Source organism: Streptomyces sp. RKAG290 (assembly GCF_023701695.1).
Taxonomy (GTDB): Bacteria; Actinomycetota; Actinomycetes; order Streptomycetales; family Streptomycetaceae; genus Streptomyces.
Window position 1 is genome coordinate 7178029 of sequence record NZ_JAJOZC010000001.1, and the last position, 114422, is coordinate 7292450.

The 114422-nt window shown below is 71.3% G+C and carries 97 protein-coding genes, 1 tRNA gene and 11 pseudogenes (2 of these 109 only partly in view); 67 read left to right on the top strand and 42 right to left on the bottom strand.

Annotated features, from left to right (window positions below; genetic code table 11):
- A pseudogene (gene mutA, locus LNW71_RS31735) lies at nt 1–876 on the bottom strand (methylmalonyl-CoA mutase small subunit) (it extends 978 nt beyond the left edge of the window).
- A gap of 238 nt (nt 877–1114) precedes the next feature.
- Between mutA and LNW71_RS31740 the strand changes: the two are divergent.
- From LNW71_RS31740 to LNW71_RS31750, 3 genes and pseudogenes are all read left to right on the top strand, one after another.
- Nucleotides 1115–1528, top strand: a complete 414-nt coding sequence (locus tag LNW71_RS31740) for a DUF6325 family protein (protein WP_308294575.1) — start codon at nt 1115–1117, stop codon at nt 1526–1528.
- A gap of 54 nt (nt 1529–1582) precedes the next feature.
- A complete protein-coding gene (locus LNW71_RS31745) occupies nt 1583–1867 on the top strand; it encodes an SHOCT domain-containing protein (protein WP_250971325.1) in 285 nt (94 codons plus the stop codon).
- A 335-nt stretch (nt 1868–2202) separates the two neighbouring features.
- Nucleotides 2203–2998: pseudogene (locus tag LNW71_RS31750) on the top strand (tyrosine-protein phosphatase).
- A 187-nt stretch (nt 2999–3185) separates the two neighbouring features.
- On the opposite strand, the gene LNW71_RS36600 reads toward LNW71_RS31750, so the two are convergent.
- The gene (locus LNW71_RS36600) at nt 3186–3761 is read right to left on the bottom strand and encodes a MerR family transcriptional regulator (protein WP_250971326.1); all 576 of its coding nucleotides are present in this window, start codon (nt 3759–3761) and stop codon (nt 3186–3188) included.
- Nucleotides 3762–3823: 62 nt separating this feature from the next.
- Here LNW71_RS36600 and LNW71_RS31760 point away from each other — a divergent pair, with 62 nt between their 5' ends.
- Nucleotides 3824–4288 (top strand): DUF6194 family protein, encoded by a 465-nt coding sequence (locus LNW71_RS31760; RefSeq protein ID WP_250971327.1) that lies wholly within the window; start codon nt 3824–3826, stop codon nt 4286–4288.
- Between the two features lie 56 nt (nt 4289–4344).
- Here the strand turns inward: LNW71_RS31760 and LNW71_RS31765 are convergent, their stop codons facing one another.
- From LNW71_RS31765 to LNW71_RS31775, 3 genes are all read right to left on the bottom strand, one after another.
- Entirely contained in the window at nt 4345–5412 is a 1068-nt protein-coding gene (locus LNW71_RS31765; RefSeq protein ID WP_250971328.1) for an acyl-CoA desaturase, read from the bottom strand.
- A 550-nt stretch (nt 5413–5962) separates the two neighbouring features.
- Nucleotides 5963–6556, bottom strand: coding sequence for a hypothetical protein (locus LNW71_RS31770; protein WP_250971329.1), 594 nt, complete (start codon nt 6554–6556; stop codon nt 5963–5965).
- Nucleotides 6553–7137, bottom strand: coding sequence for a hypothetical protein (locus LNW71_RS31775; protein ID WP_250971330.1), 585 nt, complete (start codon nt 7135–7137; stop codon nt 6553–6555). Before LNW71_RS31775 ends, LNW71_RS31770 begins: the two co-directional genes overlap by 4 nt.
- A 244-nt stretch (nt 7138–7381) precedes the next feature.
- Here LNW71_RS31775 and LNW71_RS31780 point away from each other — a divergent pair, with 244 nt between their 5' ends.
- Entirely contained in the window at nt 7382–7786 is a 405-nt protein-coding gene (locus tag LNW71_RS31780) for a DUF1992 domain-containing protein (RefSeq protein ID WP_250971331.1), read from the top strand.
- 63 nt (nt 7787–7849) lie between these two features.
- Entirely contained in the window at nt 7850–8341 is a 492-nt protein-coding gene (locus LNW71_RS31785) for a GNAT family N-acetyltransferase (protein ID WP_250971332.1), read from the top strand.
- A gap of 127 nt (nt 8342–8468) precedes the next feature.
- Here LNW71_RS31785 and LNW71_RS31790 read toward each other — a convergent pair whose 3' ends face one another.
- Entirely contained in the window at nt 8469–8864 is a 396-nt protein-coding gene (locus LNW71_RS31790) for a VOC family protein (RefSeq protein ID WP_250971333.1), read from the bottom strand.
- 129 nt (nt 8865–8993) lie between these two features.
- Nucleotides 8994–10487, bottom strand: coding sequence for a SulP family inorganic anion transporter (locus LNW71_RS31795; protein ID WP_250971334.1), 1494 nt, complete (start codon nt 10485–10487; stop codon nt 8994–8996).
- Between the two features lie 142 nt (nt 10488–10629).
- On the opposite strand from LNW71_RS31795, the gene LNW71_RS31800 reads away from it, so the two are divergent.
- Nucleotides 10630–11034: a MerR family transcriptional regulator gene (locus LNW71_RS31800; RefSeq protein ID WP_250971335.1), complete on the top strand. Its 405-nt coding sequence runs from the start codon at nt 10630–10632 to the stop codon at nt 11032–11034.
- A 29-nt stretch (nt 11035–11063) separates the two neighbouring features.
- Here the strand turns inward: LNW71_RS31800 and LNW71_RS31805 are convergent, their stop codons facing one another.
- Both LNW71_RS31805 and LNW71_RS31810 read right to left on the bottom strand, forming a co-directional pair.
- A complete protein-coding gene (locus LNW71_RS31805) occupies nt 11064–11891 on the bottom strand; it encodes a VOC family protein (RefSeq protein ID WP_250971336.1) in 828 nt (275 codons plus the stop codon).
- A 177-nt stretch (nt 11892–12068) separates the two neighbouring features.
- Nucleotides 12069–12401, bottom strand: coding sequence for a DUF6479 family protein (locus tag LNW71_RS31810; protein ID WP_250971337.1), 333 nt, complete (start codon nt 12399–12401; stop codon nt 12069–12071).
- Nucleotides 12402–12597: 196 nt separating this feature from the next.
- Between LNW71_RS31810 and LNW71_RS31815 the strand changes: the two genes are divergently transcribed.
- The 7 genes from LNW71_RS31815 to LNW71_RS31845 all read left to right on the top strand — a co-directional run bounded on the left by LNW71_RS31815 (nt 12598) and on the right by LNW71_RS31845 (nt 21510).
- Nucleotides 12598–12987 carry a hypothetical protein gene (locus LNW71_RS31815; RefSeq protein WP_250971338.1) on the top strand — a complete coding sequence of 130 codons (390 nt, stop codon included), beginning with the start codon at nt 12598–12600 and terminating at the stop codon, nt 12985–12987.
- 102 nt (nt 12988–13089) lie between these two features.
- Nucleotides 13090–13659, top strand: coding sequence for a 2Fe-2S iron-sulfur cluster-binding protein (locus LNW71_RS31820; RefSeq protein WP_250971339.1), 570 nt, complete (start codon nt 13090–13092; stop codon nt 13657–13659).
- Nucleotides 13656–14642, top strand: coding sequence for a xanthine dehydrogenase family protein subunit M (locus tag LNW71_RS31825; RefSeq protein ID WP_250971340.1), 987 nt, complete (start codon nt 13656–13658; stop codon nt 14640–14642). Before LNW71_RS31820 ends, LNW71_RS31825 begins: the two co-directional genes overlap by 4 nt.
- A 39-nt stretch (nt 14643–14681) precedes the next feature.
- Nucleotides 14682–16760 carry a xanthine dehydrogenase family protein molybdopterin-binding subunit gene (locus LNW71_RS31830; protein WP_250972223.1) on the top strand — a complete coding sequence of 693 codons (2079 nt, stop codon included), beginning with the start codon at nt 14682–14684 and terminating at the stop codon, nt 16758–16760.
- Between the two features lie 206 nt (nt 16761–16966).
- Nucleotides 16967–17470, top strand: a complete 504-nt coding sequence (locus tag LNW71_RS31835) for an ATP-binding protein (RefSeq protein WP_250971341.1) — start codon at nt 16967–16969, stop codon at nt 17468–17470.
- Nucleotides 17471–17663: 193 nt separating this feature from the next.
- Nucleotides 17664–19076 (top strand): NADP-dependent succinic semialdehyde dehydrogenase, encoded by a 1413-nt coding sequence (locus LNW71_RS31840; protein ID WP_250971342.1) that lies wholly within the window; start codon nt 17664–17666, stop codon nt 19074–19076.
- A gap of 46 nt (nt 19077–19122) precedes the next feature.
- Nucleotides 19123–21510 (top strand): phosphoketolase family protein, encoded by a 2388-nt coding sequence (locus tag LNW71_RS31845; RefSeq protein ID WP_250971343.1) that lies wholly within the window; start codon nt 19123–19125, stop codon nt 21508–21510.
- Nucleotides 21511–21679: 169 nt separating this feature from the next.
- Here LNW71_RS31845 and LNW71_RS31850 read toward each other — a convergent pair whose 3' ends face one another.
- Nucleotides 21680–22795 carry a chemotaxis protein gene (locus LNW71_RS31850; protein ID WP_250971344.1) on the bottom strand — a complete coding sequence of 372 codons (1116 nt, stop codon included), beginning with the start codon at nt 22793–22795 and terminating at the stop codon, nt 21680–21682.
- Between the two features lie 120 nt (nt 22796–22915).
- On the opposite strand from LNW71_RS31850, the gene LNW71_RS31855 reads away from it, so the two are divergent.
- From LNW71_RS31855 to glsA, 3 genes are all read left to right on the top strand, one after another.
- Nucleotides 22916–23410, top strand: a complete 495-nt coding sequence (locus tag LNW71_RS31855; protein WP_250971345.1) for a DUF1269 domain-containing protein — start codon at nt 22916–22918, stop codon at nt 23408–23410.
- A gap of 166 nt (nt 23411–23576) precedes the next feature.
- Nucleotides 23577–24077, top strand: coding sequence for a hypothetical protein (locus tag LNW71_RS31860; RefSeq protein WP_250971346.1), 501 nt, complete (start codon nt 23577–23579; stop codon nt 24075–24077).
- Nucleotides 24078–24091: 14 nt separating this feature from the next.
- Nucleotides 24092–25429 (top strand): glutaminase A, encoded by a 1338-nt coding sequence (gene glsA, locus LNW71_RS31865; RefSeq protein ID WP_250971347.1) that lies wholly within the window; start codon nt 24092–24094, stop codon nt 25427–25429.
- Between the two features lie 110 nt (nt 25430–25539).
- Here glsA and LNW71_RS31870 read toward each other — a convergent pair whose 3' ends face one another.
- Complete coding sequence (locus tag LNW71_RS31870) at nt 25540–26364, bottom strand: endonuclease I family protein (protein WP_250971348.1); 825 nt, start codon at nt 26362–26364, stop codon at nt 25540–25542.
- Between the two features lie 252 nt (nt 26365–26616).
- Between LNW71_RS31870 and LNW71_RS31875 the strand changes: the two genes are divergently transcribed.
- From LNW71_RS31875 to LNW71_RS31905, 7 genes and pseudogenes are all read left to right on the top strand, one after another.
- Entirely contained in the window at nt 26617–26817 is a 201-nt protein-coding gene (locus LNW71_RS31875) for a hypothetical protein (protein WP_250971349.1), read from the top strand.
- Between the two features lie 104 nt (nt 26818–26921).
- Complete coding sequence (locus LNW71_RS31880; RefSeq protein ID WP_250971350.1) at nt 26922–28079, top strand: methyltransferase; 1158 nt, start codon at nt 26922–26924, stop codon at nt 28077–28079.
- Nucleotides 28080–28184: 105 nt separating this feature from the next.
- Entirely contained in the window at nt 28185–29363 is a 1179-nt protein-coding gene (locus LNW71_RS31885) for an acyl-CoA dehydrogenase family protein (RefSeq protein WP_250971351.1), read from the top strand.
- 140 nt (nt 29364–29503) lie between these two features.
- Nucleotides 29504–31161: pseudogene (locus tag LNW71_RS31890) on the top strand (sigma-70 family RNA polymerase sigma factor).
- A gap of 82 nt (nt 31162–31243) precedes the next feature.
- On the top strand, nt 31244–32131 hold the full coding sequence (locus LNW71_RS31895; protein ID WP_250971352.1) for an oxygenase MpaB family protein: 888 nt from the start codon (nt 31244–31246) through the stop codon (nt 32129–32131).
- A gap of 26 nt (nt 32132–32157) precedes the next feature.
- Entirely contained in the window at nt 32158–34425 is a 2268-nt protein-coding gene (locus tag LNW71_RS31900) for a serine/threonine-protein kinase (RefSeq protein ID WP_250972224.1), read from the top strand.
- A 58-nt stretch (nt 34426–34483) separates the two neighbouring features.
- Nucleotides 34484–36028: an NAD(P)/FAD-dependent oxidoreductase gene (locus LNW71_RS31905; RefSeq protein WP_250971353.1), complete on the top strand. Its 1545-nt coding sequence runs from the start codon at nt 34484–34486 to the stop codon at nt 36026–36028.
- A gap of 10 nt (nt 36029–36038) precedes the next feature.
- On the opposite strand, the pseudogene LNW71_RS31910 reads toward LNW71_RS31905, so the two are convergent.
- The 13 genes and pseudogenes from LNW71_RS31910 to LNW71_RS31975 form a co-directional block, all read right to left on the bottom strand.
- Nucleotides 36039–37000: pseudogene (locus tag LNW71_RS31910) on the bottom strand (acetylxylan esterase).
- Between the two features lie 16 nt (nt 37001–37016).
- Nucleotides 37017–38144 (bottom strand): polysaccharide lyase family 8 super-sandwich domain-containing protein, encoded by a 1128-nt coding sequence (locus LNW71_RS31915; RefSeq protein ID WP_250972225.1) that lies wholly within the window; start codon nt 38142–38144, stop codon nt 37017–37019.
- 195 nt (nt 38145–38339) lie between these two features.
- Nucleotides 38340–39508: pseudogene (locus LNW71_RS31925) on the bottom strand (hyaluronate lyase); the annotation flags it as partial.
- A complete protein-coding gene (locus LNW71_RS31930; RefSeq protein ID WP_250971355.1) occupies nt 39465–40625 on the bottom strand; it encodes an SGNH/GDSL hydrolase family protein in 1161 nt (386 codons plus the stop codon). The gene LNW71_RS31930 and the pseudogene LNW71_RS31925, both read right to left, overlap by 44 nt.
- Nucleotides 40613–40960 (bottom strand): right-handed parallel beta-helix repeat-containing protein, encoded by a 348-nt coding sequence (locus LNW71_RS31935; protein ID WP_374119478.1) that lies wholly within the window; start codon nt 40958–40960, stop codon nt 40613–40615. The genes LNW71_RS31930 and LNW71_RS31935 overlap by 13 nt, the downstream gene beginning before the upstream one ends.
- Nucleotides 40957–41691, bottom strand: a complete 735-nt coding sequence (locus tag LNW71_RS31940; RefSeq protein WP_250971356.1) for a DUF1565 domain-containing protein — start codon at nt 41689–41691, stop codon at nt 40957–40959. Before LNW71_RS31940 ends, LNW71_RS31935 begins: the two co-directional genes overlap by 4 nt.
- Nucleotides 41688–42290, bottom strand: coding sequence for a DUF624 domain-containing protein (locus tag LNW71_RS31945; RefSeq protein WP_250971357.1), 603 nt, complete (start codon nt 42288–42290; stop codon nt 41688–41690). The genes LNW71_RS31940 and LNW71_RS31945 overlap by 4 nt, the downstream gene beginning before the upstream one ends.
- Before the next feature lie 4 nt (nt 42291–42294).
- Nucleotides 42295–44277: a heparinase II/III-family protein gene (locus tag LNW71_RS31950; RefSeq protein ID WP_250971358.1), complete on the bottom strand. Its 1983-nt coding sequence runs from the start codon at nt 44275–44277 to the stop codon at nt 42295–42297.
- Nucleotides 44278–44280: 3 nt separating this feature from the next.
- Nucleotides 44281–46068, bottom strand: a complete 1788-nt coding sequence (locus LNW71_RS31955) for a heparinase II/III family protein (protein WP_250971359.1) — start codon at nt 46066–46068, stop codon at nt 44281–44283.
- Nucleotides 46056–46820: an SDR family NAD(P)-dependent oxidoreductase gene (locus LNW71_RS31960; RefSeq protein ID WP_250971360.1), complete on the bottom strand. Its 765-nt coding sequence runs from the start codon at nt 46818–46820 to the stop codon at nt 46056–46058. The genes LNW71_RS31955 and LNW71_RS31960 overlap by 13 nt, the downstream gene beginning before the upstream one ends.
- A gap of 44 nt (nt 46821–46864) precedes the next feature.
- Nucleotides 46865–47788 carry a carbohydrate ABC transporter permease gene (locus tag LNW71_RS31965; RefSeq protein WP_250971361.1) on the bottom strand — a complete coding sequence of 308 codons (924 nt, stop codon included), beginning with the start codon at nt 47786–47788 and terminating at the stop codon, nt 46865–46867.
- A complete protein-coding gene (locus LNW71_RS31970) occupies nt 47775–48617 on the bottom strand; it encodes a carbohydrate ABC transporter permease (RefSeq protein ID WP_250971362.1) in 843 nt (280 codons plus the stop codon). The genes LNW71_RS31965 and LNW71_RS31970 overlap by 14 nt, the downstream gene beginning before the upstream one ends.
- Before the next feature lie 138 nt (nt 48618–48755).
- Nucleotides 48756–50024, bottom strand: coding sequence for an ABC transporter substrate-binding protein (locus LNW71_RS31975; RefSeq protein WP_250971363.1), 1269 nt, complete (start codon nt 50022–50024; stop codon nt 48756–48758).
- A gap of 226 nt (nt 50025–50250) precedes the next feature.
- Here LNW71_RS31975 and LNW71_RS31980 point away from each other — a divergent pair, with 226 nt between their 5' ends.
- A complete protein-coding gene (locus tag LNW71_RS31980) occupies nt 50251–51363 on the top strand; it encodes a LacI family DNA-binding transcriptional regulator (protein ID WP_250971364.1) in 1113 nt (370 codons plus the stop codon).
- A 110-nt stretch (nt 51364–51473) separates the two neighbouring features.
- On the opposite strand, the gene LNW71_RS31985 is transcribed toward LNW71_RS31980, so the two are convergent.
- Nucleotides 51474–52856, bottom strand: coding sequence for an endo-1,4-beta-xylanase (locus tag LNW71_RS31985; protein ID WP_374119479.1), 1383 nt, complete (start codon nt 52854–52856; stop codon nt 51474–51476).
- Nucleotides 52857–53376: 520 nt separating this feature from the next.
- Between LNW71_RS31985 and LNW71_RS31990 the strand changes: the two genes are divergently transcribed.
- A complete protein-coding gene (locus LNW71_RS31990; RefSeq protein WP_250971365.1) occupies nt 53377–53814 on the top strand; it encodes a VOC family protein in 438 nt (145 codons plus the stop codon).
- A gap of 113 nt (nt 53815–53927) precedes the next feature.
- A complete protein-coding gene (locus LNW71_RS31995; protein ID WP_250971366.1) occupies nt 53928–54584 on the top strand; it encodes a maleylpyruvate isomerase N-terminal domain-containing protein in 657 nt (218 codons plus the stop codon).
- Nucleotides 54585–54646: 62 nt separating this feature from the next.
- Here LNW71_RS31995 and LNW71_RS32000 read toward each other — a convergent pair.
- Nucleotides 54647–56496: pseudogene (locus LNW71_RS32000) on the bottom strand (serine hydrolase).
- 183 nt (nt 56497–56679) lie between these two features.
- On the opposite strand from LNW71_RS32000, the gene LNW71_RS32005 reads away from it, so the two are divergent.
- Nucleotides 56680–57789: a nitronate monooxygenase family protein gene (locus LNW71_RS32005; protein ID WP_250971367.1), complete on the top strand. Its 1110-nt coding sequence runs from the start codon at nt 56680–56682 to the stop codon at nt 57787–57789.
- Nucleotides 57786–59335 (top strand): annotated as a pseudogene (locus LNW71_RS32010) (acyl-CoA synthetase). The gene LNW71_RS32005 and the pseudogene LNW71_RS32010 overlap by 4 nt, the downstream one beginning before the upstream one ends.
- A 56-nt stretch (nt 59336–59391) precedes the next feature.
- Here LNW71_RS32010 and LNW71_RS32015 read toward each other — a convergent pair.
- A complete protein-coding gene (locus tag LNW71_RS32015; RefSeq protein ID WP_250971368.1) occupies nt 59392–61803 on the bottom strand; it encodes a penicillin acylase family protein in 2412 nt (803 codons plus the stop codon).
- A 150-nt stretch (nt 61804–61953) separates the two neighbouring features.
- On the opposite strand from LNW71_RS32015, the gene LNW71_RS32020 reads away from it, so the two are divergent.
- Nucleotides 61954–63453 (top strand): acyl-CoA synthetase, encoded by a 1500-nt coding sequence (locus tag LNW71_RS32020; protein ID WP_250971369.1) that lies wholly within the window; start codon nt 61954–61956, stop codon nt 63451–63453.
- Nucleotides 63454–63523: 70 nt separating this feature from the next.
- On the opposite strand, the gene paaK is transcribed toward LNW71_RS32020, so the two are convergent.
- A complete protein-coding gene (paaK, locus tag LNW71_RS32025; RefSeq protein WP_250971370.1) occupies nt 63524–64819 on the bottom strand; it encodes a phenylacetate--CoA ligase PaaK in 1296 nt (431 codons plus the stop codon).
- 475 nt (nt 64820–65294) lie between these two features.
- Between paaK and LNW71_RS32030 the strand changes: the two are divergent.
- From LNW71_RS32030 to LNW71_RS32040, 3 genes and pseudogenes are all read left to right on the top strand, one after another.
- A pseudogene (locus LNW71_RS32030) lies at nt 65295–65879 on the top strand (alpha/beta fold hydrolase); the annotation flags it as partial.
- An 83-nt stretch (nt 65880–65962) separates the two neighbouring features.
- Nucleotides 65963–66562, top strand: a complete 600-nt coding sequence (locus tag LNW71_RS32035) for an alpha/beta fold hydrolase (protein WP_250971371.1) — start codon at nt 65963–65965, stop codon at nt 66560–66562.
- A gap of 50 nt (nt 66563–66612) precedes the next feature.
- Nucleotides 66613–66726 carry an alpha/beta fold hydrolase gene (locus LNW71_RS32040; protein WP_250971372.1) on the top strand — a complete coding sequence of 38 codons (114 nt, stop codon included), beginning with the start codon at nt 66613–66615 and terminating at the stop codon, nt 66724–66726.
- A gap of 24 nt (nt 66727–66750) precedes the next feature.
- Here LNW71_RS32040 and LNW71_RS32045 read toward each other — a convergent pair whose 3' ends face one another.
- The gene (locus tag LNW71_RS32045) at nt 66751–68385 is read right to left on the bottom strand and encodes an FAD-dependent monooxygenase (protein WP_250971373.1); all 1635 of its coding nucleotides are present in this window, start codon (nt 68383–68385) and stop codon (nt 66751–66753) included.
- Between the two features lie 265 nt (nt 68386–68650).
- Here LNW71_RS32045 and LNW71_RS32050 point away from each other — a divergent pair, with 265 nt between their 5' ends.
- The 7 genes from LNW71_RS32050 (at nt 68651) to LNW71_RS32080 (ending at nt 73973) form a co-directional block, all read left to right on the top strand.
- Nucleotides 68651–69772 (top strand): SchA/CurD-like domain-containing protein, encoded by a 1122-nt coding sequence (locus LNW71_RS32050; protein ID WP_250971374.1) that lies wholly within the window; start codon nt 68651–68653, stop codon nt 69770–69772.
- A gap of 76 nt (nt 69773–69848) precedes the next feature.
- On the top strand, nt 69849–70283 hold the full coding sequence (locus LNW71_RS32055) for a cupin domain-containing protein (protein ID WP_250971375.1): 435 nt from the start codon (nt 69849–69851) through the stop codon (nt 70281–70283).
- On the top strand, nt 70280–71548 hold the full coding sequence (locus LNW71_RS32060) for a beta-ketoacyl-[acyl-carrier-protein] synthase family protein (protein WP_250971376.1): 1269 nt from the start codon (nt 70280–70282) through the stop codon (nt 71546–71548). Before LNW71_RS32055 ends, LNW71_RS32060 begins: the two co-directional genes overlap by 4 nt.
- Entirely contained in the window at nt 71545–72783 is a 1239-nt protein-coding gene (locus LNW71_RS32065; protein ID WP_250971377.1) for a beta-ketoacyl synthase N-terminal-like domain-containing protein, read from the top strand. Before LNW71_RS32060 ends, LNW71_RS32065 begins: the two co-directional genes overlap by 4 nt.
- Before the next feature lie 42 nt (nt 72784–72825).
- Nucleotides 72826–73083, top strand: a complete 258-nt coding sequence (locus LNW71_RS32070; protein WP_250971378.1) for an acyl carrier protein — start codon at nt 72826–72828, stop codon at nt 73081–73083.
- Between the two features lies 1 nt (nt 73084).
- Nucleotides 73085–73564 carry an SRPBCC family protein gene (locus LNW71_RS32075; protein ID WP_250971379.1) on the top strand — a complete coding sequence of 160 codons (480 nt, stop codon included), beginning with the start codon at nt 73085–73087 and terminating at the stop codon, nt 73562–73564.
- 76 nt (nt 73565–73640) lie between these two features.
- Nucleotides 73641–73973, top strand: a complete 333-nt coding sequence (locus LNW71_RS32080; RefSeq protein WP_250971380.1) for a TcmI family type II polyketide cyclase — start codon at nt 73641–73643, stop codon at nt 73971–73973.
- 72 nt (nt 73974–74045) lie between these two features.
- Here the strand turns inward: LNW71_RS32080 and LNW71_RS32085 are convergent, their stop codons facing one another.
- From LNW71_RS32085 to LNW71_RS32095, 3 genes are all read right to left on the bottom strand, one after another.
- A complete protein-coding gene (locus LNW71_RS32085) occupies nt 74046–75113 on the bottom strand; it encodes a methyltransferase (protein ID WP_250971381.1) in 1068 nt (355 codons plus the stop codon).
- Between the two features lie 35 nt (nt 75114–75148).
- On the bottom strand, nt 75149–76222 hold the full coding sequence (locus tag LNW71_RS32090) for a right-handed parallel beta-helix repeat-containing protein (protein ID WP_250971382.1): 1074 nt from the start codon (nt 76220–76222) through the stop codon (nt 75149–75151).
- 161 nt (nt 76223–76383) lie between these two features.
- Nucleotides 76384–78012: an acyl-CoA synthetase gene (locus LNW71_RS32095; RefSeq protein ID WP_250971383.1), complete on the bottom strand. Its 1629-nt coding sequence runs from the start codon at nt 78010–78012 to the stop codon at nt 76384–76386.
- A gap of 168 nt (nt 78013–78180) precedes the next feature.
- Between LNW71_RS32095 and LNW71_RS32100 the strand changes: the two genes are divergently transcribed.
- The 8 genes from LNW71_RS32100 to LNW71_RS32135 all read left to right on the top strand — a co-directional run bounded on the left by LNW71_RS32100 (nt 78181) and on the right by LNW71_RS32135 (nt 86682).
- Nucleotides 78181–78981 carry a crotonase/enoyl-CoA hydratase family protein gene (locus LNW71_RS32100; protein ID WP_250971384.1) on the top strand — a complete coding sequence of 267 codons (801 nt, stop codon included), beginning with the start codon at nt 78181–78183 and terminating at the stop codon, nt 78979–78981.
- A 78-nt stretch (nt 78982–79059) separates the two neighbouring features.
- Nucleotides 79060–80001 (top strand): OB-fold nucleic acid binding domain-containing protein, encoded by a 942-nt coding sequence (locus LNW71_RS32105; RefSeq protein ID WP_250971385.1) that lies wholly within the window; start codon nt 79060–79062, stop codon nt 79999–80001.
- Nucleotides 80002–81054, top strand: coding sequence for a thiolase domain-containing protein (locus tag LNW71_RS32110; protein ID WP_250971386.1), 1053 nt, complete (start codon nt 80002–80004; stop codon nt 81052–81054).
- Nucleotides 81047–82213: a thiolase domain-containing protein gene (locus tag LNW71_RS32115; protein WP_250971387.1), complete on the top strand. Its 1167-nt coding sequence runs from the start codon at nt 81047–81049 to the stop codon at nt 82211–82213. Before LNW71_RS32110 ends, LNW71_RS32115 begins: the two co-directional genes overlap by 8 nt.
- A gap of 229 nt (nt 82214–82442) precedes the next feature.
- Nucleotides 82443–83054 (top strand): CGNR zinc finger domain-containing protein, encoded by a 612-nt coding sequence (locus tag LNW71_RS32120; protein WP_250971388.1) that lies wholly within the window; start codon nt 82443–82445, stop codon nt 83052–83054.
- Between the two features lie 14 nt (nt 83055–83068).
- Nucleotides 83069–83476, top strand: a complete 408-nt coding sequence (locus LNW71_RS32125) for an ACT domain-containing protein (protein ID WP_250971389.1) — start codon at nt 83069–83071, stop codon at nt 83474–83476.
- A gap of 165 nt (nt 83477–83641) precedes the next feature.
- Nucleotides 83642–84142 (top strand): hypothetical protein, encoded by a 501-nt coding sequence (locus LNW71_RS32130; RefSeq protein WP_018550733.1) that lies wholly within the window; start codon nt 83642–83644, stop codon nt 84140–84142.
- A gap of 146 nt (nt 84143–84288) precedes the next feature.
- Complete coding sequence (locus LNW71_RS32135; RefSeq protein ID WP_250971390.1) at nt 84289–86682, top strand: glycoside hydrolase N-terminal domain-containing protein; 2394 nt, start codon at nt 84289–84291, stop codon at nt 86680–86682.
- Here the strand turns inward: LNW71_RS32135 and LNW71_RS32140 are convergent.
- Entirely contained in the window at nt 86658–88871 is a 2214-nt protein-coding gene (locus tag LNW71_RS32140) for a germacradienol/geosmin synthase (RefSeq protein WP_250971391.1), read from the bottom strand. The two genes, LNW71_RS32135 and LNW71_RS32140, sit on opposite strands and share 25 nt — an antisense overlap.
- Before the next feature lie 394 nt (nt 88872–89265).
- Between LNW71_RS32140 and LNW71_RS32145 the strand changes: the two genes are divergently transcribed.
- Nucleotides 89266–90597, top strand: a complete 1332-nt coding sequence (locus LNW71_RS32145; protein WP_250971392.1) for a peptidoglycan recognition family protein — start codon at nt 89266–89268, stop codon at nt 90595–90597.
- An 87-nt stretch (nt 90598–90684) separates the two neighbouring features.
- On the opposite strand, the gene LNW71_RS32150 is transcribed toward LNW71_RS32145, so the two are convergent.
- The gene (locus LNW71_RS32150) at nt 90685–91821 is read right to left on the bottom strand and encodes an aminoglycoside phosphotransferase family protein (protein WP_250971393.1); all 1137 of its coding nucleotides are present in this window, start codon (nt 91819–91821) and stop codon (nt 90685–90687) included.
- A gap of 230 nt (nt 91822–92051) precedes the next feature.
- On the opposite strand from LNW71_RS32150, the gene LNW71_RS32155 reads away from it, so the two are divergent.
- Nucleotides 92052–93551: a hypothetical protein gene (locus tag LNW71_RS32155; protein ID WP_250971394.1), complete on the top strand. Its 1500-nt coding sequence runs from the start codon at nt 92052–92054 to the stop codon at nt 93549–93551.
- Between the two features lie 156 nt (nt 93552–93707).
- Here the strand turns inward: LNW71_RS32155 and LNW71_RS32160 are convergent, their stop codons facing one another.
- Nucleotides 93708–95144, bottom strand: a complete 1437-nt coding sequence (locus LNW71_RS32160) for a PP2C family protein-serine/threonine phosphatase (protein ID WP_374119480.1) — start codon at nt 95142–95144, stop codon at nt 93708–93710.
- 499 nt (nt 95145–95643) lie between these two features.
- On the opposite strand from LNW71_RS32160, the gene rpmG reads away from it, so the two are divergent.
- Together rpmG and LNW71_RS32170 are read left to right on the top strand one after the other, a co-directional pair.
- Nucleotides 95644–95808 (top strand): 50S ribosomal protein L33, encoded by a 165-nt coding sequence (rpmG, locus tag LNW71_RS32165; RefSeq protein WP_250971395.1) that lies wholly within the window; start codon nt 95644–95646, stop codon nt 95806–95808.
- A gap of 77 nt (nt 95809–95885) precedes the next feature.
- Entirely contained in the window at nt 95886–96149 is a 264-nt protein-coding gene (locus LNW71_RS32170; RefSeq protein WP_250971396.1) for a type B 50S ribosomal protein L31, read from the top strand.
- A gap of 88 nt (nt 96150–96237) precedes the next feature.
- On the opposite strand, the pseudogene LNW71_RS32175 reads toward LNW71_RS32170, so the two are convergent.
- The 4 genes and pseudogenes from LNW71_RS32175 to LNW71_RS32190 all read right to left on the bottom strand — a co-directional run bounded on the left by LNW71_RS32175 (nt 96238) and on the right by LNW71_RS32190 (nt 100941).
- Nucleotides 96238–96958 (bottom strand): annotated as a pseudogene (locus tag LNW71_RS32175) (YoaK family protein).
- Between the two features lie 179 nt (nt 96959–97137).
- On the bottom strand, nt 97138–98511 hold the full coding sequence (locus LNW71_RS32180) for a deoxyribodipyrimidine photo-lyase (RefSeq protein ID WP_250971398.1): 1374 nt from the start codon (nt 98509–98511) through the stop codon (nt 97138–97140).
- A 70-nt stretch (nt 98512–98581) separates the two neighbouring features.
- Nucleotides 98582–100110: pseudogene (locus LNW71_RS32185) on the bottom strand (SDR family oxidoreductase).
- 192 nt (nt 100111–100302) lie between these two features.
- Entirely contained in the window at nt 100303–100941 is a 639-nt protein-coding gene (locus tag LNW71_RS32190; RefSeq protein WP_250971399.1) for a sigma-70 family RNA polymerase sigma factor, read from the bottom strand.
- Nucleotides 100942–101102: 161 nt separating this feature from the next.
- Between LNW71_RS32190 and LNW71_RS32195 the strand changes: the two are divergent.
- The 8 genes and pseudogenes from LNW71_RS32195 (at nt 101103) to LNW71_RS32230 (ending at nt 108388) form a co-directional block, all read left to right on the top strand.
- Nucleotides 101103–102082 (top strand): annotated as a pseudogene (locus LNW71_RS32195) (MerR family transcriptional regulator).
- A 212-nt stretch (nt 102083–102294) separates the two neighbouring features.
- Entirely contained in the window at nt 102295–103545 is a 1251-nt protein-coding gene (locus LNW71_RS32200; protein WP_250971400.1) for an NAD(P)/FAD-dependent oxidoreductase, read from the top strand.
- 111 nt (nt 103546–103656) lie between these two features.
- Nucleotides 103657–104580 carry a VanZ family protein gene (locus LNW71_RS32205; protein ID WP_250971401.1) on the top strand — a complete coding sequence of 308 codons (924 nt, stop codon included), beginning with the start codon at nt 103657–103659 and terminating at the stop codon, nt 104578–104580.
- Nucleotides 104581–104797: 217 nt separating this feature from the next.
- On the top strand, nt 104798–105625 hold the full coding sequence (locus tag LNW71_RS32210; RefSeq protein ID WP_250971402.1) for a DUF4389 domain-containing protein: 828 nt from the start codon (nt 104798–104800) through the stop codon (nt 105623–105625).
- The gene (locus LNW71_RS32215; RefSeq protein ID WP_250971403.1) at nt 105622–106137 is read left to right on the top strand and encodes a DinB family protein; all 516 of its coding nucleotides are present in this window, start codon (nt 105622–105624) and stop codon (nt 106135–106137) included. The genes LNW71_RS32210 and LNW71_RS32215 overlap by 4 nt, the downstream gene beginning before the upstream one ends.
- Before the next feature lie 115 nt (nt 106138–106252).
- Complete coding sequence (locus tag LNW71_RS32220; RefSeq protein WP_250971404.1) at nt 106253–106972, top strand: DUF4230 domain-containing protein; 720 nt, start codon at nt 106253–106255, stop codon at nt 106970–106972.
- A gap of 243 nt (nt 106973–107215) precedes the next feature.
- Nucleotides 107216–107731, top strand: coding sequence for a lytic polysaccharide monooxygenase auxiliary activity family 9 protein (locus LNW71_RS32225; RefSeq protein WP_250971405.1), 516 nt, complete (start codon nt 107216–107218; stop codon nt 107729–107731).
- Nucleotides 107732–107875: 144 nt separating this feature from the next.
- Nucleotides 107876–108388: a GNAT family N-acetyltransferase gene (locus LNW71_RS32230; protein ID WP_250971406.1), complete on the top strand. Its 513-nt coding sequence runs from the start codon at nt 107876–107878 to the stop codon at nt 108386–108388.
- Nucleotides 108389–108600: 212 nt separating this feature from the next.
- On the opposite strand, the gene LNW71_RS32235 is transcribed toward LNW71_RS32230, so the two are convergent.
- Entirely contained in the window at nt 108601–109239 is a 639-nt protein-coding gene (locus LNW71_RS32235) for an SET domain-containing protein-lysine N-methyltransferase (RefSeq protein ID WP_250971407.1), read from the bottom strand.
- Nucleotides 109240–109311: 72 nt separating this feature from the next.
- On the opposite strand from LNW71_RS32235, the gene LNW71_RS32240 reads away from it, so the two are divergent.
- The 4 genes from LNW71_RS32240 to LNW71_RS32255 all read left to right on the top strand — a co-directional run bounded on the left by LNW71_RS32240 (nt 109312) and on the right by LNW71_RS32255 (nt 112281).
- Nucleotides 109312–109671, top strand: coding sequence for an MBL fold metallo-hydrolase (locus LNW71_RS32240; RefSeq protein ID WP_374119481.1), 360 nt, complete (start codon nt 109312–109314; stop codon nt 109669–109671).
- Between the two features lie 253 nt (nt 109672–109924).
- Nucleotides 109925–110923: an alpha/beta fold hydrolase gene (locus LNW71_RS32245; RefSeq protein ID WP_250971408.1), complete on the top strand. Its 999-nt coding sequence runs from the start codon at nt 109925–109927 to the stop codon at nt 110921–110923.
- Between the two features lie 198 nt (nt 110924–111121).
- Nucleotides 111122–111568: a nitroreductase family deazaflavin-dependent oxidoreductase gene (locus LNW71_RS32250; RefSeq protein ID WP_250971409.1), complete on the top strand. Its 447-nt coding sequence runs from the start codon at nt 111122–111124 to the stop codon at nt 111566–111568.
- A 314-nt stretch (nt 111569–111882) separates the two neighbouring features.
- Entirely contained in the window at nt 111883–112281 is a 399-nt protein-coding gene (locus LNW71_RS32255) for a DUF6221 family protein (protein ID WP_250971410.1), read from the top strand.
- A gap of 26 nt (nt 112282–112307) precedes the next feature.
- Here the strand turns inward: LNW71_RS32255 and LNW71_RS32260 are convergent, their stop codons facing one another.
- Nucleotides 112308–112496 carry a DUF6381 family protein gene (locus tag LNW71_RS32260; protein ID WP_250971411.1) on the bottom strand — a complete coding sequence of 63 codons (189 nt, stop codon included), beginning with the start codon at nt 112494–112496 and terminating at the stop codon, nt 112308–112310.
- Between the two features lie 193 nt (nt 112497–112689).
- On the opposite strand from LNW71_RS32260, the gene LNW71_RS32265 reads away from it, so the two are divergent.
- Together LNW71_RS32265 and LNW71_RS32270 are read left to right on the top strand one after the other, a co-directional pair.
- Nucleotides 112690–113256 carry a TIGR03086 family metal-binding protein gene (locus LNW71_RS32265; protein WP_250971412.1) on the top strand — a complete coding sequence of 189 codons (567 nt, stop codon included), beginning with the start codon at nt 112690–112692 and terminating at the stop codon, nt 113254–113256.
- A gap of 152 nt (nt 113257–113408) precedes the next feature.
- Nucleotides 113409–113482 (top strand) — tRNA-Met (locus LNW71_RS32270).
- 295 nt (nt 113483–113777) lie between these two features.
- Here LNW71_RS32270 and LNW71_RS32275 read toward each other — a convergent pair.
- Nucleotides 113778–114170, bottom strand: a complete 393-nt coding sequence (locus tag LNW71_RS32275) for a MerR family transcriptional regulator (protein WP_250972228.1) — start codon at nt 114168–114170, stop codon at nt 113778–113780.
- 53 nt (nt 114171–114223) lie between these two features.
- Here LNW71_RS32275 and LNW71_RS32280 point away from each other — a divergent pair, with 53 nt between their 5' ends.
- Nucleotides 114224–114422: the 5' portion of an alkene reductase gene (locus LNW71_RS32280; RefSeq protein WP_250971413.1), read on the top strand. The gene runs 914 nt beyond the window's last position; the window shows 199 of its 1113 coding nt (coding positions 1–199); it begins with the start codon at nt 114224–114226; its stop codon lies off the right edge, out of view.

Consider the following 114422-nt stretch of genomic DNA (forward strand, 5'->3'; position numbering starts at 1 on the left):
ACCCGCGCCCACAGCCGGCGCGCGGCCCGCAGTTTGGCGATCGTCAGGAACTGGTCGGCGGTGGCGGCGTAGCGGAACTCCAGCTGCGCGCAGGCCTCCTCGACACCGAGACCCGCCTCGGTCAGCGCCCGCAGGTAGGCGACCCCGGTGGCCAGCGAACTGCCCAGTTCCTGGGCGGCCGAGCCACCGGCCTCGTGGTACGGCATCGCATCCACCGTCAGTGCCCGGAGTCCCGGGTACTCGCGCGTGCACCGCTGCGCCCAGCTGATCGCGGCTGTCAGGTCCGGTGCGCCGCCGCTGCGGGCCGCCTGCCCCAGCGGATCGGCGCCAAGACTGCCGCGCACCGACTTCGCGGGAACCTCGCGCTCCGCGTAGAGGCGGAGCAACTCGGTTGCTGCGGCGTCCAGTTCGTCCCCCGCGTCGAGCGCGACCGGAGCGAGATCGAGGTAGACGCCGTCCAGCGCCCGTGCCAGACCGGAGACCGGCACACCGCCGGCGCCTCCCACGGTCAGCCACAGCGAGGTGACACCGTTCTCCAGATCCGCGAGCACGGCCTCGTTGAGCCGGGCGGGATCCGGCGAACCGTGCCGCTGCCGTACGCCCCAGCCGCCCGCCGTACTGCCTTCGGGCTTGCTGCCGCGGGTGAAGGGGGCGAATCCCGGGAGACCGGCATCGGGCGCGTCGTCGCGCGAGGTGTAGAGGGGCGGGTGATGAGCCGTCCTCCACCGTGGTGGACAGTGCTTCCTCGGCGGCCGAACCCGAAACGTCCTTGCCCGACTTGCGCAGCACACCCTCGACGAGGCTCTGCCACTGCTCATGGGCGGGATCAGGGAATTCGGCGGCCAACGAAAGCCCGTCAGCAGGCTGGACCGTCATGCCCAGATGCTAGGGCAGGTCTCAGATGGGCAGCAGGGGTGCGGCCTGTGACCTTGCCCTCTCCGAACGCACTTGATCCTTTACGTACTGTCCAGTAACACCCGGCGGGGTGAATCGGCCCCGCATCCCCGTCCGGAACACCGTCAGATGATTTGCCATAGTGCAGCACCAAATGACCGAAGTTATGCTGCTGGCAATCCATCCCTCCGGAGAGGACACGCCCGTGGCTGTCGGACCTGTGGAGTACCTCGTCGTCGCCTTCCCCGGCAGCCGGTTCACCGGCGCGATCGCCCCGGCGCTGGCCGACGCGGTCGCATCGAAGGCGGTGCGCATCCTCGACCTGACCTTCGTGTACCGGGCCGAGGACGGCACCATCGAGATCGTCGAGCTGGAGGACCTCGATCCCGGCGAGCTCGTCTCGTTCGAGCCGGTCGAGGGCGAGGTCACCGGCATGCTGAACAGCGACGACATCCGGGAGCTGGGCGAGAGGGTGCCGCCGGGCAGCTCCGCGGCGCTGATCGTGTGGGAGGACCTCTGGGCGGTGCCGCTCACCGAGGCCGTCCGCGCGTCCGGCGGACAGCTCATCGCCCACGAGCGGATCCCCGCCGAGGTCGCGGAGGCGGCGGCATCCGCCGCCGGTTCCGCCCGCTGACACCGCACCCGCACCGGAAGGGCGTACGACATGCCGATTTTTCGAGGACCTGGGATGAACCGCCGCGGGCCCGGCCTGCTGGGCGCGGTGGCGCGCACGGCCGTCGTCGCCGGCACCGCCTCCGCGGTCAGTGGCCGGGTCCAGCAGCGCCAGCAGACGAAGTTCGCCGAACAGGACGCGGAGCGGGCAGCCGGGCAGCCGGTCGCCGAGCCGGTGGCCGAGGAGCCGCCCGCGGACGACGTGATCAGCCAGCTGGAGCGGCTGGCCGAGCTGAAGAAGCAGGGCATCCTCACGGACGCGGAGTTCATCGCGCAGAAGACGAGACTTCTGGCGGAGTGAGCGCGGCCACGGCGCAGGCGCGGGGCGGCCCCGTCCGGAATTGATGTCCTCGCCCCCTTCCCGGTGAATTCGATGCGCCGGGCCACCGGTCGAGGCAACGGCAGTGCAGGACGTCGTGACCACTTCTCTCCCGTACCTCCCGGCCCTCGTCCATGTGTGCAGCGCCGCAGGCCAGGAGGCCGGCGGCGACGCTTTCCCATGCCTCTCGCGTGCCCGGCACGCCCGATCGGCGGTCCCCGGCGTTTTACTTTGTCCATTTCCCGACATCATGCGACTTTTGATCCGGCCAAGCCGAAATCAATTCGGATACGTGTCGGGAAAAGAGGAAGTTCATCGTGCAAACCGTCAGGGCCGTCCCGGCAGTCTCTGTTCTCAATCTGCGCGACCTGGGCGGCATCGACCTGGGCGCCGGCCGCCAGGTGCGGCCCGGCATCGTCCTGCGCTCCGGCCAGCTCAGCGGGCTGGGTCCGGCGGACGATGCCACGGTGGCGGCGCTCGGCGTCCGTACGGTCGTGGACCTGCGGACCGCTGACGAGCGCGCGTCGGCCCCCGACCGCCTGCCGCCCGGAGCCCGGCTCTTCGTGGCCGACGTGCTCGGGACAACCCGGGCGTGGCCCCCGCCCGCCTCCGGGCGCTGCTCGCCGACCCGGTCGAGGCGGAGCGGCTGCTCGGGGACGGAAAGGCCGAGGAGATGTTCGCGGAGACGTACCGGCAGATGGTTCTCTCGCCACGTGCCGCGGCCGCGTACCGGGCCCTCGTCGACACGGTTGCCGACGGTGCCTCGCACCCCGTGCTCTTCCACTGCACCGCGGGCAAGGACCGCACGGGCTGGGCGGCGGCCCTGCTGCTGCTCCTTGTCGGTGCCGCGCGTGACGTGGTGCGGGCCGAGTACCTCGCGGTGAATCCGGTGGTGCGGGTCGCCTTCCGGCCCCATGTGCAGAGCTTCCTCGACGCGGGCGGCGACCCGGAGATCGCCTCCGCGATCATCGAGGTCCGTCCCCGTTACCTCGACACGGCGATGGACGCCATGGACGAGCGATGGGGAGGCTGGACGGATACGCCCGCGACGGGCTGCGCATCCCCGAAGCCACGCTGCGGCGCCTGCGTGGCGAGCTGGTGGCGGCCGTCTAGGGGCTCTCGTCGTCCTGGCGGGCCAGGTCCGGCTGTGTCCGGCTAGGTCCGAGCCGTCGCGGCGAGGACCCAGCTGAGCGGGCGGAGGCGTCGAGGAGGGCGCGGGAGCGAACCGCGATACTCGCGTCACGGGCCGCCAGCGCGGCCAGCACGTCCTGTGCGCGGCGCCCGCGCCGTAGGTCCGGCATCAGGGACCGCAGGGGGCGATGCGATACCCGGCGCCGCGTAGCTGGTGCACGATCCGGGCGTCACGCGCCTGGGCCGGCGAGTACCGGCGCCTCCCTCGTGGTGGCACCCGGTCGGGGACAACGAGCCCCTCGGCGTCCCAGTGCCGCAATGTCGAGGCGCGCACGCCGAGCGCGACGGCGAGTTCCAGGACGCTCATCGAGTCCGATGGGCGGACGTCCTCGACCGGCTCGGCGGAGATCGCCTCCGCCGCCTCCCCGGCAAGCCTGAGGTCCGTACGCTCCCGGTCGAGCCGGGCGTGTGCCGCGTCGAACAGGGCCAGTACCGCCGAGGCCGGACGCCGATGTGCGGCACGAACGATCCGCTTGGCCTCGACCGGACCGGTGCCTACGGCCAGTGCCCCGTAGGCCAGCGCGGAACGCAGGTGCACCTCTCCATAGATCCGGTAGCCCGCGGGTGTGCGCGCCACCGGCGGCAGCACGCCGTCGCGTTCCAGGTTGCGCACCTGCTGAACCGAGCATCCGGCGTGTCGCGCGACATCGACCGTGCGCATGGCCGACGACTTGAGGGTGGCCACCGATTTCCCTTCGGTTCTCGGCTCAAAGTCTCCACAAGCACCTTAATGAAACGCTTGAGGACATGACCATCGACGAACTCATCGACTTCATGCAAGGCCTCGACGGCGTCCTGGCCGTCAGGCCCGGACCCGGCGACGGCTCACCGGAGATCAGTTGGGGCGACACGTTCTTCTCCTACGCGCCTGACGGCGTCGCGCCGAAGGCAACGCAGCCCTTCGCGACGATCGTGACGAAGAACTACCCGGGCGACGAGAGATCGCGCCTGGACCGCCCGGGTGCGTTCCGCGTCAACATCGCCGCTGGGAAGGAGGTCTTCGCCGACCGGACCGGCCACGCCCCGCGGGAACCGGCCGCCGACGACGACCTCGGCATCGCCGACGCCGTGACGGCGCACCCCGTCTACGGCTCCGCCGGCTGGCTCGCGGTGGTGAATCCGGGGAGGCGGACCGATGCGGCAACCCGCCGGCTGCTCCGCGATGCCTGGCTCCTCGCACGCTCGCGCCATGAGCGGCGTACTACTGGGTGAGGGCCCGGTGCGTAGTCCGGTTCACGTGCGTCGCTGAACGCCGCAGCCCGCGCGGCTCATCCGCGGTCGGCCGCCGCACGCAGGGGCGCTCCGGCACGGTGCAGGCTGCCGAGCGCCTGACGGTAGGAGCCGATGAGTCCCGTCTCGGTGTAGCCGAGGCCGAGTTCCTGGCAGTAACGCCGGACGACGGGCTGGGCCTTGCGCAATTGCGGAGTGGGCATGCTGGGGAACAGGTGGTGCTCGATCTGGTAGTTGAGCCCGCCCAGCGCGATGTCGGTGAACCAGCCCCCGCGCACATTGCGCGAGGTGAGGACCTGCCTGCGGAGGAAGTCGGGGAGGTCGTCCCCCGAGAACATCGGCATTCCCTTGTGGTTGGGGGCGAAGATGGAACCCAGGTAGATACCGAACAGGCACTGGTGCACCGCGAGGAACGCGAGCGCCTTGCCGGGCGGCAGTACCAGCAGGAGTGCGGTGAGATAGAGCGCGAAGTGCGCGATCAGCAGCGTGCCTTCCGTCCACCGCTGCTTCAGCGAACGGTCCGCCAGCGCCCTGACTCCCGCGACGTGCAGGCTGAACCCCTCCAGTGCCAGGAGCGGGAAGAAGAGGTACGCCTGCCGGCCGCCCAGCAGCCTGGGCAGACCACGGGCCGCTCGCGCCTGGTCCTCGTTCCACACCAGGACGTCCGGGAGGACATCGGGGTCGAGCTCCTCGTTGTTGGGGTTGGCGTGGTGCCGTGTGTGCTTGTCCTGCCACCAGCCGTAGCCCATGCCGATGACCAGATTCCCGGCGATGCGGCCCGTCCGTGCGCTGGCCCGGCGCAGCCGGAACACCTGGCGGTGCCCGACATCGTGGGCCACCAGGGCGACCTGGCCGAAGACGACAGCGAGGAACGCGGCCACGCCGAGTGTCCACCAGCTGTTGCCGACCAGGACGAACGCGGTCCAGCCCGCCGCGCACAGCGCGGTGACGAGGGAGATGCGGAGCAGGTAGTAGCCGGGCCGCCTGCGCATCAGGCCGCTCTCGGTGATCGTTCGTGCCAGCCGGGCGAAGTCGCTTCCCGCCCGTCCGTCCGTCACTGCAGGTGCTGCTGGGGACGCAGGGTCTTGCGCGGTATGAATCGACATGGCATCAACGCCTCACGGATAGCCGAGTTGAACCACACGGCACGCTCGGCCATGTGTGAAATGCATCCACGGGTGAAGGGGCAGGCGGTGCGACGGGCCCAGGCCGGTCGGCGGTCGTCCTGCCCGTACAGGCGCGCTACGGCGACTGTCGCTGAGTTCCCTGGAACGGGCCGTGGTGTCCCGGGGCGCCCGCAGGAGGGCGGGGCTGGGGCTTACCGGGCCTCATCGTAGCCGTCTGCGGGTTGCGCCCGCATAAACGATGCCCGGCGGCCCCTGAGGGCGGCCGGGCGACTGCCCCCGGCACTGGTGAGTGCCGGGGGCAGGAGGTGCAGACGGTAAAGGGGGCGCGGGGGCCCTCGCCCCACGGTGGGGGCGCCGTCGCGCGGGGCCTCGTGTGTCCGCCCTCTGCCGCGCAGGAAGCTGCGAGCAGCGGGCGAAGACCACTCGCCTCACACGTTCAGGAGCCGTTCGGTGAGGTCACGGTACTGCTGCAGGGTGACCCGCAGTTCCTCGGTGCGCGTCTCGGATTCCGTGCCCTGCTGCCGCGAGTTCAGTTCACGGCGTCGCTCCTTGAGAGCGCTCGCGAGACCCTCGACGGCTGCGTCGAAGGTGCTTCCGGCCTCCTCGACCGCTCGAAGGGGCTCTCGACGAATTCGGTCACCGCGTGCTGGAGCCGCTGGGAGAGCTTGCCCTGATCGCCCTCCGGGAAGAGCTGCTTCGCCCCAGCGGTGGCCTTTCTGGGCGTGTCGCCAGGGGTGAGGGACGGCTTGCGGTCCGGCGCCGTGCTGCCTGAGGTGGTGGGGTCCACCGCCGTGCCGGTGTCGAGGGCCGACTTCCGCGACTTCTGTGCCGCGTCGGGCCGCTCGGCCGGGTCGAGCCGCTCGGCCTCATCGGTACGCGAAGTCTGGGTGGCGCCGGTCCTGGTGGCGGAGTCCGCGGTCCCCGAGGACCGCCGGCCGGGGCTCACCTCGCTGTCCTTCGACCGGTCAGGGGTGACCGGAGCCTGGGCCCCGCTCCGTGTGTCGTTCCCGGTGCCGTTCCCGGTGCCGGAGTTCGCGGCCCGGTCGGGGGTGACCGGACTCCGCTCGGCGCCCTCGGGCGACTCGGCGGGGATACGCGGGGTGCGCTCGGTGTCGTACGTCATGAGGTGCCACTTCCTTCTGCATGGTGCCGGTCCCGGCGGACCGGGCTCTTCGTGCCGTTCGAGACCAGGACGTCGAAGAGACCGTGGGCCTCGACCATGGCCTCCCGCATCTCCTCGGTGCTGCCTTCGCCCCGCTGGACGCTGTGCACCCGGCGGTAGCCGTTGACGTGGTCGGCATGGTGGACGGAGAGGGCCGCGGTCTGCTCCTCGAAGTCGCTGCCGTCGGGGAAGCCCATGTCCTGGGCCAGCTCCGCCAGGAGGGCGTCGGCCTCGGCGACCGCCTGCTGCGGCGAATCGACGAAGGTGCCCTGAATCTGCTTCCAGCGGTCGGAGTACCGCGCGCGGGCCTCGGGGGACAGCGGACGCTCATCGAGGGAGCGGTGACGCTTCAACCGCTCGCTCAGCTCCTGTTCGGCGGCCTTGGCATCGCCGTCGTGACGGGTGACGGCCCGGTCGTACTCAGGTCCGAAACGGCTTCGCAGGCCACGCCCGCCGGACTTCCGGCCGAAGGCGAAGAAGAGACCGGCGGCCACCACCAGGACGACTGCGACGATGATCAGGACAGTGGTCACGCTCACCACCCCTGCCGGGCATCGGGCCGCGGTTTGCTGTGTTCCACGTTCACCATCCCTTTCGGTCCGTCCCCGGACGAAGTGCCGTCCGGGCGTGGTCCTCGTGTACCCCGCCGCGCGAGTTCATGCCCCGCGAGGGCGAGTTGCTCGCCGGACGGACGGCCCGCGGCCGCCATCCGCCACGAAAACGCCTGCTGGGCCCCGGTATTGTGGAGGGGACGAAAGACCCTGGTTCTCCGAGAGGGGCTTCACGGTGACCGAACGCAAACCCACGGGTGTCAGCTTCGAGTCGTGGGTCGACAAACAGATTCGCGAGTCCGAACAGCGGGGTGACTTCTCCCAGCTGCCGGGATTCGGCAAGCCGCTCGACAGCCTCGACCGCCCGTACGACGAGACGTGGTGGATCAAGGCGAAGATGCAGCGTGAGGGGGTTTCGGTGCTCCCGCCGACCCTCGCCCTGCGCAAGGAGGCGGAGGACACCCTCGCGGCCGTGTCCGGGGCCCGCACGGAGGCCGAGGTGCGGCGGATGCTGGCCGAGGTGAACGAGAAGATCGCCGAGGCAGTCAGACGGCCGCCGCCTGGACCGCTTCTCAACCTCGGCCCGTTCGACATCGAGGCCCTGGTCGAGGAGTGGCGCGCGGCGCGCCAGGCCTCCTGAGGCAGTCGCCGGCGGACCGTCGGCCGCCCTCCGGCCCGCGTCCTGGTGAGTAATACTCGACGCATGAGATCAAGCGTTACGCAGCCGGGGCGCCGGGCGCTGGGTGAAGACGTGCGGATCAGGCGGGCGACCGCCCGGGACGCCAAGCGTCTGACCCGTCTGGTCCGGGGCTCACGGGCCTACGAGGGGCCGTACGCCCCCATGGTCGCCGGATACCGGGTGGGCCCCGACTACATCGAGACGCACAGGGTCTTCGCGGTGGTCGGACAGGACACCGGGCGGCTGCTGGGCTTCTACTCGCTGGTGCTGGATCCGCCCGAGCTCGATCTCATGTTCGTCGCCGAGGGAGCGCAGGGCGCCGGCGTGGGGCGGCTGCTCATCGCGCACCTGCGGGACGAAGCGCGGGACGCCGGGCTCACGGGCGTACGCATCGTCTCGCATCCGCCCGCCGAGGGTTTCTACCGGAGTGTGGGAGCCCTGCGGACCGGCACCGAGCGAGCCGCACCGCCCGCGGTGATGTGGGACCGGCCCGAGCTGATGCTCCCGGTCGGCTGAGGACCAAAGACCGTGCGGCGGACCGGAAGGATCCGGCGGACCGCAAACGACCCGACGGACAGCAAACGGCCCGCCCGGACCCGCGCGAGGCGGATCCGGCCGGGCCGGTGAAGGGAGCGGGGGCCCGCTACGACCCCTTGGGCCAGCCCCCGTACGGACGCGTGATGATCTCCATCGCGTGACCGGACGGGTCGATGAAGTAGACCCCCCGGCCGCCGTCGTTGTGGTTGATCTCGCCCGGGTGCTTACGGTGCGGGTCGGCGTAGTACGTGGTCCCGAGCTCCCGGATGCGGGCGTACGCCGTGTCGAACTCCGCCTCGGAGATCAGGAAGGCGTAGTGCTGCGGGGTCAGGGACTCGGCGGGAACGGTGGCGAAATCCAGGGTGACCCCGTTGGCCGTGGCGAGCGGGATGAACGGGCCCCACTCGGCGCCGGTCTCCAGCCCCAGGATGCCGGCCAGGAACTCGGCGGACTCCCGGTTGTCCCGGGCGTGAACGATGGTGTGATTCAACTCGACTGACACTGTGGAATGCCTCCAACGGGCATCTCACGGGCACCTCCACGCCTCACCCGGCCGGTGACCGGCGCGCGATGCCGTACCGAAGATCCTAGGCGGCTTCTCCGCGGCTCGTCGAGGGTGCCCGCGCCCCGGTCAGTGGCCCGCGGCCAGTTCCCCGCTCAGGGTCTCGTGGAGGTGGGCACTGTCCTGGTTGAGCCCGATGATCTCCACGGTCTTGCCGCGCTGTGCGTACTTCGCGGTGATCGCGTCCAGGGCGGCGACGGAGGAGGCGTCCCAGATGTGGGTGGCCGACAGGTCGATGACGACGCGGTCCGGATCGCCCGCGTAGTCGAAGCGGGTCACCAGCTCGTTGGACGACGCGAAGAACAGTTCCCCGGTGACGGCGTAGAGCACGCTGCCGCCCTCGGGGTCGGTCACGGAGGTGACCTGTGCGACCCGGGCCACCCGCCGGGCGAAGACGACCATGGCGGTGACCGTCCCGACCACCACGCCGATGGCCAGGTTGTGGGTGGCGACGACGCACGCCACGGTGATCACCATGACGCCGGTCTCCCCGAGGGGCATCCGGCGCAGCGTTCCCGGCGCGATGGAGTGCCAGTCGAACGTACCCACCGACACCATCACCATGACCGCGACCAGCGCGGCCATCGGAATGTCCGAGACGAGCGGACCGAAGACGATGCACAGAACCATCAGGAAGGCGCCGGCGAGGAAGGTGGACAGCCGGGTCCTGGCGCCCGACACCCGTACGTTGATCATCGTCTGGCCGATCATCGCGCAGCCGCCCATGCCGCCGAAGAACCCGGTCACGACGTTGGCGATGCCCTGGCCGACGGACTCGCGCGTCTTGCTGGAGCGGGTGTCGGTGATCTCGTCGACCAGCTTCGCCGTCATCAGCGACTCCATCAGCCCGACGAGGGCCATCGCCAGGGCGTACGGCGCGATCGTCGTCAGGGTGTCCAGCGTGAACGGTACGTCCGGCAGGCCTGGCACCGGCAGCGAGGACGGCAGGGCGCCCTTGTCGCCGACGGTCGGCACCGCGATGGCCGCACCGACCGTGATCGCCGTGAGGATCGCGATGGAGACCAGCGGAGCCGGCACCACCCTGGTCAGCTTCGGGAAGAACACCATCAGTGCGAGCCCGCCGGCGATCAGCGGATAGACGGCCCACGGCACGTCGTGCATCTCCGGGACCTGCGCCATGAAGATCAGGATCGCCAGGGCGTTCACGAAGCCGACCATCACGCTGCGCGGTACGAAGCGCATGAGCCGCGCGATCCCGAGCGCACCCAGCACGATCTGGAACAGACCGCCGAGGATGACCGCGGCGACCAGATAGCCGAAGCCGTGTTCGCGGTTGAGCGGCGCGATGACCAGGGCCACCGCCCCCGTTGCGGCCGAGATCATGGCGGGCCGGCCGCCGACCACGGAAATGGTGACGGCCATGGTGAACGAGGCGAAGAGGCCGATGCGCGGATCCACGCCCGCGATGATCGAGAAGGAGATCGCCTCGGGGATCAGGGCCAGCGCGACGACCAGACCTGCCAGCACCTCGGTACGCAGCACCTTGGGGGACCGGACAGTGGTGGACAGGCTCTTCAGGGACCGGACGGGGGAGGGCAGCAAGGAGAGGTGAACCTGTCGTGATCGGGTCCGTTCCGCCGGGCGGCGGGCACCCGGGCGTGTGCGGGACCCTCAAGACTCTACCCTCACGTTAGGGTAGAGATGAGTCGCGACCGTGCGGCGGGAAGAGCGGGGAGCGGCGGACGTGAGCGGCGAGCACATGCAGATCGGCGAGGTCGCCGCACGGACCGAGCTCTCGCTGCGGACCATCCGGCACTACGACGACGCCGGCCTGGTCACCCCCTCCGCCCGCTCGCAGGGCGGTTTCCGGCTCTACACCGAGGCGGACGTCACCCGCCTGATGGTCATCCGGCGCATGAAGCCGCTCGGGTTCACCCTCGAGGAGATGCGGGAGCTGCTGGCGGCCACCGACCGGCTCGACTCCTCGGCTCCCCTCACCGCCGAAGAGGGGGCCGCCCTGCTGGAACGGGTGCGCGGTTTCGAGCTGGCCGCCGAGGAGCGCGTGGCGTCGCTCCGTGCCCAGCTGGCGCGGGCCGAGGAGTTCGCGCAGACCCTGCGCGAGCGGCTCGGCCGCCTCCCGGCTCCGTAGCCTGCCGCGATGGAGCCCGTTGCGGCAGGTCAGACGGTGTCGGCCGGGGCGACGCTGTGGACGTCCGTGACAGTGAAGAGTCCGCCGTCCGGATCGAGCAGCGTGGCCTCGCGCCCGTCGGGCCGTCGCAGCTCCTCGACGAGCGCGCCGCCGAGCTCCCGCGCCACCGCCACGGCGGCGGTCACGTCGGGTACCGGGAAGTTGACCTGCCAGTGCGGGCGGACCTGCGGATCGGGGGCCGCCTCGAGAGCGCCGGAACTGATCCGGGCCAGCTGCCGGCCGCCGCAGTGCACGACCACCTCGTCCGTCGCGTACGACACCTCGCAGGAACCGGGCCGTCCGCTCGCCCATTCCAGTACCTCGCCGTAGAAGATCGCGGCATCGAAGGCGTCCCTGGTGACCAGTCGCAGCCAGGCGTGCGAACGGCCGTCCGGGGCGGGCGGTGACGTCGCGGGCTCGGTCCGCTCCCAGATGCCGAAGCCCGCTCCGTCACGGTCGGCGGCCAGTGCGCCGCGCCCCTTGCCCAGGGCCAGCGGCCCCACCGCGACCGTGCCGCTGCGCTCACGGATGCGGGAGGTCGCCACATCGGCGTCGTGGACGGCGAAGTAGGGCGTCCACGCCACCGCGACGTGGAACGTGGTCGCCACGGCGCCGATACCGGCGACCGGGACATCGCCGCGGCGGGCCACCGAGAACTCCTGGCCGAGCTTGCCCGGCCGGAAGGTCCAGCCCATCACCGGACCGTAGAACTCCTGCGCCGACTCCAGGTCCCGGGTCATGAGGTTGACCCAGCAGGGTGCCGCGGGGCCGGTCAGAGGCGCGGGCGCGGATGCCGTGCCAGGGGTGCTTCCGGTCATGGTCCTACTGCCTTCATGGGGTGTGCGGCAGATGTGTGCCGGTGGCCTGCGGGCCCTCCCCAGCCTCACCGCGGGCGGCCGCTCCCGCAACACGCGACACCGCGGCCCGCTGCCGGCACGCCGTCCGGGCGGCACGCAAGCGTGCCGCCCGGGTCTGCGGCGCCCGGGCCGCCGCGGTCAGTCGCGCTGCTCGTCGTTCTCGCGCCGGGTGCTCTCGCGCGTGTGCTCACCGAGCTCGTACGGGGAGAGCCCGCGGCCGTCGGCCGGGAAGCTGTCGTCGCCGTGGACGTCGTGCTCCTCGACGTGGCTGCGGTGCTCCGGCGCCACCGGCTGCTCCTCGGGCCTCGGCGGGGGCAGCTCCTGCTCGCGCCGTCGCTTCCCCAGCCACACCGCGCCGATCAGCATGGCCACCAGGATCACTCCGACAACGGCCATCACCACTCCGGTCGCGCCGGCTCCGTCCGCGAGGGTGACCGCCTGCGTGTTCAGGGCTCCGTTCGATACGTCCATGCATGCCGGATACCCAGGGACCGGGCTGTCACTCCGCTATGAAGTCGAATTCATGTTTTAAGTGGATATGAGAGCAAAACGTGTTTCGAAGCCGCGGCGGGGCCGCATCCCGTTAACCATGCGGGGCCGGGCCGCTCGTGTCGCAGACACCCGGTTGCGGGGAGAGCCTGGAAATGACCCTTCGGAAGGAACCGCGGTGAACAGCACACAGGAAGCACAGGCGGAGGAGAACCGGCAGGGCGGGGAGGTGTCGGTCGTCGTCAGCGGGTGCGCCACGGACGACGCGCGCACGGTCTTCGACGTGCTGCGGGCGGCATTCACCACCGACCGGGCCTCGGTCGACGTGCCGCAGGACGTCGCGGGCAAACGGCCCACGGCATGGGCCACGACGGTCGATGTGGCCGAGGCGCGGGTGGTGTCGGGGCCCGTACTGCTCGGTGCTCCCGTCATGGCCGATGTGCAGGGCGGCTACTGGGCGGTCGAGCGGCTCCGGCAGAGCCTGACGGGCGCCTTCGCGGTACGGGTCGTGGGCACCGTGTCCGGGGACCAGGAGGAGGAGGTGCGGCTGCGGCTGGAGAGCAAGTAAGCCGTACGGCCACCCCGTGTGCGGATCGGGCCGGAAACCGGAAGCATGGGGACGAATCTGGCGCACGACAGCCAGGACGACCCCGTGGAAAGGTGCCGGCACGTGGATCCCACCACCCAGCGTGAGGAGGACGGCAGGGGAGAGCCCCGGGCGGCCGCCGACCGCTCCACCCTGACCCTGCACGTCAACGGCACCGAGCGGACACTGACGCTGGATCACCGCACCACGGTCCTGGACACCCTGCGTCTGCACCTCGGCCTGACCGGTGCGAAGAAGGGCTGCGACCACGGCCAGTGCGGTGCCTGCACCGTCCTGGTGGACGGCAGGCGCGCGAACAGCTGCCTGCTTCTGGCCGTCGCGCAGGACGGCGCCCGCATCACCACGATCGAGGGCCTGGCCGACGGCGACCGGCTGCACCCCCTCCAGGAAGCCTTCCTGGAGCGTGACGCGCTCCAGTGCGGCTACTGCACGCCCGGCCAGATCTGTTCCGCGGTCGGGGTGCTGGGCGAGGCGGCGGACGGCTTCCCCTCGCACGCGACCGGGCACACCGCGCCCGTCACCGTCCCGGCCCCGCTGGACGCCGCCGAGATCCGCGAGCGCATGAGCGGCAATCTCTGCCGCTGCGGCGCCTACCCCCGCATCGTCGAGGCGATCGGGGACGTGGCGCCGTGAAACCCTTCGCCTATCTGCGCGCCGGATCAGTCGCCGAAGCGGTCCGCGAGAGCGCGGCCCATCCAGGCGCCAGGTTCCTCGGCGGGGGCACCAACCTCGTCGACCTGATGAAGCTGGGGGTGGAGACCCCCGGCCTGCTCATCGACATCAGCCGGCTCCCGCTCGACCGGGTGACGGACACCGACGACGGCGGACTGCGCATCGGCGCGACGGTACGCAACAGCGACCTGGCCGCCCACCACGCGGTACGTGCCCGCTACCCCGCCCTCTCCCAGGCGTTGCTGGCCGGCGCCTCCGGGCAGCTGCGCAACACCGCCACCACCGGCGGCAACCTCCTCCAGCGCACCCGCTGCCCGTACTTCCAGGACACCTCCAAGCCCTGCAACAAGCGCGAGCCGGGCAGCGGCTGCCCGGCCCGCGAGGGCGCCCACCGCGACCTGGCGGTCCTCGGCCACTCAACGGACTGCGTCGCCACTCACCCCTCGGACATGGCCGTCGCGCTGGCCGCCCTCGGCGCCACGGTCCTGCTGCACGGCCCGGACGGCGAACGGGCCGTGCCCGTCACCGACTTCCACCGGCTGCCGGGGGACAGCCCCGCGGCGGACACCGTGATCCGGCCGGACGAGCTCATCACCGAGGTCCTCCTGCCGCCGCTTCCCGACGGTGCGTACTCCCTGTACCGAAAGGCCCGCGACCGGGCGTCGTTCGCCTTCGCCCTGGTCTCCGTGGCGGCCGTCCTGCGCGTCCGCGGCGGCCGGATCGAGCACGCCGCACTGGCATTCGGCGGACTCGCCCACCGGCCCTGGCGGGCCCGTGCGGCCGAGGACGTCCTGCGCGGCGCACCCGCCACCGGCGAGACGTACGAAGCAGCGGCGGACGCCGAACTCGCCGCGGCCCGCCCGCTGCGTGACAACGCGTTCAAGGTCGGCCTGGCCCGCCGCCTCGCCGTCGACGCCCTGGCCGAACTCGCCGCCCGATCCTGAAGAGCCGAGGACTCCCGCCATGAGCCACGCCCCCAGCCCCTGGGCGCCCCCGTCGTCCGCCGCGAAGGCCGGGACAAGGTCACCGGCGCCGCGCGCTACTCCGCCGAGCGCAACCTGCCCGGCTGCCTGTACGCCTGGCCCGTGCCCGCCACCGTTCCGCGCGGTCGCGTCACCGCCATCCACGCCGCCGGCGCGCTGGCCCTTCCCGGGGTCCGCGCCGTCCTCACCCACGAGAACGCGCCCCGGATCGAGGAGCCCGACGACCCGATCCTCGCAGTCCTGCAGAACGACCACGTGCCGCACCGCGGCTGGCAGATCGCCCTCGTCGTGGCCGACACCCTCGAAGGCGCGAGGGCGGGCGCCGAGGCGCTGCACATCACCTACGAGAGCGCGCCGCACGACGTCGTACTGACCGAGGACCACCCCGGTCTGTACACCCCGCAGACCGCCAACGGCGGCTACCCGGCCGTACGCGAACGCGGCGACTTCGACAAGGCCTTCGCCGCGGCGCCCGTACGGATCGACGCCATGTACACGCTCGGCGCCCTGCACAACCACCCCATGGAGCCGCACGCCTCGACCGCCCACTGGTCCCCGGAAGGGCATCTCACGGTGTACGACACCGGCCAGGGGAGCACCACGGTGCGCGACACCCTCTCCACCCTGTTCGGGCTCCGGCCGGACCAGGTCACCGTGGTCTCGGAACACGTCGGCGGCGGCTTCGGCAGCAAGGGCACCCCGCGTCCCCAGGTCGTGCTCGCCGCGATGGCCGCGCTCCACACCGGCCGGCCCGTCGAACTGTCCTTGCCCCGACGTCACATGGCCGCCGTCGTCGGCCACCGCGCGCCCACGGTGCAACGCGTCCGGCTCGGCGCCGAGGCCGACGGCACCCTCACCTCGATCGCCCACGAGGTCATCTCGCACACCTCGACCGTCAAGGAGTTCGTGGAACAGGCCGCCGTGCCGGCCCGCATGATGTACGGCTCCGCACACAGCCGCACCAGCCACCGGGTCACCGCGCTCGACGTCCCCAGCCCGTCGTGGATGCGGGCCCCGGGCGAGGCTCCCGGCATGTACGCCCTCGAATCCGCCCTCGACGAACTCGCCTCGGCCCTCGGCGTCGACCCCGTGGAACTGCGACTGCGCAACGACCCGGCCGACGAACCCGACTCCGCGAAACCCTTCAGCAGCCGCAATCTGGCCGCCTGTCTGCGGGAGGGCGCGACGCGCTTCGGCTGGCACGACCGTGACCCCCGCCCCGCCGTCCGCCGCGAAGGGCACCTGCTGCTCGGCACGGGCGTCGCCGCCGCCACGTACCCCGTCTACGTCAGCGCCTCCCACGCCTCGGCGCACGCCGCCGCCGACGGGACGTACCGCATCGCGGTCAACGCCACCGACATCGGCACCGGCGCCCGCACCGTCCTCGCGCAGATCGCCGCGGGGGTGCTGGAGACCCCGGTGGAGAACGTGAGGGTCGACATCGGCGACAGCGACCTGCCGGACGCGCCGCTGGCCGGCGGCTCCTCGGGCACGGCCTCCTGGGGCTGGTCCGTGCACAAGGCGGCCACCGGCCTCGTGCGGCAGCTCGGTGAGCGCACCGGACCGCTGCCGGAGGAAGGGGTGACGGTCACCGCCGACACCGTGCAGGAGACGGCCGCCGACTCCCCGTACGCCCGGCACGCCTTCGGTGCGCATTTCGCGGAGGTGGCGGTCGACACCCGGACCGGCGAGGTCCGGGTACGCCGGATGCTCGGAGTCTTCGCCGCCGGGCACATCCTGAACTCCCGCACCGCCCGCTCCCAGTTCATCGGCGGAATGACCATGGGGCTCGGGATGGCCCTCACCGAGGGCAGCACCATGGACCCGGTCTTCGGTGACTTCACCGAGAGCGACCTCGCCTCCTACCACGTGCCGGCCTGCGCCGACGTGACCGATATCGAGGCGCACTGGATCGACGAGGACGACCCGCACCTCAACCCGATGGGCAGCAAGGGCATCGGCGAGATCGGCATCGTCGGCGCGGCCGCGGCGATCGGCAACGCCGTCCGGCACGCCACCGGCGCCCGGCTGCGCACCCTCCCGCTCACGCCGGACCGGCTGCTGCCCCACCTGCCCTGAGGAGGGCGCGCGCCCGGCGCCGACGGCACCCCGTCAGGGCCGAATGCGCCGGTCACCGGGGGTGCGCGGCCGGATGTGTTGCGCAACCGGCGCTATCGGGTCACCCTAAGGAGTGACCCAGAAGTGACATCTGCTCACTCTTTGCATTCGGGGGTCGTTCGTTCAACGGGGCGAAGCAGTGGGCCTCGATGTGAGGAGCCTCGACGATGACCGTTCCACTCGACCGGCAATATCTGGTCGAACTCCAGGTTTCGGCAGAGCGTGTGTCCCAGCTGCGACGGATAGTCGCCGCACACCTGCGCCACTGGAGTCTCGAACTCCACATCCGGCCCGTGTGCCGCGCTGTGGAGGAGCTGCTGACCAACGTCCAGCGGCACGTCGGCGACGACAACACCTGTGTCCTCGAAATCCGCTGGTCCGGACGGCACCTCACGGTCTCCGTCGCCGACAACGGTTCCGACATGCCGCGGCTGCTCCACGCGGGCGGCGGCCTCAGCCGGGTGATGGCGCTCAGCGACAGCTGGGGCACCTGCCGGACCACCGAAGGCAAGGTCGTCTGGTTCACCCGGTACGCCCAGGAGCCGCAGCACATCGAACTGGTGCCGCTGCCGCCGCTGCCCGGCGTCCGCGAATTCCGCCGTCCGCCGGCCGTGGCGGCGGAGCTCCCCCCGCCCACGCCGGTCCGGACCGACGCCCCCGCCCTCGTCTGAGGCGCGCGGCACGGGCTGCGCCCCGCGTACCCCGTACCCCCGCCCCCGCACTCCCTCGTCCCTCCCGGCGCGGATCGCATGCGTATCGCACGCATGGTCCGCGCCGGTCGGGTATGCGGATGGCGGGGGCCCGCGTTGCGCCACCTCGTCCGGCGCGGCACGGTCGAAGTACCGAGGCAAGGAGGCCACAGTCATGCCCATCGCGACGGTCAACCCCGCGAACGGCGAGACCCTCAGGACGTTCGACGCCCTGGGAGCGGACGAGATCGAGCGGCGGCTCGCCGCGGCGGACGCCGCTTTCCGGGAGTACCGCACCACCGGATTCGGTGAGAGGTCCCGGCTGCTCAACCGGGCCGCCGACCTCCTCGACGAGGACCAGAAGGACATCGCCCGCACCATGACCCTGGAGATGGGCAAGCCGGTCAAGGCCGCCCGCGCCGAGGCCGCCAAGTGTGCGAAGGCCATGCGCTGGTACGCGGCCCACGCCGAGGGACTCCTCGCGGACGAGCACCCCGCGCCCGCCGACGTCGAGGACTCCGGTGCGTCCCGCGCCTACGTGCACTACCGCCCGCTGGGCACCGTGCTCGCCGTGATGCCGTGGAACTTCCCGCTCTGGCAGGTCGTACGGTTCGCCGCCCCCGCCCTGATGGCAGGCAACACGGGGCTGCTGAAGCACGCGTCGAACGTGCCGCAGACCGCGCTCTATCTCGGCGACCTGTTCCGCAGGGCCGGCTTCCCCGAAGGCTGCTTCCAGACCCTGCTGGTCGGCTCCGGGGCGGTCGAGGACATCCTGCGCGACCGCAGGGTGGCCGCGGCCACCCTGACCGGCAGTGAGCCGGCCGGCCGCTCGGTCGCGGCCGTCGCGGGCGACGAGGTCAAGCACACCGTCCTGGAACTGGGCGGCAGCGACCCGTATCTCGTCCTGCCCTCGGCGGACGTCGCCCGGGCCGCCCGTACCGCCGTCACCGCGCGGACCCAGAACAACGGGCAGTCCTGCATCGCCGCCAAGCGGTTCATCGTGCACGCCGACGTGTACGAGGAGTTCGCCGAACGCTTCACCGTGGGGATGCGCGACCTGACCGTCGGCGATCCGCTGGAGGAGTCCACCGACATCGGGCCGCTGGCCAGCGAGCAGGGCCGCACCGATCTGGGGGAACTCGTCGACGACGCCGTGCGGCAGGGCGCGAGCGCGCTGTGCGGCGGCGGCCGGCCCGAGGGCCTGAGCGGCGGCCTGGAACGGGGCTGGTTCTACGCCCCCACGGTGCTCACCGGCATCACCCCCGCCATGCGCATCCACCGCGAGGAGACCTTCGGCCCCGTGGCCACGCTGTACCGGGTCGGCAGCCTCGACGAGGCCGTGGAACTGGCCAATGACACGCCCTTCGGCCTCAGCTCCAACGTGTGGACCCGCGACGCCGAGGAGAGCCGGCGCTGTGTGCGCGACCTGGAGGCGGGCGGGGTCTTCTTCAACGGGATGACGGCGTCGCACCCCGCGCTCCCGTTCGGCGGGGTGAAGCGCTCCGGCTACGGGCGTGAGCTCGCCGGACACGGCATCCGTGAGTTCTGCAACGCCACCACCGTCTGGTACGGCGCCGAACCGAACTGACCGCGACCACGGCGCCGCACCCCGCCCCGCCCGCTGAAAGGTGACCATGAGCGACGCTCCACCGTCCTCGCCGACGGCAGCCCCTTCCGACGAAGAGATCGCCGCGCTCGACGCGCACTGGAGGGCCGCCAACTACCTGGCCGTCGGGCAGATCTACCTGATGGCCAACCCGCTGCTCACCGAGCCCCTGGCCGCCGAGCACATCAAGCCCCGGCTGCTCGGCCACTGGGGCACCTCACCGGGGCTCAACCTGGTCCACACCCACCTCAACCGCATCATCAAGTCGCGGGGCACCCGGGCGCTGTGTGTCTGGGGCCCCGGGCACGGCGGTCCCGCCGTCCTCGCCAACTCATGGCTGGAGGGCAGCTACTCGCAGACGTATCCCGACGTCAGCAGGGACGCCGAGGGAATGGGCCGGCTGTTCAAGCAGTTCTCCTTCCCCGGCGGGGTGCCCAGCCACGTCGCACCCGAGACCCCAGGCTCCATCCATGAGGGCGGCGAACTCGGCTACTCCCTCGCCCACGCCTACGGCGCCGCCCTGGACAACCCGGACCTGCTCGTCACCTGCGTCGTCGGCGACGGCGAGGCGGAGACGGGGCCGCTGGCCGGCTCCTGGCACGCCAACAAGTTCCTCGACCCGGTCCACGACGGGGCCGTCCTGCCGGTCCTGCACCTCAACGGCTACAAGATCGCCAACCCGACGGTGCTCGCGCGCCTCCCGGAGGCCGAACTCGACGCCCTGCTGCGGGGCTACGGACACGAACCGCTGTACGTGGAAGGGGACGACCCGGCCGTCGTGCACCGGGCGATGGCCGCCGCGATGGACCGGGCCGTCGACCGCATCGGCGAGCTGCAGACCGCCGCCCGGACCGGCGGCGCGACCGACCGGCCGCAGTGGCCCATGATCGTGCTGCGCACCCCGAAGGGCTGGACCGGTCCCGCCGAGGTCGACGGACTGCCCGTCGAAGGCACCTGGCGCGCCCACCAGGTCCCGCTCCCCGGGGTCCGCGACAACCCGGACCACCTGCGGCAGCTGGAGGCGTGGCTGCGGTCCTACCGGCCCGAGGAGCTCTTCGACACCGAAGGGCGCCCCTCGGCCCAGGTGCTCGCCTGCGTGCCCGACGGCACGGCCCGGCTCGGCGCCACCCCGGACGCCAACGGCGGGCTGCTCCTGCGCGACCTGCCCGTCCCGGCACTCGACGGTCACGCGGTCCAGGTGGACCGGCCCGGCACTGTCATGAACGAACCGACCCGGGTACTCGGCGGTCTGCTGGAGGCCGTCATGGAAGCCACCGCGGAGCGCAGGGACTTCCGGGTCGTCGGCCCCGACGAGACCGCATCGAACCGGCTCGACGACCTCTACCGGACCACCGGAAAGGCCTGGCAGGCCCGGACGCTGCCCACCGACGAGCACCTCGCCCGCGACGGCCGCGTCATGGAGGTGCTCTCCGAGCACCTGTGCCAGGGCTGGCTCGAGGGCTATCTGCTGACCGGCCGGCACGGACTCTTCTCCTGCTACGAGGCGTTCGCCCACATCGTCGACTCGATGGTCAACCAGCACATCAAATGGCTGCGGACCTCGCGCCGGCTGCCGTGGCGCCGCCCCATCGCCTCCCTCAACTACCTGCTCACCTCGCACGTCTGGCGCCAGGACCACAACGGCTTCTCGCACCAGGACCCCGGGTTCGTCGACCACATCCTGAACAAGAGCCCCGAGGTCGTACGCGTCTATCTGCCCCCGGACGCGAACACCCTGCTGTCCGTCGCGGACCACGCGCTGCGCAGCCGCGACTACGTCAACGTGATCGTGGCCGGCAAGCAGCCGAGCTTCGACTGGCTCACCCTGGACCAGGCCCGCGCCCACTGCGCGCGCGGCGCCGGGGTGTGGGAGTGGGCGGGCACGGAGGACGGCAGCCGCGATCCCGACGTGGTGCTCGCCTGTGCCGGGGACGTACCCACGCTGGAGACCGTCGCGGCGGCCGGTCTGCTCCGGCACCACCTGCCGGATCTCGCCGTCCGGGTGGTGAACGTCGTCGACATGGCCCGGCTCATGCCGCACGGCGAGCATCCGCACGGGATGCCGGACTCCGAGTACGACACCCTCTTCACCCGCGACAAGCCGGTGATCTTCGCCTACCACGGCTACCCCTGGCTGATCCACCGGCTGGCCTACCGCCGGGCCGGCCACGACCAGCTGCACGTGCGGGGCTACAAGGAGGAGGGCACGACCACCACGCCGTTCGACATGGTGGTCCGCAACGACCTCGACCGGTACCGGCTGGTCATGGACGTCATCGACCGGGTGCCGGGCCTCGGGGTCCGCGCCGTGGCGGTGCGTCAGGCGATGGCCGACGTCCGCACCCGCCACCACGCCTGGATCCGCGAACACGGCACGGACCTGCCGGAGGTCGCCGACTGGACCTGGGAGGGCTGAGGCCGCGGCAGGGGGCGGGCCCGGACAGTGCGTCTGTCCGGGCCCGCGCTCCGCCGCAGGTCAGCGGCCGGCCGCCCGGGCCGGCAGAGCCTTCGTCATCGCCGAACGCCCCTTGACGTTCTTGTGCTTCGCCTGCGCGGCCCACGGTGTCGGGCCGCCGCGGGCCGCGTCAGTAGCGCAGCGTCGCCGCGATCCGCCCGTGCGCCTTGAGCGAGTCGTCCGCGACGAACACCACCTCGGCTCCGCTGTCCAGCGCCGCCTCGACCAGCTCGTCCACGACGTCCTCGCGCACCCTCTCGTCCGCCGGGTCCGCGGCGTCCCCGCTCACCGGCTCCAGGTGCTCCGCGGCGACCCGGACCGTCTGCTGGTAGTGCTCCTCCACCGCCACCAGTCCGGCGCGCGCCTCCCGTACGGCGGCCCACACCTCGTCTAGGCCGCCGGCGAACGCGTGACGGCCGCGCGCCTCGTCCAGCTTGCCTTCGATCTCCGCGGCGAACCGCTTCTGCCGGGCCTCCAGTGCGGGCCGCAGCTCGCTGAGCAGGCCGGCGGGGGTGGTGTCGGCCGGCGCGCCCTTGGTGACCCGGCCGACCGCCGACCCGGTGCTCTCACCGACTTCGTCCAGCAGTGCGAGCGCCGGTGCGAGACCGACCAGATAGAGCGGGCGCGGATCCGTGGCCAGGACCCCGCGCAGCGTCTCGTCCACCGTGCGCAGGAACTGACGGGTCTCCTCGTCGGTGAAGGTGCTCGGGGTGTCGCCGATCCGCTCCTCGCGCTGCGGGTTCGGCGCCTCGCGCGGCGCCTTCAGCGGAAAGCCGCCGATGTGCTCCTCGTGCGCGGCGTCGGCCGTGCCACTGAACAGGGACGCGTGGTCGGCGGAGACGGTGAGCGCCCAGAACGGCTGCGCCTGGGCCTTGGCGGCGACCAGGTTGCGGGTCAGATAGGTGTCGCTCAGCACGACGCGTTCGGGGGCGGTGCGCGGAAGCTGCCAGATCCGGTACTCGTCCGCCGTCACGAGGACGACCAGTGAGTCCAGGGCCCGGCGCGCATCGATCTCGGTGACCGCCCGGTCGAGCTGCTGCTTGACGGCGGTGCACGCCTCGCGGCCGACGCGGGGGTCGGCGTCGAGCCGGCTGCCGGCCGCGGTCACCAGATTGCGCAGCCGGACGGCGTCCTGGGCGTTGTCCGGTGCACGACGGTGGGTGGGCATCGTCAGGGACAGCGCGGGATAGGGCCTGGCGGCCCGGAGCTCCTGCAACAGGCCGGCGGTCAGGGCGTCCGTGTCCATCAGTTCCCTCCCGGGGATCGTGCCTACTGCTGTGCTGAGTGGGTGATTCGACGAGTCAATTCATACCTTTTGATCCTAATATGGGCGAATTGGTGATTCCGGGGCCAGGAGGTATGCGCGATGTCCACGCTCACCGTGTGGAAGTTCCGGTCGGCCGAAGGTGCGGAGGGCGTGGAGGCGACGCTGAAGTCCCTTCAGAGGGAAGGGCTGATCAAGATCCTGGACGCCGCCGTGGTGAGCTGGCCCGAGGGCCGGGCGAAGCCGCGGACGAAGCAGTTGCTCAACCTGGTCGGTGCGGGTGCGCTGAGCGGCACGTTCTGGGGGATGCTCTTCGGGCTGATCTTCCTGATGCCGCTGCTGGGCGCCGCCATCGGCGCGGCCGCCGGGGCGCTGGGCGGCAAGCTGGCCGACATCGGCATCGACGACGAGTTCATCGCCGAGGTCAAGGAGAAGGTCACGCCGGGGACCTCGGCGCTGTTCCTCCTCACCATGAACGAGGTGCCCGACCGGATCAGTGAGGCCCTCCCCGGCGGTGGGGCCGAGCTCCTCCACAGCAATCTCGACTCCGTGAGCGAGGCCCGGCTCCGCGACGTCTTCGGTGAGGACGCGGCTTGATCCGCCGGGAGGGCGCCGCGTCCCCCGGGCCCTCCCGCCGTGTCCCCCGGTACCTCCGCACCCTTCCCGTGCTTCCCACTTCCGAGCAGACGGAGCGTTCCGTGAACCAGACCAGCCCCGTGCGGCGCACCCTCGGCGGCCGCGCAGCCCGAAGCCTGACCCCGCGGTGCTGGCCGCGGTGATCGTGGCCGGCGCCGCCGCCTGCGACAGTTCCGACACCTCCTCGCAGGGCACGGCCAGAAGCACCCGCACGGTCTCGGCGGAACCGGCCGCGTCCCCGAAGGCCACCCGGAGCCCGCGCACCCAGCAGGACTTCGCGGCCTCGGTCTCCGCCGAGGCGGAGCGCAGCCGGCAGCAGGCCGCCAAGATGCTCAAGGGTGTCGAGGGGAAGGGTGACGCGGTCAAGGACGTGTCCGTCAACGGCCTGCCGGTCAAGGCCTCCGAAGAGGTCCGCAGCGCCCTCGTCCGGGTGACCAACCGCACCGGCAAGGCCGCCTTCTACGCGGTCCGGGTGGAGTTCGTCGACTCCGACGGCAAGGTCCTGGACACCGTGGTGCTCGGCCTGGCGGACGTCCCGCCCGGCCGTACGGTGAGCCGGCACGCCGACAGCCGCAAGGCCGCGGGCGTCAAGACGTTCCCGCGGATCGCCCAGGCCGAGCGCGGCTGACGGCCGGTGCCAGGGTGAGCGCCGCCACCGACGCGGTCACGGAGGCGCTGCGTGACCTGCACTCCCGGTTCGCCGGGGTCGACGAGGGTGAGATCGCCGACTACATCCCGCAACTGGCCCTGGCCGACCCGGACGCCTTCGGGCTGGCCCTCATCAGCATGGACGGCCACCGGTACAGCATCGGCGACGCCGAGGTGCCGTTCACCATCCAGTCCGTGTCGAAACCGTTCGTCTATGCCCTGGCCCTGTCCGTTCTCGGACTCGACGAGGTGTCCCGCTGGGTGAACGCCGAGCCCAGCGGCGAGGCGTTCAACGCCATCAGCCTGGAACGCGGCACGGGACGTCCGGACAACGCCATGGTCAACGCGGGCGCCATCGTGACCACCGCCCTGATCCCCGACACCTCGCGCACTCCCCGGTTCGAGCGCATCCTCGACTGTCTGAGCCGGTTCGCCGGCCGGATGCTCGACGTCGACGAGCAGGTGTACGCCTCCGAGGCGTACACCGGGGACCGCAACCGGGCCCTGGCCTACCTCATCCGCAGCACCGGGCCGCTTCCGGTGGATCCGGTGGCGGCGGTGGAGACGTACTTCAGGCAGTGCTCGGTACGGGTCACGGCGATGGATCTCGCCGCCATGGCGGCGACCCTGGCGCACGGCGGGGTCAACCCGCTCAACGGGGACAGGGTGGTCGCGGAGTCGGTCGCCGCCCAGGTGCTCGCCGTGATGGCGACGTGCGGCATGTACGACGCCTCCGGCGACTGGCTGCTCCGGGTGGGGCTGCCGGCCAAGAGCGGGGTGTCCGGCGGTCTGATCGCCGCGGGTCCCGCCCGGTTCGGACTGGCGACGTACAGTCCGCTCCTCGACCCGGCCGGGACCTCCGTACGCGGACACCTGGCCATCGGCTCGCTGTCGCAGCGGTTCGGCCTGCACCTCATGAACAATCCGGCGCTGCCGGGGTCCACCGTCACCGGCGTCACCACCGCCGAGGACCTGCCGGTCGAGCCGGCGGGGGAGCGGGAGAGCGCCCGGCGCGGGCGGGCTGCGATCGTCACGGCCCAGGGTGCGCTGGACTTCACCGCGGCGGAGCGGGTGCTGCACGCGCTGGACGAGCCGGAACCGGAAGGAACCGTCGCCGTGGTCCTGGACCTGCTCCGGGTGACGGACATCGACACCGTGGCCCGGGCGATGCTGCGCAGCGGACTCGCCCGCCTCGCCGCGGACGGCCGGCGCACGGCCGTGGCCGACCCGGACGGCCGTCTCCGGGAGCCGGGCGAGGACGGTGTGGCTCCCCACTGCTTCGCCACCCTTGAGCAGGCGGTGGCCTGGGCCACGAGGGAACCGGCCGACTGAGCGGTGGCGCGAGCACGGTCACGGCGGACCGGCACGGGCAGCCCCGGGTCCGGTCCGGGCCGTCCGCGGGCCACGTCGTCGGGCGGCGCGCCCGACGACGTGACTGCCGTCTACCAGATGGCGTCCACCCATTCGGGGTGGTCGATGAACGGGTTCCGGTTGTGCTGGAACTGGTCGAATATGACGTCGTTGCGCCGCTGTTCGAAGGTGTCCGGCGGGTCCTGCTCGCTCCAGGCCTTCAGCGCGGAGAGCCGGCCGATGTTCGGCGCGGAGCCGTTGGACGTCGAGTCGTTGGGTTCGAGATCGGCGAAGGAGTCGTCGCCCTCGTACCGCACCGCCATGTAGAAGATCATGCGGGCGACGTCGCCCTTGACGGCGTCGCGGGGTTCGAAGGAGTCGCTGTCGGTGTAGTTGCCGGGTGCCTCGGCGACCTCGCTGCCGCCGTTGTCGAAGTCCTTGTTGCCGCGGGTGGAGTTGACCGACACGTCTTCGGGGCGCAGGTGGTGGATGTCGGTGCCCGGGCCGGTGGCCGTACCGAAGTCGCCGTGCGACTTGGCCCAGACGTGCTCCCGGTTCCACTGGTCGACGCCGCCGCCGTTGTCGCTCTTGGGGTCGGAGCGGCCGGAGTAGAGGAGGATCAGGTTCGAGGAGTTGGCCGGGTCCTCGTCCGTGACCTTGAGCGCGTCCCAGACCTGGGCGTAGGTGAGCTTGGACTGGTCGCTGATGATCGTGTGCAGGGCGCCCTTGAGGGCGGTGCCGGTCTTGCCGAGCGCGTCCTGGTAGTACGTGTCGTCCAGCGCGCCGAGCGGGGTGGCGGCGGCTGCCGGGGCCCGGGGCGTGTCGGCCGGTGCGGCTGCCGCGGTACCGCTGAGCACCGCGAAGGCGGCGATCGTGGCCAGCAACGGGCGCCGGTAGGAAAGGTGACGACGGGACATGTGGGGTGTCCTCTCCGGAAATACGGGCACCGCGACGCCGTCACAGGGTGGGGGGCGGCTCCACGGTGGTCGTGTGGTACGTGGTCAGCGGGAGCCTTCCACACGCACCGTGACCGGTGTGTGAACGCTGCGTACCTATCATGTGCAGGTCAAGTGTGGGCGGGGTCCGGCCCACGACAAGGGGACGGGCCCGGCATCGGATGCGCCCCCGTCGGCGCGGGGCGAGAATTGCCGCAAGGACGAGGAGGCGGCATGAGCGACGAGCCCGAATCCGTATCCGCATCGCGGGGAGTGACCCCCGACAGCCTGTTGCACACCGGTGGGAGCGACAATCCGTCGGCGGAGGACCTGGTGCTCGCCTCCGGGCGGGACCTGACGCCGCAGACGCTCGAATGGGCCCGGCGCAAGCTGGCCGCGGAGGGCAGGGCGGCCATCGACAAGCAGCTGCCGTAGCCGCCGCGGCTGCCGCCTCGGCAGGGGTGCCCGGCCGCTTCCCGCCGTCACGGTGCCGGGAAGTGTGCGGGTGTCTCCCGCTGCTCGGTTAGCCTGAACTCACAATGAACCGTTTGACGACGTCAGGGGCCGGTTACGACCTCGCCCGATTCCCCGAGGACCCCCGCGACCCGTTCCGTGCCTGGGACGCGGCCGACGAATACCTGCTGCGGCACCTGGAGGGGATCGACGGAGCCGAACCGGTCGACCTGTCCGGCAGCGTGGCCGTGGTCGGCGACCGCTGGGGCGCCCTGAGCACGGTGCTGGCCGGACACCGGCCCGTACAGATCACGGACTCCTACCTCGCGCAGCGGGCGACAGCGGCGAACCTGGCACGCAACGGGCTCGCCGCCGACGCCGTGCGCCTGCTGTCCGCGCGCGACACCCCGCCGGACCGGATCGACGTGCTGCTCGTACGGGTGCCCAAGAGCCTCGCGCTCCTGGAGGACCAGCTGCACCGGCTCGCGCCCGCGGTCCACGCCGGCACCGTCGTCATCGGCACCGGCATGGTGAAGGAGATCCACACCTCCACCCTCAAGCTGATCGAGCGGATCATCGGCCCGACCCGCACCTCCCTCGCGGTCAAGAAGGCCCGGCTCATCCACTGCACCCCGGACCCGGCCCTGGCCCGCACGCCCAGCCCGTGGCCCCACCGCTACGACCTGCCCGAGGACGTCGGCGCTGTCGCGGGGCGCACCGTCGTCAACCACGCCGGGATCTTCTGCGCCGAGCGGCTCGACATCGGCACCCGCTTCTTCCTGAAGCACCTGCCGGTGCGCAGCGGCCCCGACCGCGTCGTCGACCTCGGCTGCGGCAACGGGGTCCTCGGCCTGGCCGCCGCACTGGCCAACCCCGAGGCCGCGGTCACCTTCATCGACGAGTCCTACCAGGCGGTCGCCTCGGCCGAGGCGACCTTCCGGGACAACGCCGGCGCCGATGCCGACGCCCGGTTCGTGGTCGGCGACAACCTGGCCGGCACCGCGCCCGGGAGCGTCGACCTGATCCTCAACAACCCGCCGTTCCACTCGCACCAGGCCACCACGGACGCGACCGCCCGGAACATGTTCCACGGGGCGCGTGCCGCGCTGCGCCAGGGCGGCGAACTGTGGGTCGTGGGCAACCGCCATCTCGGCTACCACACCCAGCTGCGCCGGACGTTCGGCAACTGCACCACGGTGGCGGGCGACCCCAAGTTCGTGGTGCTGCGCGCCGTGAAACGCTGACGCCCGCCGCCCGGCGCACCGTGCCCCTTCCGGATTCTTGCAACACGTTCTACTGTGTGCGCCGCCGCACACGGGCGACGCGACCGCGAGACTCCTGGAGGGGCCGTGCACCTCGAATACACGCCTGAGCAGCAGCAGTTGCGTACCGAACTGCGCACCTACTTCGCCGGCCTGGTCCCCGACAACGCGTACGCGCGTTACGCCGACCCCGCGGCGCAGAAGCGCTTCTACCGGGAGACCATCCGGCGCCTGGGCACCGACGGCTGGCTCGGCGTCGGCTGGCCCACCGAGTACGGCGGGCGCGGCCTGTCACCGATGGAACAGTTCATCTTCTTCGACGAGGCCGCCCAGGCCGGTGTGCCGCTGCCGCTGATGGCCCTCAACACCGTCGGCCCGACGATCATGCAGTTCGGCACCGACGAGCAGAAGGCCTACTTCCTGCCCAAGGTCCTCGCCGGAGAGATCGACTTCGCGATCGGCTACAGCGAACCCGACGCGGGCACCGACCTCGCCGCCCTGAAGACCCGGGCGGTGCGCGACGGCGACACCTACCTCGTCAACGGGCAGAAGATCTGGACGACCAACGGCGACACCGCCGACTGGGTCTGGCTCGCCGCCCGTACCGACCCCGACGCCCCGCCCCACAAGGGCATCACCATGCTCCTCGTCCCGACCTCCGACCCCGGCTACTCCTGCACCCTGATCAACACCCTCGCCTCGCACGACACCACCGCCAGCTACTACGAGAACATCCGCGTCCCCGTGTCCCGCCGGGTCGGCGAGGAGAACAAGGGCTGGCGGCTCATCACCAACCAGCTCAACCACGAACGCGTCACCCTCGCCGCCCACGGCACCATGGCCATCCGCGCCCTGCACAACGTCCGGCGCTGGGCCGCCGAGACCAGGCTCGCCGACGGCCGCCGCGTCATCGACCTCGGCTGGGTCCGCGCCCGCCTCGCCCGCACCCACACCCGGCTCGACGCCATGAAACTCCTCAACTGGCAGATGGTGTCGGCCGTGCAGGACCACACCCTCACCCCGCAGGACGCCTCCGCGGTCAAGGTCTACGGCTCCGAGGCGCGCCGCGACGCCTACGCCTGGCTCATGGAGGTCGTCGGCTCGGCGGGACCGCTCAAGGAGGGGTCGGCCGGCGCCGTGCTGCACGGCGAGCTCGAACGCGGATACCGGTCCGCCGTCATCTTCACCTTCGGCGGCGGCAACAACGAGATCCAGCGGGAGATCATCTCGTGGATCGGCCTCGGGATGCCGCGCGTACGACGCTGAGCGTGTGCCGGGCCCTGACGGACACCGGGTCGGGGCACATGCCGGAAAACCCGGTCGTGAAGAACTGATATCCGAGCCGCTTGCCGGGGTCTCCCAGCCATCGGGCATCATCAGCGGTCTACAGGACAGGGAACTTCTTCATGAGCCATCAGCACACGGTGGACCCGGCGGCACTGGTGACCGCCGCCCGCAAGGGGGACGCGAGGGCCAAGGACGCGCTGGCGAGCGCGTACCTCCCACTCGTCTACAACATCGTGGGCCGCGCGTTGAACGGTTCGCCGGACGTGGACGACGTCGTGCAGGACAGCATGCTCCGCGCCTTGGACGGACTCGGAGGTCTGCGGGCCCCGGAGAGTTTCCGCTCCTGGCTGGTGGCGATAGCGATGAACCAGATCCGCACGTACTGGCAGAGCCGCAACGGAGCGCCGGGCACGCTGGAGGAGGCCGGGCAGGTGGCCGACCCCGGGGCCGATTTCGTCGATCTGACGATGATGCGCCTGCAATTGTCCGGGCAGCGTCAGGAGACCGCGCGCGCCACGCGGTGGCTGGAGCCGGAGGACCGGGGCCTGCTGTCGCTGTGGTGGCTGGAGTGCGCGGGGGAGCTGACCCGTACCGAGGTCGCCGAGGCACTGGAGCTCTCGCCGCAGTACGCGGCGGTCAGGGTGCAGCGGATGAAGGCCCAGCTGGAGACGTCCCGCGTCGTCGTGCGGGCGCTCGACGCGCAGCCGCCGTGCGAGGAGCTCCGCGGGGTCCTCGTGGCGTGGGACGGCCGCCCCTCGGCACTGTGGCGCAAGCGCATAGCCCGGCACGCCCGGGACTGCCTGCGGTGTGCCGGACTCCGGAGCGGCCTGATGCCCGCCGAAGGTCTGCTGGCGGGGCTGGCACTGGTCGCCGTGCCCGTGAGTCTGCTCGCGCTGTGGCCCGCGCAGGACGGGATGACACCCGTCGCCGCCGCCTACGCGCTCGGTGCCACTGCGGGCGACGGCGCGGTACCCGCCGGGCCCGGCCGCCACCGTTCCCCGGCGGGCGGAACGCGGGCGGGCGGGGAACCACGCGCGCCGACGCGCGACGGCGCCGGCGGACCGTCCGGCGACGGGTGGTCGGCGGCGCGGTACTGGCGGCGTGCATGACCGGCGGGGGCCTGTGGTACGCGTCCCTCGGGCCCGGTACCGGGAGCGACAACGACGCGGCGTCGCGCACCTCGGCGGAGCCCGTCACCGATCTCGCCGCCCCCGGGACCCCGGCCACCACGTCACCGTCGCCTTCCGTGTCCGCGTCGCCCTCGCCCTCGCCGTCCGCGAAGCGGAGCGCCTCCGCCGCCCCCGGCCGGAAACCGGGCAGGAGCGTCGCCCCGAAGCCGAAGGCAACAGCCACGCCGCAGGCGCCGAGCGCCCCCGCCGCGCAACCGGCCCCCGTGGGCACCGCGGCCCAGGTCGTCGCCCTGGTCAACAAGGAACGGGAGGCTGCCGGCTGCGGGCCGCTCAAGGAGGACGCCCAGCTCACGGACGCGGCACAGCGCCACTCCGACGACATGTCGGCCCGCGACTTCTTCGAGCACACCAACCCCGACGGCGCCGACCCCGGACGACGCGTCACCGACGCCGGGTACCGCTGGTCGACGTACGGCGAGAACATAGCCCGGGGCCAGCAGACGCCCGAATCGGTCATGGAGTCCTGGATGAACAGCCCTGGTCACCGCGCCAACATCCTCAACTGCGCCTTCAAGGACATCGGCATCGGTATCCACAAGGGCCCCGGCGGGCCGTGGTGGACACAGGACTTCGGCGCGAAGCTGTGACCGTGCCGAGGCCCTGCGATGCTTGGTGTTCCGGGGCCCCGGCCGGTGCGCCCGCACGCCGCCGAGCGGGAGGTACGCGCACATGACGGAAGCCGACCCGGGGCTCTTCGGACCCGAATCGGTCACCTGGCAGGTGCACGGTGACCCGATGATGTGGGTGGCGGGGGTGCGCGCCCTGTACCTCCAGGCGCTGCACCCGCGCGCGGTGCGCGGCGTGATGCAGAACTCCGACTTCCGCAAGGACGCCTGGGGCCGGCTGATGCGCACGGCCGGCTTCGTCGGAACCCTCACCTACGGCACCACCGAAGCCGCCGAGAAGGCGGGCGCCCGGGTCCGCCGGATCCACCGGCTCCTCAAGGTCACCGATCCGCGGACCGGTGAGACGTACGGCGTCGACGACCCCGCGCTGCTGCTGTGGGTCCACTGCGCCGAGGTCGACTCCTACCTCCAGGTCCAGCGCCGCTCCGGCTTCCCGCTCACCGACGCGCAGGCCGACCGCTACATCGACGAACACCGCCGCAGCGCCCGCCTCGTCGGACTCGACCCGGCCGGCGTGCCCGCGAGCACCGCGCAGCTGGCCGCCTACTTCGCGCGGGTACGCCCCGAACTGGCCGCCTCGCCGGACGCCCTGGACGTCGACGACTTCCTGCGACGGCCGCCCGTCCACCCCCTGCTCGTGCCGGCGCGCGCACTGCTGTGGCGGCACGTCGCGGCACTCGCCTACCAGTCGCTTCCCCCGTACGCCCATGAGCTGTACGGCAGGCCCGTGCCGCCGGCGGCCACCGTCGACCGCCGGCTGCGCACCGCCGGAAGGGTCCTTCGGGCCGTTCCGTCGCGGCTGCGCTGGCAGCTTCCGCCGGGTCACATCCTGAAGGCGATGGCACGCCTCGGTCCCGGCAGCCGCCCCACCCCGTACAAACTGAAGAGGCAGGCCATACTGGACGGGCCGGGGAGGGCGCAGCAACAGTAGGCGAAATGACGGGGGCGACAGCAGGGATGGCGGAAACCAGGCTGATCCAGAGCCGGTACCGGCTGCTCGATCTGATCGGGCGGGGCGGCATGGGCGAGGTGTGGCGTGCCCGCGACGAATCGCTCGGCCGCCAGGTCGCCGTCAAATGCCTCAAGCCGATGGGTCCCCAGCACGACCAGGACTTCACCCGCATCCTGCGCGAACGCTTCCGCCGTGAGGCGCGGGTCGCCGCCGCGCTCCAGCACCGGGGCGTCACCGTCGTCCACGACTTCGGCGAGCACGAGGGAGTGCTCTATCTGGTGATGGAGCTCCTGGACGGCCGCAATCTCAGCCAGCTCCTGGAGGACAACGAGCAGCACCCGCTGCCGGTCGACGACATCGTCGACATCGCCGAACAGGTCGCCGACGCCCTCGGCTACACCCATCAGCAGGGCATCGTCCATCGCGACCTCAAGCCCGCCAACATCATGCGGCTGGCCGACGGGACGGTGAAGATCTGCGACTTCGGCATAGCCAGGCTCGGCCACGACATCAGCGTCACTTCACGGCTCACCGGTGTCGGCATCGCCATGGGCACCCCGCACTACATGTCGCCCGAGCAGATCAGCGGCGGCCAGATCGACCACCGCAGCGACCTCTACTCGCTGGGCTGTGTGCTGTACGAGATCGCCACCGGAGCGCCGCCGTTCGACCTCGACGACGCCTGGGGCGTCCTCGTCGGACACCGCGACACCCAGCCGGAGCCGCTGCGCAGCCACCGGGCCGAACTCCCCGGATTCTTCGACCGCGTCGTCCTGGAGCTGCTCGCCAAGACCCCGGAACAGCGCCCCGCCGACGCGGGTGACCTGCGCCGCCGCATCGCCCTCGGCCGCACCGGCGAACAGCCCTACCTGGAGCCGACCGGTCAGGTCCTGCTCGCGCCGCCCGTCCCGGTCGCGCTCCCCGGCGGACCGGCCGGCCCCGCACCCCGGCTGCCCTCCTGGACCCGCGGCATGACGACCGGACACAAGGCGACGGGCGCCGTGAGCCCGGGACTTGCCCCGCCCGACCATTCGGCGGGCCTGACCGGCGCCTGGACCACCGGCACCGACCTGCGCTCCGGCACCGCGTCCGCACCGCAGGCCAGTACGGAGCGGCCCACGCCGCCGCCGGAACTCCTGTCCGTACTGGCCAACCGCCACAGCGCCGGCCTCAACCTGGCCCGGCTGGGCCACTGGGACGAGGCGGGCGAGGTCCACCGGGCGGTCGCCGCCGAACGCGAGCGCGCGCTGGGCCCCGACCACCCCGACACGCTCTCCAGCCGGTACGAGGTCGGCTTCACCCTCAGCCGCACCGGGCGCGCGGCGGACGCGCTGCGGGAGTTCGGCCGTGTCGCCCAGGGCCGCGAAGGCACGCTGGGCCCCGACCACCCCGAGACCCTCGCGGCCCGCCAGGAGATGGCGTACGTCCTGGGGCAGCTCGGCCGCCACTTCGAGGCCCACCAGGTGTACGCCGCCGTCCTCGCCTCCCGGGAACGCTCGATGGGCCCGGACCACCCCGACAGCCTGCGCTGCCGCCACAACCTGGCGTTCAACCTCAGCAGGCTCGGGCGGCTGGAGGACTCCTACCGCATGGCCGGTGAGGTGGCGGCGGCCCGCGCCCGGCTGCTCGGCGCCACCCACCCCGACACCCTGGTCACCCGCTACGAGGTCGGGTACACGCTGGGCCGGCTCGGCCGCTGGACGGAGGCCCTGCAGACCTACCGGGAAGTCGTCCAGGCCAGGTCGCAGGTGCTGGGAGCCGACCACCCCGACACCCTCGCGGCCCGCTACGAGGTCGGCATCAGCCTCGGCCGGCTGGGCCGCAGCGCCGAGGCCCTGGAGCTGTACCGCGCACTCGTCGACGACCGGGCCCGGGTCAGCGGCCCCGCCGACCCCGAGACCCTCCGCGCCCGCCACGGCCTGGGCGTCAACCTGGGCCGCCTGGCCCGCTGGGAAGAGGCCCTGGCCGAATCGCGCGAGGTGGCCGCGGTCCGTGAACGGACCCTGGGAGCCGACCACCTCGACACCCTGGTCAGCCGCCGCGAGGTCGCCGTCGGCCTCGGCTGGCTCGGCCGCTGGGCCGAGGCGCTCACCGTCTACCGGCAGGTGGCCGAGGTACGGACCCGGCTGCTCGGCGCCGACCACCCCGACGTACTCGCGAGCCGCAACGACGAGGCGCACTGCCTCGAACAGCTCGGCCGGGGGCAGGAAGCGGTCGAGCTGTACCGGCAGGTCGCGGCCCTGCGACAGCAGCGGGGCATGGCCCCGTCCTGAACCCGTGCTCCCCGGCGCACGCTCTGGCCAGGGCCCGTCGTCCGTGTTACCAAGGGGCATGCCCGTACCCGACAGCTACGACGTCGTCATCGTGGGCGGTGGCCACAACGGTCTCGTCGCCGCCGCCTACCTCGCCCGCGCGGGCCGGTCCGTCCTGGTGCTGGAACGCCTGGGAACCACCGGGGGAGCGGCCGTCTCGACCCGCCCCTTCGCGGGCGTGGACGCCCGGCTGTCGCGCTACTCCTACCTGGTGTCCCTGCTGCCGGGGAAGATCGTCCGCGATCTCGGCCTCGACTTCGCCGTGCGCAAGCGGACCGTGTCCTCCTACACCCCGGCCGTCCGTGACGGCCGCGCCACCGGGCTGCTCGTCGGCGGCGGCGGGACCCGCGACTCCTTCGCCGCCCTCACCGGCTCGGACCGGGAGTACGAGGCCTGGCAGCGCTTCTACGGCCGCACCGGAGAGGTCGCCCGGCGGGTCTTCCCCACCCTCACCGAACCGCTGCCCACCCGCGACGCGCTGCGTGAGCGGATCGATGACGACGACTCCTGGCGGATGCTGTTCGAGGACCCCATCGGGGTCGCCGTCGAGGAGAACTTCGACGACGACCTCGTGCGCGGCGTCGTACTCACCGACGCCCTGATCGGCACCTTCGCCGACGCGCACGATCCCTCGCTGCTCCAGAACCGCTGTTTCCTCTACCACGTCATCGGCGGCGGCACCGGCGACTGGGACGTGCCGGTCGGCGGGATGGGGGCGCTCACCGACGCCCTCGCCGGCGCCGCCCGTGCGGCCGGTGCGCAGATCCGCACCGGACATGAAGCGGTCCGTATCGACACCGACGGCACACACGCCGAGGTGACGGTACGGGCGGACGGCGGCGAGCGCACCGTCGGGGCACGCCGCGTCCTGGTCAACGCCTCGCCCGAGGCACTCGCCGCCCTGCTCGGCGACGAACCGCCGGCGCCCGCCGAGGGGGCCCAGCTGAAGGTGAACATGCTGCTCACCCGGCTGCCCCGGCTGCGCGACCGGTCCGTGGACCCACGTGAGGCGTTCGCCGGGACCTTCCACATCGCCGAGGGGTACGGACAACTGGCCGACGCCTACCGGGACGCTGCGGCGGGCCGGCTGCCCGCCGCCCCGCCGTCCGAGATCTACTGCCACTCGCTGACGGACCCCTCGATCCTCGGCCCCGGCCTCGCGGCCCGCGGCTGGCAGACCCTCACCCTCTTCGGCGTGCACACCCCCGCCCGGCTCTTCGCCGCGGACAACGAGGCGACGCGCGCCACCCTGCTCAAGGCCACACTCGCCGAACTCGACGCCCACCTGGAGGAGCCGATCGCCGACTGCCTGGCGCTCGACGGGAACGGCGAGCCGTGCATCGAGGCGAAGACACCGTTGGACCTGGAACACGACCTGCGGCTGCCCGGCGGTCACATCTTCCATCGGGACCTCGCCTTCCCGTACGCCACGCCGGCCACCGGCCGCTGGGGCGTGGAGACCGCGCACGCCAACGTGCTGCTGTGCGGGGCCGGCGCGGTGCGCGGCGGCGGGGTGAGCGGGGTCCCCGGCCACAACGCCGCGATGGCGGCGCTGGGCCGGTGACCGCGGCCCGCTACTGCCCGAACGCGCCGCGCAGGGCCTCGATCTTGCGCGGCAGGTCGTACTCCGCGCCGCCCTCGTGCCCGTTGTAGGTGAACACCTCGATCTGCGCCGGCCCCGCATAGCGGTGGTAGGCGGCGAACACCGTGGACGACGGGCAGATCTTGTCCATCAGTCCTACCGAGAACCACGCCGGAGCGGTGGCCCGCGCCGCGAAGTTCACCCCGTCGAAGTAGGACAGGGTCTCCATCGCCTCGTCGATCCGGAAGCGGTGACCGGACAGCCAGCGGGCGATCTCCGCGTACGGCCCGGCGTCCGTGATCTGGGAGGCGCGCCGGTAGTGGCAGAGGAACGGCACATCGGCGACGGCTGCCACGACGTCGTCCCGCAGCCCGGCCACGGCGAGCGCGAGGCCGCCGCCCTGACTGCCGCCGAGGACCGCGACCCGGGAGGCGTCCACGGCGGCATGGGACTTCGCCGCGTCCACGGCCCGCACCGCGTCCGTGATCAGCCGGCGGTAGTAGTGCCGGTACGGGTCCTCGATGCCCCGGGTCAGGAAGCCGGGGGAGGAGGAGCCGTTCCCGTCCGGGCCGATGTCCACGGTGTCGGCGGTGTTCTTGCCGCCGCCGCCCTGTCCGCGGTTGTCCATGACCAGATGGGCGTAGCCCAGTGCGCTCCAGGTGAGCCAGGAGTACGGGATGCCCCGGCCGCCGTTGTAGCCGATGTACTGCACGACCGCCGGCAGCGGCCCCGAACGGCCCGGGGCAGCATCAGCCACGCCTTCACCGGCTGTCCGCCCCAGCCGCGGAACGTCACGTCGAAGACATCGACGGTGGCGAACCCGGCGTCGTACGGGACGAACTCGGCGTCCAGGCCGTGCCGGGCCGTCTCGGTGAGGGTCTTCTCCCAGAAGGCGTCGAAGTCGGCCGGTTCCTCCGGCTCCGGCCGGTAGTCGCGCAGCCGGTCCAGTGGCATGTCGAACAGCAAGGGTCTAGCTCCTCTTCAGGGTGAGGTTGAGGGTCGCACCGTGGCGTCCACCCGTGTCGGCGGTGATCCGGATGCCGCTGCCGGCCGGCGCGACGCCGATGCCCGGGTCCGCGGAGACGACACTCAGTCCCCGCAGCGCCAGGTCGAGTACGACGGCGGACCGCAGCTGGGTCGGGTCCGACACGGAGAGGGTCACGGTCTTGCCCTCGGGCCGTACGAGGACCGAGGCCGGCCCGTCGGCGCTGAGCTCCTGCGCGGTGCCCGCGGTCCAGAAGTTCGCGGCGAGCAGTCCGTCCGCGCAGCGGCGTACCGCGTGCACGGCCGTGGAGTCCGCGACCAGTGTCACCGGCGGCGCGGACGACCACTGCTTCGTACGCTCGGCGGACGCCGCCGGGGCCTGCAGCCAGAAGTAGCCCGCCCCGCTCGGTGCGGTGCCGTGGTCCTGCCACAGCGTCAGATACGGGCGGGTGACGGAGGTGTCGGTGCCGTACTTGAGGTTGATCTCGCGCCAGGTCGCGGTCCGGTCCTCGCGCAGGCCGTGCAGCGTGGCGGGCTCCGGGAAGACATAGCCGCCGGTCCCGGCGAGGTGCAGCCACCGCACCCCGTCGAGCTGCGCCGACCAGCCGGTGTCCGCGGGGACCGCGGCGCCGTTGACGAGCAGGGCCGCCTTCGGGTCCCGCAGCTTGCGGTTCTCCACGACGGTCTCGGCGGTGCCCGCTTCGGCGGTGATGCCCGAGCCGACACAGGCGATGACGTCGTCCAGGCAGAACCAGCTCTTCAGCCCGTGCAGCGAACTGCCGTACGCCCGCAGCTCCATGCCGTACGCTCCGAGCGTCGCCCCTGGCAGTGCGGTGCCGCCCGCCCAGTCGGAGGTGCTGGTGGTGCGCTGTCCCGCGGCGTCGGCGGGCCGGCCCGCCAGGACGGTGGTGCCGGCCAGCCGCGTCGGGTCGACCGTCGGCCAGTAGTCCTCGCTGTAGTGCCCGAGGTCGTCCGTGTAGAGGAGCACCATGCCGTCGGAGAGGTGCCAGGCGTGCAGGTTCTCGTTCTGGATGGACTCGTAGTTGTAGATCCGGGACGAGTACGCGGAGATGCCGAGTGCGAACGAGGGCCGGTGATGGGCCGCCTTGTCCATCCTGGGGTGCTGCTTGTGGGCGACCAGCGGACCGCGCGCCGGCACCGGCGAGGCGATGACGTTCCTGGCCGCGACGAGCGAGGCGAGATCGGTGACGGCGAGGAAGTCCCGGTAGGTGTCCTCGGCGATCCACTGCTTGACCAGCGCGGTGAACCGGTCTGCGGTCTCGCCCGGAAAGCTCGGGATGAGCCGTACCACCGCCTCGATGACCGTCTGCGCCGAGACATGGCCCTGCTTGCTCGGACGGGCGATCTCGCGCCCGCACACCGACGCCATCACATCGCCGCGCGCCAGCAGCGGGTCGAAGCCCTCGTCGACCCAGCTGCGGACGTTGTCGAGGTCGGGGTCGGTGACCGTCCACGCCGTCCCGCGAGGAGGTTCAGCAGCCGGGAGAGGTTGTTGAGGAGCTCCTTGCCGTAGCCGCCGTTGTACGGGTGCTTGTAGTGCTGGAGGAAGGAGCCGTCGGAGTAGAAACCCTCGCCCGTGCCCTCGGCCGCCGCGCTCGCGTCGTTGAACGCCAGGACGCTGTTGGCGCCCGAACCCTCGACGTCCGAAAGAGCGTCACGGACGCGGACGAGGTCCTCGCCGCTGTCGCGGAGCACGGCGCCCACGGCGACGACCGTGGAGATCCACACCCGGTTGGCGCCGGTGGCGATCTGCCGGTCGGCCCGCCAGAGGTTCGGGTCGGGGGTGTAGTGCCGGACGGCCGCGGTGATCCGGGCGAGCCGCTCGGCGCCGAGCGCGTCGTACAGCAGCACCGTCGCGTCGTTGAGCGCGAGGGCGGACCCGATCTCCCAGTCCCAGTCGTTGTCGAACCGGGTGTGCTCCGGTCCGTAGCGGTTCGTCAGCATCCAGTCGATGCCCGCCAGCAGCAGATCGCGCAGCGCCGTGTCGCCGTGCTGCTCGGTGCCGGGGACGGCCCAGGCGGTCGCGACGGTGGCGAGCCGCTTGAACGAGGTCGTGACGTGGTTGGAGAGCGTGGTGCTGGTCAGGTCCGGGAACAGCCCGTCGGTACGGGACGGGTCCAGGCCCTTGGCGGCGGTGGTCGCGGCCTTCCCGGTCCGGGCCACGGCGGCGGCGATCTGCGGGTCCGTGAGGTCGAGGCCGGGGCCGCCGGTGAGCAGTGTGTGCCACCTGGTGCGCAGGGAGGCGGCGTCGTCGACGGGGGCGTCCCCGGCCGCGGCACGCGCGGTGCCCGCCGCGAGTGTGAGCGGCAGGGCGGCGGCCGCACCGAGCGCCGGCGCACCGGCGAGCACGGTGCGCCGGGTGGTGATACCGCCGGTGGTGCCTCGGGTGGTGCCTGGGTTCATGGTGCGGCCCTCACAGAAGGTGTCGGCGGTCGACGGCCGCGGCGAGCGCCGCATGGCCGGAAGGATTGGGGTGGAGTCCGTCGCCGCTGTCGTACGCGGGCAGCAGCCGCTCCGGGTGTGCCGGGTCGCGCAGGGCCGCGTCGAAGTCGGCCACGGCGTCGAAGACCCGGCCGGTCCGCACCGCGGCGTTGATCCGCTGCCGCACCGTCTCCAGCTCGGGCGTCCAGCGGGTCCAGCCCCCGAACGGGGCGATGGTCGCGCCGACCGCCCGCAGCCCGGCGTCACGGGCGCGCAGCACCAGCTGCCGGTAGCCGGCCAGGACGAGTGCCGGATCGGTCTGGCTCGGCGGCTGCTGGAGGTCGTTGACCCCGAGGTGGACCAGGACCGTACGCAGCCCGGGGAGGGACAGCACGTCGCGGTCGAAGCGGGCCTGTCCGCCCGGCCCGAACCGGGCGTCGTCCAGCAGCACCCGGTTGCCGCTGATCCCCAGATCGGCGACCGCGGCACCGGGCAGGCGCCGGGCCAGCTGGTCGGGCCAGCGCAGATCGGCGTCGTCGGGCGTGCCGACGCCCTCCGCGATGGAGTCGCCGAGCACCGCGATCACCGGCCCGTGCGCACCGGTCACCTCGACGCCCGTCAGCAGGAACACCGAGGTGGTGCGCTCCCCGTCGACGTCGTGCGAGGCATGGGTGTTGCGGTGGAAGGACAACGGGCCCGTGGGGCCTGGCAGTTCGGTGCGAACCGTCAGCAGGGAGGCCTCGGCGGCCCGCAGGCCCGCGACCGCGTCACTGGTCAGCGAGGCGCCCGCGGCGAGCCACGCCTGCCGCTGCCCGCCGAAGGTCACGGGCCTGCCGCCCGCGGTCACCGGGCCGATCAGGACCGGCGCCGTTCCGAAGGCGTGCCCGTAGCGCAGCCGGACCTGTCCGCCGGCCGACAGCCGTACGTGCGCGGTGAACGTGCCGTCGGTCAGCCCGGCGCTCGCCACCGGGTCGGTGGCGGTCGGCGCGGTCTGCGCGGTCGCCCACGAGGCCGTCCAGCGCGAGCGGCGTGCGCCGCCGGATGATCCCTCGGCGGCCTGCGCGCCCGGCGCCGCCACCGCGACAGCTGCCAGCCCGGCCGCCGCGGTCAGTACCCCGCGTCTCGCGGGCCCCCGCTCGCTCACTGGGGGCACGCGCCGGTCGGGTCGTACGCGCTGCCGTAGGTGCCCAGCGCGTCGCCGCCGGTGTTCCCGCTCATCGTGTTGGTGCAGACGGGGCCCTGCGGGGTGCGCATGAACTTGATGCCGCCGCCGGCGTTGTCCGTGATGGTGTTGCCGTAGACGGCGGTGCCGGTGCCGTCGGTGGCGGTGTCACCGCCGAGCCGGATGCCCGCGCCGACGTTGTCGTGAATGGTGTTGTAGCGGAAGATGTTGCCGCTGCCGCGCGCGTCGAGCCCGCCCGAGCTCGGGTCCTGCTGGCCGCTGCAGTCGTTGTACTCGACGTAGTTGGCGGTCGAGTTCTCCTTCACGTCGACGCACTCGTTGCCCTGGGTGGCGATCGCGTTGTGGTGGATGCGGTTGTTCCGGCTGACGTCGGCAGCCGCGTCCGGAGCGCCGTTCGCGCCCTGCTGCTCGGGGCGGTGCCGAGGTAGATGCCCTCGCCGTTCTTGCCGCCGCCGCCGAACCTGAAGTCGGCGACGCCGCAGTTGGTGATGGTGTTCTCCGAGATGTCCGCGCCGGTCACCAGATAGCGCACCCGCAGACATTCGTCCGCCGCGTTCTTGAGGGTCATCCCGGTGATGTGCAGAGCGCCCACCCCGTTCCCAGGAGTCGTGCTCATGACATATATGAGCTTGAGGCGGTACCCCGACACGTCGGTGGACGACCCGTACAGCCCGTCCACCGTGAAGCCGCTCAGCGTCGTCGAGTCGTGCTGCACCTGAATGATCCGGGCGTCGCCGGCCCCCTTCACCACGGCGTTCGACGGACCGGTGATCGTGACGCCGGCGCGCTTGGTCACGACATCCTGCTGGTAGGTCCCGGCGGCGAGGTTCACCACCGCACCCGTGGGCGCCAGATCGACCGCCTTCTGGATGGTGGCGAACGGCGAGCCCGCCGACGTACCGGAGTCGGCGTCGCTGCCGGACGGCGACACGTAGTAGGCGGTGGCGGCCGCAGCGGCCACCGACGGCGGGGGAAAGGCGAGCGGGGCGCCGACCGCGAGCGCGGCGACGAGGGCGGTGCGCAGTGCGTGGCTCATGGGGTGTGCCTCCTGGGATCAGCGAAGGACAGAGCGAGCAGTACGGGAATGCTCGGGCCGAGAAGCAGTGGCCCCAGCGGTACGACGAGGGAGAGCAGCACGGCGGAGACCACCGCGCCGAGCAGGGCGGTGCCCCGGGCGGCCGAGCCGAAGCCCAGCGCCAGCGCGCCCCGGGTCCAGGCGCGGACGGAGCCGCCCGGCGCCCGGCCCGCCTCGGCCGCGAGCGCCACGTGGTGGATGACCAGGGCGGCCGCGATGCCTACCTGGGCGGCGAGCAGCACGAAGGTCCAGGGCTCCGAACGGCCGAGCAGATGGACGGTGTTGGCGGTCAGCACGGCCGCCGCCGCCGTGGAGGCGAGGCCGTGCCGCCACAGGGCACGCCAGTACCGCGGGAAGGACGTGAACGCGTTGCTGAAGCAGTGGCTGTCCCCCTCGGCGCGCCACCGCTGGAGCCCGTGCGCCATCGCGGCGAGCGCGGGCAGCCAGGTCACCACGCCCAGCGACAGCACGACGAACGCGGCCCCGGCGGCGGCCGGGTAGGCCACGAACTCCAGCCGCCGCAGCAGCGTCGGCCAGCCGGACGAGAGGGTTGCCTGCATGGGGTCAGCCGACCTTTCCTGTGTACGGTTGCGGCACGTCGAGGACCACTTCGCCCTCCAGCTCCAGCCGGGTGGCCGCCACCACGTACGGGGCGCCGTCCCCGCTGAGCAGCACGGCCGCGGCGTCGGCGCGGACACCGGCGGTACGGATCCGGCGGGCGACGGGGGAGAGCAGCACGGTCTCCCCGCCGAAGGCCACTCCGTGGCCCTGCGCGCAGGCGACCTGCGATCCGCTGCCGGCCGCCGCACCCGGCGTGATCGCCGTGAGGAACAGGCCCTTGGCCGACCGCTCCGCCGTCGAACGCAGCGTGTGCAGGGTGCGGGTGAGACTCAGTTCCGGCGTGCTGGACGTCGGATTGGCCACCACCTCGGTGACCTCGCAGACGACGGACGCGTCGGTCGGCGCGAACTGCCGCACCACCGCCGACGCCGCCCCGGACCGGATCAGCCGGCCGCCGTCGGGCAGCGCCTCGGTGGGCCGGTCGGTCTGCAGCAGGAACGTCCACTCCCGCGCGGTCTCCGCCTCGGCGAGATCCAGCAGCACCAGCCGCCCGGACGGGGTGAACACCAGGGTCCGGTCGAGCCGTCGCACCCCGAGCCCGGGGTCGTACATCGCGGCGATCTCCGCCGTGGCGTGCGCCCAGCCGCAGTCCGGCGCGACGAGCACATCGCGCTGCCTGGCCTGCCGCTCGAAGGGGATGTCCCGGTAGACGTGGTACCGGTCCTCGTCCGCATACCCCTGCCCGTCGACCAGCAGCAGATTGTGGTGCGCGGCCCGCTTGCGGTTGCTGTAGCCCTCGTCCACCGCGAGGAACTCACCCTGCGAGACCAGCACGAAGGAACCCGAATCGGGATGGTGATGCCCCTGGTTGAGGGTCTCCCAGCCCTGCTCCGCCCGGTGCTTGTGCGCCGTCTCCCACGCCCGGTGGCCACCACCGGGGCTGGCCTTGAACGACACGAGGGTGGCGTCGTCGTCCCAGCCCGTGCGCGCGGCCAGCAGGCCCAGGTCGGGGAAGAACGCCCGGGTCTCGGTGGGCCGGGCCGCCGGCACCGACGGGTCGTACCAGAGGTATTCGAGGTACGCCTCCGGCAGGATCCCCGGCCGTACCCCGCTCTCGGCCGCCTCCTGCCACAGCAGCTCGCCCGACGCCAGATCGCCCATCCACTGGGCCTCCGGGATTCCGTACTGGGCACCGAGGCGGTAGTAGAGACCGGCACTGTGGCCGCTGCGCCGGTCATGACAGTCGCCGTGGTCGACGTTGAAGGCGAAACCGGGCGCGGTCTGGTGCAGCCGGTAGCGGAAGGTGCCGGACATGAAACCGCCGCGGTCCCACCAGTCGATGCCCTCCGCCTCCTTGAGGAGGTCCAGGTGGACGGCGAGGAAGGGCACGCCGTAGCGCCAGTACACGACACCCTCGGCATGCGAGCCGTCCTCCGGCATCAGGTCGAGCACCGTGCCGAGGTTGTCTCTGGCGCGCTCGGTCCACTCCTCCTTGCCCAGCACGTACCCGGCCGTCGCCAGACCCGCGTAGCAGATCCAGTTGTGGTTCTGCCAGTACGACGACGACCACCAGCGGCCCTCGCTCGCCACCGCGAACTCGTACATCCGCCGCCCCTGGAGCAGCAGTTTGTACCGCAGCAGCGCCCGCACCCCGTCCGGCAGGTCGTCGCCGGTCCACTTGTACGCGAGCGCCAGGTGGTGCAGCAGCCAGCCGGCGTCCAGGTCGTGGTCCGGCATATGGGCCTTGCCCCAGTGCGGCAGCCGCACCGCGGCCTCGATCCAGCGCCGGCTCTCCGCCAGGTGGGCCGGATCGCCACCGACCCGGTAGGCCAGTGCCGGGTTGGAGGCCGCGGGGCCCAGCCAGGTGATGCTGGCCAGGGGATGTGTGCGGGGCGGCGTCAGCCCGCGATGCCGGGCTGCCTCCTCGTACAGCCGCTTCTCCTGTGCGGGGCGCGGTCCGGGCGGCGGGGTCGCCGAGAGCAACAAGAGTCAGTCCTCCGATCGGAACCGTGCGGTGGTGCCGTCGGCGAGACGGACCGTCAGCCCGTCGCCGTCCAGCTGTACGTCGGTCACGGCAGGGCCGGCCGACGCGGCCTGGTACACCGAGGCGAAGGTGACCCGGTCGGTGACCGCGGTGAAGTCGACCCGGGTACGCACGCGCTGCGGGTCGTCCGCCGGGCCGGGGCCCGGCCCGCTCACCGGGCGCACCGGCACCCCGGCACGGTGCGTGTGCCAGCCGTGCAGGGTCTCGTCGCCGTACCAGGTGGTGCGCACCGGGCCCGCGGCCTGCACCTGCACGTCCAGCGCGGTGCCCGGACGCAGCTGCGCGGTGAGGCGCCGGGCCTCCCCGGCGGTCACGGTCAGCAGGTCCACCAGGAAGCCGTCGCCCGCCACGATCCGCCGGACCCCGCGCACACCCTCGTACGCGGTGGTCACCTCGGCGGTGACGGAGCAGTCGTCCGAGGCGAGCAGCGCCCCGGTGCACTCGGCCTGTTCGCCGTCGTCCACCCGGAACGCCGGGTGCGCCTCGGTCGACGCGTACAGATCACGGAACTCGGCGTGGGCGTACGGCACCTGCCCGGGGTCGGGCTGCCACGGCGTCGTGTCGCCGTAGAGATAAAGGGACAACTTGTCCCGGTGGCCGTGCGAGCCGCCGTGCGGACCGAAGTCCAGCAGCGCGTGGATGCCCGCGACGCGCAGCACCGCGTAGCCCGTCGCGCCGAACACCGTGAGCGCACCGGGCGCCGGGCGCTCTGCCAGCGGCGGCCCGGCGAACCAGCCGCCCAGCTCCCGGTCGAGACCGTCGTCCGCGTCACCGAGCTCGGCACGAGCCCGCCCGGCCACCGCTTCCAGCGCCGCTGACGGCACCAACTGCTGTGCCAGCGCCACCAGTTCGAGCCACTCCAGCGCCAGCGGGCGGCGCAGGTAGGGACCGTCGTGCAGCGCGGGCAGGATGCCGCCCCGCGTCGCGATGGCCGCCAGCACATCCGTCATCCCGGCCAGCACACCCACCACGTCGGCCGGTACGGCCTTCGGATCGGTGCCCCGCAGGGCCAGCAGCGCCGCCCGCAGGACGAACCCGTGGTAGTAGGTGCTGCCCTCCCACTCCCAGCCGTCCTCGGCGACGGCGACCCGCAGGTGGGCGTACAGACCGTGCTCGCCCTCCAGCCACTCCTTGCCGCCGTCCCACGCCTGCCCGCGCGCCGCGGCGGCGCCGCGACCGGCGGCCACCCCGGCGGCGTTGAGCCACGCGGTGTAGTTCGAGGCGAGCTGTCCCTTCCCGGTCAGCACGTCCCGGGCGTCCAGCGCCGCCCGCTCCAGCGCGTCGAGCAGCGGCAGCACCCCGGCCAGATCATCCGTGCCGCGCTCGGCGAGCGTGAGGACGGCGTGCCCGATGTTCACCGCCCAGATCGCGTCGGTCAGCGCCTGGTGGAACAGCCGGCCGCGCAGCATCCAGCCCTGCGCCTCGCCGTGCTGCGCGGTGGCCAGCTCCTCGTACAGACCGGCGTACTCGACCAGCCGCGCCACCGCCTCGGCGCGCTCGCCGCGGTGGGCGAGCACCCGCAGGTGGCGCGCCCACGCCTGGTGCGACAGCACCAGCCAGGCGCCGCGCACCGCCTCGTTGTCCACCCGGCAGCCGTACGCGCAGCGCGCGCCGCCCTCGGGGAACACCCCGGCGAGCACATCGCCGTGGTCCAGCTCCACACCGTGCGCGGGGCACACGTACGCATGCCACCACCCGCCGCGCTCCCGGGCGATCCGCCTCAACGGGGCCACACGCCACCGTCGATGTCCACCGTGGTGGCGGTCAGGAAGCCGGACGCGGGTGACGCCAGGTGGACCACGGCCGAGGCGACGTCCTGCGGCGTGCCGGCCCGGCCCACCGGGATGCCCGCCTCCATGGCCTGCTGCGCCTGCGGCGCGGTGAAGGTGTCGTGGAAGGCGGTGCCCTTGATGAAGCCGGGAGCCACGGCGTTGACCGTGATGCCGCTGCCGCCGAGCTCCTTGGCGAGACCCTTGGTGAAGCCCACGATTCCGGCCTTGGCGGCCGCGTAGGCGACCGAGCCGGGGCCACCGCCGTTGTGCGCGGCCAGCGAGGACATGGTGATGACGCGCCCGGCCGAGGACTTCGTCAGATGCGGCAGGGCTGCCCGCACGGTACGGAACGTCGAGGTCAGATTGGTCGAGATGACCTGCTCGAAGTGGTCGTCGGACATCTCGGCGATCTTCGTCCGGCCGATCAGGTGGCCCGCGTTGCAGACCAGGACGTCCAGACCGCCGAGGAATCCGGTGGCCTCCTCGACAAAGCGGTCCACCTCCGCCGTCACCGTCACATCGGCCTGGAAGGCCTTCGCCCGCCTGCCCAGCGCCTCGATCTCGGAGACCGTCTTCGCGGCCTCGTCGGCGGAGGAGTGGTAGTGCACGGCGACATCGGCGCCGGCCTCGGCGAGGGCTACGGCGATGGCGCGGCCGATGCCGTGGCCCGATCCGGTCACCAGCGCGCGGGAGCCTTGGAGATCAGCAGACATGGGGGGAAACCTTTCGATAACCGGTCGCTGAGGACCGGGACCGGTCACTTGAGACCGGCGGTTGCGAAGCCCTGCACGAAATAGCGCTGGCCGATGAGGAAGAGAACGACCATGGGGAGGGTGGCGAGCGTGGTGCCGGCCATCAGGAAGTGCCACTGGGTGCCGTTCTCCGTCTTGAAGACGGAGAGCCCCACCTGGATGACCCGCAGACTGTCCGTCCGGGTCACCAGCAGCGGCCAGAGGAAGTTGTTCCACGAGGACTCGAAGGTCAGCAGCGCCACCGTGGTGAGCGCGGGCTTGACCTGCGGCGTCATGATCCGGGCGTAGATCCGGAATTCGCCCAGTCCGTCCAGCCGGGCCGCCTCCTCCAGTTCCACCGGCAGGTCCAGATAGAACTGCCGGAAGAGGAAGACGGCGAACGGGGTGACGGCGCCGGGCACGATCAGCGCCCACCAGGAGTCCAGCCAGCCGCTGCCGCCCTGGCCGAAGAGGTCGTTGCCGCCGGCCAGCGGCATGAAGCGGACGATCAGGAACTCGGGGAGCACCTTGGTGTACGTCGGGATCATCAGCGCCGCGATGAAGAGGTAGAAGATGACGTCACTGCCCCGGAACCTGATCCGGGCCAGCGCGTACCCCGCCATCGACGCCACCAGGACGTTGATGAGCGTGTGACTGAACGCGATGATGAAGCTGTTGCGGGCGTACGTGGCGAAGGGCGCGGCCTTCAGCGCGTCGATGTAGTTGCTGAACTCCCAGTGCTCCGGCAGGAGTCCCGCGTCCTGCGACGCGATCTCCACCGGTGTCTTGAGCGAGGTCAGCACCATCCAGATGAACGGCACCATCATCAGCAGCGAGATGACGGACAGCGTCACATAGAGCGCGATCCGGCCGGCGGAGAGCGGCTTTCCCTTCGCGGTGGGGCGGGGCGTGTGCCCGGCCCCGGGCTTGTGCAGCTCAGCTGTGGCCACGGGTGCCTCCCATGATCCGCCGGTTGACCAGGGTGAAGCCCATCAGCAGGACGAACAGCACCAGGGACTGGGCGCAGGCGTAGCCGACGCGGAACTCCCGGAAGGCGGACTTGTAGATCTCATACGTCATCATCGTGGTGCTGTTGGCGGGTCCGCCGTCGGTGAGGATGTAGATCTGGTCGAACGACTGGAACGCGCTGATCATCGAGGTGATGAGCACGAAGAACGTCGCGGGCTTCAGCAGCGGCAGGGTGATCGAGAAGAACTGCCGCACCTTGGACGCGCCGTCCACCGAGGCCGCTTCGTACAGTTCCTTCGGCAGGGACTGCAGAGCGGCCAGGTAGATGAGCATCTTCATGCCGATGCCCTGCCAGATGCCGACCAGGATCACCGAGGGCATCGCCCACGAGGTCGAGGCCAGCCAGGCCGGTCCGTTGATGCCGACGAGCGACAGCAGGGTGTTGAACAGCCCGTTGCCCGGGTTGTAGATCCACAGCCAGACCAGGGCGATCGCGACCGTGGCGGTGACCTGGGGCAGGAAGATCGCGGTGCGGAAGATGCCCCGCGCCTTCAGCCCGGTGTGCAGTGCCAGGGCCATCAGCAGCCCCAGCGCCATGCCGAACGGCACGGTGAAGAAGGTGTAGATGACGGTGTTGACGATGGACTTGCGGAACACCGCGTCGTCCAGCATGTCCCGGAAGTTGTCCAGGCCCACGAACTGCGGTGCCGTCAGCACGTCGTACTTCGTGAAGGCCAGGACCACCGAGGCCACGACCGGCAGACCGATCCAGAGGGACGCGTGCAGCAGGGCGGGCGCCACCATCAGCATGCCGGCCCGCTGCCTTCGGCGTCCGGGTCCGGTCGGGGTCCGGCGTGAGCGCCGTGTCGCCGGCGCGCTCTTCTCAGGCGGGGAAGGCGGCCCCGCGGGCCGTGCCTTCAGTACGGATACAGCTCCCACAGTGACGCCTCACATCCGGCCGATGGCGGCCTCGGCGAGACGGCCGAGTTCCGCGATGGCATCCTTCGCGGACTGGCCGCCCACGATCGCGGGCTCCAGCGTCGGCTTGATCTTCTCGCGGATCTCCATCCAGGCCGCGGTGCCGCCCTCCGAGAAGGCGTCGCCCATGCTCTGCAGGGAGAGGTCGACGAACTCGTTCTCCTTCACGTAGCCGGTGTCGCTGAGGTCCTTGAGCCCGGGCACGGAACCACGCTGCTCGGCCGCGCCCAGGATCGACTCCGGGGTCGCGAGGTACTCGACCAGCGCACGGGCGGCCGCCGGGTGCTTGGAACTCGCCGACTGGGTGACCAGCGTGCCGCCCTGGAGCATCGCCGGCCGGCGGTTGGCCAGCACGAAGGCGCCGAGCTTGTCGTCCTTCAGCAGTTCCGGGTTCTGCTCGCCGACCTGCACCCACAGGGCGCTGGTCGTCATCATCATCGACGCCTTGCCCGTCTGGACGTTCGAAGGGGCCCCGGCGTCCGTCTTCTTCGCGTAGGAGGCGGAGCCGTCCTTGACCAGGTCCTTGAAGAACTGCAGCGCCTCGACGCCCCGGTTGTCGGTGAACAACACCTTCTTGCCGTCGGCGCTGAAGAGCTGCCCGCCGTTGGCGAACAGGAAGGTCTCCCAACACTGGCGCAGATCAATGGAAAACGGGTCGAAACCTATCCGGCCGTCCTTCGTCAACTGCTTCGAGACGGCCCGGAGCTCCGCCCAGTTGGCCGGTGTCTTCTTGATGCCGGCCTCGGCGAAGTGGTCCTTGCGGTAAACGACGATGCGGGTGTCGAGAACCACCGGCAGTGCGTAGAGCTTGCCGTCGTAGCGCGACGGCTCCAGCACCCGCTTCTCGTACTCGTGCGCGGTGGCGAACTTCTCGGGCAGCGGGGCGATGGCCTTCTTGGCCGCGAACGGCGGGATCCAGCCGACGCCCATCATCAGCACGTCGGGCAGCAGGCCGCCGGCCAGACCGGTGGTGATCTTCTCGTTGAGCTGCGCATACGTGGTGTAGTCCACGTTCACCTTGACGTCCGGATACTTCTTCCGGAAGCCGCCGAGGATCTTCTTCTCCAACAGCGTCTTGCCGTCGGCGCCTTCGTAGATCGGGGTGAGCAGGGTGATCTCGCCCTCGGCGGGACCATCGGCGGAGCCGGCCGCCGTGGAGCCGGTGCCGCAGCCGGAGAGCGCGGCCGCAGCCGTACCGGCGCCGATGGCAGCGAGCAGCGACCGTCGTTTGAGTTCCATTGGGCACCCCTTTCGAGGTGGAGGCAGTGGATCGATCCAGCGATGGCAACCCGGCCACAGCTGGGAAGAGCTGGTAAATCGATGCACTGAGACTAAGAACGCTCGAAGAGCCGCGTCAACAGCTGATGCACAACAATTTTCGAGGAAGTTAACGGGTGTACCGGTGAAGAGAGTTCAGTAAATCGGTACACTAGGCTGGCTGAACACGTTCCGAACCGGAGGTGGCATGAGCGGGGTAACGATCCATCAGGTCGCGGCGGCTGCGGGTGTCTCCGCAAGCACCGTGTCGAACGTCCTCAACGGACGTACGGACCGTATGCAGGCGGCGACCCTGGCCCGCGTGGAGCGGGTGATCGAGCAGCTCAGCTACCGGCCCAACCGCGCGGCCCGGATGCTGCGCACCGGCCGGATCAAGGTCATCGGCCTGATCGTGCCGTCCGTCGCCAACCCCTTCTGGGGTGCGCTCGCCCGGGAGCTGGAGGCCATCGCACTCGCCGAGGGCTACCACGTACTGCTCTGCAACAGCGAGCGGGACCCGGCCCGCGAGCTCAAGTACGGAGAGGAGCTGCTGGCCGACGGGGTGAGCGGAGTGGTGCTCTGTTCCTCGCTGCCCTCGCTCGACCATGTGGCGCCACTGCTGGCCCGCGGCCTGAAGATGGTCGCCTTCGACCGCACCGCCCAGGCCGGAGACCCGCCGTCGCTGGCCTCCATCAGCGTCGACAACGCGATGGGCGCCGAGCTCGCCACCCGCCACCTGCTCGAACTGGGGCATCGCCGGCTGGCGTTCGTCTCCGGGTCGGTCAACAGCGTCAACCGTCGCGAGCGGCTGCGCGGCTTCCGGGCCGCGCTGGAGTCGGCGGGCCTGGACCCGGCCGACGCGATTGTCTGGCCGGGCGCCGACACCGCCGAGTTCGGCGACAAGGACGCCGCCGAACTGGGCCGCAACGCCGCCCGCGAACTCCTCAGCGGACCGCGCCCGCCCACCGCGTTCGTCGCCATCAACGACATGTGCGCGATCGGGATCTGCCGGGGTGCGAAGGACGCCGGCCGCAGCGCGGGCCAGGACGTCTCCGTGGTCGGGTTCGACGACATCCTGCTCGCCGACCTCTTCGAGCCGCCGCTCACCACGGTCCGCCAGCCGCTGCCGGAGATGGCCGCCGAGACGTTCCAGCAGCTGCGGGCGAGGATCGACTCGGCGCCGGTCGCCGGACGGTCGCTCCTGATCAGGCCGAGGCTCGTCGTACGGGAGTCGACCGCGCCCGCCCCTGTCGACGCGGTGGTGCCGGGTAGCCGGGTGCGCACCGCTGAACCGGCTACCCGGACGGGGGCGGTTCGCTGACCGGGGTACGGCAGGTGCGAGGACGCCGCCCATGAGGCGGTGCCCTCGCACCGGTGACCGGACGGACGTCCGGGGGCCGCCGCGCGGCCGAGCCCCGGACCGCCCGCGGGTCAGGAGGTGGTGCAGGCGCCGATGACGGGCGCCGAGGTGTTGCCGTTCGTCATAACGGTGAACCCGAAGGACGTCGAGGCACCGGCGGCCAGGTTTCCGTTGCCGTTGGACTTCATGGTCATCACGTTGCCGCTGCCGTCCCAGGACGGGGTGCCGTTCCAGGTGGTGGTGATCTTCTGCGGGGACGTCACCGTGACCGGAACCGTCCAGTTGCTGATCGCGGAACTCCCCGCCTTCACCGTCACCTGCCCGTTGAACCGGTCGCCCCAGGTGTTCGTCGTGCTGTACGTGGCCGTGCACGATCCGCTCGTGCCGCCGCCCCCGCCGCCGGTGCCGCCCAGCGCCGTGAGTACCGCGGTGTACGCCGCCTTCTTGCCGTAGTTGTCGTCGAACAGCAGCGGGGTGCCGCTGCTGCGCCACGAGTACTTGTCCGGGATGCCCCACACCGTCATGCCGGCACAGCGCGTCACGGCCAGGCAGGCGTTCACGACCTTGGTGTAGTTCGCGGCCTGCGCCGACCCGGAACCCTCGATGTCCAGTTCGGTGACCTGCACGTCGACACCGAGATCCGCGAAGCGCTGCAGATTGGCCTGGTAGTCGGCGGGGACGGGGGAGTTGCTGTTGAAGTGCGACTGGAAGCCGACGCAGTCGATCGGCACACCACGCTGCTTGAAGTCCTTCACCATGGCGTAGACCGCGTTGCTCTTCGCGTTCTGCCCGTCGGTGTTGTAGTCGTTGTAACAGAGCTTGGCGCCGGAGTCGGCGGCGCGAGCGGTGCGGAAGGCCTCCTCGATGTAGCCGCTGCCGAGCTTGTCCTGGAACGGCGAGCTGCGGCGGGCCCCGCTGCCGCCGTCCTGGTACGCCTCGTTGACGACGTCCCAGGCGTAGATCTTGCCCTTGTAGTGGTCCATCACCTTGGTGATGTGGTTGTTCATCGCCGAGCGCAGGTCGTCGGCGCCCAGTCCGCCGACCCAGCCGGGCAACTGCGAGTACCACACCAGGGTGTGGCCGCGGACCTTCATGCCCTTGCCCTGGGCGTGGCTGACGATCTGGTCCGCCGAACCGAAGTTGAAGCTGTTGCGGGAGGCCTCGACGGCATCCCACTTCATCTCGTTCTCGGGCGTCACCATGTTGAACTCGGTGTCCAGGGTGGAGGCGTACGCGGACTCGCCCAGGTGATTGGCGGCGACGGCGGCGCCGAAGTAGCGGCCCTTGGCGGCGGCCGAGGCGCCGAGAGTGGTCGCCGCGTCGGCGGTACCCGCCAGTGACAGGACGCCGGCGGCGGTGAGAAGTCCCGCCGTGACGAGGGTGAATGCCCTTCGGGACCGGGAGCGCAGCGGCGGGCGTACGGGTTCTCTGCCGAGTGGGGAATTGACGAGCACTTTCCAACACCTTCTTCCGGTTGGTCGGGTGGCGCAGGGAGCGAGGGAGAGTATGCGCGCGCCGGAAAGCCTCGTCAACGCCACATTTCCGAAATATTTCGAGGATATGAACCGCTCGACTGCTATGCAATATTTGCCTGACCTGCATGTATCTGCGATCTGTTTACTGCGTCCGAGGTGAGTGGTGGGACGCATGCACACATTCGCGTCGGAGAGTTACGAAAGTATTCCGAAAGCTGTGTCGATCTGCCTGCGGCCTGATGGTCGCAATTGCAGAACGCATCCATGGGATGTGTTGCTGACCTGGTGGTTCGCTCTCCTCTCCATCGTTGTGCGGGATTTGCGGCCCGAAATTCTGGGGGATCGGTATCGAAATATTTCGACCCGGAAAAACTTCTGGACCCGCCTGCGGGCTCACGGCCCCGATGCCCCGGAACGCGCGGCGGCGGGCGCGACGGGCGTGGCACGATCGGTCCATCCGGCGCCGGCCGAGGCGTGGGGAACGCGGGCAGGGGAGAGCATGTCCACACGGTGGAGTCTGACGATCGACTGCGAGCAGCCCGCGCGGCTGGCGCAGTTCTGGGCGCTGGCCCTGGGATACGTGGAGAAGCCGCCGCCGGCGGGCTTCGGCAGCTGGGAGGAGTGGTTCGCCCACTACGAGGTCCCGGAGACGGAATGGGACGACGGCGCCTACCTCTCCGACCCGGACGGCGTGGGCCCCAGCCTCTCCTTCATGAAGGTGCCCGAGACGAAGTCGGTGAAGAACCGCCTGCATCTGGACGTACAGGCCGGTGGTGGCCGGGAGGTGCCGTGGGAGGTGCGGTGGCCGCGTGTGCTCGATGCGCTCGGACGGCTGACCGCCGCCGGGGCGACGCTGCTTCGCGAGCACGAGGCGCAGGGGAAGCCCGATCACCTTGAGATGGCGGACCCGGAAGGCAACGAGTTCTGCCTGGTCTGAGCCGGTGCGGGGATGGTGCGGGCCGGCTCATTTCCGGGCGCGGCTGAGGGGTGCCTGCGACGAGCGGGTGAAATGGTGCGGAACGCGGGCCGGAACACTGTTAGTTTGCGGCGGTGGATCTCTTCTCACGCTCCTGGACGGCGTTGCGCACAGCGGTCGCCGAGCTCAGGGACGAGGACTTCGCGCAGCCGTCCGGGTGTACCGGCTGGCTCGTGCGGGACCTGGTGTGTCACCTGGTGATCGACGCCCAGGACGTCCTGATCACGCTCGTCACCCCCACCGCGACGGCGCCGACCCGCGACGCGGTGACCTACTGGCACGTCGCCGGTACGCCACCGACCGGCGACGACCCGCTCGACGCCCTGACCGTCAGGCTGGCCGCCGCGTACGAGGAGCCGGGGCTGCTCAAGTTCCACCTCGACGACGTCGGTTCCGCCGCCGGCCGGGCCGCCGGGCTCGCCGACCCGGGGCTGCGCGTGGCCACCCAGGACATGGTCCTCACGGCGGGCGACTACCTCTGCGCGTACGTCCTGGAGTGGACGCTGCACCACCTCGATCTGATCGCGCACCTCCCGGACGTGGCGGGCCCGCCGGCGGAGGGGCTCGCCCGGACCCGCGAGATGCTGGAGAGGATCGCCGGGGCCGCGTTCCCCGCGTCGTTCAGCGACGAGGACGCGCTGCTGATCGGCACCGGACGGCGCGCCCCCACCGAAGCGGAGACGGCCGGACTGGGCGAGTTGGCCGGCAGGCTTCCGCTGATCCTCGGCTGACCGGTCCGCCGGGCGGGAGGGGGAGGGCCCGCGGCCGCACACCCCGCCCCTCCCGCCCCGCGTCAGTCGGCCGAAGCGGTCCAGCCGTTCGCCTCGATGCGGCGGGCGTCGCCCGGCCTGGCCTCGTCGAAGACCGTACGGTTGCCGTCCTCGACCCGGATGGCGTCCACGTACACCCCGCGCCCCACGTACAGCTGGTCCGTGGCGTACCGCCAGCGCAGCCGTAGCTCCGCCCCGTGCCAGGCCGACAGGTCGGCGTCCAGCCGGTGCCAGACCCGGCCCGACCAGCCGGACGCCGAACCGGCCGGGTGCGGTTCGGGCTGGGGCCGTTGGTTCTGCGGGGTCGGCAGGGTGGTGAAGGGGACCGGCTGCCAGTCGGTCCCGCCGTCCGCCGAGCCCTCCAGGAAGAGGAAGTCGGACCCCGGCTCGGTGTCCCACCACAGGGCGCAGCTCAGCCGGGCCCGCGAGGACGCGAGTGTCAGCGGCGGGAGCGCCAGCGTGGCCGAGGAGGCCCCGGTCATGCCGGAGAACCATGCCGTACGGCCCCGGGCGGGCCGGACCGCGACGGCGCGCGCCAGCTGGTTCGCGGTGGCGACGCGCGGCGCACTGCCGGAACGCCAGTTGCGCACCGGGTGCACCGAGTTGCCCAGCACGATCAGGAACGAGTCGGTCGTCGGGTCCAGGACCAGGCTGGTGCCCGTGAAGCCGGTGTGGCCGGCCGTGCGCGGGGTGGCCATCGCGCCCATGTACCAGTGCTGGTAGAGCTCGAAGCCGAGGCCGTGCGCGTCACCGGGGAACGCGGTGTTGAAGTCGGTGAACAGCAGGTCCACCGATTCGGCGGAGAGGATCCTCGCCCGCCCGTAGACCCCGCCGTTGAGGAGCGTGCGGGCGAGGATCGCCAGGTCCCAGGCGCAGGAGAAGACGCCCGCGTGGCCGGCGACCCCGTCGAGGCTGTAAGCGTTCTCGTCGTGCACCTCGCCCCAGACCAGTCCGCGGTCCAGTCCGGACCACGGCAGCCGGGCGTCCTCGGTCGCGGCGATCTTCGGCTTCCAGGAGGCCGGCGGGTTGTAGCGGGTGCGCTGCATCCCGAGCGGAGCGGTGATCTGCTCGCGCAGCAGTACGTCCTCGGTGCGGCCGGTGATCTTCTCCAGCACCAGCTGCAGCGAGATCAGGTTGAGGTCGGAGTAGAGGTACACCGTGCCGGGCGGGCTCGCCGGCACCTCGTTCCACAGGAGTTCCAGCTTTCCCTGCCGGGTCGGTGCCTTGTAGAGCGGGATCCAGGCGCGGAACCCCGAGGTGTGCGTGAGCAGCTGACGGATGGTGATGTCCTGCTTGCCGCCGCCGGCGAAGTCGGGGAGGTAGGAGGCCACGGTCGCCTCCAGCTCCAGCCTGCCGCGCTCGATCTGCTGCACGGCGAGGATCGAGGTGAACAGCTTCGACACCGATGCCAGGTCGAAGACGGTGTCCTCGGCCATGGCGATCTGCTGCTCCGGCGGGAACTCCACACCGGTGTCGGTCTTCTCGTCGTACGCCGCGTAACGCACCGCCTTGCCGATCGGCCGGTGCAGCGCGACCGTCCCGCCCCGCCCGCGAGCAGTACCGCACCCGCGTACCAGGGGTGCTTGGGGGAGTCGGCGAGATATCTCTCCGCCTCGACGACCAGCTGGTCGAGCGGCTCCTGGAGCAGCCCGGCGCGGGCGGCGGACCCGCGCCGCAGCGTGGGCCGGCTCTGCCCGGACGGCGACCCCGCCGCGGTCCCTGTGCGCATACCCGACGACCCCGCCCCCGACTCCGTGGCAGACGCCCGCTCCGCGAACGGAATCGGCGCCAGGGCGAGTGCTCCGCCCAGGGCCAGCATCCCACCGCCCAGCCTGCGCCGGCTGATCCCCTCGCCCGACGTGTCCTCGGTCATCCGGAACCCCTTCCCACTGCGTGAAAGTAACTTTCGAAATCTCTTCCGACATTGAAACTTCCTGCCGAGGCAGAGGGTACTGGCACCCTCCGCCGCCCCGGAGGCCCCGGGAGCCACAAAGAATCTGACACTGCATCAGAAAAGCTCTTCCCTCGGCTGTCCGACTGCGGCATCCTGCCGCCCATGGAGACGGAGCTGAGCAAGAAACTGGGGATCGAGCACGCCATCTTCGGCTTCACGCCGTTCCCCGCGGTGGCCGCGGCCATCACCAGGGCCGGCGGATTCGGCGTACTCGGAGCGGTCCGCTACACCGCCCCCGACGACCTCGCACGCGACCTCGACTGGATGCAGGAGCACACCGACGGCAGGCCCTACGGCCTCGATGTCGTCATGCCCGCGAAGAAGGTGGAGGGGGTGAGCGAGGCCGATGTCGAGGCGATGATCCCGGCCGGACACCGGCAGTTCGTCCAGGAGACCCTCGCCAAACACGGCGTCCCGGGGCTCGCCGCGGGCGAGGCCTCCGGCTGGCGCATCACCGGCTGGATGGAGGAGGTCGCCCGCAACCAGCTCGACGTCGCGTTCGGCTACCCCATCGGGCTGCTCGCCAACGCGCTGGGCTCACCGCCCGCCGACGTCATCGCCCGCGCGCACGACCAGGACGTGCTCGTCGCCGCCCTCGCCGGCAGCGCCCGGCACGCCCGGCACCACGCGGACGCGGGCATCGACGTCGTCGTCGCCCAGGGTTACGAAGCCGGCGGCCACACCGGGGAGATCGCCTCCATGGTGCTGGTCCCGGACGTCGTCGACGCCGTCGGCCCGCTCCCCGTCCTCGCCGCGGGCGGCATCGGCAGCGGCGAGCAGATCGCCGCCGGACTCGCCCTCGGCGCCCAGGGCGTCTGGCTCGGCTCCCTCTGGCTCACCACCGAGGAGGCCGACCTGCACTCCCGCGCGCTGACCGCCAAACTCCTCGCCGCGGGATCCGGCGACACCGTGCGCTCGCGCGCCCTCACCGGCAAGCCCGCGCGCCAGCTGCGTACCGAATGGACCGATGCCTGGGACGACCCGTCGGGCCCCGGCACCCTGCCCATGCCGCTCCAGGGCCTCCTGGTGGCCGAGGCCGTATCCCGTATCCAGAAGTACGAGACGGGCGCACTGCTCGGTACCCCCGTCGGCCAGATCGTCGGCCGGATGAACACCGAACGCAGCGTGCAGGCCGTCTTCGACGACCTGACCCGGGGCTTCGAACGTGCCGTGGACCGGATCAACCGCATCGCCGGACGGAGCACCGAATGAACCAGCCGCCCAACGGCTTCTGGGCCCAGGCCACCGCCGACCCCGACCGCACCGTCCTGATCGCACCCGACGGCGAGACCTGGACGGCCGGAAGGCTGCACGCCGACGCCAACCGGATGGTCCACGGACTGCGCGCGGCGGGTCTGGAGGAGGGCGACGCCTTCGCCGTCGTGCTGCCCAACGGCGCCGAGTTCCTCACCGCCTACCTCGCCGCCTCCCAGGCCGGGTTCTACCTCGTCCCCGTCAACCACCACCTGGTCGGCCCGGAGATCGCCTGGATCGTCGCCGACTCCGGCGCCAAGGTGCTCATCGCCCACGAACGCTTCACGGCGGCCGCGACCGCCGCCGCCGACGAGGCGGAACTGCCCGCGAGCCACCGCTACGGCGTCGGCCCGGTCGCCGGCTTCCGCCCGTACGCCGACCTGCTGGAGAACCGGCCGGTCTCACCCCCGGGGGCCGCACCCTCGGCTGGGTCATGAACTACACCTCCGGCACCACCGGCCGGCCGCGCGGCATCCGGCGCCCGCTGTCCGGAAAGCTCCCCGAGGAGACCTACCTCGGCGGCTTCCTCGGCATCTTCGGCATCAAGCCGTTCGACGGGAACGTCCATCTCGTCTGTTCGCCGCTCTACCACACCGCGGTCCTGCAGTTCGCGGGAGCCGCCCTGCACATCGGTCACCCGCTGGTCCTGATGGACAAGTGGTCGCCCGAGGAGATGCTGCGGGCCATGGACACCCACCGCTGCACCCACACACACATGGTCCCCACCCAGTTCCACCGGCTCCTCGCCCTCCCCGACGAGGTGAAGCAGCGGTACGACGTCTCCGCGATGCGTCACGCCGTTCACGGCGCGGCCCCCTGCCCCGACCACGTAAAACGCGCCATGATCGACTGGTGGGGCCGGTGTGTGGAGGAGTACTACGCGGCCAGCGAGGGCGGCGGCGCCTTCGCCACCGCCGAGGACTGGCTGAAGAAGCCGGGCACCGTCGGCCGGGCGTGGCCGATCAGCGAACTCGCGGTCTTCGACGACGACGGCGAACGCCTCCCGCCGGGCGAACTCGGCACCGTCTACATGAAGATGAGCACCGGCGGTTTCAGCTACCACAAGGACGAGGGCAAGACGCGGAAGAACCGCATCGGGGACTTCTTCACCGTGGGCGACCTGGGCATCCTCGACGAGGAAGGCTATCTCTTCCTCCGCGACCGCAAGATCGACATGATCATCTCGGGCGGGGTCAACATCTACCCCGCCGAGATCGAGAGCGCCCTGCTCGCCCACCCCGCGGTCGCCGACGCCGCCGTCTTCGGCATCCCGCACGCCGACTGGGGCGAGGAGGTCAGAGCAGTCGTCGAACCCGCCGATGGACACGAGGCGGGCGACGCCCTCGCCGCCGAGATCCTCGGACACTGCGCCGGGCAACTCGCCGGCTACAAACGCCCCAAGACCCTCGGCTTCATCACGACGATGCCCCGCGACCCCAACGGCAAGCTGTACAAACGGCGGTTGCGCGACCCGTACTGGGAGGGGCACCACAAGGCCGTGTGAAGGATCTGCCCCTGAACCGGCAACGGTCCAGGGGCAGATCGCACGGGTACCAGCGGCTACCGGCGCTCGTGCACGCGTACCACCCGCAGCGCGGGCGAGCGCGCGATGTCCTTCTCGCAGAACCGGGACGTCACCCACCGCTCACCCGAGAACAGCTCGGTCTGATCCCGGTAGTGCGGCGACGCCGGATTCGAGGACTGCGAGTAGGTGAGCAGGGTGCGGGCCACCGGACAGGCGCTGCCGTCCCAGCCGACGGCCTGGATGTAACTGGAGCCGGTCGAGACGTCCGTGTACCCGCCGGCCGCCGCGTCCCACACGCCTTCGGTCTTGTTCCAGATGCCCAGCGACTCCGTACCGCCGCCGACCGGGATCCGCGCGGCGCCCCGCAGCACCGACTGGTGGTCGCCGAGCGGCGCGTCCAGCGCGATCCCCGCACCCCGCAGCTCGGCCACCGCGTCGGCGAGTGCCGCGAGGACACCGGGCGCCGAGGCGTTCAGCGTGTTCGGCGTGCCGACCGGGTCGGCGGGGGAGAACGGCACCCTCCACAGCTCGGTCACCGGCACCGCCACCGCCTTCCGCCAGAACCGGTCGAAGAGCAGCGCACCCCGGCTGCCCGTATCCACCTTCCGGTCCCAGTCGCGCAGCACCGCGCACGCCGCCGACACATCGACCGGCGTGCCGTCGCTGCCGGCCGCGGCGCCACCGGGCAGCGCGGCACAGGCGCGTGCCAGCTCAGGTGCCGCCAGATCACCGGCCGGCGCACGGTTGGCGAACTGCTGGCGCTGCAGAGCGGCCACCGTCAGCCGGCCCTCGTCCGCCATCGCGGAGACGTCCTCCACCGCGCCCCGGGTACGCATGGAACGCGGCGTGCCGACCGTGCCGAAGATCCGTTCGTAACCGGTCAGCGGCGCGTCGGCGTTCGTCAGCCAGGCACTGTCGTTGGAGTTCTCGACGTACGGGGCGTTCTCCACGGTCGGCATCCGCCCCGGCCCGAAGATCCCGGGCTGCACCGCGTCCGGGTCCGACCCCGGTGCGCAGTCGCTCCGCGAGCCGTCCAGCACCGCGAGGCCGGACGCGGCGTAGGTCGCCCTGCCCAGCGGGGTCGAGCACCGCTGTGCGAGATCGTCCGTGATCCTCGGCAGCACCTGCGACTGCGAGAAGAGCGTGTGCCCTGACGAGTCCGCCGCGATCGTGTTGACCCACGGCAGGCCCTGGGTGCGGCGCAGCGCCTCCTTGATCCCGGCGGTGCTGCGGGCCTTCGCGAAGCCGAGAGCGGTGTCGCCCGAGCGCAGGTTCGTGGCGTTCGGGTCGTTGAGCGCGTACGCGGCCGACGACGTCCACGGCAGCGGCAGCCCCGCACCGAGCGAGGTGACGACGGGGCCGTACCTGGTCCACCACTGGGTGCGGGACACGTCCGGGCCGCCCTTGACGGCGACCTTGACCGTGCGCTTCGTCATCCGCTGCCGCTCGCCGTCCACCAGATACACGGTCGGGTCGGCCGGATCGAGGGTCAACTGGTGCAGATTGAGGGTGACGCCCGTCGCCACGGTGTGGCTCCACGCGATGTGGGCGTTGTGCCCGATCGACATGGTGGCCGAGCCGAGCAGCGAACCGCCCGCCACGTTCAGCTCCCCGGGGATGGCCTGCTGCGACTGCCAGAACCGCCGCCCGCCCTGCCACGGATAGTGCGGGTTGCCGAGCAGCAGCCCGCGGCCGTTCGCCGTCGTACTGCCGCGGAACGCCACGGCGTTGGAGCCCATGTCCGCGTTCTGCGTCGACAGGAGCCGGGCCGCGGCGTCCGCCGCGTCGCCCGGCGAGGGGGAGGGCGGGGCCGGCGTCCCGGAGGGCGGCTGCGCGGCCGTGATGCCGTCGATGCCGCGCCCCTGACCGCCGAGCACGGAGAGCGCGAAGGCCCGCTCCGCGACATCCAGCGCGCTGACCGGGCGCACCCAGCGGGCGCCGCGGCACGCCGGATCAGTGATCCGGTGCTGCGCCAGCCAGGCGTTGTAGCCGGCCGCCCAGCCGCGCTGCAGTTCCTTCGTCGTCCGGCTCGGGCCGGCCGGCGCGGGTATCTTCAGCAGCTTCTCCACGGTGCGGCTCTCGCGCACCCCGCGGAAGTACAGGTCGCTGGAGAGGTTCTTCGTCGCGGAGGACAGCGAACCGTCCGGAGCCGCGTCGGGGCCGAAGTACCGGGACCGCTCGCCGCGCAGCGTGACGAAGCCGTCGGCGAGGGTGCAGACCTGGTCGGCGGCCTGTGCCCAGCCGTTGCCGAAGCCCAGATTCGCGTAGTCCTTCGCCACGATGTGCGGGATGCCGTACTCGGTGTAGCGGATCACGGCGGAGAGCCCGCCGCCCGACGGATGGTGGGTGCGGGTGGTGAGCGCCGAGGCGGGCGGCAGGGACGCCGACACGGTGAACAGCGCAAGACCGGATACGGCGAGAATCCTCAGACGGTTCCGGAGGGGCAACGGTCCTCCCAACTGTGTTGGTCCGAAAGACGGTTACTCAGGAGTTCGAGCTGACACGGGCAACTCAGCCAGCACACCCGTACATCTGTCAACATCCCGGCCGGTATCGGGACCCTTGACCGCCGGGCCCCGCCCGCACAGGATCACGCCATGACAGGTGTACGCAGCAGCACAGTCGACGGCGTCGTGACCCGCAGCGCACGGCGCACCCCCGAGCGCACCGCCCTGCGGTACGCCGACCGGACCTGGACCTACCGGGCGCTCGACGAGGCGGTCGGCACCGCGGCCGCCGTCCTGATGACCGGCCACGGACTGCGCCCGGGGGACCGGGTGGCCTCCTACGCCCACAACTCCGACGCCTATCTGATCGCCTTTCTCGCCTGCGCCCGGGCCGGACTGGTGCACGTACCGGTCAACCAGAACCTCACGGGCGAGGACCTCGCCTACATCCTGAGCCAGTCCGGCAGCTCCCTCGTCCTCACCGACCCGGACCTCGCCGGCCGCGTTCCGGACGGGTACGCCGCGCGGGCCCTGCGCGACGCACCGGATTCCCTGCTGACCGAGCTCGCCGCACCGCGCGCCTTCGCACCCACGCACGAACCGGCCGCGGACGACCTCGTCCAGCTGCTGTACACCTCGGGCACCACCGCGCTTCCCAAGGGCGCGATGATGACGCACGGCGCCCTCGTCCACGAGTACGTCAGCGCCGTCACCGCCCTCGACCTGCGCGCGGGCGACCGCCCCGTCCACGCCCTGCCGCTCTACCACTCCGCCCAGATGCACGTGTTCCTGCTGCCCTACCTCGCGGTCGGGGCCGAGAACACCGTGCTGGACTCGCCGGACGCGGGCCGGATCTTCGACCTCGTCGAATCCGGGCAGGCCGACAGCCTCTTCGCCCCGCCGACCGTCTGGATCGGCCTCGCCAACCACCCGGACTTCGCGCGGCGCGACCTCGGCGGACTGCGCAAGGCGTACTACGGCGCCTCGATCATGCCCGTGCCGGTGCTGGAACGGCTCCGCGACCGGCTGCCCGGGCTGGCCTTCTACAACTGCTTCGGCCAGAGCGAGATCGGCCCGCTCGCCACCGTGCTGGGCCCCGACGAGCACCAGGGCCGGATGGATTCCTGCGGCAGGCCCGTTCTCTTCGTCGAGGCCAAGGTCGTCGACGAGAACGGCAAGGACGTCCCCGACGGCACGGCCGGTGAGGTGGTGTACCGCTCACCCCAGCTGTGCAGCGGCTACTGGGACAAACCGGAGGAGAGCGCCGAGGCGTTCCGTGACGGCTGGTTCCACTCCGGTGACCTTGCCGTCCGCGATCCGGAGGGCTACTTCACCGTCGTCGACCGGGTGAAGGACGTCATCAACTCCGGCGGCGTCCTCGTCGCCTCCCGCCAGGTCGAGGACGCCCTCTACACCCACCCCGCGGTCGCCGAGACCGCGGTCGTCGGACTGCCCGACGAGCGCTGGATCGAGGCCGTCACCGCCGTCGTCGTGCTCCGTGGGGAGGCCACCGAGGCCGAACTGATCGCTCACGCCCGCGAGAGGCTCGCCCACTTCAAGGCCCCGAAGAGGGTCGTGTTCGTGGACGGACTCCCGCGCAACGCCAGCGGGAAGATCCTCAAGCGGGAGCTGCGCGACCGCTTCGCCTGACGGGTGCCGGACCGGGCGGACGGGACCCCGGTCGCACGCGGGGCGCGGCGACGGCGGCCCCGGGCCGGGGTCAGCCGCCGGGCCGGTCCCGCTCGTCCACGATCCGCCTGAACTTGCCGACCGACCTCTCCAGCGTCTCGGGGTCCAGGATCTCCACCCCGACCGAGACCCCGATCCCGTCCTTGACGGCCGCCGCGATCGCCGAGGCGGCGGCCGCGCGCTGCTCCAAAGTCGCCTCCGCCCGGGCCTCCGCGCGCACCGTCAGCACGTCCAGCCGGCCCTCGCGGGTCAGCCGCAGCTGGAAGTGCGGTGACACGGCCGGGGTACGGAGCACGATCTCCTCGATCTGGGTCGGGAAGAGGTTCACCCCGCGCAGGATCACCAGGTCGTCGCTCCGCCCGGTGACCTTCTCCATCCGCCGGAAGACCCGGGCCGTACCGGGCAGCAGCCGGGTCAGGTCCCGGGTCCGGTAGCGGATCACCGGCATGGCCTCCTTGGTGAGCGAGGTGAAGACCAGCTCACCCTCCGCGCCTTCGGGCAGCACCTCACCGGTGAACGGGTCGACCACCTCCGGATAGAAGTGGTCCTCCCAGATGTGCAGCCCGTCCTTCGTCTCCACGCACTCCTGGGCGACGCCCGGGCCCATCACCTCGGACAGCCCGTAGATGTCGACCGCGTCGATCGCGAACCGCTCCTCGATCTCGCGCCGCATCTCCTGCGTCCACGGTTCGGCGCCGAAGATCCCCACCTTCAGCGAGGTCGCACGCGGGTCGACGCCCTGCCGCTCGAACTCGTCCAGGAGCGTCAGCATGTACGACGGCGTCACCATGATGATGTCGGGCCGGAAGTCCTGGATCAGCTGGACCTGCCGGGCCGTCATGCCGCCGGATGCGGGAATGACGGTGCAGCCGAGCCGCTCCGCCCCGTAGTGCGCCCCCAGGCCGCCGGTGAACAGCCCGTACCCGTAAGCCACATGGACCTTCTGCCCAGGCCGGCCGCCGGCCGCCCGGATCGAGCGGGCGACCACATCCGCCCAGGTGTCCAGATCCCGCTGCGTGTAGCCGACGACGGTCGGGCGGCCTGTCGTGCCGCTGGAGGCGTGGATCCTTCGGACCTGGTCCTCGGGCACCGCGAACATCCCGAACGGGTAGTTGTCCCGCAGGTCGGCCTTGGTGGTGAACGGGAAACGGGCGAGGTCGGCGAGCGATCGGCAGTCGTCCGGGTGCAGTCCCGCCCGGTCGAACGCCGCCCGGTAGTGGCCGACGTGGGTGTAGGCGTGGCGCAGGGTCGCCCGCAGCCGTTCCAGTTGCAGTGCCCGCAACTCCTCGCGGTCCATCCGTTCCGCCGCGTCCAGCAGAGCCGTCATGCGGATCTCCCTCTTCCGTGCGCACCGTGCAGACGACCGATCATTCGGTCGTTACTCCCGGGAGCAGTAATTCAGGATCTTCCGCCGCCTGGCAAGAGGGGCGGCCCATCTCGTGCGGGCAGCCCGCACCACCTGCGGGCCCGTGTCGTCCGCGCCGTCGCGTGCGAGGACCGGCGGACCCGGCTCGTACCCCGGCCGCTCCAGGGCCCGGCCGTGACCACGCCCCGGCCGACCGGCCGCCACCGCCGGCACCCCGACTGCGGCATATGGCCGCTCGCCGGCGGCGACTGCCCGGCACCGCACCCGACAGGGGCCCGCCGCGACGCGGATACGCTCGTACCGAACAGAGCTGCGTCACCCGGGCGGCCCTGTTTGGATGGTCCCCATGCCGACTTTCCACACATATGACGGAACCGAGCTCGCCTATCACCTCGTCGGGCAGGGTGCCCCGCTGATCTGCCTGCCGGGCGGGGCCATGCGGGCGAGCGCCTACCTCGGTGACCTGGGCGGACTCGACGCCCACCGGCAACTGGTGCTGCTCGATCTGCGTGGGACCGGGGACTCCGCCGTACCGGACGACATATCCACCTACCGCTGCGACCGGCTCGTCGACGACGTCGAGGCACTGCGCGCCCACCTGGGGCTGGAACGCATCGACCTGCTGGCCCACTCGGCGGCCGCGGACCTCGCCTCGCTCTACGCCGCACGCTACCCCCGCGCACTGCGCAGTCTGCTCCTCGTCGCCCCCACCACGCGGGCCGCCGGCTTCGCGTTCGCCGAGCACGAGGCCCGCGAGGCTGCCGGGCTGCGGCAGTCCGAACCCTGGTACGAGGAGGCGCTCCTGGCCCTGGAGGAGATCTGGGCGGGCCGCCTCACCGACGAACTGCGCGCCGCCGCCCGGCCGTTCCTCTACGGCCGCTGGGACGCCCCCGCACAGGCCCACGCCGCCCTGTCCGCCGAGCAGATCAACCCCGTTGCCGCACAGGGCTATTACGCGCCGGGCGGACTCGACCCGGCCGCGACCGTGCCCGCTGTGCGCGAGCTCCGTTCCCCGGTGCTCGTCCTGGCCGGCGAGTACGACGGGGTGACCACCCCGACCGTGCCGCGGAACTGGCCGCGCTCTTCCCGAACGCGGAGTTCGCGGTGCAGCGCGGCGCCGCACACTTCCCCTGGCTCGACGACCCCGGGGCGTTCGTCCGCACCGTCGCCGCCTTCCTGGACCCGGACGTGCACAGCGTGCAGGCAGGCGGGATACGGCTCGCCTACCGGGTGTGGGGAGACCCGTCGGCGCCCCCGGTCGTCCTCGTCCACGGACGCAGCGGCGACAGCAGTACCTGGACCAGGATCGCCGAAGAGCTGGCGGCCGAACACCGCGTGTACGCACTCGACTTCCGCGGCCACGGCCTCAGCGACTGGACCGGCCGCTACTCCTTCGAGCTGTTCCGCGACGACCTGCACGCGTTCCTGGAGGCCCGCAACCTCTCCGGCGCCACGGTCATCGGCCACTCCCTGGGCGGCGCCGCGGCCTATCTGCTCGCCGAGCGGCAGCCCGGACTCATCGGCCGGCTCGTCATCGAGGAGGCCCCGCCCCCTTCCCGCTCGACCCGCCCCGCGGCCACGTGGAACGCCCGGAAGGGGAGCTCGGCTTCGACTGGCCCGTGGTGCCCTCCACCAACGCCCAGCTCAACGAACCCGATCCGGCCGGCCGTGAACGCCTGGGCGAGATCACCGCTCCCACCCTGATCATCGGCGGCGGTCCGACGAGCCAGATCGACCAGGAGGACCTTGCCTGGATGGCCAGGCAGATCCCCGACTGCACGTTCGTCACCATCGACGCCGGCCATCTCGTCCACACCGAACGACCGGAGGAGTTCCTCGCGGCGCTCCGGTCGTTCGGCGTGTCCTGACGGGGCGCCGCCGCCCCCGCCGCGTCAGTCCCGGCGCAGCAGCGCCACCATCACGTCGTGCAGCGTCGCCTCCGCGTCCGCGACACCCTCCTGCGAACGCCAGGCCACGAACCCGTCGGGACGCACCAGTACGGCGCCCTCGGTACTCGTGCCGTGCGCCTCGGCCCAGTCGGCACCGGCCTCCGGCTCCAGATCCCCGCCGGGGCCGGTACCGATGCCGAACGCGTCCAGCCGCACCGCCAGCCGGTCGCCGACCCGTGCCGCCGCCCGCCGCCAAGCCACGTCCGCGCCATCCGTGAGCAGTACGAACGACCGCTCGTACAGATCCAGGGTGGAGATCCGCTCGCCGGCCCGCCGCACCCACAGGTGCGGTGCCCGGCTGCCCGGCTCACCCGTCAGCTGCATCCCCTGCGGCACCACCTGCTGCTCCGGGTCGACGCCCAGCACCGCGCCGTCCACGTAGCGGTAGCCCAGCGCGACGTTCAGCATCCCGCCGCGCTTCCCGCCGCCCACGGCGGGCGGCGGTGCGTAGCCGGGGTGGCTGTGCTCGCCGGACCGTGCCGAGGCACGCTCGCTCGTCGCCCACGCCACCGGCAGCCGCTCCGCCTCGTAGGTGTCCAGCAGACCGGGCCCCGCCTCACCGCGCAGCACGGTGGCGAGCTTCCACGCCAGGTTGTGCGCGTCCTGGATGCCGGTGTTCGAACCGAAGGCCCCGGTGGGCGACATCTCGTGCGCCGAGTCACCGGCGAGGAACACCCGGCCCCGGGAGTACCGGTCGGCCACCCGCTCCGCCGCATGCCACGGCGCCTTTCCGGTGATCTCCACATCGATGTCCGCAGCGCCGACCGCCTTGCGGATGTGCTCGGCACACCGCTCGTCCGTGAAGTCCTCCAGGGTCTCGCCCCGGTCGGGCTGCCACGGTGCGTGGAACACCCAGTTCTCCACGTTGTCCACCGGCAGCAGGGCGCCGTCCGCCTCCGGAGCCGTCAGGTAGCACACGATGAAGCGACGGTCTCCGAGCACATCGGCGAGCCGGCGGGAGCGGAAGGTGATACTCACGTTGTGGAACAGGTCGCCGGCCCCCGAACGGCCGATGCGCAGCTGCTCGCGGACCGGGCTGCGCGGACCGTCGGCGGCGACGAGGTAGTCCGCCCGCACCGAGGTGTGCTCACCCGTCTCCCGGTTCTTCAGGACCGCCGAGACGCCTGAGTCGTCCGGGTCGAACGACATCATCTCGGTGGAGAAGCGCAGGTCGCCGCCCTGCTGCCGGGCCCGGTCCAGGAGAACGGGCTCCAGGTCGTTCTGGCTGCACAGGCACCAGCCCGACGGGCTGAAGCGGGCGAGTGCGCCACCCGGGTCGATCTCCTTGAACAGCCACTCCTGGTCGTCGCCGGTCAGCGAGCCGGCTTGCAGAATGCCGTGGTTCTCCGCCAGGACCGACGCGGCCGCGCGGATCTGCGGCTCGATGCCCGCCTTGCGGAAGACCTCCATCGTGCGCACGTTGTTGCCGCGGCCGCGTGGATGTGTCGAGGTCGCGGCGTGCTTCTCGACCAGCAGATGCTCGACGCCGAGCCGGCCGAGGAAGAGGGACGTGGACAGGCCCACAAGGGAGCCGCCCACGATGAGGACCGGTACGTGGAGGTCGACGTTCTCGTTCATGAGTTGCTCCAGCTCGGACGCCGTACAGATGCAGTGTCCATGCCCTCGTGGGAGCGGTTCGGACGCCCGCTCACCTGAACGGTTCATAAATCTCGCGTCAGGCGGACCAGCGTTTCACGATCGGTCACGGAGACGTCGCCCGCGGTCCGGGGCGGACCGTGCGCACCTGCCGGGAGACTCGCCCGCTCCGATTCCACTCGACAGCCACCGGTTACCCAGTGAACCGGCCGGCCGGGCCGCCCCACCGCCTCGAAGGAGTTCGCCAGTGACCACCACCCTCTCGGAACGGACCTCCCAGTCCGCCTTCGACGGATCAAGGCTGCGGGTCATCCTGCTGCTTGACCTGCACGACGGCGCCCAGAAGCAGTTCCTCGAGGCATACGAGCACATGCGTAACCAGGTCGCCTCCATCCCCGGACACATCAGCGACCAGCTGTGCCAGTCCATCGAGAATCCGTCCCAATGGCTCATCACCAGCGAGTGGGAGAGCGCGCCGCCCTTCCTCGCCTGGGTCAACAGCGAGGACCACGTGGCCACGGTCCAGCCGCTGCACAGCTGCGTACGCGACACCCGTTCGCTGCGCTTCAGCGTCCTGCGCGAGACCGGCGCCGCCTTCGAGGAGAGCTTCGAGCCCCTCAAGGGCGGTCTCCAGGCCGCGCCCCGCCTCGGGGACGGGGTGGTGCGCCACGCGCTGACCTTCACCGTCAAGCCGGGCACCGAGGAGATCGTGGCGAAGATCCTCGCCGACTACGACTCCCCGCAGGCCCGGGTCGACGAGCACACCCGGCTGCGCCGCACCTCGCTCTTCATGCACGGCAACCGGGTGGTGCGCGCGGTCGAGGTCGAGGGCGACCTCCTCGCGGCCCTGCGCCACGTCTCCCGGCAGCCCGAGGTCCGGGCGGTCGAGGAGGCGATCAACCCGTACCTGGAGCAGGACCGCGACCTGGCCGACCCCGACTCCGCCCGGATGTTCTTCACCCGGGCGGCGCTGCCCACCGTCCACCACGTGACGACGGGCCGCCACGCCGCCGGGGAGCTCAAGCGCCACGCGCTGTTCTACCAGGCCAAGGAGGGCTGCGGGATGGCCCTGGCCCGCCTGCTCGCCGAGCACGACGAGGAGGAGGCCGACAACACCGGCAGCCCCATCGAGAGCAGCACGATCTTCCAGCGCGACGACATCGTGGTCCGGCTGCTGGAGATGGGCGGCCCGCTCGACGCGCAGCCCGCCAAGGCCCTCGGCATCCACGGCCCCGGCAAGGCCGCCCGGCTCGCCCGACTCCTGGACGGCGAGGTCAACGCCGTGCCCACGGGCGACGAGGACGCCGCGCGCTTCCTCGGCCGGTCCGAGATGCAGCTGATCACCGACCGCCGGGCCGCGCAGTCCTGAGACGCGCATCAGCACCCTGGGGGGTTCTCGCTCAACCCGTCGAAACAACGCGCAACGCGCCAGGAGGAAAGCAGACATGACCATGCACCGGCCACGCATCGTGGACCTCAGTGAGACCCAGCCCAACCGCCGACGAGGAGGTGACCTGCGCGCTCTGCTCACCCCGACGGCGGTGGGTGCCACCAGCGGCTTCATGGGACTGGCCATTGTTCAGCCGGGCGACCGCATCGGTGAGCACTACCACCCGTACTCGGAGGAGTTCGTGTACGTCGTGAACGGGCTCCTCGAAGTCGACCTGGACGGTGAACCGCACGCGATGCGGCCCGACCAGGGGCTGCTGATCCCTCCGAACGTGCGGCACCGCTTCCGTAACGTGGGCGACGTCGAGGCGCGCATGGTCTTCCACCTCGGTCCGCTGGCCCCGCGCCCGGAGCTCGGCCACGTCGACACCGAGCACACCGAATGCGCCGAGCGGGGCGCGCCGCCAGAACGAACCGAGGCCGCTTCATGACCCGGCGCGTGGCGGTAACCGGCGTCGGCGTCGTGGCCCCGGGCGGAATCGGCACTCCGGCCTTCTGGGACCTCCTGGCCAACGGCCGCACCGCGACACGCGGCATCACCCTCTTCGACCCGGCCGGCTTCCGGTCCCGGATCGCAGCCGAGTGCGACTTCGACCCGGCCGCGTACGGACTGGACGAGGAGGAGGTCGCCCGCTCGGACCGGTACGTCCAGTTCGCGATGGTGGCCGCCCGTGAGGCACTCGCCGACGCGGGCCTCGACCCGGAGCGGACCGACCCGTGGCGCATGGGCGTGTCGCTCGGCACGGCGGTCGGCGGCACCACCCGGCTGGAGCACGACTACGTCGCGGTCAGCGGCAGCGGCGCCCGCTGGGACGTCGACCACCGCCCGGCCGGGCGCCACCTGGAACGAGCCTTCTCGCCCAGTTCGCTGGCCGCCGCGGTCGCCGAACAGGTCGGGGCGCACGGTCCGGTGCAGACCGTCTCGACCGGCTGCACCTCCGGCCTCGACGCGATCGGTTACGCCTTCCACTCCATCGAGGACGGCCGGGTCGACGTCTGCATCGCCGGTGCGTCGGACTCACCGATCACCCCCATCACGGTGGCGTGCTTCGACGCGATCAAGGCGACATCGGCCAACAACGAGGACCCGGAACACGCCTCCCGGCCCTTCGACTCCCGCCGCGACGGCTTCGTGATGGGCGAGGGCGGGGCCGTACTGGTCCTGGAGGAGCTGGAGCACGCGCGCGCCCGTGGCGCGACCGTGTACTGCGAGATCGCGGGGTACGCGACCTTCGGGAACGCCTACCACATGACCGGGCTGACCCCGGAGGGCCTGGAGATGGCCGAGGCCATCAACCAGGCGCTCGGCCACGCCCGGATCGACGCCTCCGACATCGACTACGTCAACGCGCACGGCTCGGGCACCAAGCAGAACGACCGGCACGAGACCGCCGCGGTGAAGCGGGCCCTGGGCGCGCACGCCCACGACGTACCGATGAGCTCCATCAAGTCGATGGTCGGGCACTCGCTCGGGGCGATCGGCGCGATAGAGATCGCTGCCTGCGTACTCGCGCTGGTTCACCAGACGGTGCCGCCGACGGCGAACTACGAGTCCCCGGACCCCGAGTGCGACCTCGACTACGTGCCGCGCACCGCGCGTTCGCTGAAGCTCCGCAGTGTCCTCTCCGTCGGCAGCGGCTTCGGTGGATTCCAGTCCGCGGTGGCCCTGACCCGAACCGGTGGGAGGACCTCATGAGCACCCGGAAGGAACGGCGCACCGTCGTCACCGGCATCGGCGTCGTCGCGCCCAACGGCACGACCACCGAAGCCTTCTGGAAACGGACGCAGGAAGGCATGAGCGTCCTGGACCGGGTCACCCGCGAAGGGTGCGAGCAGCTTCCGCTGCACGTGGCCGGTGAGGTCAGGGGCTTCGACCCGGTCAGTCTGATCGAGGAGCGCTACCTCGTGCAGACCGACCGGTTCACGCACTTCGCGATGGCCGCTGCCGACATGGCCCTGGACGACGCACGGCTGGGCCGCGCCGACTACGAGAAGAAGCCGTTCAGCGTGGGCGTGGTGACCGCCGCCGGTTCCGGCGGCGGTGAGTTCGGCCAGCGCGAACTGCAGCGGCTGTGGGGCCAGGGTTCCAAGTACGTCGGCCCCTACCAGTCGATCGCCTGGTTCTACGCGGCCAGCACCGGCCAGATCTCCATCCGCGGCGGCTTCAAGGGGCCGTGCGCGGTGGTGGCCAGCGACGAGGCCGGCGGCCTCGACGCACTGGCGCACGCCGACCGGTCCATCCGGCGCGGCACCGACGCGGTGGTGGTGGGCGCGGCCGAGGCCCCGCTCGCCCCCTACTCCGTCGTCTGCCAGCTCGGCTACCGCGACCTGAGCGCATGCGAGGAACCCGATCGGGCATACCGCCCGTTCACCTCGGACGCCTGCGGATTCGTGCCCGCCGAGGGCGGCGCGATGTTCGTGGTCGAGGAGGAGGGCGCTGCCGTGGCGCGCGGGGCCCGCGTCCGGGCCGAACTCGCCGGGCACGCCGCCACCTTCACCACCGCGATGCGGTGGGAGGAGTCCCGTGCGGGGCTCGCCCACGCCATCGAGGGCGCCCTGCGTGAGGCCGGCTGCGCACCCGAGGAGATCGACGTGGTCTTCGCGGACGCGCTGGGCGTGCCCGCGGCCGACCGGGCCGAGGCGCTGGCGCTGGCCGACGCGCTCGGCGCGCACGGCCGGCGCGTCCCGGTGACCGCACCCAAGACCGGCATCGGACGGGCCTACTGCGGAGCCCCCGTCCTGGACGCGGCCGCCGCCGTGCTCGCCATGGAGAACGGTCTGATCCCACCCACGCCCAACGTCTTCGAGGTCTGCCACGACCTCGACGTCGTCACCGGGCGGGCCCGCCCCGCCGAACTGCGCACAGCGCTCGTGCTCAGCCGCGGCCTCATGGGTTCGAACGCGGCGATGGTGCTGCGCCGCCCCGCCTGAGCGCCCCCCATCGACACCCCTCGTGAGAAGGAGAAGTCCCTCATGACCGACCGACTGACGTACGAAGAACTGGCCGTCCTGATGAAGAAGGGGGCCGGCCTCACCGTCGACCCCCGGGAGATGCAGAACCGCTCCGGTTCCGCCTTCGACGAGTTCGGCCTCGACTCGCTCGGCCTCCTCGGCATCGTCGGCGTGCTGGAGAACCGGCACGGACAGCCGCTGCCGGCCGACGCCGACCGGTGCAAGACGCCCCGGGAGTTCCTCGACCTCGTCAACAACAGCCTCATGACAGGAGCCTGACGTGTCCGGACACACCGAGAACGAGATCGTCATCGCCGCCCCCCTGGACCTCGTCTGGGACATGACGAACGACCTGGAGAACTGGCCCGCGCTGTTCAGCGAGTACGCCGCGGTCGAGGTCATCGAGCGCGACGGCGAGCGGACCACCTTCCGCCTGACCATGCACCCCGACGACAACGACAAGGTGTGGAGCTGGGTCTCCGAGCGCACCACGGACCGGCCCGGGCGCAAGGTCCGGGCCCGCCGTGTCGAGCCGGGCCCGTTCCAGCACATGGACATCCACTGGGAGTACTCCGAGGTCCCCGGCGGCACCCGGATGCACTGGGCGCAGGACTTCGCGATGCGTCCGGACGCCCCGGTCGACGACGCCTGGATGACCGACAACATCAACCGCAACTCGCGCGTCCAGATGGAGCTCATCCGGGACAAGATCGAGCAGCGCGACCGCGAGCGTCGCACGGCCTCCGTCACGGCCAGCTGACGTACCGTCCGCCGACGGTCCGGACACCCGGCCTCCCGGCCGGGTCCCGGACCGGGTACCAGAAAGGCATCACCCGATGCACCACGCTCTGATCGTCGCCCGGATGGCGCCGGAGTCGGCGCCGGACATCGCCGAGCTGTTCGCCGCGTCCGACGGCAGTGAACTGCCGCATCTCGTCGGCGTCACCCGGCGCAAGCTGTTCCAGTTCGGCGACGTCTATCTGCATCTGATCGAGTCCGAGCGCCCGCCGGGTCCGGAGATCGCCAAGGTGACCGAGCACCCCGCGTTCAAGGACATCAGCGACCGGCTCACCGCCTTCGTCAGCCCCTACGACCCGCAGACCTGGCGGGGTCCGAAGGACGCGATGGCCCAGGAGTTCTACCGGTGGGAGCGCGACTCCACCGCCTGACCACGCGGACCGCCCCGGGTCCGGCCTCGCGGCCGGACCCGGGGCGGTCCGCGTGCTGCCCGCAAGAGGGGGTCAGTCCGGGACCACGCATTCGAACGCGTGGAGGTAGGGGTTGACCGGCCGGATCTCGCCGATGCGCAGCCCGGCGTCCGACAGCCGGTCGACCAGGCTCTGCCGGGTGTGCTTGGCGCCGCCGACGTTCAGGAGCAGCAGCAGGTCCATGGCCGTGGTGAACCGCATCGAGGGCGTGTCGTCGACGAGGTTCTCGATGACGACGACCCGTGCTCCGGGGCGGGCCGCCGCGACGACACTGCGCAGTGCGCGGCGCGTGCTGTCGTCGTCCCACTCCAGGATGTTTTTGATGATGTAGAGATCGGCCGACACCGGGATGCCCTCACGGCAGTCCCCGGCCACGATGCTCGCCCGGCCGGCGAGCGAGCCGCCGTCCCGCAGCCGGTCGTCGGCACGTGCCACCACACCCGGCAGGTCCATCAGGGTGCCGCTCACCGACGGGTGCTTCTCCAGCAGGCTCGCCAGCACGTGCCCCTGGCCGCCGCCGATGTCGGCGACCACGGACACCCCCGTGAGGTCGAGGAGGGCGGCGACGTCCAGCGCGGACTGCTTGCTGGACGTGGTCATGGCCCGGTTGAACACCTGGGCCGACTCGTGGGCGTCCTGGTGGAGGTAGTCGAAGAACTCCTTGCCGTGCACGTCCTCGAAGACGTTGCGGCCGGAGCGCACCGCGTCGTCGAGTCGCGGCCAGACGTCCCAGGTCCAGGGCTCGGTGCACCACAGCGAGATGTAGCGGAGGCTGTTCGGGTCGTCCTCGCGCAGCAACCGGGACATGTCGGTGTGGGCGAACGCGCCGTCCGGGGTCTCGGTGAAGACGCCGTAACAGGACAGGGCGCGCAGCAGCCGCTGCAGCGGTACGGGTTCGGTCTTCACCACCGCGGCGAGTTCGGCCGCGGTGGCGGGCGTCTCGCCCAGTGCGTCGGCGACACCGAGCCGGGCCGCGGCGCGTACGGCCGCGGCGCAGGCCGCACCGAACACGATCTCGCGCAGCCGCATCGCCGGCTGCGGCGTGGGAACAGGCTGAACGGGTGTGGTGGCAGGGGTGGGGTTGGTACTCACGGTGGTCATACCGTCTCGCTCCTCCTCGTACGGGGGTACACCGGTCAGCACATTCCGGCCGGTGCGGACGTCGTGCAGACATTGCCGGTGAAGCTGTTGCCGGTGCCGGTGTCCTCGTTGGCCAGGTCCGCCGGCTGGTTGCCCGTCACCACGTTGCCGCTGATGGTGTTGTCGGTGTTCTTCGCTCCGACGAAGCTCTTGAACAGCACGACGCCGCCCGAGAGCGGCGTGGCACCCACGTTGTCGCGGATCACGTTGGAGCGCACCTCGGTGGCCTCGGTGCCGGTGAGGACGATTCCGGAACCCTGGATCGCGGGCAGCCGCGGGGTGGCTGCGCAGAACTTGTTGTTGCCGGTGATCCGGTTGGACCTGATGGTCATGGCGCCGGCCTTTGGTGTGCCCTCGTCGCCCACCACGAACACGCCGCTGCAGTTGGCCGTGAAGGTGTTGTCGCTGACCGACAGGTTGCGCACGCGGCGGGCGGTGAGCCCGATCCGGTTGTCGGTCACGGTGTTGCCCCGGACCCGGGTGCCGCGGGTGTCCGTGGCCCCGCCCTCCTCGTCGACGCTGTTGGCGACGAAGATGCCCGCGTCGCCGTTGGCGCGGGCGGTGCTGTCCCGGATGTCGGAGCGGGTGGAGCGCTGCTGCGCGATGCCCCAGGTGCCGTTGGACTCGGCGGTCACCGCCCGCACTTCCAGCCGGTCGGTCCAGGAGGCCCAGACGCCGTTCGAGGCGAAGCCCGCGACGGTCAGGGACCGGACGGACACGTGGTTCACGGTGTGCTGGGCCGTGCCCAGGACGCACACCCCGTTGCCGGCCTTCGCACACGCGTTGTCCGGCTGCGCGCCGCTCGCGCCCGGCACGATGACCGTACGGTTACCGGAGCCGCGCAGGGTCAGGCCCGGCTTGTTGATCAGTACGCTCTCGCGGTAGGTGCCGGGCCGGACCACGATGGTGTCACCGGGCCGTGCGGCGTCCACCGCTGCCTGGATCGACTGGCCCGGATGCACCACGCGGTCGCCCGGGGCGGCGGCCGATGCGGACGGCACGCTCGCGCCCAGTCCGGCGGCCGAGACGGCTGCGATGCTCAGGAGGCATGTGATGTGTCGTTTCCTCATGAGCCGAAGCTATGGGCGATCACCCCTCGTCGCCACGCATGGTGAGCGGTTGTGCACGGGCCGTGCCCGAATGGCTTACGCCGTCGCTGCCACCCCGCGTGCGCCGTGCATGCGGGGCCGCGCACTCGGGTGATTCGACGCGGCCCCGGACCGGGCCCCGCTCAGCCGTCGGCCGGGCGGACGGGCGCGACGACGGAGCGGGCCCACCGGTAGTCCGCCTTGCCGCTGGGGGAGCGCCGGATCTGGGGGGTGATCACCAGGTGCCGCGGGATCTTGTAGCCGGCCAGTCGCGTCCGGCAGTGTGCCTGGACATCGTCGAGCGAGGGTGGATCGGCGCCCTCCCGCAGCTGCACCACGGCGGCCACCTGGCTGCCCCAGCGGGCGTCGGGCGCACCGGCGACCAGTGCGTCGTACACGTCCGGGTGGGCCTTGAGCGCCTGCTCGACCTCCTCCGGATACACCTTTTCGCCCCCGGTGTTGATGCACTGCGAGCCCCGGCCGAGCACGGTGACGATGCCCTCGGCGTCGACGGTCGCCATGTCGCCGAGCAGGACCCACCGCTCCTCGCCCTTGCGGAAGAACGTCTCCGCCGTCTTGCGCGGGTCGTTGTAGTAGCCCAGCGGCACGTGGCCGCGCTGGGCGATCCGGCCCGGCTCGCCCGGTGAGACGGGCTCGTATGTCGCCGGATCGACCACCGCCGTACGGGAGTTGACGCGGACCCGGAAGCCGTTCTCCGGCCCGGAGTCGGCTGTCGCGGTGCCGTTGAAGCCGGACTCGGAGGAGCCGAAGTTGTTCAGCAGCATCACCGTGGGCACCAGGGCCTGGAACTCCGCCCGCACCGTGTCGGACATGACCGCGCCCGAGCTGGAGACGGAGAACATCGACGAGCAGTCGGTGCCCTTCAGCGGTCCCTTCAGGGCGTCGATCAGCGGACGCAGCATCGCGTCGCCGACCAGCGACACGCTGGTGACCTTCTCCTTCTCGATCGTGCGCAGCACCTCGTGCGGGACGAACTTGCGGTGCACCACCACCCGCTGACCGAAGTTGAAGCCGATGAACGCCGTGAGCGTCGAGGTGCCGTGCATCAGCGGGGGAGTGGGGAAGAAGGTGATGCCCTCCCCGCCGGCCGCCACCCGCTCGGCCAGCTCCTGCGGGCTCTTCACCGGCTCGCCGGTGGGAGCGCCGCCGCCCAGGCCGGAGAAGAAGAGGTCCTCCTGGCGCCACATCACGCCCTTGGGCATGCCCGTGGTGCCACCCGTGTAGATGATGAACTGGTCGTCGGGCGACCGGGGCGGGAAGCCGCGCCCCGGATCACCGGCTGCCTCGGCGGCGGCGAAGGCGACGGCTTCCGGGGCCTGCGCGCCCGTCGCGTCCTGGCCCACCCGGACGAGATGGCGCAGCCTGGGCGCCTGCGGGGCTGCGGCCGCGACGCGCTCGTCGAACTCCGCGTCGAAGACGAGCGCCGCGAGGTCCGCGTCCCGGTAGAGGTAGACCAGTTCCTCCTCCACGTACCGGTAGTTGACGTTGACCGGGACGATGCGCGCCTTCAGGCAGGCCAGGACGGTCTGGAGGTACTCGATGCCGTTGTACAGGTGCAGGCCCAGATGCTCGCCCGCGCCGATGCCCGCCTCGATCAGGTGGTGGGCGATGCGGTTGGCGGCGGTGTCGAGCTCCGCGTAGGTGAGCCTGCGCTCGGCGCCCGTTCCGGGATGGTCGAGATAGACCAGCGCCTCGCGTTCCGGCACAGCGTCGACCACCGATTCGAACAGGTCGGCAAGGTTGTACTCCACCGTTCCTCCTGACCCCGGTTGCTGAGTGGCGCTCGGCGGTCATTAGAGCGCCGACCGGCACAAGTGGGAAGAGGGCCCGGCGAAGAAATCTGACTGCCTGTCAGAAAACTATTGAACTGCCTCCCCAACTACTGCAACCTGTTCTAGCCATGAGACGGGAGACAGACCATGGGCGGTACGGAACACCTCACCGTGCAGCGCGAAGGCGCCACACTGGTGCTCACCTTGAACAGGCCGGAGAGCAAGAACGCGCTCTCGCTGCCGATGCTGGTCGGCCTGTACGACGGCTGGCTGGCCGCGGACGAGGACGAGGAGGTCCGCTCCGTCGTCCTCACCGGCGCAGGCGGCTGCTTCTGCGCCGGCATGGACCTCAAGGCCCTCGCGGGCGACGGCATGGAGGGCGAGCAGTACCGGGACCGGATGACGGCCGACCCCGACCTCCACTGGAAGGCCATGCTGCGCCACCACCGGCCCCGCAAACCGGTCATCGCCGCCGTCGAGGGCCACTGCGTGGCGGGCGGCACCGAGATCCTGCAGGGCACCGACATCCGCATCGCCGGCGAGAGCACCACCTTCGGCCTCTTCGAGGTCAGGCGCGGCCTCTTCCCCATCGGCGGCTCGACCGTACGGCTGCCCCGCCAGATCGCCCGGACCCACGCACTCGAGATGCTGCTCACCGGCCGTCCGTACGACGCCGGGGAAGCGGCCCGGATCGGGCTGATCGGCCGAGTCGTACCCGACGGAACCGCGCTCGAAGCGGCCCTCGCGGTCGCCGAACAGATCAACGCCTGCGGTCCGCTCGCCGTCGAGGCCGTCAAGGCATCGGTCTACGAGAGCGCGGAGATGACCGAGACCGACGGCCTCGCCGCCGAACTGAAGCGCGGCTGGCCCGTCTTCGCCACCGCCGACGCCAAGGAGGGCGCCCGCGCCTTCGCCGAGAAGCGCCCGCCCGTCTACCGGCGGGCCTGAGGGCTGTCCCGCAATCCCTGGCGGGCGTGGCTGATCCGCCCCGACCGACGAGACACCCCCCGAACCGAGGAGGCAACCGTGCCCGACGTCCTCAGCGCACCGCTGGTGGTCGAATTCCCCTTCACCCGGTCCCTCGGCCCGGTGCAGAGCGCCTTCCTCACCGGACTGCGCGAACGTACCGTGCTCGGCGTACGGACCGCGGACGGCAAGGTCCTGGTGCCGCCCGTCGAGTACGACCCCGTCACGGCCGAGGAGATCCACGACCTGGTCGAGGTCGCCGCCACCGGCACGGTGACCACCTGGGCCTGGAACCCGCAGCCCCGCCGCGACCAGCCGCTGGACACCCCGTTCGCCTGGGTGCTCGTACGGCTCGACGGCGCCGACACCGCACTCCTGCACGTCCTGGACGCGCCAGGGCCCGAAGCCGTCCGCACCGGCATGCGGGTACGCGTCCGCTGGGCGGACACCCGCACCGGCGCCGTCACGGACATCGCCTGCTTCGAGCCGCACGACAGCGAACCCGGCACGTCCGCGCCGCACGACGGCGAGTTCGCCGACCCCGTCACCGGCATCGTCACCCCGGCCCGCCTCGACTACACCTACACACCGGGCCGCGCGCAGAGCGCCTACCTCGAAGGCCTCGCCGGCCGGCGCACCGTCGGCGAACGCTGCCCGTCCTGCCACAAGGTGTATGTCCCTCCCCGCGGCGCCTGCCCCACCTGCGGCGTCGCCACCACCGAACGGGTCGAGGTCGGACCGCGCGGCACGGTCACCACCTACTGCGTCGTCAACATCAAGGCGAAGAACCTCGACATCGAGGTCCCCTACGTCTACGCGCACATCGCCCTGGACGGCGCCGACCTCGCCCTGCACGCCCGGATCGGCGGCATCCCCTACGACCAGGTGCGGATGGGCCTTCGGGTCGAACCCGTATGGGCCGAGGGCAGCCGCCACCCCGACCACTACCGGCCGACCGGGGAGCCGGACGCCGACTACGACGCGTACAAGGAGCTGCTGTAGATGCGAGACGTAGCGATCGTCGCCTTCGCCCAGAGCGACCACCTGCGGCGCACCGACGAACTCTCCGAAGTCGAGATGCTGATGCCGGTGCTCCACCAGGTCCTCGACGCCACCGGCCTCAGGACCAGCGACATCGGCTTCACCTGCTCCGGCTCCAGCGACTACCTCGCCGGCCGCGCCTTCTCCTTCACCATGGCGCTCGACGGAGTGGGTGCGCACCCGCCGATCTCCGAGTCCCATGTGGAGATGGACGGGGCCTGGGCCCTGTACGAGGCCTGGGTGAAGATCCAGACGGGCGAGGCGGACACCGCTCTCGTCTACGGATACGGGAAGTCCTCGCCCGGCCAGGTACGTGACGTCCTCACCCGGCAGCTCGATCCGTACTACACCGCACCGCTGTGGCCCGACTCCGTCGCACTGGCCGCCCTCCAGGCCCAGGCCCTCATCGACGCGGGCGACACCGACGAGACGGCGCTGGCCGCCATCGCCGCCCGCAGCCGCGAAGCCGCCGCGGACAACCCGCACGCCCAGCTCAGCGGCACGGTCCCGGCCGGCGACTACCTCGTGCAGCCGCTGCGTACCGGTGACTGCCCGCCCATCGGTGACGGCGCCGCCGCCGTGATCCTCGCCGCCGGGGACACCGCGCGGGCGCTGTGCGCCAGGCCGGCCTGGATCCGCGGCATCGACCACCGCATCGAGGCGCACGGCCTCGGCGTGCGCGAGCTGACGGATTCACCGTCGACCCGGCTCGCCGCCGAACGGGCCGGGGCCTTCGAACGCCCCGTCGACACGGCCGAGCTGCACGCCCCGTTCACCTCTCAGGAAGTGGTGCTGCGCAAGGCGCTCGGGCTCGACGACAGCGTCCGGGTGAACCCGTCGGGCGGCGCGCTCGCCGCCAACCCGCTGATGGCCGCCGGGCTGATCCGGCTCGGCGAGGCCGCCGCGCGCATCCACCGCGGCGAGTCCGACCGGGCACTCGCGCACGCCACGTCCGGCCCCTGCCTCCAGCAGAACCTCGTCGCCGTCCTCGAAGGGGAGAGCACTCATGCCTAAGGAGCCCGTGGCCGTCGTCGGCATCGGCCAGACCAAGCATGTCGCCGCCCGCCGGGACGTCTCCCTCGCGGGCCTGGTCCGCGAAGCCGCCGTGGCCGCTCTCCAGGACGCCGGGCTGACCTGGGCGGACATCGACGCCGTCGTCATCGGCAAGGCACCCGACTTCTTCGAGGGGGTGATGATGCCCGAACTGTATCTCGCCGACGCGCTCGGCGCCGTCGGCAAGCCGATGCTGCGGGTCCACACCGCGGGATCGGTCGGCGGTTCGACGGCACTGGTCGCCGCCAACCTCGTCGCCGCCCGTGTGCACCGGACCGTCCTCACCCTCGCCTTCGAGAAACAGTCGGAGTCCAACGCGATGTGGGGCCTCTCGCTGCCCATCCCGTTCCAGCAGCCGCTGCTGGCCGGCGCGGGCGGATTCTTCGCCCCGCACGTGCGCGCGTACATGAGGCGGACCGGGGCGCCCGACACGGTCGGCTCCCTCGTCGCGTACAAGGACCGGCGCAACGCGCTGAAGAATCCCTACGCACACATCCACGACCCGGACATCACCCTGGAGAAGGTCCAGGCCGCACCCATGCTCTGGGACCCGATCCGCTACTCGGAGACCTGCCCGTCCTCGGACGGGGCCTGCGCGATGATCCTCACCGACCGCACCGGCGCGGAGCGTTCACCGCACCCGCCGGCCTGGGTGCACGGCGGCGCGATGCGCAGCGAACCCACGCTCTTCGCCGGCAAGGACTTCGTCTCGCCGCAGGCCGGCAAGGACTGCGCGGCCGATGTGTACCGGCAGGCCGGGATCAGCGACCCGCGCCGCGAGATCGACGCCGTCGAGATGTACGTGCCCTTCTCCTGGTACGAACCGATGTGGCTGGAGAACCTGGGCTTCGCCGACGAGGGCGAGGGCTGGAAGCTCACCGAGGCCGGAGTCACCGAACTCGACGGCGATCTGCCGGTGAACCCCTCGGGCGGGGTGCTCTCCACCAACCCCATCGGCGCCTCCGGAATGATCCGTTTCGCGGAAGCGGCCCTGCAGGTGAGAGGACAGGCGGGGGAGCACCAGGTGGCGGGCGCCCGGCGGGCGCTCGGCCACGCCTACGGCGGCGGGGCGCAGTTCTTCTCCATGTGGCTCGTCGGTACCGAACCGCCCACGAGCTGAGCCGCGGCAGCTCCCGGACAGGAGCCGGCAACCACTCCGCGGCCTGTTCGGGGCAGCCCCCGGGGCTCGGTCCCGGCTCCGACGACGAGTAGGAGGAGCCGAAACGGGGAGCCCCCGATGCGGCTCAGCACCGTCCGAGCCCCGGTCGCCCTCGCCGGGTCCGCCGCCCGGCCGGAGCGGCCTGCACCGTCGGCGCTTAATGGACCGCCGCGAAGTTATCGTTAGCGCTATGTCCGACAGCCGTATGCCCGACACCCGGCTCGCGCTCGACCTCGCCCTCACCGTCCGCCACGACGGCCGGGGCGGCGTCGCCGACGACCTCGACACACCGGCCGCCCTGACCCGCTGGGTCCGCGACCGGCCGGCGGTGCTGAGCCGGGTCCCGGCAGCCGAAGCCTGGACGGCCGACGCGACGGATCTCGCTGCCGTACGGTCCCTGCGCGCCGCCGCACGGGCCCTCTTCGCACACGCCGTGCGCCCCGCCGAGCCGAGCCCCGCGGACGCCGGGCGGCTGATCCCCGTCGAGGAGGCGCTCGACCGGCTGAACGCGGCGGCGGCAGCCGTTCCCGCCGTGCCGCGCCTGGACTGGCCACGGGGCGGCGAACCCGTCGCCCGCGACCAGCCGGCCGGTGGCGCGAGCGCGGACGTGCTGCCCGCCGCGCTCGCCCGCGCCGTCATCGGATTCCTGGCCGGACCCGACCGCCCGGCCCTGCGTGCCTGCCACGCACCCCGCTGCGTGCGCTACTTCGTCAAGGAACACGCGCGCCAGGAGTGGTGCAAGCCGTCCTGCGGCAACCGGGCGCGCGTCGCCCGCCATCACGAGCGACACCGCACCTCGTAGGTAGCGTGGCGGGTGTGACCGCCGAAAAGGACCTTCGCACCCTGCTGAGCGACCTGCGCCCGGAGCTGCATCCGGGCCGCTACGTCTACGTGACCGTGCCGGACGGCGTCGTGCCGGCCGGCACTGCCCCCGTCGTCACGGTCGGTGAGGCGGAGGGGCTCACGCTGGTGCTCGCCGAGGCGGAGGCCGCGGCGGCCGGACTGGCCTACTCCTACGTGGCGGGCTGGATCACACTCCGTGTGCATTCGGCGCTGGAAGCCGTCGGCCTGACCGCCGCGGTGTCCCTCGCCCTCACCGATGCGGGCATCAGCTGCAACGTGGTGGCCGGATTCCACCACGACCACCTCTTCGTCCCGCGCGACCGGGCCGCCGAGGCCGTGGCCGTACTGCAGGCACTGGCCGCGGAGTCGGGCCCGAGCTGACAGCGCGCCGGAGGGCGGCGGCGAACCGGCCGGAGGGCGTGCGCCGGAGAACCGCGGCCCGCCCCTGGGGCGGGACTCTGCCGCAGGTGTGTGCCTCCGGCGCGCCGCCCCGGGCCGCTGCGGGCCCGGCGCCGCGAGGTGAGCCCGGCCACGTAACATGTCAGCATGTCCTTCCTCCGCCGCCGTAGCGCCGCCACCCCCGCGGGCCCAGACTTCGACGTCCTGGCCATGGACCCGGGCGACTGGCCCGGCAACCTCGGCGCAGGTCTGCTGCCCGCCCCCGACGGCAGCTGTCAGGGCGTGTTTCTCCGCTACGACCTGTTCGGCGGCCGCGGCCCGGCGATGATCATCGGCAATCTGCCGGAGGGCTCGCCCGCACGCGAGACCGAAGAGGGGCAGGTCCCCTTCGAGGTGGCACAGCTGCTGCTCGCGCTGGAGAACGACGAGCCGGTCGAGGTCACCGGAACCGAGGACATGCCCGTCATGCAGGGTGACAACCTGCTGATCGTCCGCCGGGTCAAGCTCTCCGAGAGCCGCATCTCCTGCGTCCAGTTCGACCGCAGCGACGGCGTACTCGTCACCATCGCCAGCTGGGACCGGCCGATCACCGACGATCTGTACACCCTCCTGAAGCCGCTCCCCGCGGAGCTCTTCCAGCAGGGCTGAGCCGGCTTCGCGACCGGGCCGCCCCGCGCAGCCGCCGCGCTGCCCGGCAGGACCACTTCCGTCCAAGCGCCCCCTGCCTTTGTGCAAGAGGTGGCTTTGTCATGCGCCTTGTCGGAACAGTCGTCGGACCTCTAGCGTGATTCGGCATGACATCCGGGATCACGCGACGCACCACGGTGAAGACAGCGATCGGCGCAACGGGGGCTCTGGCATGGGGAGTTCCGGCGCTTTCCGGTACGGCAGCGGCTGCCGGTACCTCCGATGAATCGGCGAAGGTGAACGGGAACAAGGAGGTTCCGAACCCCGTCCTCCACTACCTCGCTCCCGCCGCCGACTGGGAGCGGGAATCGCTGCCCATCGGGGGCGGCGCGCTCGGCGCGAGCGTGCACGGCACGCTCGCCTCCGAACGCCTCACCTTCAACGAGAAGACCCTGTGGACCGGCGGCCCGGGATCGGCCGAGGGATACGACTTCGGCAACTGGACCGCCCCCAGACCCGACGCGCTGACCGGTGTCCAGCAGCGCCTCGACAGCCAGGGCGCTCTCGGCCCGGACGCCGTGGCGGCCGAACTCGGACAGGCCCGCCGCGGTTACGGCGCCTACCAGGTCTTCGGCGACCTGCTGCTCGACGTGCCAGGCGCCCCGGCCGCCCCCGACGCCTCCTACCGGCGCAGCCTGGACCTGCGCACCGCGCTCGCGACGGTCAGCTACACCCAGGAAGAGACGGTCCGCAGCAGGGAGTACTTCGTCTCCCATCCGGGCGGGGTGATCGGCGGACGGCTCTCGGCGGACCGGCCGGGACAGGTGAGCTTCACCCTGCGCTACACCTCGCCGCGCAGCGACTTCACCGCAGCCGCCGGCGGCGACCGGCTGACCGTACGCGGGGCGCTCAAGGACAACGGCCTCCGCTTCGAGGCCCAGATACGGGTCCGCACCACCGGCGGCAAGGTCACCGCCGGGACCGACGGCACCCTCACCGTCACCGGCGCCGACAGCGCCTGGTTCTTCCTCGCCGCGGGCACCGACTACGCGGACACGTACCCGGACTACCGGGGACAGGACCCGCACGACACGGTCACCGCCAGGGTCGACGCCGCAGCCGCAGCGTCGTACGAGAGCGTCCGCAACGCCCACGTCGCCGACCACCGCACCCTCTTCGACCGGGTCGTACTCGACATCGGCCAGCAACTGCCCGACCTGCCGACCGACCAGCTGCTCACCGGCTACACGGGCGGGGACAGCCCCGCGGACCGCGCCCTGGAGGCGCTCTTCTTCCAGTACGGCCGCTACCTCCTGATCGCCTCCTCGCGCGAGGGCTCACTGCCCGCCAACCTCCAGGGCGTCTGGAACAACTCCACCACCCCGCCCTGGTCCGCCGACTACCACAGCAACATCAACCTGCAGATGAACTACTGGCTCGCCGAAGTCACCAACCTCGCCGAGACCACCGCTCCTTACGACCGCTACATCGAGGCCATGCGCGAGCCGGGCCGCAGGACGGCGAAGGAGATGTTCGGGACCGCCGGCTGGGTCGTGCACAACGAGACCAACCCGTACGGCTTCACGGGTGTCCACGACTGGGCCACCGCCTTCTGGTTCCCCGAAGCCGCGGCCTGGCTGACCCAGCAGATGTACGAGCACTACCGGTTCGGCGGATCCACCGACTACCTGCGCTCCACCGCCTACCCGGCCATGAAGGAGGCCGCCGAATTCTGGCTCGCCAATCTGCGCGCCGACCCGCGCGACGGACTCCTCGTCGTCACCCCCAGCTACTCGCCCGAACACGGCGACTTCACCGCCGGCGCCGCGATGTCCCAGCAGATCGTCCACGACCTGCTCACCAGCACCCTGGAGGCCGCCCGCACCCTCGGCGACGCCCCCGACTTCCGCGACCGGCTGGAGACGGCCCTGGACGGACTCGACCGCGGGCTGCGGATCGGGTCCTGGGGGCAGCTCCAGGAATGGAAGACCGACCGTGACGACCCGGCCGACGACCACCGTCACGTCTCGCATCTCTTCGGCCTGCACCCCGGCCGGCAGATCGAGGCGGGGAGCCGGTGGGCCGAAGCGGCCAAGGTGTCCCTCGGCGCCCGCGGCGACGGCGGCACCGGCTGGTCCAAGGCGTGGAAGATCAATTTCTGGGCACGGCTGCGCGACGGCGATCACGCCCACAAGATGCTCGCCGAGCAGCTGAAGACCTCCACCCTGCCCAACCTCTGGGACACCCACCCCCCGTTCCAGATCGACGGGAACTTCGGCGCTGCCTCGGGTGTCGCGGAGATGCTGCTGCAGAGCCAGCACGACACCGTCGAGATCCTCCCCGCCCTTCCGGCGAGCTGGCCGGAAGGGTCGGTGCGCGGGCTGCGCGCCCGGGGAGGATTCACCGTCGACATCGCGTGGGCCTCGGGGCAGGCCCGCCGTGTGGTGATCACGGCGAGCCGCACCCGCGAAGTGACCGTCCGCAGCACGCTGTTCGCGAGCGGCGAGCGGACCTTCAGGGCGAGCGCCGGGCAGAGCTACACACTGACCCCCGAGAACTGAGCGAACAACGACGTCACCCGAGCCGCCGAGGTGCCGGGCCCCGTGGGACCACTCAGGTGCCACGGGGCCGCCGTGCCCCGCCGCAGATCCTCCTCGCGGTAGCGCCGGCAGTCCCGGTGCCAGATCAGGATGCCCGCGATCCAGTGCTTCAGCTCCAGGACATAGCCCGCGAGGATCTGCCTCGCCTCGTCATCCAGGCCGAAGTCGTCGTACAGCACCGGGAGTTCGTGCTCCGCGACATGCAGGAACTGGCGCAGCCGCGACTTCATCAGGTCGTACACGATCTCCACCGCGGTCGGATAGTCCACCCCGAAGAAGTTCTCCACCACCAGGACGCCGTTGTGCACCTCGCCCTCGTACTCGACCTCCTTCTGGTAGGAGAACAGGTCGTTGAGCAGGGCGGCGTAGTCCGCCGCCGCGTTCTCCAGGGAGCGCAGCGGGCCGCTGTCGTAGATCTCGGCCGGCACCTGCTTGCCGTGCCCGAGCCGGCACAGACTCATCGTCAGGTCCGAACCGAACGTCCTGCGCCGCATCTCGACATAGTCCACCGGGTCGGGAATCCGGTTCTGCGCCTGGTTCGCCAGCTCCCACACCCAGCTCGCCGTCATGTCCTCGATGGACTTACGGAACGCGCGCCGGCCGCTCTCGTCCATCGGCTCCGCCGTGCGCACCCACAGATCCGCCAGCGCCCGCTCCAGCGCGTTGACCGGCTCGGGCCCCGCGCCCCCGTCCAGCGGCATGAAGAGCGAGAGGCGCTCGTTGGCCATTTTGGCGCCCGCCAGGTCACGGGCCCGTCCGTGCACCACCGGGAACCAGTCGTCGCCGTACGTCCCCCAGGTCAGCCACCGGGAGGAAAGGTCGAGTTCGTCCGGCGTGGCATCCGGTTGCAGACCTGCCGAACACAGCGGGAAGTCGAAGGCCCGCAGCCGGTCCTCGTCCCAGATGTGCGAACCGGGCACCCCTGGCTGCGCCTCCAGCAGCCCCATCCGGGCCGACCATTCGACGATCCGGACCCGGGCCCCGTGCAGATGCGGACTGAGGGTGGTACCGAACGGCAGGTCGAAGTCGGGCAGCCGGGACGGGCCCACGTGCCGGTACGGCACATGGGTGTGGGAGCGAAGCCTCGCCGACTCGGACCGGGGGGTGAACCGGATCGACGCGGCTGCCATGCCGAAGCCCGGAGGAGCCTGCGTGGTGGCGCCCTCGTTCATGTAGCGGCTGGAGCGCATGTGCCACTCGTGGCCCCCGGACTGCCAGTCCTGCAACCCCTTGACGTAGGCCAGCACCGCCACGGTCTGCGCGGCGTCCAGCCCCTTCTCGGCGCAGAGCGGGGCCAGTTCGGTGAGCGCCGTGTTCTCGAACTGCTGGAGCCGCGACGTCAGCAGGTCGTTCACCGCCTCGGCGGCCTCCTGCGTCGAGCAGCCCAGGAAGTGCTCAAGGACCAGCACGCCGTTGCTGTTCTCGCCCTCGTCCTCGACCTCACGCTGGTACGAGAAGAGGTCGTTGCGCAGATGGACACCGTCGGAGAAGGCGTCGCGCAGCACACACAGTGCCCGTTCACCGGCCACCGCCTCGGGCACCTCGGCGCCGGCCGCGTACTCCACCAGACCGGCCGACCAGGGGGCGCCGCCCACCTTGCGGCGCATCTCGATGTACTCGACGGGGTTCGCGATGCGCCCCTCGTTGATGTTCGCGAGCTCCCACAGCGACTCGTTGAGCAGGTTCTTCGTCGACTCGGCGAACCGCACCCGCCAGGCGTCGGACATGCCGGGCACGGTCCGCGCCCACAGATCCGCCAGCCCCGCCTCCACCGGGTTCGTCGGCTCCGGTGTCGGCGCGCCGCGTTCCATCGGCATGAACGCGGGCAGCCGGTCCAGATACCGCTTGCCGCCCTCGCGGTCCGGGGTCCGTTTGAACAGCTCCAGGAAGTGGTCGTCGAAGAAGAAGACCCACACGTACCAGTCGGTGACCAGCGACAACGCGTCGGCCGAGCAGTCGGGATGGGTGTACGCACACAGCAGTGCGTAGTCGTGGGAGTCGAGGTCCTTCTCCTCCCAGATGCCCGACCCCTCCAGCATCCCTATGGCCCGCGCCCACTCCTTGGTGTGCTGTCGGGCCTCCTCGACATGAGGATTGAGCCGCGCCGGATACGGAACATAGAAGTCCGGCAGGGTGAAGGGCTGAGCCATGTGCGTACGGCCTTTCCGAGAGCCTCCGCGTGAGCGTCACGCGGTTCGGTCTTGTCCGCGCGAGCACTACCCTTCGGCCGTTCGGGGCACGCACAACCGCAATTAGTCACACGAGAAGTGCGCTCGTTCGAGGGATGATCCCGCAGGTCGGCCGGCCGCTCGTAAAACCCAGGTAACGCCGCACCGCCAGAGAGCCGCGGTCCATTGCCCGTCGCAGGTCAGAGACCCTGCCAGTGGTCTGGTCCACTGGCTCGATCCGCGCCGTCCACCAGACTCTTGACGTGCTATCACCTGAGGTCAGAGAGTGTGCGCGCACAACGGATCAGCGGGATCGCACCACGGACACCGGTCGACACGAACGGCTCCGATACGCACAGCTCCATGAAGGGTTGCCATGACGTCCAAGCAGAGGACCGGACTCGCGGTCGCGTTCACCACCGTCGGCGCGCTGAGTCTCGCGCTGCTCAGTCCCGCGGCACAGGCCGGTGCGGACGGGGTGCGGCCGGAGTGCCCGCGCGGTCTCGCATGCGACTGGGTCCCGGCGGCCTACCAGCAGACCGGCGACCCGGCCGACAAGGAGACGTACGGCAACTACGACACCGCGGACCGGCCGCACAGCAACAAGATCAAGTTCATCGTCCTCCATGACACCGAGGAGGACTTCGACACCACCCTGAATATCTTCCAGAACCCGCTGAAGCAGACCTCGGCCCACTACGTGGTGCGGTCCGGCGACGGCCACGTGACGCAGATGGTGAAGGACAAGGACGTCGCCTGGCAGGCCGGGAACTGGTACCTCAACAGCCAGTCCATCGGCATCGAGCAGGAGGGCGTGGCGGTCGAGGGGGCGAAGTGGTACACCCCCGAGCTGTACCGCTCGACGGCCGCGCTCGTGCGCTACCTCGCCGCCAAGTACGACATCCCGCTCGACCGCCAGCACATCATCGGCCACGACGGGGTGCCGCCCACCAGCGCCGCCGGTACCAAGAACATGCACTGGGACCCGGGCACCTACTGGGACTGGAACCGCTTCATGGCGCTGCTCGGAAAGCCCACCGTGCCGACGGCGGCCAGGAGCAGCGAACTCGTCACCGTCAGCCCGCGCTTCAAGGACAACAAGCAGGCCTTCCGCGACTGCGAGAAGAACGTCGACCTGCCCGTGCAGGGATCGAGCGCCGTCCCGCTCCACACGGAGCCGTCGGCGGACGCGCCCCTCTTCTCCGACCCGGGACTGCACACGGACGGTTCACCCGGCACCAACTGCGCCGCCGACTGGGGCAGCAAGATCAGCGCGACTCAGCAGGCCGTCGTCGCCGACCACGCGCCCGGCTGGACGGCGATCTGGTGGTACGGCCAGAAGGCGTGGTTCCAGACCTCGGCCCACGACCGCACCACCACGCCGACCGCGGGCTACGTCGTGAGGCCGAAGGCAGGCAAGGCGGAGGTGCCGGTGTACGGGGTGGCGTACCCGGACAAGTCCGAGTACCCCGCCGACTTCGCGGACCAGCGGGTGGGCACGCCACTGCAGTACACCATCAAGGCGGGGCAGTCCTACCCCGGCGGCGGTGAGGCCCCCACCGGCTTCTACTACGCGCCGACGATCGACTCCTCGCTCCCGCTGGACCACTCGTACTTCCAGGGCAAGGAGAAGTACGTGACCGTCCAGATCGGCCATCGCATCGCCTTCGTGAAGGCCGCCGACGTGGACATCGTGCGCGCACACTGAACCCGCGCCCGTCCGCAGGCAGCTCAAGCGCGCTGCGAGTCCGATGTGTCGGCACCGGACCCGCAGCGCGCGTCCCCCGTGGAAGGGTCAGCGAGTGCCGACCGCGGCTCGTACGGCCCGCCGGGCCATCGCGCAGTCGTCGTGCAGCCTGCGCAGCAGCAGACGCTGCTCCTCGCCCGACGACAGCGCGCCAGGACGGTCCTGACCGGACCGGGGGGGCACGGTCTCCCGCATGGCCCGCTGCACGGCCGTCTCGTACGTACGGATCTCCCGGGTCAGTACGAGCATCAGGTTGACCAGGAACGCGTCCCGGGCCGCCGGGCCGGCGACCTGGGCCAGCTGGCTGATCTGACGCCGGGCCACCGGGGCGTCACCCAGCACCGCCCACAGCGTCGCCAGGTCGTATCCCGGCAGGTACCAGCCGGCGTGCTCCCAGTCCACCAGCACCGGGCCGGTGGGGGAGAGCAGGATGTTGGAGAGCAGTGCGTCGCCGTGACAGAACTGCCCCATGCCCTGGCGGCCGCCCGCGTGGGCGAGCCCGTGCAGCAGCTTCTGCAGGTCGCCCAGGTCACGGTCGGTGAACAGCCCCAGCTCGTGGTAGCGGGCGATGCGCGCCGCGTAGTCCAGCGGGGCGTCGAACAGACCGGCCGGAGGCCGCCAGGCGTTGACCCGGCTGACCGCGCCGAGCACCGCCCGCAGGTCGGCCCGCGGCGGCGCCTCCGACGGATGCCGGGTCAGCGCCGCCACCCGGCCGGGCATCCGCTCGATGACCAGGGTGCAGTTCTCCGGGTCCGCCGCGATGAGCCGGGGGACCCGCACCGGCGGACGGTGCCGGACGAACGCCCGGTACGCCGCTATTTCGTGGCGGAACCGCTCCGACCACGCGGGGGAGTGGTCGAGTAAACACTTGGCGACCGCGGTCGCGCGTCCGGTGGAACCGACGAGCAGTACCGAACGGCCGCTGCGCCGCAGCACCTGGACCGGATTGAACTCCGGGCAGATCCGGTGCACCGAGGCGATGGCCATCCTCAGCTGCGCGCCCTGGGGACCGGACAGATCCAGTCTTCCGCTGAGCGAGGGGGTGCCCGGCCCTGCCACGCGCCGCGCCCGACCCATGCCGGGCGCCGGTACAGCGGCGCGGGGGTCGAGATACGGCCCGCCGCCCGCCCCGAGGGGACGGAGCGGCCGGGGAGGGGCGGACACGGAGGACGATGCTGTGTACATGGGCGAGACAGATCCCTTCGTGCGCCGACAAGTTGCGTGCGCCGCCCCGGCCGGCGGCCGTTCGGCACCCTGGGGAGTACCTAGGGCTGCCGGGCGGGGTGGCGCTTTCCTACCTGACACCGGGCCGCGGGTGGCAGACCACGTAGCGACCCCTGGCGAAGCCTGGCGAATAGTCGCAAGGCATCTGACAGGGGGTTACTGTCAACACAGCCGAGAACCTGGGGCTTGACGTGACCGGAGAACCCAACACCCGCCTTTCGGACCTGTTCGGCCTTGCCGGCTGGTCCAAGGGCGAACTCGCGAGAATGGTGAACAGGCAGGCGGCGGCCATGGGCCATCCGCAACTGGCCACCGACACCTCGCGGGTGAGGCGCTGGATCGACATGGGGGAGTCCCCGCGTGATCCCGTGCCCGAAGTGCTGGCAGCCCTGTTCACCGAGCGGCTCGGTCGTGTCGTGACCATCGAGGACCTCGGGTTCGGCCGACGCGGGCGTGTGGGGAAACGGCGAGAGGCCGGGACGGAACACAATCCCGACCAACTCCCGTGGGCGCCCGAGCGGACGGCAGCGGTCCTCACCGAATTCACGGGAATGGACCTCATGCTCAACCGACGCGGCTTGGTGAGCGCGGGCGCCGCGCTCACCGCCGGCTCCACCATCGCCGGCCCCATGCACGACTGGCTGCACACCGACCCCGTACTGGCGGCCGACGCACCACGCATCGACGATCCCGTGCACGCGGACCCCGCCGGTTTCGACCGGTACGAGGCCGCGCCCATCGGCTCGGAGGAGATCGAGGCGCTGGAGCGTTCCGTGGAGGTGTTCCGCGCCTGGGACGCCTCCCGCGGCGGCGGTCTCCAGCGCAAGGCCGTGGTGGGCCAGCTCAACGAGGTGGGCGGCATGCTCGCCTACCGCCACCCCGACCATCTGCAGCGACGCCTCTGGGGTGTGGCTGCCAACCTCGCCGTGCTCGCAGGGTGGATGTCCCACGACATCGGCCTCGAACCCACGGCCCAGAAGTACTTCGTCATCGCCACGCACGCCGCACGCGAGGGCGGCGACCGGCCACGCGCCGGCGAGGCCCTGTCGAGGGCGGCCCGCCAGATGGTCCACCTGGGCCGTCCGGACGACGCGCTCGACCTCATGAAGCTCGCCAAGTCCGGCTCGGGCGACATGGTCCTGCCACGCACCCAGGCGATGCTGCACACCATCGAGGCCTGGGCGCAGGCCTCCATGGGGCGGGGGCAGGCCATGCGGCGCACCCTCGGCAGGGCCGAGGAGCTCTTCATCTCGGACAAGGGCGACGTACCGCCGCCCAGTTGGATGCAACTCTTCGACGAGGCGGACCTGCACGGCATGCAGGCCCTGGCGTACCGCACACTGGCCGAGCACGACCCCTCGGCGGCCGTCACCGCCCAGCGTCACGCCAAGCAGGCGCTGGAACTGCGGGTCAACGGGCGCCAGCGGTCCAAGATCTTCGACTACATCTCGCTCGCCTCGGCATGCTTCATCGCCGACGACCCGGAGCAGGCCGACCGCTACGCCCGCCTCGCGCTGGTGTCGATGGGGGAGACCTCCTCGCACCGCACCTGGGACAGGCTGCGCGAGATGTACCGGCTGACGGGCCAGTTCGCGGGCTACGCGAAGATCGAGGACCTGCGCAAGGAGATCGAGCTCTCGCTGCCGCAGAGTTCCCTCGTCAAGCAGAGGTCCAGGAGTTCCGAGATCTGACCTGTGGGCGCCGAAAGGAAGAGGCGCCGTTCCCCCACACACGTTCGGTCAGCGAGCCGTGGACCGTCAGGCATCCCTGCGTAGCCGTGCCATGTGTTCTGAGTGCCCGTGCCTCGCTGTGCGGTGTGTGTCTGCGCTATGCCCCGATGCGGGCGATCAGCACACACGCGTCGTCCAGTCGTCGGGTGCCGCCGAACTCCTCGGCGACGGCGCGTACGCAGTCCTGTGCCGAACGGGCCTCGGCGAAGCGCGGCGCGAGTGCGAGCAGCGCTTCGGTGCCCGGGCGGAGGCCGTTGCGCCCGTCGCTGCCCGGGCCAGTCCGTCGGTGTGCAGCACGAGCACGTCTCCGGGCAGCAGGTGCGCCTCGTCCTGTTCGTAGGTGACCCCGGACGTGGCGCCGAGCAGGACGCCGTCCGGCTGGGGAAGCGGGCGCCCGGCTCCGTTGCGGAACAGCAGCGGTGCGGGGTGTCCGGCCTGCGCCCAGTCCAGGGTGCGGGTCGCAGGATCGAACCGGCAGCACACCGCGCTGCCCAGAGCGGGCTGGATCGAGGTCTCCAGTAACTGGTTGAGATGACCCATCAGGGCACCGGGCTCGATCCCGGCCATCGCCATTCCGCGCAGCGCGCCGAGGATCATCGCCATGGCCGAGGTGGCCTGGATGCCGTGACCGGTCAGATCGCCGACCGTGAGCAGTGTCCTGCCGTCCGGCAGTTCCATGGCGTCGTACCAGCCGCCGCCGATCAGGGCGCTCGACTCGGAGGGCAGATAGTGGGCCGCGATGTCCAGTGCTCCGGGACCCTGGTCCGGCAGGCGCAGCGAGCCCCGCCACGGCGGGAGCACGGCTTCCTGCAGTTCGACCGCGATCCGGTGTTCGGTGCGGTCGATGTCCTGTTGGCGCCGGAGCGAGTCATGACTCCGCCGCACCATCTGCTGGCTGCGCCGCAGCTCACTGACGTCGCGCAGGACCGCCCACATGGCAGCGGTGCAGCCGTCCGCGTCGAGGACCGGCTCGCCCATCATGTGCAGTGTCCGCGTCTGCCCGTCGGTGCGCTGGATCCGGAACTCGCCGTCTATCGGCTTGCCGTCGACCAGGCAGTCGGTCACCAGTGCGGTGAGCGAGGGCTGGTCCTCGGGGAACAGCACGGAGGGAAGGTCGTCCAGCGACAGCGGTCCGGCCTCCGGGGTACGGCCGAAGATCTGGAACAGTTCGTCGGACCAGCTGACCTCGTCGGTCAGCAGGTTCCATTCGGCGCTGCCCACCCGGCCGATCAGCGAACCCGCCGACTCCTCGCCGCGACTCTCCTGGCCCGTGCCCGGGAACAGCTCGGCCGCGAGCTGTTCCGCGGCCTCCGGCGGCAGGCCCTCCTTGAGCTGCCCCAGGTGCGCGCCGAGGTCATCGAGGTGATGGACCGCCAGGTCGCAGAGCGCGCGCTGCCAGCGCAACTGCGGATCGTCCTCGTCGACCAGGACGGCGTCTCGTCGTACCGCGTCCACATCTCCGCGCAGCCGACGCGTCCGGTTGATCAACGCGTCGACGGCGTCGCGCTCGGGCGGTTGGGGTGCGGGGCGGTCCGCGGACAGGTGGGGCGGCATGTCGTACTCCGATACAGGCGCGGTACAACCAGGTCTGAAGGGTGAACCGAATACGACTGTCGCACAGCCTGCTGAGGGCTGTAAGTGGTTTGGCAACACTCGATGCGTTCTTGCTCGTGGCATATGCCAGCGGCTGGCTGGCGCCCCATTATTTCGAACAGCCTTGCTGTTGGCGGGCGTTGATGCAAGTCATCCGGCATGCGGAGCTCCCGGATGTGCCCGTGAGCGCTGGTTCTGTGCGACGGGCGCGGCGAGCGCCGGGGCATATGCGGGGTGCCGTCGGCCGGGTGGACGCTGCGGTTCGGCTGCCGGTGGGCATCGGGCGCCGGGGCGGTGTTCCGGATGCTCCGCGACGGCCTGCTCCAGGACCTGGACCTGCGCCTGGGCCCCCGGATCCGGGGCGGGAATGAGATGGAGAGCCCCGGCGTTCCCCCAGCAGAACGAAAACGAATCCCGTTCCCATCAAGGGCGGGTTCGGTACACGAGTACGGAGGTGCCCATGGCCCGCAGTGAAGCCCGTCCCGTTGTGACGCTCCGCTCGACCGCCGGAACGGGGCAGAGCTATGTGACGCGCAAGAGCCGTCGCAACAACCCCGACCGACTGGTCCTGCGCAAGTTCGACCCCGCCGCCGGGCAGCATGTCCTCTTCCGCGAGGAGCGCTGACCGTCGCGGTCCATGAGACCGGGCGAACGGCCCCGCCGTTCGCCCTCCCCTCCCTCGGTGTCAAGGAAGGAACGCACATGAAGTCCCGTATTCACCCCGTCTCCCGTCCGGTGGTCTTCCGTGACCGTGCCGCAGGGGCGGCCTTCCTCACCCGCTCGACGGCCGAATCCGAGCAGCGAGTGACATGGGAGGACGGCCGGAGCTACCCCGTCATCGACGTGGAGACCTCGTCGGCCAGCCACCCGTTCTACACCGGGGCGCGGCAGGTGCTGGACACCGCCGGGCGGATCGAGCAGTTCAACCGCCGTTACGCCACCGGCTCGCCCGCCGCCGGAGAGTGACGCGCATCCCCGTTTGACCTGCGCTTCCGTGCCCTGGATCACACTCCGGGGCACGGATTCCCGGGAACACCATTTGATGGTTTATCGTTCACCTATGTGTGGATGACGCGATGAGCGCCCACCCCTGAGCCGCCCCGGCTGGATTCCCCCGATCCGGCCGGGGCTTCCCTTTGTCCTGGTGATGTCCGCCCACGCGGTTACGTACGGTGCCCGGGCCGGCGGCGCCGCGGAGCGGCCTCGACGAGCAGCGCCGCCACCGCGAGTGCGGCCGGCGGCACGGCCCCGGTGTCCGGCCACAGGCGCACGAAGAGCGCGGTCACCGCCGCGCCCGTCACCACGGCGACCAGCCGGCCCACGACCCAGCCGTCACCCCGACGCCACGCTCCCACCGCCAGCCGGCCGACGAGCGACGTCAGCGTCCCGGTGAAGTAGTTCGTCGGCGTGGCGCGGATCCGGCCCTGAATTCCCATCGCGAGCCCCATGAGGGCCAGCAGGCCGAGCCGGTCCGCGTCCGAGGTGATCAGGTCCAGTCCCCACAGCACCGCCCCCGCCGTGAGCAGCACCACCTCGATCAGCAGCATGACGGGCAGCCGCCGCCACAGGCGCTCGCCCGTCACCGCGCCCCAGGCCGCACCGCAGCCGTACGACAGGAGCGCCGTGACCACGCGCAGGGCCACTCCCTCCTCGCCGGCCCCGGCGACCGAGGCGCCCAGCAGGACCAGGTTTCCCGTCATGACCCCGGCGAATACCTGACCGACGCAGATGAAGACGAACGCGTCCGCCGCGCCGGAGGTCGCGGACAGAAGCAGCAGGGCCGCATGGCCCCGCCGGTCGGCCGCGGTGTCGTGGCCGGCCGGGTCGGTGGAGGCGGTGGAAGTCGGCATCCCGGCATTTTCGCCGCTGTCCGGCCCGGTGTGGTGGCGGGCCCCCGGCGCGGCGTGCCGTGTCCGCCGCCGTCACCCCGCAGCGCGGGGTGACGGACCGGCGGTCACTCCAGTCCGCGCGCCTCCTTGAACCGCGCCAGCCCATCCGCGAGTTCCACCAGCGGAGCCGGGTAGTCGAGCCGGTCCCGCTCCGCACCGCGCAGCTTCCACGGCTCGTGCACAGCCGGCCCGGTCAGTGCCGCCAGCTCCGGAACCCACCGGCGTACGTAGTCGCCTGACGGGTCGTAGCGTTTGGCCTGCAGTACGGGATTGAGTACCCGGTTGGGGCGGCTGTCCGTCCCGGTCCCTGCCATCCACTGCCAGTTGAGCTGGTTGTTGGCGAGGTCGCCGTCCACCAGCAGATCCAGGAAGTGCCGTGCGCCGATGCGCCAGTCCACGTAGAGCGTCTTGGTCAGAAAGCCCGCGGTCAGCAGCCGCCCGCGATTGTGCATCCAGCCCTCGTGGTGCAGCTGGCGCATCGCGGCGTCGACCACGGGGTAGCCGGTGCGGCCCTCCCGCCACGCCTCGATCTCGTCGGCCGCGTCCGCCTCGGACCGCCAGTGATCGTTCCGGGTGCGGTAGTCGAGCCGGGCCGCGGCGGGCCGGGCGGCGAGGACCTGGTGATGGAACTCGCGCCAGCACAGCTGCCGGACGAACGCCTCGGCTCCCGTCCCGCCCGCGGCGCGTGCCCGGTGGATGAGCTCCACGGGGGACAGGGTCCCGAAGTGCAGATGCGGCGAGAGCCGGGACGTGGCGTCGCCCGCCAGGTCGTCGTGGTGGTCCTCGTACTCCGCGAGCCCGTGGCGCCGCCAGGCGGTGAGCCGCTTGCGGGCCAGCTGCTCCCCGCCCCCGGCGAGCCCCGCCGAGACGCCGGACACCGCGGAACGGGCAGGAACGTCCTCGGAGCCAGGCCCGTCGGGCACCCGCACCGCACGCGGGGCGCCGAAGGCATCACGCACCCCCTCCGTCGACCAGCGCCTGAAGTACGGGGTGAACACGGCGAAGTGGTCCGACCCGGCGGGTGTCACGGCGCCCGGGGCGACCGCGGTGACCACGCCGTCGTGGACGTGCAACCGCGCCCCGCCGGACTCCAGTGCCGGACGCAACCGCTCCTCGCGACGACGGGCGTAGGCGCTGACCCCCGCGGCCAGGTGGACGTCGTCCGCACCGGTCTCGGAGACGATCCGGCACGCCTCGGCGACCACATCGCCCGAGCGGATCACCAGCCGGCCGCCCCGCTCACGCAGCCCGGCGTCGAGATCGCGCAGACAGTCGGCGAGGAAGGCGCGGCGGTTCGGGGCGTTGAACCCCGCCGTGTCGATCCCGGTGTCGTGGACGAACAGCGGCACGACCTCGTCCGCGGATCCGAGTGCGGCCCGCAGCGGCGGATGGTCGTGCAGCCGGAGGTCGGAGGTGAAGAGGACGACCGCTACGGTCATGGCGCAACTCCTGGTCGGGGCCCGTGGACGTGTACCCGTTCCCTCGACGGGCGCTCAGCGGATGCAGCGGTCATCGCGGCAGCGCGGCCGGTGCTTCCGCGGAGGACGGCACCGACGCCGCGGCGCGCGCGATGTTGCGGGCCATCCCGCCGAACACGATCGCGTGGAACGGCGAGACGCTCCACCAGTACGCGTGGCCGAGCAGGCCGCGCGGATGGAACAGGGCCCGCTGCCGGTAGTGCGCCCGGCCGTGCTCGTCCTGCTCCGTGTACATCTCCAGCCACGCCAGGCCGGGCAGCCGCATCTCCGCGCGCAGCCGCAGCAGACGACCCGGCTGGATCTCCTCGACCCGCCAGAAGTCCAGGGAGTCGCCCACCCGCAGCCGGTCGGTGTCCCGTCGCCCGCGCCGCAGGCCCACCCCTCCCACCAGCCGGTCGAGTGAACCGCGCACCACCCAGGCCAGCGGGAACGAGTACCAGCCGTGCTCGCCGCCGATCCCCTCGATGACCTTCCAGAGAGCCCCCGGCGACGCGTCGACATCGAGCTCCCGCACGTCCTCGTACAGGCTGCCGCCCGCCCAGTCGGGGTCGGTGGGCAGCGGATCACTCGGTACACCGGGTACCGAAGCGGAGGACCACCGGGTGGTGACCTTGGCCTCGCGCACCCGTTGGAGGGCCAGCCGCAGCGCCTTCTCGAACGTGAAGGGCTGGCCTGCCCCGTCCGGCACGTACTGCGCGATGTCGTGCTCCCGGCACACCACCTCGTACCGCAGCGACTCGGCGAGCGGCCGCGCGATCGACCGGGGGACGGGCGTGACCAGGCCGATCCAGTGGCTGGACAGCCGCGGCGTCAGCACCGGGACGGGCAGGATCAGCCGGGGCGGGAGGGCCGCGATCTCCGCGTACCGCTGCATCATGTCCCGGTACGTGATGATGTCGGGCCCCCCGATGTCGAAGGTACGGCTCACCTCGGCCGGCATCAGCGCGCTGCCCACCAGGTAGCGCAGCACGTCGCGCACCGCGATCGGCTGGATCCGGGTCGACACCCAGCTCGGCGTCACCATGACCGGCAGCCGCTCCGTGAGATAGCGCAGCATCTCGAAGGAGGCCGACCCGGAGCCGATGATCACCGCGGCCCGCAGCGCGGTGGTCGGGACACCGGAGTCCAGCAGGATCCTGCCCACCTCGGCGCGCGAGCGCAGATGGGGCGAGAGCTCCCGCTCGGGCACCTCGGGCGGCGTGAGCCCACCGAGGTAGACGATCCTGCCGACGCCCCGCTCCCGCGCCGCGTCCGCGAAGACCGTGGCCGACTTCCGGTCCGTCTCCTCGAAGTCTGCGCCGGTCGTCAGCGCGTGCACCAGGTAGTAGGCCACGTCGATGTCCGCCATTGCCGACGCGACCGACACCGCATCGGTGACATCGCCCCGGACGACTTCCACGTCCCCTGCCCAGGGGTAGTCCCGCAGCTTCTCGGGGCTGCGCGCCATGCAGCGCACCTGGTGCCCGGCCTTCAGGAGCTCGGGCACCAGCCGCCCCCGATGTATCCGGTGGCCCCGGTCACCAGGCAGTGCATGGGCTTGTCCGCGCTGTCGCTCGGCATGGGATCTCCGCATCGGCTGGGGTGCTGCTCAGTTCACCGTGCCCCGTAGTCACGCATCACGCTCCTCGAAGCGTCCGGACGCGGTGACGGAAGACGGGTTCATGGCCGGGGGACAGATCCACGCCCGGTCGGCACCGCACGGCGTACGAGTGGTCGTTCCGCCGCCCATCTTCTCGCGCGCCGACCTCTGGGTCACCGCGCATCGTTTGTGCGTCGTTCACTCCGTGCGTCGCCCGGTCCGCCGGACACCGAGCGTTGAAGGCGCCGTAGCGCGCGGCGCACATGGCTCTTGACCGTGCCGAGCGGGAGCCCCGTCAGTTCGGCGATGCGGGTCTGCGGGAGGTCGTCGTAGTACGCCATGTGCAGGATGCGGCGCTGCACCTGGGGCAGCTTTCCCAGCTCCGCGCCGACCAGCACCCGGTCCAGGGCCGACTCCGGAAGCCCGGTCGCGCCGGTCTCGGTGAGCCGCAGCCGGGCCGCCGTCGCCGCGGCCAGTTCGAGGCGCCGGGTCCGGGCGGTCAGCGCGTCGGCGATCTTGCGCCGGGCGATCCCGACCAGCCAGCCGGGCAGCGGACCGCGCTCCGGGCGGTAGCCGAGCCTGCCGCGCCAGGCGGCCAGGAACACCTGCTGGGTGACGTCCTCCGCCTCCCTGCTGTCGCCCAGTGACCGGGCCGCCAGGGAGTGCACGAGCGCGCCCCACCTCCGGTACGCGGCGGCGAAGCACTCCTCGCTGCCCCGCACCAGCCCGGCGGCCAGTTCGTCGTCGGCGAGGTCCTGCGCTACGGACGGGTCCGGCGCGGGCGGTGCGTTCTCCAGGGAGAGCGTGGTCATGGCAGTTCTTCCTCCCTCGGAGCCCGGCCCCTGGGGCTGCGCCTCCCGCGGCGGCCGGTGTGCTCTTCGAGGCCCCTCGGGCGGGCGCCTCTGAGCTGCAGCGTTCCAACAGCGGAGGCGGCGGAACAACATGCATCGATTCTGCGTCGTATGATCGACACATGCTGTCCTCCGCGGAACAGGCCCGGGCGGGAGCCGCCGATCACGGCCTGACCACCGGCGCGGTGGCGCGCCGTCTGGGCGTCGCGCCGACGACGCTGCGGTCGTGGGACCGGCGTTACGGAATCGGACCGGTTCACCGGCACGACGGCAGGCACCGGCGCTGGACGCCCGAGGACATCGCCGTCCTGGAACGCATGTGCGAGATGACGAGTTCCGGCGTCCCCCCGGCGGAAGCCGCGCGCACCGCGCTCAGCGGGAACCCCGGCCCGACGCGCCCTTCCGTGACGCCCGAGGCGCACCCGCCGCCGGCTGCCACGGAGCCGGTCGAACCGATCGCGGACGTCGCGCGCCAGGAACGCCGGGGGCTCGCGCGTGCGGCACTCCGGCTCGATGCGCGGGCCATCGACGAGCGGCTGACGGCCGCGATCGACAGTCACGGGCTGGTGGCCGCCTGGGACGAAGTGATCATGCCGACGCTGCACGCGGTGGGGCGCAAGTGGCAGACGTCGGGGGAGCGCTACGTCGAGGTCGAGCACCTGTTGTCCTGGCACGTCTCCACCGCCCTGCGAGGGGTGGCCGCACAGCCCGTCACCAAGGACGGCGTCGCCGGGGTCGTCCTGCTTGCCTGCACACCGGGGGAGACGCACACGCTCCCCCTGGAGGCCCTGGCCGCCGGCCTCGCCGAACACGGCCTGGGCGTAAGGATGTTCGGCGCGTCGGTACCGGGGGAGGCGCTGGGCGAGGCCGTGCGGCGGATCGGCCCCTCAGCCGTGGTGCTGTGGTCCCAGTCCCGCAACACCGCGGGGCGCCCACTGGCGCAGCACGTGGCGTCCATCGAATGGGGGTACGGGGCGCCCGTACCCGTCCGTCCGTGCTGATCGCGGGACCCGGCTGGGCGGGCCCTCCGGTGCCCGGCACCCACCGCCCCCAGGGGCTCGGCGAGGCGATCAGGATGCTCGCGGCGTGCTGCGAAGGATGAGACAAGCCATTGCGCGAAGGATCTGACACGTGAGGAGACGCGCGATTCCATGAAGGGTGGGACGCGCACTCGCCGGATCCGGCGGATGCCGTGCCGGAACCGTTCGAGCTGCGAGCATGCGCAGTGAAGGGCCCCGAACCGGACCGGCCGCGCGATTTCTGCCCCGGCCGTGGCCGTGCCCCGACGACGAGCCTGCGCGAAAGGTGAACTCCATGGCGACACCCGTGGGACCCCGTCCCGACGTCATCGTGATCGGCGCCGGACTGGCCGGTCTCGCCTGTGCGGCCGACCTGACCGCGGGCGGCCTCGCGGTCCACCTGCTGGAGGCGTCGGACGCGGTCGGCGGCCGGATGCGAACCGACCGGCGGGACGGCTTTCTCCTCGACCGCGGGTTCCAGGTGTTCAACACGTCCTATCCCCAGGTCAAGAAGCGCCTGACGCTCCGTGATCTGCGTCTGCACCCCTTCACGCCCGGCGTACTCGTGCAGACCGGGGCGGGCCGCACCGCCAGGGTCCGCTTCACCGATCCCACCCGCAGCCCGCGTTCCGCCGGCGATCTGCTCCCCGGACGGCTGGCCTCCGGCAGGGATCTGATGGCGCTCGGGGTGCTCTCGGCCCGGGACATGTTCGGCCCGGTGAGCGCCATCAGGCGGCGCCCCGACCGTACGACGCTGACCGAGCTGGCCGACGCGGGCATCTCCGACGAGCTCGTGCGCACGCTGTTCCTGCCGTTCCTGTCGGGTGTCTTCCTGGAGGACGAACTGGAGACCTCCTCCCGCTTCTTCCATCTGGTCTGGCGCAGCATGCTACGCGGCACCCTCTGTCTGCCCGCCGCCGGCATCGGGGCCGTACCGGCCGCCCTCGCCGCCGGGCTGCCACCGCGCACACTGTCCCTGGACACCCCCGTGCACAGCCTCACCGACGACGGTGTGCTCGGCGAGGACGGATCGGAGCGCCCCGCGCCGACGGTGGTGGTGGCGACCGGCCCCGAAAAGGCCGCGCAGCTGCTCCCCGGCCTGAGCGTCCCCCCGACCCGCACCGTCACGACGTACTACCACGTGAGCGGCGTACCCCCGCTGCGCGAACCGACGCTGCTCGTCGACAGCCGGCGCCGCTTCCTGAACACCGTGGTGCTCAGCGAGGTCGCACCGGCCTGCGCACCGGCGGGGTACTCGCTCGTGTCGACGTCCGTGCTCGGCCCCGACGCCCCGGGAAGGGAGGCGCAGACCCGTCGGGATCTGGCCGAGGTCCACGCCACCGACACCGCCTCCTGGGACCTGCTCGCCACCTGCACGGTGCCGGGGGCGCTGCCCGCCATGCCGCCTCCGTGGCCGTTGTCCCGCTCCTCACGCATCGGACCGGGACGCTATGTGTGCGGCGACCACCGTGCGACCGGCTCGGTCCAGGGAGCCCTCGCGTCCGGGGCGCGCGCGGCCCGTGAGGTGCTGGCCGACCGGGGCTGACCGGGCCGCGCCACCGCCCGTCGTCCACCCGCCAGAGGCCCGGCGGGCGCGGAAATCCGGCGGGATCCCTCCGGCAGGTGTGGTCCGACCGGTCGGGGGCACGTGTCGCCCATGAACGCAGAGGCGGAGAGCGGTGCGCGGAACCTGACCCGGCGCAGAAGTTGGGGCCGGGTTCTCCTGCAAGTGACCTTTCTGGTGCTGGCCTTCCTGGCCATGGTCGGTTTCTCCGTCGTCCTGGCGAAGGTGACGCTCACGCCGTCGCCCGCCTCGGAGGAACTGGTGAAGTCGAACCTGCAGCCGGGCCGCTCGCTCCGGCAGTACGCCGAGGACTACACCTTCCTCGCGGCGTGCAAGCAGGCGGGCGGAAATCTGCTGCTGGGCATGCCCTTCGGCGTCATTCTTCCCATTCTCGTGCCGCGACGCCTGCGGATGATCCGCATGGTCCTGCTGACCGTGCTGGTCATCGTGGTCGTCGAACTCGTTCAGGGAGCACTCGTCGCCGGACGGGCGTTCGACGTCGACGACGTCATCCTCAACACGACAGGTGCGCTGCTCGGCTACCTGCTGCTGGGCCGACGCCTGAGCCATCGCTACCACGTGCTCGCGGAACGGCCCGAGGCGGAGACCGTTCCCGAGCCCGCCCCGCGCACTTCGAAGCGGGAGGCGTCCGCCGCGGGACGGGACGGGGACAAGACGGTGCCGCGCCAGCGGCCGTGGCAGGGGAAGTGGGACCGGGTCGTGGCCCGGACGAAGCCCGGGACCGACGCGAATCGGAAGGCAGCTCCGGGCGACAAGTCCCGCACGCGTACGGACGCGAAGCCCAGGGCCGGGTGGAGCAGGAAGCCGCAGCTCACGAGGACGACCGCGACCAAGTCCACGGCGAAGGCCGGCACGAAGCCCAGGACGCTTCCCAAGGCCAAGCCCAAGGCCGCGGCCAACGCCAAGTCCGCCACATCCACCGGCAGGACCCCGCGCGGCGACGGGGACCGCACCGGGTCGGGCCGCGCACTGCTGGACCGCTTCCGCAACCGCTGACCGGGGCCGGGCCGGGGAGTGCCCCGGCCCGGACACGGCGTCGGAGCGCCGGGCGGGCGCTCCGCATGAGCTCCTTGGACCGCGCGGGGAAGCAACTGCCCCGCGCGGCGGCACCCGATCGGCCCGCGGCCGATTGCGGTCCGCCCGCTCCGGTCCCAGCGTGAGGGGACGCCGAGTGCGCACAGGGCGTACGGAGCACCCGCCGAAGGGGAGCGACATGGCCGACGCCCAATGGAGCCCGGGGCGAAGGGCAGGGGACGCGGACGAATTCCTGCCCGTTCTGGACGTCGTCGAGCCCGCGCGTCAGCGCAGGCTCACCGTCCTGTTCCGTCTGCTCCTGCTGATCCCGCATTTCATCGTGCTGCTGTTCCTCGAGATCGCGGCCTTCTTCACCGTCGTGTTCGGCTGGTTCGCCGCTCTCGTCCTGGGCCGGCTGCCCGAACCCGTCTTCCGCTTCCTCGCCGGAGTCCTCGGCTACCGCACGAGGGTCGCCGCCAGCGGCATGCTGCTCATCGACCGCTATCCGCCGTTCGCGCTGATCCCGCCGCCGGACTATCCGGTGCAGATCGACGTCCGGCCGACGCCGCTGAACCGGCTGGCCGTCTTCTTCCGGCTGATCCTGGTGATTCCCGCCGCCGTCGTGCAGAGCCTCGTCACATCCGGCTGGTACGCCCTGGCGATCGTGTGGTGGCTGATCACGCTGGTCCTGGGACGGATGCCGCGCCCTCTCTTCGAAGCCACCGCGGCCACGCTGCGCTACGAGATGCGCGTGTCGGCCTACCTGTCGATGCTCAGTCCTGCCTACCCCAAGGCACTGTTCGGCGAGGACGCACTGTCCGTACCGGAACTGCGGGCCAGGTCCGCCACCCGGCCCCTGGTCATGAGCAGTGCGGGCAAGGCGCTGGTGGTCCTCTTCCTGGTCCTCGGGCTCGCCGGTGCCGTCACCTCGTCCTTCACCGGCTCGTCGTCCGACGACACGGACGACCACATGCAGGCGCAAAGGACTCGCGTGGTCGGCCCGTCGCCAGGCATGATCACGCGATGACATGGACAGCACCTGAAGCAATACGCACCGGTGGCTCGCTCGTGGCCGACGAGCGGGAGATGCTCACCGGATATCTCGGATGGTTCCGCAGCACCCTTCTGCAGAAGTGCGCCGGCCTGACCGGCGAGCAGCTCGCCGAGCGGACCGTGGATCCGTCGAACCTCTCGCTGCTCGGACTCGTACGCCACATGGCCAAGGTCGAACGCACCTGGTTCAGGCAGCGGTTCGCCGGCCAGGCGCTGGAGCCGATGTACGACCCGCAGAAGGGCAAGGACGCGGACTTCGAGGACCTCGATCCGGCCCGCGCCGCCGAGGACTACAGCCGCCTGGTCGAGGAGTGCCGCCTGGCGGACGAGGTGGTCGCCGGCGCCTCCCTCGACGAGACCTTCACCCACGACGGCGAGGTCTTCTCCCTGCGGCTGGTGCACGTTCACATGATCGGCGAGTACGCCCGCCACATCGGCCACGCCGACCTGGTGCGCGAGCGACTCGACGGTGTCACCGGGGCCTGAGGCGGGGCCGGCGCAGGGCACCGGCACGGTCGGGCCGTCTGCGTCCGCGTACGGAATCCGGCGGAAGTGCGGCGGACGGCGGCGTGAATCCGTGCGGTCGGGTCACACGGAGAGTATGACGTCCACCGACGCACCGACAGACCTGACAGGCAAGCCCGGAGAGCCGGGAGGCGGCGGCCACGGCAGCGGCCGCCGCCCCCGCCGATGGGGGATGGTGGCCGCGATCTTCGCGGCCGCCCTGGCACTGCTGCTTCTCGGCACCCGGCTGAGCCTGCTGCCGGGGCTGGGCGACATCTTCGGCGAGGAGACGCAGGACCGCTCGGGTCCCGCCGTTCTCAAGTCGATCCGCGACATGAGCAAGTACGAGGCGGCGGCAGGTAATTTCCAGGTCGTCGTCGACCTGGAGAAGGACACGAAGTTCCTCCCCGACGCCATCCGAGGCTCCCGCACCCTCTATGTCGGCGCCGGCACCGTCGGTGCCTCCGTCGACCTGGGCGAGGTGGCCGGCAACGGAGTCGTCGTCAACAAGGACCGCACCAAGGCCGAACTCCGGCTGCCGCACGCCGCGCTGGGCAAGCCGGCACTCGACCCGGACCGGTCCTACGCGGTGTCCAAGCAGCGCGGTCTCTTCGACCGTATCGGGGACTTCTTCTCGGACAACCCCGGCAGCGAGCAGGCGGTGAACAAGCTGGCCGCCCAGCACATCGGCGAGGCGGCCAAGGAGAGCGGCCTGACGCAGCGCGCGGAGAAGAACACCACCGCCATGCTCCAGGGCCTGCTCGGATCGCTCGGATTCCAGGAGGTCACCGTCCACTACGGCGACGCCGACAAGTAGGCCCGGTCGATTCGCGGCGCAACTCCCTTTCTGATCGGCGCCCTTGACGGCTCCTCCTTGATGGGTATGGTCTAGGCCAAGTGCAGGGACGGTGCCGAACGCCCACGCCGTGTGGGTGTTCCGGTTCATGGAACCTGCCGTTCCCTTCGCGCCTCTTGGCCCCACACTCGAGAGGCTGGACTGCCGTTTGCGGGCTCCCCACAGCCCCTGTGCGTGCAGCGATGCCTCATGTGAAGGAGAAGCATGCACGCCAAAAGGAAGACTGCCGTAGCTGTCGGTGCCGTACTCGCACCGGTACTCGCCCTGACGCTTCCGGTGGGTTCAGCCAGCGCCCACGGCTACATCTCGTCGCCTCCGAGCAGGCAGGCGCAGTGTGCCGCCGGAACCGTCAGCTGCGGTGACATCACCTACGAGCCCCAGAGCGTGGAAGGCCCCCAGGGGCTGACCAGTTGCAGCGGCGGCAACAGCCGGTTCGCCGAGCTTGACGACGACTCCAAGGGCTGGCAGGTCACCCCGGTGAGCGCGAGCACCTCGTTCCAGTGGGTACTGACCGCTCGTCACAGCACCAGCACGTGGCAGTACTTCGCGAGCGGCCAGAAGATCGCCGAGTTCAACGACAACGGCGCCCAGCCCGGCGCGACCGTCACTCATCAGGTGAACTTCGGTGACCTCAAGGGCAAGCAGAAGGTCCTGGCGGTCTGGAACATCGCCGACACGACCAACGCCTTCTACGCGTGCATCGATGTGAACGTCAGCTGACGCGTCCGCCGTCGCCGGCGAGGAGCCCCTGCCCTGCACAGGGCAGGGGCTCCTCGCTGTGGCAAGGTGATCCGACCGCCGGGCGGTGTGTGAACCGGCGGGCAGGACGCCTCAAGTCGCCTGAAGACGCCTGAAGGGGAAGACATGGCTCACCAGTGGGTGAAGCTCGAACTCGACGCGGCCGCATTCGACGCGGGCCGGTTCGAGGAATATGTCACCAAATGCCGAGCCGAGGGTATCCGGCTGACGACACTCTTCGATCTGGGCGACACGGAAGTCAACCGGCGCGCACTGTATGAGCTGAACAAGGAGTGTTCCGCCGACATTCCGGAGCGGGGCGAGTTCTTCTCGTACGAGGAATTCACCGCCCGCCGGTTCGAGGTTCCTTCGTACGATCCCCGCGGCGTCGTGATCGCACTGGATGGTGACGACTGGATCGGCCTGGCGGCGACCTCCAACCACGGTGAATTCGTCTTCAACGAGATGACCGGGGTCAGGGCCGCCTACCGAGGCCGTGGCATTTCCATTGCCATGAAGACATTCGCGATGGCTTACGTGCGAAGGTGCGGCGCACAGAGGGTCCGCACCTTTCATCATCCGGCGAATGCGAGCGCCATCGGAATGAACCGGACCATGGGTTTCGTCGACAGCGAGTGACCTGCCTGGCCGACCAGCTGTCCCGGACCGACCCGGGCCGGGACCGGGCATTACAGCCGTAGATCGTGACCGTGACCTGCGGTGATACGTTCACGCCGGTGAGCGTTGCGGGCTCGGGCTTGGCGTCATCGTCGCCAGGTCGACCAGCCGAGGGCGCCGTCGACTCCAGGCTTAACGCGGTCGAGGATGTTGAACAGGCGGCGGGGTCCACGTCACCCGGCATGGTGGTAGACGATCTGCCAGTTGCCGGCGATGACCTTGAGGAGCATGGTCTGGTGCCGCCGACCACCCGCCGTCTCAGCCTCCGCGGAGCACAGTGCCTCCCAGCGCCCGGTACCGACGAGCCACTCGACCTCCGACAATGAAACCAATCCGGACTCGGACACCGTGGCGACATAGGCTCCCCTGCCACGGGCCGCGCGCCCCGCCACCCAGAGACTGACATCACGGTCGACTAACCCAGTGAGGAGTTCACCCGTTCCTTCACGGAGCGCATGTCGGTAGGCGTCGAGGAAGGTGCCGAGCTCGCGAGAGGTCTCCTCGGTCGCGTCGATGGTGATCCGGTCGCCCCGCGCGATGGACCGCAGTGCGATGTCGCACCCGCGCTCAAAGTCCTGATAGCAGGACGGATCGTCAGAGTGGTTCACGAAGCGTGCTGGCGCAGGGTAGAGGTAGCGGCGGCCCCCGTAGCTGTGTACAAAGATATCCACGCCAGCCGGCAGGGCCAGGTAGGCAGCCTCATCGAGTGGCTCGAGCTGGTAAGACAGGACGACCTCGCCAACTGCGAAGTCGCGCGCGGCATAGACGCCGGTACCAGCAAGGTCACCAGGTCCAAGAGTTACATCGTCCACAGCGCCATACCCTAGTAACACAGCCGGAGATCATGACACCGACCTGCAGTGCCGCGTCGATGGTAGTGAGCGTTGCGGGCTCGGGCTTGGTGTCGTCGTCGGCAGAGTGACCAGGCGAGGGTCTGTTCGAGGCTGGAACCGGCGCCGGGCCACACCCCTGGGCCCTCGGTCCTGCGCCTGGAGTCCGCGGGGGAGCGTGCGGTGTTCGTCGGCGACATCCTGCACAGCCCGGTACAGATGGTGGAACCCGACTGCAACAGCTGCTTCTGCGAGGACCCCTGCCGGGGCCACAACACTCGCAGGCGGATCCTGGAACAGGCCGCCGACAGGCGGGAGCTCGTCATCACGGCTCACTTCGGCGGTCATGGCGTGATGGAGGTGAACCGCCAGGGCTCGCGGTTCACGGTCTCGGGCTGGGCGGCGTTCCGCTGAAACGGGCGGTGACCGGCGCCGACCGAGGACCTCGGCGCGCGCCGGCGAAGAGACGGCGCACTGAGGAGACCGCGCACCGAGGAGACCGCGCCCTGAAGGAACCGCGCCACCGAACAAGCCGTGCCACCGAACGAACCGCGCCAGGTGACACCCGGATGGTCGGCTCCGTCACCCGCCTGCTGTCCGCGCCGCGCAGTTTCCGCCGGACGCGGCAACGCTGGTTCCCTCACCGCATCTCCAGATCGGGATCAGCATGCTCATATCGAGGTTCCCGGGCTCGCGGAGCCGTTCGCGTCGCGGCCATGCCCTCGCGGCGGCCCTCATCGCGGCGGTGTACGCGGGAGTGCCCCCGGCCGCAGCCGACGAGGGAACTTCCGGGGCACGGGGTGCGGACGGAGAGGTCAGGCCCACGGTGGTGCTGGTGCACGGCGCATTCGCCGACGCGTCCAGCTGGAACGGTGTCGCCGAGCGCCTGCAGAGCCGGGGATACGCGGTCGTCGCCCCGGCCAACCCGTTGCGCGGGCTTGCGGGCGACGCCGCGAGTACGGCCGAGGTGCTCAAGCGGATCGCCGGCCCCGTCGTCCTGGTCGGCCACGACTACGGCGGGGCGGTCATCAGCGCCGCGGCGGCCGGCAACGCACAGGTCAGGTCACTCGTCTACATATCCGCCTTCATGCCGGACAAGGGTGAGGCCCTTGGCCCGCTGGGCGCCCGGTTCCCGGGCAGCGCGCTGGGTGCGGCGCTCAGGCGGACGCCCGTCCGGAACGCGGACGGCAGCCACGGCACGGACCTCTACATCCAGGACAGCAGGTTCCACGACCTCGTCGCCGCCGACCGGCCCACGGCCTCGGCCGCGGTGATGGCCGTATCGCAACGGCCTGTCAACGCGGCGGTGTTCGAGGAGAAGGCCACGGTCGCCGCCTGGCGGACCCTGCCGTCCTGGGCCCTGGTCGCCACCCGCGACAAGGTGATCGCCCCCGATCTGGAACGCTTCCAGGCCAGGCGGGCGCACTCGCACACCGTCGAGGTCGACTCCTCGCACATGGCCATGGCGTCCCGCCCCGAAACGGTCACCGGTCTCATCCTCTCCGCCGCCGGTGACACCTCGGCCTCGCATGCGCCGCTCGCCTCGACTGGAACGAGAACACTGGTGCTTGCGGTGATCGGCAGCGCGGCGGGGCTGGCGGTGTTCGTGGGCGGCGGCCTGGTGACTGCGGTCCGCAGCCGCAACCGCAACGGCTTCGGACGCTGACTCCCCGGACGACACATGCGAGCGGGGCACGTCGGGCGGGACACGTACGAGCGCCCGACCCACCTGCGACGCGGCAGATTCACACGCGACACGTCGGGCGTGGCGGGATTTCTGGGCGGCCGATGTTGTTGAAGCCATGATGAGGGGCCGCGGCCGATGAGGTGCCACGGCCGGATCGTCGACGATGGGACAGAAGTCATGCCTCTCCAGGGTGAGTACGAGCCGAGCCCCGCTCAATGGGTTCGTGACCAGGTCGAGCAGTACGAGAGCTCAGGAGGTACGGAAGGGACGACGATGCGGGGCATGCCCGTCATCGTTCTGACGACCCTGGGTGCCAAGAGCGGGAAGATCCGCAAGACGCCCCTCATGCGCGTCGAGCACAACGGTTCGTACGCGGTGGTCGCCTCACAGGGCGGTGCCCCGAAGCACCCGGTCTGGTACCACAACCTCACCGCCGACCCGCGTGCCGAACTGCAGGACGGTCCGGTGCGCCAGGACATGAGCGTCCGAGAGGTGACCGGGGACGAGAAGGCGCTCTGGTGGGACCGCGCGGTCGAGGCGTTTCCCGACTACGCCGACTACCAGAAGAAGACCGACCGGCAGATCCCGGTCCTCGTTCTGGAACCGGCGGCGACCGACCACTGAGCAGCCCGTCCGCCCGCACGCAGGCGGATCTCTTTGCCGTACCGGCGCCGGTGACCGGTGCGCGGCAGGCAGGCAGGAGGCCCCGCCCGGTTCCATGAACCGGTGGGGCCTTTGCCCGTCAGATAGGGACCGTCGACACGGACCTCCGTAACGGACCTCCGTAACGGACCTCCGATACGGCTCTCCGGTACGGCCCCGGTCGGAGTGGCGACGCCACGGAGAGCCGGTTGCGGCCTCCGGTGGCGGGCGCGGCGGGATATTGTCCAGCACGGCCCCTTGAGGTGTGGGGCCGAGCGGGAAGGATTCAGGAGCACATGACAGACAACTCCTACATGGTCGCGTTCGTCCGAGCGCGTCTCGACGAGGAAGAAGAGGTCGCGCGAGTGGCCGGCGGCGAGGGATGGAGGTGTCCGGCCGAGGTACCCGGCGAAATCCACGACCGGAGCGGCGCGATCGCGTTCAGCCTGAGAACGCACGGCTACAACCATCACATCGCTTTGCAGGACCCGGCGCGCACGCTGCAGCGGATCGAGACGAACCGGGTGCTCCTGGACGAGTACACGGAGGTCGCCGCGTTGGACATCGACCGCCCCCAGCGGGACTTCGCCTCAGGTCGCGCCTTCGGCCTGGGGTTCGTGGTGCGGCAGATGGCCGCGGAACACGCGGGGCACCCCGACTACCAGGTGAAGTGGCTCCCGCGGTTCACGCAGTAGGGCCGCGCCCGTTTCACGAGGCGCACTCAGAGGGGGCCCATGCTCCCGTCACCCTTGGTGCTCACCTGGTCACTCCGCTCCTGGAGACGGCGCGCCTTGTCCTTGAGGCGCTGCCGCTCCTGCGGATCGGAGACCCGCTCGGCGGCCTCCTGCATTTCCTGCGCCTTGGCGCGAATACGCTCGGCGCGGCCTCCGGATTCGTCCGCAACGCTCATGATCACTCCTGGATCTCGGGGGAGAACCGTCGCCTCCAGCGAATCAGCGCAATCGCACACCTGCATCTCGAACGGTGACCCACCGCTACGGGGAGGTGATGTGCGAATGCGCCGGGGTGGCGCGCGACCGGAGCCACGCCGCGTGTCGCGATTGTTCAAGACGGTAATGCGCGACGACTTCTAAGCTCGGTGCATGGGAAAAGTAGATCTGCTGACAGGCGTGCTTTCCAAGACCGGTGATGTCATCGAGGGCGTGGGCGCCGAACAGCTCACCCTTCCGACGCCGTGCGAGGACTACGACGTCGAGACCCTGATCAACCACCTCGTCGGATGGCTTCAGGTGTTCGAGGCCGGCTGCCACAACCGCTCGTACGAGGGCGACGTGGCCGACTACCGGTGCGGTGCGGAACCCGCTCAGGAGTTCCGCAGGGCCGCGGCCGGCCTCGTGGCCGGATGGGAGCAGTACGGATTCGACCGCGAAGTGAGTATCACGGGCTCGAAGGCACCGGCTGAGCAGGTATTCAGCATGACGGTCATGGAGTACCTGACCCATGGCTGGGACCTGGCTACCGCCACCGGGCAGCCGATTCCCTTCACGGAACAGGAAGCCGCAGAGACACTGGCCCGCGCGGAGGTCACTCTGCCGCCGCAGTACCGGGGCAAAGATATGCCCTTCGGCCCCATCGTCCCTGTGACCCCGGGCGCGTCGGCGATCGACCGGATGGTGGCCTTCATGGGGCGCGAGCCGAAGCAGGCCTGAGAGGCCCCTGTGCGGGGCCACGGGGGAGGGGAACCTCCACGTGGCCGGCCGGGAGAGTGGGCAGGCTCCACCGGCGTAGCCTTCGCCGCGCAGGCCCGGCGGGCGCTGGTCACGGCACCCGCCGGAATGGCGTAACGTAGGGATCACAACGACGCGGGGTGGAGCAGCTCGGTAGCTCGCTGGGCTCATAACCCAGAGGTCGCAGGTTCAAATCCTGTCCCCGCTACTACCAGAGCAGGGCCCGGAACCATTAGGTTCCGGGCCCTGCTGGTTTTCTGCGCCGGTCGGCGCACACGCGCGCGGACGCCGGCCGAGCACCGTACAACCGCGCACCAGTGCCACGCGACGGGACGTGCCGACGTCCTCTCGGCTTCGGCCGAAGGGCCGCGGCCGCACCGCATGGGATGCCACAGCGGGCGTATCCGATCCGCGGCCGGAGGCGTCCTTGCCGAGGGAAGGGCCCGCGCCCGGTCCTCGGGCCCATGTGCCGATACGACGCGGGGGCCCGGCCGGCAGCAGGGTCACGAATGAGGAGTTCCGGGCTCGACCCGGCGTGGTGTGCCGGCCGCCGTGTCGATGACTTCCTCCAGGACCTCACGTGAGCGGAGCAGGTCGTCGACCATCTGGTCGATCCGGTCCCGCTCGGTGGTGAGTTCGGCGACCAGCTCCGGGGTGGCGCGCAACGAAGGGCCACCGTCCTCGTCCCGCATGCACGGCAGGATCCGCGCGATCTTCGAGCTGTGGAGGCCGGCTGCGTAGAGTTCCTGGATGCGGATGACGCGGTCGACGGCGCCCTCGGGAAAGTCGCGATGGCCGCCGGGTGTCCGACGGGACGCCAGCAGCCCTTGCTCCTCGTAGTAGCGCAGCGAACGCTCGCTGACACCCGTGAGCGAGGCCAGTTGACCGATGCGCATGTTCCACCCCATGACTTGAATCTCACATCAATGTCAGGTTCTACGTTATCGGCATGACGAACACGCAGCAGGCCCCCGCCGCATCCCGGCTCTTCGAATCCGCCCGCCTCGGCGGCCTGGAACTGTCCAGCCGCCTGGTGATGGCGCCGCTGTCCCGCAACCGCGCCGGGGCCGACGGAGTCCCCGGCGAGCTGATGGCGACTCACTACGCGCAGCGCGCCTCGGCCGGACTGATCATCGCCGAGGGCACGA

What these genes read in the sequence shown, in the direction of transcription:
- LNW71_RS32150 (WP_250971393.1), bottom strand. Translation starts at nt 91,821, where the DNA reads ATGTACACAGCATCGTCCTCCGTGTCCGCCCCTCCCCGGCCGCTCCGT.
- LNW71_RS31805 (WP_250971336.1), bottom strand. Translation starts at nt 11,891, where the DNA reads ATGACCGGAAGCACCCCTGGCACGGCATCCGCGCCCGCGCCTCTGACC.
- LNW71_RS31840 (WP_250971342.1), top strand. Translation starts at nt 17,664, where the DNA reads ATGCCCATCGCGACGGTCAACCCCGCGAACGGCGAGACCCTCAGGACG.
- LNW71_RS31770 (WP_250971329.1), bottom strand. Translation starts at nt 6,556, where the DNA reads ATGACGTACGACACCGAGCGCACCCCGCGTATCCCCGCCGAGTCGCCC.
- LNW71_RS32115 (WP_250971387.1), top strand. Translation starts at nt 81,047, where the DNA reads ATGCCTAAGGAGCCCGTGGCCGTCGTCGGCATCGGCCAGACCAAGCAT.
- LNW71_RS32215 (WP_250971403.1), top strand. Translation starts at nt 105,622, where the DNA reads ATGACATGGACAGCACCTGAAGCAATACGCACCGGTGGCTCGCTCGTG.
- LNW71_RS31945 (WP_250971357.1), bottom strand. Translation starts at nt 42,290, where the DNA reads ATGCAGGCAACCCTCTCGTCCGGCTGGCCGACGCTGCTGCGGCGGCTG.
- LNW71_RS32210 (WP_250971402.1), top strand. Translation starts at nt 104,798, where the DNA reads ATGGCCGACGCCCAATGGAGCCCGGGGCGAAGGGCAGGGGACGCGGAC.
- LNW71_RS32230 (WP_250971406.1), top strand. Translation starts at nt 107,876, where the DNA reads ATGGCTCACCAGTGGGTGAAGCTCGAACTCGACGCGGCCGCATTCGAC.
- LNW71_RS32180 (WP_250971398.1), bottom strand. Translation starts at nt 98,511, where the DNA reads ATGACCGTAGCGGTCGTCCTCTTCACCTCCGACCTCCGGCTGCACGAC.
- LNW71_RS32085 (WP_250971381.1), bottom strand. Translation starts at nt 75,113, where the DNA reads ATGACCACCGTGAGTACCAACCCCACCCCTGCCACCACACCCGTTCAG.
- LNW71_RS32265 (WP_250971412.1), top strand. Translation starts at nt 112,690, where the DNA reads ATGGGAAAAGTAGATCTGCTGACAGGCGTGCTTTCCAAGACCGGTGAT.
- LNW71_RS31895 (WP_250971352.1), top strand. Translation starts at nt 31,244, where the DNA reads ATGACGGAAGCCGACCCGGGGCTCTTCGGACCCGAATCGGTCACCTGG.
- LNW71_RS31855 (WP_250971345.1), top strand. Translation starts at nt 22,916, where the DNA reads ATGTCCACGCTCACCGTGTGGAAGTTCCGGTCGGCCGAAGGTGCGGAG.
- LNW71_RS32110 (WP_250971386.1), top strand. Translation starts at nt 80,002, where the DNA reads ATGCGAGACGTAGCGATCGTCGCCTTCGCCCAGAGCGACCACCTGCGG.
- LNW71_RS32060 (WP_250971376.1), top strand. Translation starts at nt 70,280, where the DNA reads ATGACCCGGCGCGTGGCGGTAACCGGCGTCGGCGTCGTGGCCCCGGGC.
- LNW71_RS32080 (WP_250971380.1), top strand. Translation starts at nt 73,641, where the DNA reads ATGCACCACGCTCTGATCGTCGCCCGGATGGCGCCGGAGTCGGCGCCG.
- LNW71_RS31870 (WP_250971348.1), bottom strand. Translation starts at nt 26,364, where the DNA reads ATGTCCCGTCGTCACCTTTCCTACCGGCGCCCGTTGCTGGCCACGATC.
- LNW71_RS31760 (WP_250971327.1), top strand. Translation starts at nt 3,824, where the DNA reads ATGACCATCGACGAACTCATCGACTTCATGCAAGGCCTCGACGGCGTC.
- LNW71_RS31990 (WP_250971365.1), top strand. Translation starts at nt 53,377, where the DNA reads ATGTCCACACGGTGGAGTCTGACGATCGACTGCGAGCAGCCCGCGCGG.
- LNW71_RS31845 (WP_250971343.1), top strand. Translation starts at nt 19,123, where the DNA reads ATGAGCGACGCTCCACCGTCCTCGCCGACGGCAGCCCCTTCCGACGAA.
- LNW71_RS32090 (WP_250971382.1), bottom strand. Translation starts at nt 76,222, where the DNA reads ATGAGGAAACGACACATCACATGCCTCCTGAGCATCGCAGCCGTCTCG.
- LNW71_RS32045 (WP_250971373.1), bottom strand. Translation starts at nt 68,385, where the DNA reads ATGAACGAGAACGTCGACCTCCACGTACCGGTCCTCATCGTGGGCGGC.
- LNW71_RS32120 (WP_250971388.1), top strand. Translation starts at nt 82,443, where the DNA reads ATGTCCGACAGCCGTATGCCCGACACCCGGCTCGCGCTCGACCTCGCC.
- LNW71_RS32005 (WP_250971367.1), top strand. Translation starts at nt 56,680, where the DNA reads ATGGAGACGGAGCTGAGCAAGAAACTGGGGATCGAGCACGCCATCTTC.
- LNW71_RS32255 (WP_250971410.1), top strand. Translation starts at nt 111,883, where the DNA reads ATGACAGACAACTCCTACATGGTCGCGTTCGTCCGAGCGCGTCTCGAC.
- LNW71_RS31980 (WP_250971364.1), top strand. Translation starts at nt 50,251, where the DNA reads ATGAGCGGGGTAACGATCCATCAGGTCGCGGCGGCTGCGGGTGTCTCC.
- LNW71_RS31835 (WP_250971341.1), top strand. Translation starts at nt 16,967, where the DNA reads ATGACCGTTCCACTCGACCGGCAATATCTGGTCGAACTCCAGGTTTCG.
- LNW71_RS32020 (WP_250971369.1), top strand. Translation starts at nt 61,954, where the DNA reads ATGACAGGTGTACGCAGCAGCACAGTCGACGGCGTCGTGACCCGCAGC.
- LNW71_RS32055 (WP_250971375.1), top strand. Translation starts at nt 69,849, where the DNA reads ATGACCATGCACCGGCCACGCATCGTGGACCTCAGTGAGACCCAGCCC.
- LNW71_RS32145 (WP_250971392.1), top strand. Translation starts at nt 89,266, where the DNA reads ATGACGTCCAAGCAGAGGACCGGACTCGCGGTCGCGTTCACCACCGTC.
- LNW71_RS31970 (WP_250971362.1), bottom strand. Translation starts at nt 48,617, where the DNA reads ATGCTGATGGTGGCGCCCGCCCTGCTGCACGCGTCCCTCTGGATCGGT.
- LNW71_RS31745 (WP_250971325.1), top strand. Translation starts at nt 1,583, where the DNA reads ATGAACCGCCGCGGGCCCGGCCTGCTGGGCGCGGTGGCGCGCACGGCC.
- LNW71_RS32250 (WP_250971409.1), top strand. Translation starts at nt 111,122, where the DNA reads ATGCCTCTCCAGGGTGAGTACGAGCCGAGCCCCGCTCAATGGGTTCGT.
- LNW71_RS32170 (WP_250971396.1), top strand. Translation starts at nt 95,886, where the DNA reads ATGAAGTCCCGTATTCACCCCGTCTCCCGTCCGGTGGTCTTCCGTGAC.
- LNW71_RS31765 (WP_250971328.1), bottom strand. Translation starts at nt 5,412, where the DNA reads ATGTCGATTCATACCGCGCAAGACCCTGCGTCCCCAGCAGCACCTGCA.
- LNW71_RS31850 (WP_250971344.1), bottom strand. Translation starts at nt 22,795, where the DNA reads ATGGACACGGACGCCCTGACCGCCGGCCTGTTGCAGGAGCTCCGGGCC.
- LNW71_RS32225 (WP_250971405.1), top strand. Translation starts at nt 107,216, where the DNA reads ATGCACGCCAAAAGGAAGACTGCCGTAGCTGTCGGTGCCGTACTCGCA.
- LNW71_RS32130 (WP_018550733.1), top strand. Translation starts at nt 83,642, where the DNA reads ATGTCCTTCCTCCGCCGCCGTAGCGCCGCCACCCCCGCGGGCCCAGAC.
- LNW71_RS32190 (WP_250971399.1), bottom strand. Translation starts at nt 100,941, where the DNA reads ATGACCACGCTCTCCCTGGAGAACGCACCGCCCGCGCCGGACCCGTCC.
- LNW71_RS32140 (WP_250971391.1), bottom strand. Translation starts at nt 88,871, where the DNA reads ATGGCTCAGCCCTTCACCCTGCCGGACTTCTATGTTCCGTATCCGGCG.
- LNW71_RS32160 (WP_374119480.1), bottom strand. Translation starts at nt 95,144, where the DNA reads ATGCCGCCCCACCTGTCCGCGGACCGCCCCGCACCCCAACCGCCCGAG.
- LNW71_RS31900 (WP_250972224.1), top strand. Translation starts at nt 32,158, where the DNA reads ATGGCGGAAACCAGGCTGATCCAGAGCCGGTACCGGCTGCTCGATCTG.
- paaK (WP_250971370.1), bottom strand. Translation starts at nt 64,819, where the DNA reads ATGACGGCTCTGCTGGACGCGGCGGAACGGATGGACCGCGAGGAGTTG.
- LNW71_RS32220 (WP_250971404.1), top strand. Translation starts at nt 106,253, where the DNA reads ATGACGTCCACCGACGCACCGACAGACCTGACAGGCAAGCCCGGAGAG.
- LNW71_RS31975 (WP_250971363.1), bottom strand. Translation starts at nt 50,024, where the DNA reads ATGGAACTCAAACGACGGTCGCTGCTCGCTGCCATCGGCGCCGGTACG.
- rpmG (WP_250971395.1), top strand. Translation starts at nt 95,644, where the DNA reads ATGGCCCGCAGTGAAGCCCGTCCCGTTGTGACGCTCCGCTCGACCGCC.
- LNW71_RS32260 (WP_250971411.1), bottom strand. Translation starts at nt 112,496, where the DNA reads ATGAGCGTTGCGGACGAATCCGGAGGCCGCGCCGAGCGTATTCGCGCC.
- LNW71_RS32065 (WP_250971377.1), top strand. Translation starts at nt 71,545, where the DNA reads ATGAGCACCCGGAAGGAACGGCGCACCGTCGTCACCGGCATCGGCGTC.
- LNW71_RS32070 (WP_250971378.1), top strand. Translation starts at nt 72,826, where the DNA reads ATGACCGACCGACTGACGTACGAAGAACTGGCCGTCCTGATGAAGAAG.
- LNW71_RS31810 (WP_250971337.1), bottom strand. Translation starts at nt 12,401, where the DNA reads ATGGACGTATCGAACGGAGCCCTGAACACGCAGGCGGTCACCCTCGCG.
- LNW71_RS32040 (WP_250971372.1), top strand. Translation starts at nt 66,613, where the DNA reads ATGGCCAGGCAGATCCCCGACTGCACGTTCGTCACCATCGACGCCGGC.
- LNW71_RS31875 (WP_250971349.1), top strand. Translation starts at nt 26,617, where the DNA reads ATGAGCGACGAGCCCGAATCCGTATCCGCATCGCGGGGAGTGACCCCC.
- LNW71_RS32275 (WP_250972228.1), bottom strand. Translation starts at nt 114,170, where the DNA reads ATGCGCATCGGTCAACTGGCCTCGCTCACGGGTGTCAGCGAGCGTTCG.
- LNW71_RS32135 (WP_250971390.1), top strand. Translation starts at nt 84,289, where the DNA reads ATGACATCCGGGATCACGCGACGCACCACGGTGAAGACAGCGATCGGC.
- LNW71_RS31785 (WP_250971332.1), top strand. Translation starts at nt 7,850, where the DNA reads ATGAGATCAAGCGTTACGCAGCCGGGGCGCCGGGCGCTGGGTGAAGAC.
- LNW71_RS31915 (WP_250972225.1), bottom strand. Translation starts at nt 38,144, where the DNA reads ATGGACAAGGCGGCCCATCACCGGCCCTCGTTCGCACTCGGCATCTCC.
- LNW71_RS31880 (WP_250971350.1), top strand. Translation starts at nt 26,922, where the DNA reads ATGAACCGTTTGACGACGTCAGGGGCCGGTTACGACCTCGCCCGATTC.
- LNW71_RS32100 (WP_250971384.1), top strand. Translation starts at nt 78,181, where the DNA reads ATGGGCGGTACGGAACACCTCACCGTGCAGCGCGAAGGCGCCACACTG.
- LNW71_RS32245 (WP_250971408.1), top strand. Translation starts at nt 109,925, where the DNA reads ATGCTCATATCGAGGTTCCCGGGCTCGCGGAGCCGTTCGCGTCGCGGC.
- LNW71_RS32200 (WP_250971400.1), top strand. Translation starts at nt 102,295, where the DNA reads ATGGCGACACCCGTGGGACCCCGTCCCGACGTCATCGTGATCGGCGCC.
- LNW71_RS31960 (WP_250971360.1), bottom strand. Translation starts at nt 46,820, where the DNA reads ATGTCTGCTGATCTCCAAGGCTCCCGCGCGCTGGTGACCGGATCGGGC.
- LNW71_RS31940 (WP_250971356.1), bottom strand. Translation starts at nt 41,691, where the DNA reads ATGAGCCACGCACTGCGCACCGCCCTCGTCGCCGCGCTCGCGGTCGGC.
- LNW71_RS31905 (WP_250971353.1), top strand. Translation starts at nt 34,484, where the DNA reads ATGCCCGTACCCGACAGCTACGACGTCGTCATCGTGGGCGGTGGCCAC.
- LNW71_RS32205 (WP_250971401.1), top strand. Translation starts at nt 103,657, where the DNA reads ATGAACGCAGAGGCGGAGAGCGGTGCGCGGAACCTGACCCGGCGCAGA.